This window comes from Streptomyces sp. NPDC002004 (assembly GCF_053593975.1).
On sequence record NZ_JBSFDP010000006.1, the window covers coordinates 57,445 to 172,787 of the forward strand.

At 71.1% G+C, this 115,343-nt stretch carries 97 protein-coding genes (2 of these 97 only partly in view); 41 read left to right on the forward strand and 56 right to left on the reverse strand.

The window, feature by feature from the left end; all coding sequences use genetic code 11:
• From ACWCP6_RS12395 to ACWCP6_RS12405, 3 genes are all read left to right on the forward strand, one after another.
• Positions 1-1,074, forward strand: partial view of an ABC transporter ATP-binding protein gene (locus ACWCP6_RS12395; RefSeq protein WP_450932346.1) — the 3' portion only. 780 nt of this gene lie to the left of the window's left edge; only the last 1,074 of its 1,854 coding nucleotides appear in the window; the start codon falls outside the window, past its left edge; its stop codon occupies positions 1,072-1,074.
• A gap of 634 nt (positions 1,075-1,708) precedes the next feature.
• Complete coding sequence (locus tag ACWCP6_RS12400) at positions 1,709-3,769, forward strand: M4 family metallopeptidase (RefSeq protein ID WP_450932347.1); 2,061 nt, start codon at positions 1,709-1,711, stop codon at positions 3,767-3,769.
• Between the two features lie 267 nt (positions 3,770-4,036).
• Positions 4,037-5,629, forward strand: a complete 1,593-nt coding sequence (locus tag ACWCP6_RS12405; RefSeq protein ID WP_450932348.1) for a M4 family metallopeptidase — start codon at positions 4,037-4,039, stop codon at positions 5,627-5,629.
• Between the two features lie 93 nt (positions 5,630-5,722).
• On the opposite strand, the gene glgP is transcribed toward ACWCP6_RS12405, so the two are convergent.
• Positions 5,723-8,341, reverse strand: coding sequence for an alpha-glucan family phosphorylase (gene glgP / locus ACWCP6_RS12410; protein WP_450932349.1), 2,619 nt, complete (start codon positions 8,339-8,341; stop codon positions 5,723-5,725).
• Positions 8,342-8,634: 293 nt separating this feature from the next.
• On the opposite strand from glgP, the gene ACWCP6_RS12415 reads away from it, so the two are divergent.
• The 5 genes from ACWCP6_RS12415 to glgB all read left to right on the forward strand — a co-directional run bounded on the left by ACWCP6_RS12415 (position 8,635) and on the right by glgB (position 18,458).
• Entirely contained in the window at positions 8,635-9,840 is a 1,206-nt protein-coding gene (locus ACWCP6_RS12415) for a S8 family peptidase (protein ID WP_450932350.1), read from the forward strand.
• A gap of 382 nt (positions 9,841-10,222) precedes the next feature.
• A complete protein-coding gene (locus ACWCP6_RS12420; RefSeq protein ID WP_450932351.1) occupies positions 10,223-12,217 on the forward strand; it encodes an alpha-1,4-glucan--maltose-1-phosphate maltosyltransferase in 1,995 nt (664 codons plus the stop codon).
• Positions 12,214-13,950, forward strand: coding sequence for a maltose alpha-D-glucosyltransferase (gene treS, locus ACWCP6_RS12425; RefSeq protein WP_450932352.1), 1,737 nt, complete (start codon positions 12,214-12,216; stop codon positions 13,948-13,950). The genes ACWCP6_RS12420 and treS overlap by 4 nt, the downstream gene beginning before the upstream one ends.
• A 328-nt stretch (positions 13,951-14,278) precedes the next feature.
• Positions 14,279-15,775, forward strand: coding sequence for a maltokinase N-terminal cap-like domain-containing protein (locus ACWCP6_RS12430; RefSeq protein ID WP_450932353.1), 1,497 nt, complete (start codon positions 14,279-14,281; stop codon positions 15,773-15,775).
• Positions 15,776-15,854: 79 nt separating this feature from the next.
• Positions 15,855-18,458 (forward strand): 1,4-alpha-glucan branching enzyme, encoded by a 2,604-nt coding sequence (gene glgB / locus ACWCP6_RS12435; protein WP_450932354.1) that lies wholly within the window; start codon positions 15,855-15,857, stop codon positions 18,456-18,458.
• A gap of 112 nt (positions 18,459-18,570) precedes the next feature.
• Here the strand turns inward: glgB and ACWCP6_RS12440 are convergent, their stop codons facing one another.
• The 5 genes from ACWCP6_RS12440 to ACWCP6_RS12460 all read right to left on the reverse strand — a co-directional run bounded on the left by ACWCP6_RS12440 (position 18,571) and on the right by ACWCP6_RS12460 (position 24,585).
• The gene (locus tag ACWCP6_RS12440) at positions 18,571-19,488 is read right to left on the reverse strand and encodes an MBL fold metallo-hydrolase (RefSeq protein ID WP_450932355.1); all 918 of its coding nucleotides are present in this window, start codon (positions 19,486-19,488) and stop codon (positions 18,571-18,573) included.
• Between the two features lie 210 nt (positions 19,489-19,698).
• Complete coding sequence (locus ACWCP6_RS12445; RefSeq protein ID WP_450932356.1) at positions 19,699-21,924, reverse strand: HelD family protein; 2,226 nt, start codon at positions 21,922-21,924, stop codon at positions 19,699-19,701.
• Between the two features lie 206 nt (positions 21,925-22,130).
• The gene (locus ACWCP6_RS12450) at positions 22,131-22,916 is read right to left on the reverse strand and encodes a VOC family protein (protein WP_450932357.1); all 786 of its coding nucleotides are present in this window, start codon (positions 22,914-22,916) and stop codon (positions 22,131-22,133) included.
• Positions 22,917-23,263: 347 nt separating this feature from the next.
• Positions 23,264-23,785: a CAP domain-containing protein gene (locus ACWCP6_RS12455; RefSeq protein ID WP_450932358.1), complete on the reverse strand. Its 522-nt coding sequence runs from the start codon at positions 23,783-23,785 to the stop codon at positions 23,264-23,266.
• Positions 23,786-24,129: 344 nt separating this feature from the next.
• A complete protein-coding gene (locus ACWCP6_RS12460) occupies positions 24,130-24,585 on the reverse strand; it encodes an Lrp/AsnC family transcriptional regulator (RefSeq protein ID WP_450932359.1) in 456 nt (151 codons plus the stop codon).
• Positions 24,586-24,767: 182 nt separating this feature from the next.
• Between ACWCP6_RS12460 and ACWCP6_RS12465 the strand changes: the two genes are divergently transcribed.
• The 3 genes from ACWCP6_RS12465 (at position 24,768) to ACWCP6_RS12475 (ending at position 27,502) form a co-directional block, all read left to right on the forward strand.
• The gene (locus ACWCP6_RS12465) at positions 24,768-25,745 is read left to right on the forward strand and encodes an NAD-dependent epimerase/dehydratase family protein (RefSeq protein WP_450932360.1); all 978 of its coding nucleotides are present in this window, start codon (positions 24,768-24,770) and stop codon (positions 25,743-25,745) included.
• Positions 25,746-25,747: 2 nt separating this feature from the next.
• Positions 25,748-26,674, forward strand: coding sequence for an aldo/keto reductase (locus ACWCP6_RS12470; protein WP_450932361.1), 927 nt, complete (start codon positions 25,748-25,750; stop codon positions 26,672-26,674).
• A gap of 129 nt (positions 26,675-26,803) precedes the next feature.
• Positions 26,804-27,502 (forward strand): alpha/beta fold hydrolase, encoded by a 699-nt coding sequence (locus ACWCP6_RS12475; protein ID WP_450932362.1) that lies wholly within the window; start codon positions 26,804-26,806, stop codon positions 27,500-27,502.
• A 601-nt stretch (positions 27,503-28,103) separates the two neighbouring features.
• Here the strand turns inward: ACWCP6_RS12475 and ACWCP6_RS12480 are convergent.
• On the reverse strand, positions 28,104-28,874 hold the full coding sequence (locus ACWCP6_RS12480) for a DUF2127 domain-containing protein (protein WP_450932363.1): 771 nt from the start codon (positions 28,872-28,874) through the stop codon (positions 28,104-28,106).
• A 132-nt stretch (positions 28,875-29,006) separates the two neighbouring features.
• Positions 29,007-30,725 carry an MFS transporter gene (locus ACWCP6_RS12485; protein ID WP_450932364.1) on the reverse strand — a complete coding sequence of 573 codons (1,719 nt, stop codon included), beginning with the start codon at positions 30,723-30,725 and terminating at the stop codon, positions 29,007-29,009.
• A 136-nt stretch (positions 30,726-30,861) separates the two neighbouring features.
• On the opposite strand from ACWCP6_RS12485, the gene ACWCP6_RS12490 reads away from it, so the two are divergent.
• A complete protein-coding gene (locus ACWCP6_RS12490; RefSeq protein WP_450932365.1) occupies positions 30,862-31,470 on the forward strand; it encodes a TetR/AcrR family transcriptional regulator in 609 nt (202 codons plus the stop codon).
• Between the two features lie 85 nt (positions 31,471-31,555).
• Here the strand turns inward: ACWCP6_RS12490 and ACWCP6_RS12495 are convergent, their stop codons facing one another.
• Positions 31,556-32,956, reverse strand: coding sequence for a cation:dicarboxylate symporter family transporter (locus ACWCP6_RS12495; protein ID WP_450932366.1), 1,401 nt, complete (start codon positions 32,954-32,956; stop codon positions 31,556-31,558).
• Positions 32,957-33,270: 314 nt separating this feature from the next.
• Between ACWCP6_RS12495 and ACWCP6_RS12500 the strand changes: the two genes are divergently transcribed.
• From ACWCP6_RS12500 to ACWCP6_RS12525, 6 genes are all read left to right on the forward strand, one after another.
• Positions 33,271-35,034, forward strand: coding sequence for a sensor histidine kinase (locus ACWCP6_RS12500; protein ID WP_450932367.1), 1,764 nt, complete (start codon positions 33,271-33,273; stop codon positions 35,032-35,034).
• Complete coding sequence (locus tag ACWCP6_RS12505) at positions 35,031-35,717, forward strand: response regulator (RefSeq protein WP_450932368.1); 687 nt, start codon at positions 35,031-35,033, stop codon at positions 35,715-35,717. The genes ACWCP6_RS12500 and ACWCP6_RS12505 overlap by 4 nt, the downstream gene beginning before the upstream one ends.
• A gap of 143 nt (positions 35,718-35,860) precedes the next feature.
• A complete protein-coding gene (locus tag ACWCP6_RS12510) occupies positions 35,861-37,216 on the forward strand; it encodes an extracellular solute-binding protein (protein ID WP_450932369.1) in 1,356 nt (451 codons plus the stop codon).
• A 14-nt stretch (positions 37,217-37,230) separates the two neighbouring features.
• The gene (locus tag ACWCP6_RS12515; protein ID WP_450932571.1) at positions 37,231-38,124 is read left to right on the forward strand and encodes a carbohydrate ABC transporter permease; all 894 of its coding nucleotides are present in this window, start codon (positions 37,231-37,233) and stop codon (positions 38,122-38,124) included.
• A gap of 6 nt (positions 38,125-38,130) precedes the next feature.
• Positions 38,131-38,973 carry a carbohydrate ABC transporter permease gene (locus ACWCP6_RS12520; RefSeq protein ID WP_450932370.1) on the forward strand — a complete coding sequence of 281 codons (843 nt, stop codon included), beginning with the start codon at positions 38,131-38,133 and terminating at the stop codon, positions 38,971-38,973.
• 115 nt (positions 38,974-39,088) lie between these two features.
• A complete protein-coding gene (locus ACWCP6_RS12525) occupies positions 39,089-39,796 on the forward strand; it encodes a helix-turn-helix domain-containing protein (RefSeq protein ID WP_450932371.1) in 708 nt (235 codons plus the stop codon).
• Between the two features lie 110 nt (positions 39,797-39,906).
• Here the strand turns inward: ACWCP6_RS12525 and ACWCP6_RS12530 are convergent, their stop codons facing one another.
• Positions 39,907-40,932 (reverse strand): ATP-dependent 6-phosphofructokinase, encoded by a 1,026-nt coding sequence (locus ACWCP6_RS12530; protein ID WP_450932372.1) that lies wholly within the window; start codon positions 40,930-40,932, stop codon positions 39,907-39,909.
• A 226-nt stretch (positions 40,933-41,158) separates the two neighbouring features.
• On the opposite strand from ACWCP6_RS12530, the gene pta reads away from it, so the two are divergent.
• The 3 genes from pta (at position 41,159) to pyk (ending at position 46,024) form a co-directional block, all read left to right on the forward strand.
• Positions 41,159-43,237 (forward strand): phosphate acetyltransferase, encoded by a 2,079-nt coding sequence (pta, locus tag ACWCP6_RS12535; RefSeq protein ID WP_450932373.1) that lies wholly within the window; start codon positions 41,159-41,161, stop codon positions 43,235-43,237.
• A 29-nt stretch (positions 43,238-43,266) separates the two neighbouring features.
• The gene (locus ACWCP6_RS12540; RefSeq protein ID WP_450932374.1) at positions 43,267-44,472 is read left to right on the forward strand and encodes an acetate kinase; all 1,206 of its coding nucleotides are present in this window, start codon (positions 43,267-43,269) and stop codon (positions 44,470-44,472) included.
• Positions 44,473-44,593: 121 nt separating this feature from the next.
• The gene (gene pyk / locus ACWCP6_RS12545; RefSeq protein WP_450932375.1) at positions 44,594-46,024 is read left to right on the forward strand and encodes a pyruvate kinase; all 1,431 of its coding nucleotides are present in this window, start codon (positions 44,594-44,596) and stop codon (positions 46,022-46,024) included.
• Positions 46,025-46,116: 92 nt separating this feature from the next.
• Here pyk and ACWCP6_RS12550 read toward each other — a convergent pair whose 3' ends face one another.
• From ACWCP6_RS12550 to ACWCP6_RS12565, 4 genes are all read right to left on the reverse strand, one after another.
• Positions 46,117-47,400, reverse strand: a complete 1,284-nt coding sequence (locus tag ACWCP6_RS12550; RefSeq protein WP_450932376.1) for a hypothetical protein — start codon at positions 47,398-47,400, stop codon at positions 46,117-46,119.
• Entirely contained in the window at positions 47,390-47,947 is a 558-nt protein-coding gene (locus ACWCP6_RS12555) for a DUF6114 domain-containing protein (RefSeq protein ID WP_450932377.1), read from the reverse strand. The genes ACWCP6_RS12550 and ACWCP6_RS12555 overlap by 11 nt, the downstream gene beginning before the upstream one ends.
• 118 nt (positions 47,948-48,065) lie before the next feature.
• On the reverse strand, positions 48,066-48,683 hold the full coding sequence (locus ACWCP6_RS12560; protein WP_450932378.1) for a DUF6230 family protein: 618 nt from the start codon (positions 48,681-48,683) through the stop codon (positions 48,066-48,068).
• Positions 48,684-49,291: 608 nt separating this feature from the next.
• Positions 49,292-50,260: a tetratricopeptide repeat protein gene (locus ACWCP6_RS12565; protein WP_450932379.1), complete on the reverse strand. Its 969-nt coding sequence runs from the start codon at positions 50,258-50,260 to the stop codon at positions 49,292-49,294.
• Positions 50,261-50,601: 341 nt separating this feature from the next.
• Here ACWCP6_RS12565 and ACWCP6_RS12570 point away from each other — a divergent pair, with 341 nt between their 5' ends.
• The gene (locus ACWCP6_RS12570) at positions 50,602-51,231 is read left to right on the forward strand and encodes a TetR/AcrR family transcriptional regulator (RefSeq protein WP_450932380.1); all 630 of its coding nucleotides are present in this window, start codon (positions 50,602-50,604) and stop codon (positions 51,229-51,231) included.
• Between the two features lie 179 nt (positions 51,232-51,410).
• Here the strand turns inward: ACWCP6_RS12570 and ACWCP6_RS12575 are convergent, their stop codons facing one another.
• The 5 genes from ACWCP6_RS12575 to ACWCP6_RS12595 form a co-directional block, all read right to left on the reverse strand.
• Positions 51,411-53,111, reverse strand: coding sequence for an acyl-CoA mutase large subunit family protein (locus ACWCP6_RS12575; RefSeq protein WP_450932572.1), 1,701 nt, complete (start codon positions 53,109-53,111; stop codon positions 51,411-51,413).
• Positions 53,112-53,204: 93 nt separating this feature from the next.
• On the reverse strand, positions 53,205-53,543 hold the full coding sequence (locus ACWCP6_RS12580; protein ID WP_450932381.1) for a DUF3817 domain-containing protein: 339 nt from the start codon (positions 53,541-53,543) through the stop codon (positions 53,205-53,207).
• Between the two features lie 132 nt (positions 53,544-53,675).
• Positions 53,676-54,185: a MarR family winged helix-turn-helix transcriptional regulator gene (locus ACWCP6_RS12585; RefSeq protein ID WP_450932382.1), complete on the reverse strand. Its 510-nt coding sequence runs from the start codon at positions 54,183-54,185 to the stop codon at positions 53,676-53,678.
• A 120-nt stretch (positions 54,186-54,305) separates the two neighbouring features.
• Positions 54,306-54,599, reverse strand: a complete 294-nt coding sequence (locus ACWCP6_RS12590; protein WP_450932383.1) for an MTH1187 family thiamine-binding protein — start codon at positions 54,597-54,599, stop codon at positions 54,306-54,308.
• Positions 54,596-54,940, reverse strand: coding sequence for a DUF3817 domain-containing protein (locus ACWCP6_RS12595; protein WP_450932384.1), 345 nt, complete (start codon positions 54,938-54,940; stop codon positions 54,596-54,598). Before ACWCP6_RS12595 ends, ACWCP6_RS12590 begins: the two co-directional genes overlap by 4 nt.
• A gap of 112 nt (positions 54,941-55,052) precedes the next feature.
• Between ACWCP6_RS12595 and ACWCP6_RS12600 the strand changes: the two genes are divergently transcribed.
• The 4 genes from ACWCP6_RS12600 to ACWCP6_RS12615 all read left to right on the forward strand — a co-directional run bounded on the left by ACWCP6_RS12600 (position 55,053) and on the right by ACWCP6_RS12615 (position 57,699).
• Complete coding sequence (locus tag ACWCP6_RS12600; RefSeq protein ID WP_450932385.1) at positions 55,053-55,691, forward strand: AIM24 family protein; 639 nt, start codon at positions 55,053-55,055, stop codon at positions 55,689-55,691.
• A gap of 1 nt (position 55,692) precedes the next feature.
• Positions 55,693-56,343, forward strand: coding sequence for an AIM24 family protein (locus tag ACWCP6_RS12605; protein WP_450932386.1), 651 nt, complete (start codon positions 55,693-55,695; stop codon positions 56,341-56,343).
• Positions 56,340-57,128: an AIM24 family protein gene (locus ACWCP6_RS12610; RefSeq protein ID WP_450932387.1), complete on the forward strand. Its 789-nt coding sequence runs from the start codon at positions 56,340-56,342 to the stop codon at positions 57,126-57,128. The genes ACWCP6_RS12605 and ACWCP6_RS12610 overlap by 4 nt, the downstream gene beginning before the upstream one ends.
• A 94-nt stretch (positions 57,129-57,222) precedes the next feature.
• Complete coding sequence (locus ACWCP6_RS12615) at positions 57,223-57,699, forward strand: MarR family winged helix-turn-helix transcriptional regulator (protein WP_450932388.1); 477 nt, start codon at positions 57,223-57,225, stop codon at positions 57,697-57,699.
• Between the two features lie 813 nt (positions 57,700-58,512).
• Here the strand turns inward: ACWCP6_RS12615 and meaB are convergent.
• Positions 58,513-59,469 (reverse strand): methylmalonyl Co-A mutase-associated GTPase MeaB, encoded by a 957-nt coding sequence (gene meaB, locus ACWCP6_RS12620; protein ID WP_450932389.1) that lies wholly within the window; start codon positions 59,467-59,469, stop codon positions 58,513-58,515.
• Positions 59,470-59,563: 94 nt separating this feature from the next.
• Positions 59,564-60,766, reverse strand: a complete 1,203-nt coding sequence (locus ACWCP6_RS12625) for an acetyl-CoA C-acetyltransferase (RefSeq protein WP_450932390.1) — start codon at positions 60,764-60,766, stop codon at positions 59,564-59,566.
• A gap of 136 nt (positions 60,767-60,902) precedes the next feature.
• Here ACWCP6_RS12625 and mce point away from each other — a divergent pair, with 136 nt between their 5' ends.
• From mce to ACWCP6_RS12660, 7 genes are all read left to right on the forward strand, one after another.
• Positions 60,903-61,343, forward strand: a complete 441-nt coding sequence (gene mce / locus ACWCP6_RS12630) for a methylmalonyl-CoA epimerase (RefSeq protein WP_450932391.1) — start codon at positions 60,903-60,905, stop codon at positions 61,341-61,343.
• Between the two features lie 602 nt (positions 61,344-61,945).
• Positions 61,946-65,821: a polarized growth protein Scy gene (scy, locus tag ACWCP6_RS12635; RefSeq protein ID WP_450932392.1), complete on the forward strand. Its 3,876-nt coding sequence runs from the start codon at positions 61,946-61,948 to the stop codon at positions 65,819-65,821.
• Positions 65,822-66,014: 193 nt separating this feature from the next.
• Positions 66,015-66,950: a cellulose-binding protein gene (locus tag ACWCP6_RS12640; protein ID WP_450932393.1), complete on the forward strand. Its 936-nt coding sequence runs from the start codon at positions 66,015-66,017 to the stop codon at positions 66,948-66,950.
• A 209-nt stretch (positions 66,951-67,159) separates the two neighbouring features.
• Positions 67,160-68,110, forward strand: a complete 951-nt coding sequence (locus ACWCP6_RS12645) for an ABC transporter ATP-binding protein (protein ID WP_450932394.1) — start codon at positions 67,160-67,162, stop codon at positions 68,108-68,110.
• Positions 68,111-68,112: 2 nt separating this feature from the next.
• The gene (locus tag ACWCP6_RS12650) at positions 68,113-68,883 is read left to right on the forward strand and encodes an ABC transporter permease (protein WP_450932395.1); all 771 of its coding nucleotides are present in this window, start codon (positions 68,113-68,115) and stop codon (positions 68,881-68,883) included.
• A 126-nt stretch (positions 68,884-69,009) separates the two neighbouring features.
• Positions 69,010-70,221: an ATP-binding cassette domain-containing protein gene (locus ACWCP6_RS12655; protein ID WP_450932396.1), complete on the forward strand. Its 1,212-nt coding sequence runs from the start codon at positions 69,010-69,012 to the stop codon at positions 70,219-70,221.
• Positions 70,218-71,084, forward strand: coding sequence for an ABC transporter permease (locus tag ACWCP6_RS12660; protein WP_450932397.1), 867 nt, complete (start codon positions 70,218-70,220; stop codon positions 71,082-71,084). Before ACWCP6_RS12655 ends, ACWCP6_RS12660 begins: the two co-directional genes overlap by 4 nt.
• A 45-nt stretch (positions 71,085-71,129) precedes the next feature.
• Here ACWCP6_RS12660 and ACWCP6_RS12665 read toward each other — a convergent pair whose 3' ends face one another.
• Positions 71,130-71,459, reverse strand: coding sequence for an ATP/GTP-binding protein (locus ACWCP6_RS12665; RefSeq protein WP_450932398.1), 330 nt, complete (start codon positions 71,457-71,459; stop codon positions 71,130-71,132).
• A 212-nt stretch (positions 71,460-71,671) separates the two neighbouring features.
• On the opposite strand from ACWCP6_RS12665, the gene ACWCP6_RS12670 reads away from it, so the two are divergent.
• Positions 71,672-72,700 carry an LLM class flavin-dependent oxidoreductase gene (locus ACWCP6_RS12670; protein WP_450932399.1) on the forward strand — a complete coding sequence of 343 codons (1,029 nt, stop codon included), beginning with the start codon at positions 71,672-71,674 and terminating at the stop codon, positions 72,698-72,700.
• Positions 72,701-72,782: 82 nt separating this feature from the next.
• On the opposite strand, the gene ACWCP6_RS12675 is transcribed toward ACWCP6_RS12670, so the two are convergent.
• Complete coding sequence (locus tag ACWCP6_RS12675; RefSeq protein WP_450932400.1) at positions 72,783-73,175, reverse strand: SCO5389 family protein; 393 nt, start codon at positions 73,173-73,175, stop codon at positions 72,783-72,785.
• A gap of 292 nt (positions 73,176-73,467) precedes the next feature.
• Between ACWCP6_RS12675 and nucS the strand changes: the two genes are divergently transcribed.
• Positions 73,468-74,139 carry an endonuclease NucS gene (gene nucS / locus ACWCP6_RS12680; protein WP_450932401.1) on the forward strand — a complete coding sequence of 224 codons (672 nt, stop codon included), beginning with the start codon at positions 73,468-73,470 and terminating at the stop codon, positions 74,137-74,139.
• A 67-nt stretch (positions 74,140-74,206) separates the two neighbouring features.
• Here nucS and ACWCP6_RS12685 read toward each other — a convergent pair whose 3' ends face one another.
• The 4 genes from ACWCP6_RS12685 to ACWCP6_RS12700 all read right to left on the reverse strand — a co-directional run bounded on the left by ACWCP6_RS12685 (position 74,207) and on the right by ACWCP6_RS12700 (position 79,204).
• Positions 74,207-76,777: an ATP-binding protein gene (locus ACWCP6_RS12685; RefSeq protein WP_450932402.1), complete on the reverse strand. Its 2,571-nt coding sequence runs from the start codon at positions 76,775-76,777 to the stop codon at positions 74,207-74,209.
• A 275-nt stretch (positions 76,778-77,052) separates the two neighbouring features.
• Complete coding sequence (locus ACWCP6_RS12690) at positions 77,053-77,376, reverse strand: STAS domain-containing protein (RefSeq protein WP_450932403.1); 324 nt, start codon at positions 77,374-77,376, stop codon at positions 77,053-77,055.
• A gap of 153 nt (positions 77,377-77,529) precedes the next feature.
• Entirely contained in the window at positions 77,530-78,381 is an 852-nt protein-coding gene (locus tag ACWCP6_RS12695; protein WP_450932404.1) for a 3-hydroxyacyl-CoA dehydrogenase family protein, read from the reverse strand.
• 181 nt (positions 78,382-78,562) lie between these two features.
• Positions 78,563-79,204, reverse strand: coding sequence for a TetR/AcrR family transcriptional regulator (locus tag ACWCP6_RS12700; RefSeq protein WP_450932405.1), 642 nt, complete (start codon positions 79,202-79,204; stop codon positions 78,563-78,565).
• An 82-nt stretch (positions 79,205-79,286) separates the two neighbouring features.
• On the opposite strand from ACWCP6_RS12700, the gene ACWCP6_RS12705 reads away from it, so the two are divergent.
• The 3 genes from ACWCP6_RS12705 (at position 79,287) to ACWCP6_RS12715 (ending at position 81,471) form a co-directional block, all read left to right on the forward strand.
• Positions 79,287-80,069, forward strand: coding sequence for an ABC transporter ATP-binding protein (locus ACWCP6_RS12705; protein WP_450932406.1), 783 nt, complete (start codon positions 79,287-79,289; stop codon positions 80,067-80,069).
• 66 nt (positions 80,070-80,135) lie between these two features.
• Positions 80,136-80,885, forward strand: a complete 750-nt coding sequence (locus ACWCP6_RS12710) for an ABC transporter permease (protein ID WP_450932407.1) — start codon at positions 80,136-80,138, stop codon at positions 80,883-80,885.
• A gap of 13 nt (positions 80,886-80,898) precedes the next feature.
• Positions 80,899-81,471 carry a cob(I)yrinic acid a,c-diamide adenosyltransferase gene (locus ACWCP6_RS12715; RefSeq protein ID WP_450932408.1) on the forward strand — a complete coding sequence of 191 codons (573 nt, stop codon included), beginning with the start codon at positions 80,899-80,901 and terminating at the stop codon, positions 81,469-81,471.
• Positions 81,472-81,569: 98 nt separating this feature from the next.
• Here the strand turns inward: ACWCP6_RS12715 and ACWCP6_RS12720 are convergent, their stop codons facing one another.
• Positions 81,570-82,148: a hypothetical protein gene (locus ACWCP6_RS12720; RefSeq protein WP_450932409.1), complete on the reverse strand. Its 579-nt coding sequence runs from the start codon at positions 82,146-82,148 to the stop codon at positions 81,570-81,572.
• A gap of 164 nt (positions 82,149-82,312) precedes the next feature.
• On the opposite strand from ACWCP6_RS12720, the gene ACWCP6_RS12725 reads away from it, so the two are divergent.
• The 3 genes from ACWCP6_RS12725 (at position 82,313) to ACWCP6_RS12735 (ending at position 86,060) form a co-directional block, all read left to right on the forward strand.
• Positions 82,313-83,488 carry a sensor histidine kinase gene (locus tag ACWCP6_RS12725; protein ID WP_450932410.1) on the forward strand — a complete coding sequence of 392 codons (1,176 nt, stop codon included), beginning with the start codon at positions 82,313-82,315 and terminating at the stop codon, positions 83,486-83,488.
• Positions 83,489-83,495: 7 nt separating this feature from the next.
• Positions 83,496-84,140: a response regulator gene (locus ACWCP6_RS12730; RefSeq protein ID WP_450932411.1), complete on the forward strand. Its 645-nt coding sequence runs from the start codon at positions 83,496-83,498 to the stop codon at positions 84,138-84,140.
• A gap of 87 nt (positions 84,141-84,227) precedes the next feature.
• Positions 84,228-86,060: a glycosyl hydrolase family 18 protein gene (locus ACWCP6_RS12735; RefSeq protein WP_450932412.1), complete on the forward strand. Its 1,833-nt coding sequence runs from the start codon at positions 84,228-84,230 to the stop codon at positions 86,058-86,060.
• Between the two features lie 75 nt (positions 86,061-86,135).
• On the opposite strand, the gene ACWCP6_RS12740 is transcribed toward ACWCP6_RS12735, so the two are convergent.
• The 28 genes from ACWCP6_RS12740 to ACWCP6_RS12875 all read right to left on the reverse strand — a co-directional run.
• Entirely contained in the window at positions 86,136-86,588 is a 453-nt protein-coding gene (locus tag ACWCP6_RS12740; RefSeq protein WP_450932413.1) for a DUF2550 domain-containing protein, read from the reverse strand.
• A 127-nt stretch (positions 86,589-86,715) separates the two neighbouring features.
• Positions 86,716-87,090 (reverse strand): F0F1 ATP synthase subunit epsilon, encoded by a 375-nt coding sequence (locus ACWCP6_RS12745; protein WP_450932414.1) that lies wholly within the window; start codon positions 87,088-87,090, stop codon positions 86,716-86,718.
• 234 nt (positions 87,091-87,324) lie between these two features.
• The gene (gene atpD / locus ACWCP6_RS12750) at positions 87,325-88,761 is read right to left on the reverse strand and encodes a F0F1 ATP synthase subunit beta (protein ID WP_450932415.1); all 1,437 of its coding nucleotides are present in this window, start codon (positions 88,759-88,761) and stop codon (positions 87,325-87,327) included.
• Positions 88,761-89,681 (reverse strand): F0F1 ATP synthase subunit gamma, encoded by a 921-nt coding sequence (locus ACWCP6_RS12755; protein WP_450932416.1) that lies wholly within the window; start codon positions 89,679-89,681, stop codon positions 88,761-88,763. Before ACWCP6_RS12755 ends, atpD begins: the two co-directional genes overlap by 1 nt.
• Positions 89,682-89,701: 20 nt before the next feature.
• Positions 89,702-91,285 (reverse strand): F0F1 ATP synthase subunit alpha, encoded by a 1,584-nt coding sequence (gene atpA / locus ACWCP6_RS12760; protein ID WP_450932417.1) that lies wholly within the window; start codon positions 91,283-91,285, stop codon positions 89,702-89,704.
• Positions 91,286-91,401: 116 nt separating this feature from the next.
• Positions 91,402-92,217 (reverse strand): F0F1 ATP synthase subunit delta, encoded by an 816-nt coding sequence (locus ACWCP6_RS12765; RefSeq protein WP_450932418.1) that lies wholly within the window; start codon positions 92,215-92,217, stop codon positions 91,402-91,404.
• Positions 92,214-92,762, reverse strand: a complete 549-nt coding sequence (locus ACWCP6_RS12770; RefSeq protein WP_450932573.1) for a F0F1 ATP synthase subunit B — start codon at positions 92,760-92,762, stop codon at positions 92,214-92,216. The genes ACWCP6_RS12765 and ACWCP6_RS12770 overlap by 4 nt, the downstream gene beginning before the upstream one ends.
• 48 nt (positions 92,763-92,810) lie before the next feature.
• Positions 92,811-93,050: an ATP synthase F0 subunit C gene (gene atpE / locus ACWCP6_RS12775; RefSeq protein WP_450932419.1), complete on the reverse strand. Its 240-nt coding sequence runs from the start codon at positions 93,048-93,050 to the stop codon at positions 92,811-92,813.
• A gap of 79 nt (positions 93,051-93,129) precedes the next feature.
• A complete protein-coding gene (gene atpB / locus ACWCP6_RS12780; protein WP_450932574.1) occupies positions 93,130-93,900 on the reverse strand; it encodes a F0F1 ATP synthase subunit A in 771 nt (256 codons plus the stop codon).
• Positions 93,901-94,173: 273 nt separating this feature from the next.
• Complete coding sequence (locus ACWCP6_RS12785) at positions 94,174-94,611, reverse strand: hypothetical protein (RefSeq protein ID WP_450932420.1); 438 nt, start codon at positions 94,609-94,611, stop codon at positions 94,174-94,176.
• Between the two features lie 263 nt (positions 94,612-94,874).
• Positions 94,875-96,182 carry an MraY family glycosyltransferase gene (locus ACWCP6_RS12790; RefSeq protein ID WP_450932421.1) on the reverse strand — a complete coding sequence of 436 codons (1,308 nt, stop codon included), beginning with the start codon at positions 96,180-96,182 and terminating at the stop codon, positions 94,875-94,877.
• A 128-nt stretch (positions 96,183-96,310) separates the two neighbouring features.
• On the reverse strand, positions 96,311-97,558 hold the full coding sequence (locus ACWCP6_RS12795) for a serine hydroxymethyltransferase (RefSeq protein ID WP_450932422.1): 1,248 nt from the start codon (positions 97,556-97,558) through the stop codon (positions 96,311-96,313).
• 340 nt (positions 97,559-97,898) lie between these two features.
• Entirely contained in the window at positions 97,899-98,540 is a 642-nt protein-coding gene (locus ACWCP6_RS12800) for an arsenate reductase/protein-tyrosine-phosphatase family protein (RefSeq protein WP_450932423.1), read from the reverse strand.
• A complete protein-coding gene (locus ACWCP6_RS12805) occupies positions 98,537-99,184 on the reverse strand; it encodes an L-threonylcarbamoyladenylate synthase (protein ID WP_450932424.1) in 648 nt (215 codons plus the stop codon). Before ACWCP6_RS12805 ends, ACWCP6_RS12800 begins: the two co-directional genes overlap by 4 nt.
• Positions 99,184-99,315 (reverse strand): hypothetical protein, encoded by a 132-nt coding sequence (locus ACWCP6_RS12810; protein ID WP_450932425.1) that lies wholly within the window; start codon positions 99,313-99,315, stop codon positions 99,184-99,186. The genes ACWCP6_RS12805 and ACWCP6_RS12810 overlap by 1 nt, the downstream gene beginning before the upstream one ends.
• Entirely contained in the window at positions 99,312-100,157 is an 846-nt protein-coding gene (gene prmC, locus ACWCP6_RS12815; protein ID WP_450932426.1) for a peptide chain release factor N(5)-glutamine methyltransferase, read from the reverse strand. Before prmC ends, ACWCP6_RS12810 begins: the two co-directional genes overlap by 4 nt.
• Positions 100,158-100,210: 53 nt before the next feature.
• The gene (gene prfA, locus ACWCP6_RS12820; protein ID WP_450932427.1) at positions 100,211-101,284 is read right to left on the reverse strand and encodes a peptide chain release factor 1; all 1,074 of its coding nucleotides are present in this window, start codon (positions 101,282-101,284) and stop codon (positions 100,211-100,213) included.
• Between the two features lie 100 nt (positions 101,285-101,384).
• A complete protein-coding gene (gene rpmE, locus ACWCP6_RS12825; RefSeq protein WP_019326867.1) occupies positions 101,385-101,609 on the reverse strand; it encodes a 50S ribosomal protein L31 in 225 nt (74 codons plus the stop codon).
• 239 nt (positions 101,610-101,848) lie between these two features.
• Complete coding sequence (locus tag ACWCP6_RS12830) at positions 101,849-102,970, reverse strand: LCP family protein (protein WP_450932428.1); 1,122 nt, start codon at positions 102,968-102,970, stop codon at positions 101,849-101,851.
• A gap of 181 nt (positions 102,971-103,151) precedes the next feature.
• Positions 103,152-104,882 carry a trypsin-like serine protease gene (locus tag ACWCP6_RS12835; RefSeq protein ID WP_450932429.1) on the reverse strand — a complete coding sequence of 577 codons (1,731 nt, stop codon included), beginning with the start codon at positions 104,880-104,882 and terminating at the stop codon, positions 103,152-103,154.
• Between the two features lie 399 nt (positions 104,883-105,281).
• Positions 105,282-107,282: a transcription termination factor Rho gene (gene rho / locus ACWCP6_RS12840; RefSeq protein WP_450932430.1), complete on the reverse strand. Its 2,001-nt coding sequence runs from the start codon at positions 107,280-107,282 to the stop codon at positions 105,282-105,284.
• Between the two features lie 378 nt (positions 107,283-107,660).
• The gene (gene thrB, locus ACWCP6_RS12845; RefSeq protein WP_450932431.1) at positions 107,661-108,578 is read right to left on the reverse strand and encodes a homoserine kinase; all 918 of its coding nucleotides are present in this window, start codon (positions 108,576-108,578) and stop codon (positions 107,661-107,663) included.
• Positions 108,579-108,823: 245 nt separating this feature from the next.
• Entirely contained in the window at positions 108,824-109,882 is a 1,059-nt protein-coding gene (gene thrC, locus ACWCP6_RS12850; RefSeq protein ID WP_450932432.1) for a threonine synthase, read from the reverse strand.
• 6 nt (positions 109,883-109,888) lie between these two features.
• On the reverse strand, positions 109,889-111,178 hold the full coding sequence (locus ACWCP6_RS12855; protein ID WP_450932575.1) for a homoserine dehydrogenase: 1,290 nt from the start codon (positions 111,176-111,178) through the stop codon (positions 109,889-109,891).
• Positions 111,179-111,277: 99 nt separating this feature from the next.
• On the reverse strand, positions 111,278-112,669 hold the full coding sequence (gene lysA / locus ACWCP6_RS12860) for a diaminopimelate decarboxylase (protein WP_450932433.1): 1,392 nt from the start codon (positions 112,667-112,669) through the stop codon (positions 111,278-111,280).
• A 16-nt stretch (positions 112,670-112,685) separates the two neighbouring features.
• On the reverse strand, positions 112,686-113,756 hold the full coding sequence (gene nrtL, locus ACWCP6_RS12865) for an ArgS-related anticodon-binding protein NrtL (protein WP_450932434.1): 1,071 nt from the start codon (positions 113,754-113,756) through the stop codon (positions 112,686-112,688).
• Positions 113,757-113,887: 131 nt separating this feature from the next.
• The gene (locus tag ACWCP6_RS12870) at positions 113,888-114,979 is read right to left on the reverse strand and encodes an NADH:flavin oxidoreductase (protein WP_450932435.1); all 1,092 of its coding nucleotides are present in this window, start codon (positions 114,977-114,979) and stop codon (positions 113,888-113,890) included.
• A gap of 55 nt (positions 114,980-115,034) precedes the next feature.
• Positions 115,035-115,343 carry the 3' portion of an MFS transporter gene (locus tag ACWCP6_RS12875; protein WP_450932436.1) on the reverse strand. 1,311 nt of this gene lie beyond the right edge of the window, so 309 of the gene's 1,620 nt are visible here — the last part of the coding sequence; the start codon falls outside the window, past its right edge — the gene reads right to left on this strand; the stop codon is at positions 115,035-115,037.

Genomic DNA, 115,343 nt, shown 5'->3' on the forward strand with positions numbered 1-115,343 from the left:
CACCGGCACGCACGCACCAACGGGGATGCGCTGCTGGAGATGGCCCGCTACGTGGTGGGTTCGCGGCTGGTGGCGAACACCGCGGTGGCGGGGATCGTCCTGTGGAGCGCCTACCGGGTCGCGGAGGGTTCGCTGGCGCTGGGTGTGCTGGCGGCGGCGGTGCTGTACCTGCGCCGTCTGTACGACCCGATCGACCGTCTGAGCATGTTCCTCAACTCCTACCAGTCGGCGGCGGCGTCCCTGGAGAAGATCGCCGGGCTTCTGGCGCAGACCCCGTCGGTCCCGGAGCCGGCGGAGCCGAAGCGCCTGCCCGCGCCGCAGGGGTCGGGGCCGGGCCGCGATGTCGTGTTCGACGGGGTGGCCTTCGCGTACCGCACGGGCGGCGAGGTGCTGCCGTGCTTCGACCTGCGGATCCCGGCCGGGCAGACCGTGGCGGTGGTGGGGTCGACCGGGGCCGGGAAGTCGACCCTGGCCAAGCTCCTGGCCCGGTTCTACGACCCGACGCTGGGCCGGGTCCTGCTCGACGGCGTCGATCTGCGCGAGCTGCCGGTGTCCGAACTGCGGCGCGGGGTCGTGATGGTGACCCAGGAGGCGTTCCTGTTCTCCGGGACGGTCGCCGAGAACATCGCCATCGGCCGGCCGGACGCCACACGTGAGGACATCGAGCGGGCCGCGAAGGCGATCGGGGCGCACGACTTCATCGCGTCGCTGCCCGACGGCTACGACACGGACGTACGCAAGCGGGGTGGCCGTATCTCCGCGGGGCAGCGTCAGTTGGTCGCCTTCGCCCGGGCCCTGCTCGCGGACCCGGCCGTCCTCATCCTCGACGAGGCCACCAGCTCCCTGGACATCCCCGGTGAGCGCGCCGTCCAGCGCGCCATGGACACCGTGCTGCGCGGCCGCACCGCCGTGGTCATCGCGCATCGGCTCTCCACGGTCGAGATCGCCGACCGCGTCCTGGTCATGGAGCACGGCCGCATCGTCGAGGACGGGTCGCCGGCGGAACTCGTACGTGCCACGGGCCCGTTCGCCGAGCTGTACCGGGCGTGGCAGGACAGCGTGGTGGCGGACTGACCCGGCCGTCCCGGGGGCGGCCGCGGGGCCGGACAGGGCAGCGGACGCCGTCGCGGCGGGCAACGCACGTCCGTGGGCCGCACGACCGGCCGGGGCGGCGCACGCCTGCGCGGCGAGCGACGTACGCCTGCGGGCCGGACGGGGTGACGGACGACTGCGCGGCGAGCGACGCACGTCTGCGCGCCGCACGATCCGCGGGCGCGCCGGGGGCCGAGGCGTCGGCACCGTCACGGCCACAACCACTGCCATGGCCGAGGAACTCCGGCCGTCCCGCGGGGCGATTGCGCACAGGAGTGAGCAACCAAGACGAATCAGCCGTCGATTTTCGGCCACCGCACGCACGGTAAGCTACTGGCCGGTTTTCAACTCCCGGGCGAAGACTCCGTATACCGAACAAGTCCCCCCGGCCAACGGACGATTTCTGGCCAACCTGTTGATGCGATCCTGACAAGCAGTGGGATGGCCTGTCACTCTTCCCTCGGCCCGGTATGAAGCCGCCCATTGCCCAAGTGGCCGGCTGTGCCGAGTCGTCTCATCCGCACCCGCACGTGCTCTGCCTTGTTCTGCCCGGACGGCAACCCACCGTTCGTTCAACTCCAGGTCGCGAAGACCCGCGGCCACGCAGAAGGAGTCAGTGTTGAGAAGCCTCTCCCACAGACGCACCTCCCACACCAAGCGCACCACCACGCGTGCCGCAGCCGGCGGCGCGCTCGTCGCAGTCGCCGCGCTGCTCGCGGTCGCCGTACAGACCGGCGCCGCCACCGCCGAGACCCCGGCCGCCAAGGCGCCGGCCCTCGGCAAGATAGACAAGGGCGCCCTGCCCGCCAAGCTCACCGCCTCCCAGCGCGCCGAGCTGATCCGCCAGGCCAACAGCGGCAAGGCGGACACCGCCAGGACGCTCGGCCTCGGCGCCAAGGAGAAGCTGGTCGTCCGTGACGTCCTCCAGGACCGTGACGGCACCACGCACACCCGCTACGAGCGCACCTACGACGGCATGCCCGTCCTCGGCGGCGACCTCGTGGTCGACACCACCAAGGCCGGCAAGGCCGAAGGCGTCGTGAAGGCCTCCAAGGCCAAGCTCGCCGGGTTCTCCACCAACGCCTCCGTGAAGGCCGCCACCGCCGAGAAGCAGGCCCTGAGCGCCGCGAAGGCCGCCGGCTCGAAGAAGAGCGACGCCGAGCGCGCCCCGCGCAAGGTCGTGTGGGTCGCGCAGGGCAAGCCGGTCCTCGCCTTCGAGACCGTCGTCGGCGGCCTCCAGGACGACGGCACGCCCAACGCGCTGCACGTCATCACCGACGCCACCACCGGCAAGAAGCTGTACAGCTGGCAGGCCATCGAGACCGGCGTGGGCAACACCCAGTACAGCGGCACGGTGAACATGACCACGACGCAGTCGGGGTCGTCCTACACGCTGACCGACGGCACGCGCGGCGGCCACAAGACGTACAACCTGAACCACGGGACGTCCGGCACCGGCACGCTGTTCTCGCAGACCAACGACACCTGGGGCAACGGCACCACGTCGAACGCCGCGACCGCCGGCGCCGACGCGCACTACGGCGCCCAGGAGACGTGGGACTTCTACAAGAACACCTTCGGCCGCAGCGGCATCCGCAACGACGGCCAGGCCGCCTACTCGCGCGTCCACTACGGCAACTCGTACGTGAACGCGTTCTGGGACGACGGCTGCTTCTGCATGACCTACGGTGACGGGTCCGGCAACTCCGACCCGCTGACGTCGCTCGACGTGGCCGGCCACGAGATGTCGCACGGTGTCACCTCGGCGACCGCGGGCCTCAACTACAGCGGCGAGTCCGGCGGCCTGAACGAGGCGACCTCGGACATCTTCGGCACGGGCGTCGAGTTCTACGCCGCGAACTCCGCCGACCAGGGCGACTACCTCATCGGCGAGAAGATCGACATCAACGGCGACGGCACCCCGCTGCGCTACATGGACAAGCCGAGCAAGGACGGCGGCTCCGCCGACTCCTGGTACTCGGGCGTCGGCAACCTCGACGTGCACTACTCGTCCGGTGTCGCCAACCACTTCTTCTACCTGCTCTCCGAGGGCAGCGGCGCCAAGGTCATCAACGGGGTCAGCTACAACTCGCCGACCTCCGACGGCCTTCCGGTCACCGGCATCGGCCGCGACAAGGCGCTGCAGATCTGGTACCGGGCGCTGACCACCAAGTTCACCTCGACCACCAACTACGCGGCTGCCCGTACCGGCACGCTCGCGGCGGCGGGTGAGCTGTACGGCACCACCAGCACTGAGTACAAGGCGGTCCAGGACGCGTGGGCGGGCGTCAACGTCGGCTCGCGCTCGGGCGGCGGCGGTGGCGGCGGCACGTCGTTCGAGAACACGACGCCCGTGTCCATCCCGGACAACGGCCCCGCCGTGACCTCGTCGATCAACGTCACCGGCCGCACCGGCAACGCGCCGAGCAACCTCCAGGTGAGCGTCGACATCACCCACACCTGGCGCGGTGACCTGGTCATCGACCTGGTCGCGCCCGACGGTTCGACCTACCGCCTGAAGAACTCCAGCGGCTCGGACTCCGCCGACGACGTCAAGGCGACCTACACGGTCAACGCGTCGTCCGAGGTGGCCAACGGCACCTGGAAGCTCAAGGTCCAGGACGTCGCGGCGCAGGACGTCGGCAAGATCAACAGCTGGAAGATCACCTTCCCGTAAGCCGGCGAACGTGCTGTGAGGTTCTTCTGAACCTGCTGTGAACCGCCCGGAGGGTGAAAACCTCCGGGCGGTTCCTTCGTGTCCGCAATACGCACCTGAGACATCGTTCACAGGACGTCTTCCGGCCAAACCGGTCCTGGACACATGACATGTACGCGTTTCAACTGGCAATCTTCCCGGCACGGACACCCGCACCACAGTTCGAGGAACCCCGGCGACCTGACGTGTCGTCCGGGGGCAAGCCCCCCATGACCAAGGGAGCCCCGCGTGACCGCCCGCATATCCCGCAGAGGAACCAAGCTCACCATCGCCACCGCCGTGGTGGCCGGAGCACTCGCCACCGCCGGACTCGCCACCGGCGCCTCTGCACAGCCCGTCCAGCACTCCGCGGCATCGAGCCAGGAGGCCTCGCCGCTGGCCCTGTCCGCCGGTGAGCGCGCCGGCCTCATCATGGCCGCCGACGCCAAGGCGGGCGCCACCGCCGAGCACCTGGGCCTGGGTGCCAAGGAGAAGCTCGTCGTCCGTGACGTCGTCAAGGACGCCGACGGCACCACCCACACCCGCTACGAGCGCACCTACGACGGCATGCCCGTCCTCGGTGGCGACCTCGTGGTGCACACCGCCAAGGACGGCTCGACGCAGGGCGTCGACAAGGCCACGTCCAAGTCGGTCGCCGTCGCCACCGGCTCGGGCTCGCTCGCCGCTGAGGCCGCGCCGAAGGGCGCCCGCAAGGTGGTCTGGGCGGCCTCCGGCACGCCGAAGCTCGCCTACGAGAAGGTCGTCCAGGGCACCGAGGACGACGGCACTCCCCAGAAGCTGCACATCATCACGGACGCCAAGACCGGCAAGAAGCTGTACCAGTACAACGCCATCGAGACCGGCGTGGGCAAGAGCCAGTACAGCGGCAGCGTCACCATCGGCACCAAGAAGTCCGGCTCGTCGTACAGCATGACCGACGACACGCGCGGCGGCCACAAGACGTACAACCTGAAGAACGGTGAGTCCGGCCGGGGCACCCTCTTCAAGGACGCCGACGACAAGTGGGGCAACGGCACCACGTCGAACGCCGCCACCGCCGGTGTCGACGCCGCCTACGGCGCCCAGGCCACCTGGGACTTCTACAAGAACACCTTCGGCCGCAAGGGCATCCGCAACGACGGCAAGGCCGCGTACTCGCGCGTCCACTACGGCAGCTCCTACATCAACGCCTTCTGGGACGACAGCTGCTTCTGCATGACCTACGGCGACGGTGAGGGCGACAAGAAGCCGCTCACCTCCCTGGACGTGGCCGGCCACGAGATGACCCACGGCGTCACCTCGGCCACCGCCGGCCTCGAGTACAGCGACGAGTCCGGCGGCCTGAACGAGGCCACGTCCGACATCATGGGCACGGCCGTCGAGTTCAGCGCCAAGAACGCCAAGGACGTCGGCGACTACCTCATCGGCGAGAAGATCGACATCAACGGCGACGGCTCCCCGCTGCGCTACATGGACAAGCCCAGCAAGGACGGCGGCTCCGCCGACTACTGGTACTCCGGCGTCGGCGACCTCGACGTGCACAACTCGTCCGGTGTCGCCAACCACTTCTTCTACCTGCTCTCCGAGGGCAGCGGGAAGAAGATCATCAACGGCGTCACGTACAACTCGCCCACCAAGGACGGCCGTTCGGTCACCGGCATCGGCCGGAGCAAGGCGGTCAAGATCTGGTACAAGGCGCTGACCTCGTACATGACCTCGACCACGGACTACCACAAGGCCCGTACGGCGACGCTGAAGGCGGCGTCCGCCCTCTACGGCGGCACCGGTTCGACCGAGTACAAGGCGGTCAACCGCGCCTGGGCCGCGGTCAACGTGAAGTAACCGCGTCTCCCCCATGACAGGGCGGCACCCGGGATTCCCTCGACGGACCCGGGTGCCGCCCGCACCATGTGGGGGGCAGCTGCGCACCGCAGCTCAGCGCAGCAGCACGCCCGCGTTCCTCCCGGTCGCTTCCGACGGCGCCGTCACCAGGCCCAGTTCGGCCCCGGACACCAGCAGCGGATGCGACGGCAGAATGCGCACCGTGTAGCCGAAGGGCCCGGTCCGGTCGAGGGACAACGGCCCCTCGTACACCCACCGGCCCTCCAGATCGGGACCGGTCGCGGGCTTGAGCGGGAAGCCCTCCGCGTCGGCGATCCGGTCCTCCGCGTCGACCCGGCCCGCCACGGCCTGCACCTCGACGTCCTCCGGCGCCAGCTCACCGAGCCGCACCCGTACGCGCAGCGACAGTGTCGCCCCCAGCTCCGCGGTCGCGGAGGCGGCCGACGCCTCGACGTGGTCGACGACCACCCGCGGCCAGCCCGCCCGTACCTTCGCCTTCCAGGCCGCCAGGTCCCGGGCGGCACCGGGACCGAGCTCCCGCTGGGCGCGCGCCGCGGGCGCGTACAGCCGCTCCACGTACTCCCGCACCATGCGCCCGGCCAGCACCTTCGGACCGAGCAGGGTCAGGGTGCGGCGGACCATCGTGATCCAGCGGTCGGGCAGACCGTCCGGGCCCCGCTCGTAGAAGCGGGGCGCGATCCGCTGCTCCAGCAGGTCGTAGAGCGCCTGCGCCTCCAGGTCGTCACGGCGGTCCGGGTCCGTCGCCGTGCCGTCGGCCGTCGGGATCGCCCAGCCGAAGTCGGGCGAGAACCACTCGTCCCACCAGCCGTCCAGGACCGAAAGGTTGAGGCAGCCGTTCAGCGCGGCCTTCATACCGGAGGTGCCGCAGGCCTCCAGCGGCCGCAGCGGGTTGTTCAGCCAGATGTCGCAGCCCGGGTAGAGCTTCTGCGCCATCGCCATGCCGTAGTCCGGCAGGAAGACGATCCGGTGGCGCACCCGCGGGTCGTCGGTGAAACGGACCAGCTCCTGGACGAGGCGCTTGCCGCCGTCGTCCGCCGGGTGCGCCTTGCCCGCCACGACGATCTGCACCGGCCGCTCCTCGTGCAGGAGCAGGTCCATCAGCCGGTCGCGGTCGCGCAGCATCAGTGTGAGCCGCTTGTACGACGGGACACGGCGGGCGAAGCCGATGGTGAGGACCTCCGGGTCCAGCACGTCGTCGATCCAGCCGAGTTCGGCCGTGCCCGCACCGCGCTGCCGCCAGGACGCGTACAGCCGTCTGCGCACCTCGTCGACCAGCTGTCCGCGCAGGGAACGGCGCAGCTCGAAGATGTCCCGGTCGGGGATCTCGGCGACGGCGTCCCAGCGGTCGGAGCCGCCCTCGGTGAGTGCGTCCCGGGTGCGCTCGACGCCGATCTCGCGGGATCCGAGACGGAACACCTCGGGGGCGACCCAGGTGGGCGCGTGCACCCCGTTGGTGACGGAGGTGATGGGCACCTCGTCCGGGTCGAAGCCCGGCCAGAGCCCCTGGAACATCTCCCGGCTGACGCGGCCGTGCAGCAGCGACACACCGTTGGCGCGCTGGCCGAGCCGCAGCCCCATCACGGCCATGTTGAACAGGTTCGGCTCGCCGCCCGGGTAGGTCTCCATGCCCAGGCCGAGGATGCGTTCGACGTCGAGTCCGGACAGCTCGGCGTCCGGTCCGAAGTGGCGGGCGACCAGTTCGCGGTCGAAACGGTCGATGCCGGCCGGCACGGGAGTGTGGGTGGTGAAGACGGTGCCGGCCCGCACCGCCTCCAGCGCCGCGTCGAAGTCGAGTCCCTGCGCGGCGAGTTCGTGGATGCGCTCGACGCCGAGGAAGCCCGCGTGGCCCTCGTTGGTGTGGAAGACCTCGGGCCGGGGGTGTCCGGTGAGCCGGCAGTAGGTGCGCACGGCGCGGACGCCGCCGATGCCGAGCAGCATCTCCTGGAGGAGCCGGTGTTCACTGCCGCCGCCGTAGAGGCGGTCGGTGACGTCGCGCTCGCCCAGGCCGTTCTCCTCTATGTCCGAGTCGAGCAGCAGCAGCGGTACGCGGCCGACCTGGGCCTGCCAGATGCGGGCGCGCAGGAACCGCCCGGCGGGCAGGGCGAGGGCGACCTGGCTGGGTGTGCCGTCCTCCTCGCGGAGCAGGGTGAGCGGCAGCTCGTTGGGGTCGAGCACCGGATAGTGCTCCTGCTGCCAGCCGTCGCGCGACAGGGTCTGGCGGAAGTAGCCGTGCCGGTACAGCAGACCCACCCCGATCAGGGGCACGCCGAGGTCGCTGGCCGCCTTGAGGTGGTCGCCGGCGAGGATGCCGAGGCCGCCGGAGTACTGGGGCAGCGCGGCGGTGATGCCGAACTCGGGCGAGAAGTAGGCGACGGCGGCCGGGAGATCGCCGGAGCCGCGCTGGTACCACCGGTCGCCGGTGACGTACTGGGCCAGATCGTCGGCGGCGGTGGTCAGACGGCGCAGGAAGCCGGCGTCCTCGGCCAGCTCCGCCAGCCGCTCCGGCGCCACATGGCCGAGCAGCCGCACCGGGTCGCCCTCGGACGCGGCCCAGCGCTCGGGGTCCACGGACTGGAAGAGTTCACGGGTCTCGGCGTGCCAGGACCAACGCAGGTTGCGGGCGAGGTCGCTGAGCGGCCGGAGGGGCTCGGGGAGCACGGGACGGACGGTGAATCGGCGGATTGCCTTCAACGTTTCCACCTTCGCGGGGATGCGCAGGAGGGGACGCACGTCCGTGCGCGCCCCTTCGTCACGTCCGACGGTAGCGGCGCGAGGCGCGCGACGACCACGGCGCACAAGGGGGCGGGCGGGAGATCACGCGTTCGCCGCCCCGGGCCTGCCGCCGACGCGGTGCGCGAGGTGCGCAGCGGCATGTCCGGTGCGGCCGATGCGGTATGGCCGATTCCGCCCCTGCAGGCGGTCTTGTTGGCCCCGGCACGTCACGAGAGGCTGCCCACGTCGAGTCGACGAGGGGAACTCACGTCATGCCACGCATGCGGAAGAAACGCCTCCAGTGGGCGGGAATCCTCACGGCCGCCGTGACGACCGCCGCCCTGACGGCCGTCACGCCCCCCGCGCACGCGACACCCGCCGGGGGTCCCGTCCTCGGCGCCGGTGCGCCCGGCGCGGTGCACGGCAGTTACATCGTGACGCTCAAGGGGAGCACGAAGGCCGCGTCGGCGGCGGGCAGGGGCCTGGCCGGGAGGTACGGGGCCTCCATACGCCGTACGTACGGCAGCGCACTCAACGGGTACGCGGTGACGGCCGGCGCGGAGCAGGCCCGGCGGCTGGCCTCCGATCCGGGCGTGGCCTCGGTGGTCCAGGACACGGCGGTGTCCCTGGAGCGCACCTGGAAGAACCCGCCGTCCTGGGGCCTGGACCGGATCGACCAGCGGAACCTGCCGCTCGACGGGTCCTGCACCTGGCCGGAGTCGGCGGGCCGGGGCGTGACCGCGTACGTCATCGACACCGGTGTCCGCATCACGCACAGGGACTTCGGCGGCCGGGCGAGCTACGGCTGGGACTTCGTCGACAACGACGCCGTCGCCCGCGACGGCAACGGCCACGGCACCCATGTCGCGGGCACCGTCGCGGGCGCGTCCTACGGCGTCGCCAAGAAGGCGCGGGTCGTCGCGGTCCGGGTGCTCGACGACGCCGGGGCGGGCACCACGGCCCAGGTGATCGCGGGCATCGACTGGGTCACCCGGCACGCCCGCAAGCCCGCCGTCGCCAATCTCAGCCTGGGCACCACCGCAAACGCCCAGCTGGACGCGGCGGTCCGGGCCTCCGTCGCCTCCGGCGTGACGTACACGGTCGCCGCCGGGAACAACGGCCTTCCGGCGGGCCTGTACTCGCCCGCCCGGGTCCCGCAGGCCATCACGGTCGGCGCGACGGACAGGACGGACGCCCGCGCGAGGTTCTCCAACTGGGGCGCGCGCGTGGACCTGTTCGCGCCGGGCGTGGACATCACCTCCGCCTCGTACGCGAGCGACGGCGGGCGGGCGACCTACTCGGGCACGTCGATGGCGGCGCCGCTCGCGGCGGGCGCGGCGGCCGTCTATCTCGCCGGCCACCGCCGGGCCACCCCTGCCGAGGTGAGCAGGGCGCTGATCGCGCGGGCCGCGCCGGGCAGGGTCACCGGCCCGGGTCCCGGCTCGCCGGACAGGCTGTTGCAGATTCCCACCCCGTAGGCCCGGCTCCGGGCCCAACCCCGAGGAGAACAGTGCCTCTTCGCGCCGGCCTCGTCGTACCCGACGGGGCCGGTCTTGTATGTCGACATACGCGCGAGTAGTTAACAAAGCGCCGGATTGCCCACCCGAGCGGGGTGGGAAGGCTCCACCCCGTACACCTTCGTGGGAGGCAGCAACCCCCCACTCCCCGGAGCCTGCCTCCCGCCGCCCGACCACCACCCCTGATGGAGCGCTGCGCGCGCCCCCATATGAGTGAACGCGGACAGGAGCGGTCATGCCCGCAACCCGCCAGTCGTCAACACCGATACAAAGGGCGCAGGTCGAATCCCCCCATATCGACACACCCCGAGCCGCCCGCCCCGCACAGCCCCCAGGTGATCCCATGATCGGCCGCATCCCCGTCCTGGACGTCCGCCCGCTCGTCGACTGCGGTCGGCGCCCCGCCAAAGCGGTCGTGGACGAGTCCTTCCAGATCACCGCGACCGTGTTCCGAGAAGGCCATGACGCGGTCGCCGCCAATGTCGTGCTCCGCGATCCGGAGGGCCGCAGCGGCCCCTGGACCCCGATGCGTGAACTCGCCGAGGGCACCGACCGCTGGGGCGCGACGGTCAGCGCGCCGAGCGAGGGGCGCTGGACGTACGCGGTCGAGGCCTGGTCCGACCCGGTCGCCACCTGGCGCCGGCACGCGAAGATCAAGATCCCCGCCGGCCAGGACACCGAACTGGTCCTGGAGGAGGGCGCCCTGCTGCACGAACGCGCCGCCGCCGGGGTCCCCAAGGCGAAGGGCCGCCGTGAGCGGGTGCTCGCCGCCGCCGACACACTGCGCGACACGGACCTGCCGGCGGCGGACCGGCTGGACGCCGCCCTCGCGCCCGGCCTCGCCGAGATCCTGAGCCGGTATCCGCTGCGCGAGCTGGTCACCTCCTCGGCTCCGCTGCCCCTGCTCGTCGAGCGCAGGCGGGCCCTGTTCGGCTCCTGGTACGAGTTCTTCCCGCGCTCGGAGGGGGCCGTGCTGCGCAAGGGCAGGCCGCCGGTCGGCGGGACGTTCCGCACGGCCGCCGAAAGGCTGCCCGCCATCGCGGCGATGGGCTTCGACGTGGTGTACCTGCCGCCCGTCCACCCCATCGGCACCACGTTCCGCAAGGGTCCCAACAACACGCTGCACGCGGGCCGGTACGACGTGGGCGTGCCCTGGGCGATCGGCTCCCCCGAGGGCGGGCACGACAGCGTCCACCCCGACCTGGGGACCATCGAGGACTTCGACGCCTTCGTGCAGCGCGCCGCGGATCTGCGCCTGGAGATCGCGCTCGACTTCGCGCTCCAGTGCTCGCCCGACCACCCGTGGGTGGAGAAGCATCCGGAGTGGTTCCACCATCGCCCCGACGGCACGGTCGCGTACGCCGAGAACCCGCCGAAGAAGTACCAGGACATCTATCCGATCGCCTTCGACCGGGACATGCCGGGGCTGGTCCGGGAGACCCTGCGGATCCTCCGGTTCTGGATGGACCACGGCGTGCGCATCTTCCGTGTCGACAATCCGCACACCAAGCCGGTGGTGTTCTGGGAGCAGGTGATCGCGGACATCAATCGCACCGACCCGGACGTCGTGTTCCTGGCGGAGGCGTTCACCCGGCCCGCGATGATGCACACGCTGGCGGCGATCGGCTTCCAGCAGTCGTACACCTACTTCACCTGGCGTACCACCAAGCGCGAGCTGACGGAGTACCTGACCGAGCTCAGCGGCGAGGCGGCCTCGTACATGCGGCCGAACTTCTTCGTGAACACCCCGGACATCCTGCACGCCTACCTCCAGAAGGGCGGGCGGCCCGGGTTCGAGGCGCGGGCGGTGCTCGCGGCGACGCTCTCCCCGACCTGGGGCATCTACAGCGGATTCGAACTGTGCGAGAACGTTCCTGCGCGCAGCGGCAGCGAGGAATACCTGGACTCCGAGAAGTATCAGCTGCGTCCCCGGGACTGGGCGGCGGCCGAGCGCGAGGGACGTACGATCGCACCACTCGTCACCACGCTGAACCGGATCAGGCGCCGCAGTCCGGCGCTCCAGCAACTGCGCGACCTGCACTTCCACCACGCCGACAAGGACGCGGTGATCGCGTACTCCAAACACAGCGGTTCGAACACGGTTCTGACGGTCGTCAACCTCGACCCGCACCACACCCAGGAGGCGACGGTCTCGTTGGACATGCCGCAACTCGGACTCGAATGGAATGAGTCCGTACCGGTGCGCGACGAGCTCACCGGCGAGACCTACCACTGGGGCAGGGCCAACTATGTGCGCCTCGAGCCGGGCCGTGCGCCCGCGCACATCCTGACCGTCCTGCGACCGTCCTCACCGATCGGAGGGTCACCCACAAAATGATCGTCAACGAACCCGTCCCGGACACCTTCGAGGACACCCCGGCACAGGACCGGGACCCGGAGTGGTTCAAACGCGCGGTCTTCTACGAAGTGCTGGTCCGTTCCTTCCAGGACAGCAACGGCGACGGCATTGGCGACCTCAAGGGCCTCACCGCCAAGCTCGACTATCTCCAGTGGCTGGGCGTCGACTGCCTCTGGCTTCCGCCGTTCTTCAAGTCGCCGCTGCGGGACGGCGGTTACGACGTGTCGGACTACACGGCCGTGCTGCCCGAGTTCGGCGACCTCGCCGACTTCGTGGAGTTCGTGGACGCCGCGCACCAGCGCGGCATGCGGGTGATCATCGACTTCGTCATGAACCACACCAGCGACCAGCACCCGTGGTTCCAGGAGTCCAGAAAGGATCCGGACGGCCCGTACGGCGACTACTACATGTGGGCCGACGACGACAAGCAGTACCAGGACGCCCGCATCATCTTCGTCGACACCGAGGCGTCCAACTGGACGTACGACCCGGTGCGCAAGCAGTACTACTGGCACCGCTTCTTCTCGCACCAGCCGGACCTGAACTTCGAGAACCCGGCCGTCCAGGAGGAGATCATCTCCGCGCTGCGGTTCTGGCTGGACCTCGGCATCGACGGCTTCCGGCTGGACGCCGTGCCCTATCTCTACGCGGAGGAGGGCACCAACTGCGAGAACCTGCCGAGGACGCACGCACTGCTGAAACGTGTACGTGCCGAGATCGACGCGCACTACCCGGACACGGTGCTGCTCGCCGAGGCCAACCAGTGGCCCGAGGACGTCGTCGACTACTTCGGCGACTTCCCGTCCGGCGGCGACGAGTGCCACATGGCCTTCCACTTCCCGGTGATGCCGCGCATCTTCATGGCGGTGCGGCGGGAGTCCCGGTACCCCGTGTCGGAAATCCTGGCCAAGACCCCGGAGATCCCGTCCAACTGCCAGTGGGGCATCTTCCTGCGCAACCACGACGAGCTGACGCTCGAAATGGTGACGGACGAAGAACGCGACTACATGTACGCGGAGTACGCGAAGGACCCGCGGATGCGCGCCAACATCGGCATCCGCAGGCGTCTCGCGCCCCTGCTCGACAACGACCGCAACCAGATCGAGCTCTTCACGGCCCTGCTGCTGTCGCTGCCCGGCTCGCCGATCCTGTACTACGGCGACGAGATCGGCATGGGCGACAACATCTGGCTCGGCGACCGGGACGCGGTGCGCACCCCGATGCAGTGGACGCCGGACCGCAACGCGGGCTTCTCGTCCTGCGATCCGGGGCGGCTGTACCTGCCCACCATCATGGACCCGGTCTACGGCTACCAGGTCGCCAACGTCGAGGCGTCGATGTCGTCGCCCTCGTCGCTGCTGCACTGGACCCGCCGGATGATCGAGATCCGCAAGCAGAACCCGGCCTTCGGGCTCGGTTCGTACACCGAGCTCCAGTCCAGCAATCCGGCGGTCCTGGCCTTCCTGCGCGAGTACAAGGACGACCTGGTCCTGTGCGTGCACAATTTCTCCCGCTTCGCGCAGCCGACGGAGCTGGACCTGCGGGCGTTCAACGGCCGCCATCCGGTGGAGCTGATCGGCGGTGTCCGCTTCCCGGCGATCGGCGAGTGGCCCTATCTGCTCACGCTCGCGGGGCACGGCTTCTACTGGTTCCGGCTCCGCAAGGACGCGGGCAGCACTGTTCCGGGCCCCGCCGTGGACGTCGTTCCGTAGACCACCGCGCAAGGCCCGTGGAACAGCAGCACACATGGGCCGGTGGAGCACCGCACAAGACCCTGGAAGGTCCGCAGAAAGGCCCGTGAAAAACCGTGGGAGGCCCGTAGGAGATCCGGAAGGAGATCCCGGAGGAGAGGCGCCCCCTTCTGCCGCGGGGCGGTTTCCGCCGCCCCGCCCGGGGCACGCTCACCTTCAGGCCCCGCTCTGGGTCCGTACGGACCATCCTCACCCGACACGTCCCGCACAGCCGCACAGTCTTTGCCGCATTCCGGGACACTGACGCGCACATTCCAGCAGGTGTGCCCGGGGAAAGGACGCGACGCCCATGTCGGAAGCTGTCACCCGTGCAGGCCGTGGGGGTCCCCCCTGCTCCGGCGAAGCCGGGAGCGTGGGGGAGGCACCCGCCACACAGTCGGGGCTGCTCGCGTCCCTCGATCCGCTGCTGCGTGCCTGGCTGCCCCGGCAACGCTGGTTCGCCGGCAAGGGCCGGCCCATCGCCGGCTTCTCGCTCGTCTCCGCGACGGACCTGCTGCCGCCCGGATCCTCGCCACGCCTGCTGCACCTCCTCGTGCGGACCGAGCAGCCCCCGGTCCCCGGACAGGGTTCGGCGGCGCACTCCGCCGACTGCTACCAACTCCTGATCGGCGTGCGCGAGACCCTGCCGCCGAGGCTGGCGCCCGCCCTGATCGGCCATGTGACCCACGGTCCGCTCGACGGCCGGTCGGTGTACGAGGCCCTGCACGACCCGCGGTTGGCGGAGGTGCTGCTGGAGGCGCTGCGGGTGCGCGCCCGCATCGGGGAGCTGCGCTTCGAACACGACGCGCGCGCCCCCATCGGATCCGGCCTGGTGCCCCGCATGCTGGGCGCCGAGCAGTCCAACTCCTCCCTGGTGTACGGCGATACGTTCATTCTCAAGCTCTTCCGCAGAATCGTCCCGGGAGTCAACCCGGACCTGGAGCTCCCCCTGATACTGGCCCGCGAAGGCTGCCCCAGGGTCCCGGCGCCCACGGCGTGGTTCCTCGCCGACGTTCCCGAGGCTCACCCGGTGGACGGGGCGGAGCCCGACGGCGGCCCCGGAGCGGGCCCGGCGGACGACACCTTCGTGCTCGGGGTCCTGCAGCCCTTCCTCAAAGGCGCCACGGACGGCTGGGAACTGGCGCTGCGGGCCCTGGCGAAGGGCGAGGACTTCCTCGCCGAGGCACGGGCGCTGGGCCGCGCCACGGCCGAGGTGCACACCGCACTGGCGCGGGGCCTGCCCGCCGTCACCCTCGGCCGCGCCCATGTGGCGCAGCTCGCCGATGACATGGCCGGGCGTCTCGACGAGGCCGCCCACGCGGTGCCCGCGCTGCGGCCGTACGTGCCCGGGCTGCGCTCGGCGTTCGAGGCGCTGGGCGCGCTGGGTGCCGAGGGCCGCACCTGGGCGGTGCAGCGCGTCCACGGCGATCTGCATCTCGGGCAGTGCCTGCGCGCCCCGTCGGGCGCCTGGTCGCTGATCGACTTCGAGGGCGAGCCGGCGCGTCCGCTGGCGGAGCGCCGGCTGCCGCAGCCACCGGTCCGGGACATCGCCGGGATGCTCCGCTCCTTCGACTACGCGGCGCGCTCGCACCGGCCGTGGGCACCCGACTGGGCGGCGGACTGCCGGGCCGCGTACTGCGCCGGGTACGCGGAGGTCTCCGGCCGCGATCCACGCTCCGAGCCGGTGCTGCTGCGCGCGTACGAGACGGACAAGGCCGTCTACGAAGTGCTCTACGAGGCCCGGCACCGCCCCGACTGGCTGCCGGTGCCCCTGGCCGCGGTGCGCCGGCTCGCCGACGCACCGTGAACGGCGCCCCCCGCGCCCCCGAACCTGCCTCTGTCCCCCACTCCCCCGCCGAAGCCCCACCTCCAAGGAGGCCACCTCCGTGACCCCTCGCCCACACTCGCGCAAGCCGTCCGACGAGGCGGACGCCCGGGTCGAGCCGCAGCCCCCGACGTCCGCACCGACCGCACCCCGTCCGGAGCGTGCCGCCGAGCGACCCGCCGGCGCCAAGGCCCCGGCGTCCAAGGCGGCGAAGAAGACGTCCGCGGCGAAGCCGGCCGCCAAGAAGGCCGCGCCGAAGAAGCCACGGGCGAAAGCTGCCGAGGCCACGGCGGCCGAGGCGAACGCGGCACCCGGGACCGACGGCGCCGAGGCGGTCCCCGGGGCGGCCGGCGCCCCGGCCGACGGGGCCGGGCCCGAGGCGGCCCGGGGCAGGGGCAGGCCGACGAGCGGCGACCGGTCCGCACCGGAGGTGCTCCCCCGGACCGGCCCCGCGGACCGGCCCGCCGGGTACGAGCCCGAGCCGGCCGACGTGCTGTCCGTCGCCTGGGTGACCGGTGACGACCGCGGGCGGCTCCTCGACGGCACGCATCACGACCCGCACTCCGTGCTGGGCGCGCACCGGATCCAGGGCGGCGTCGCCTTCCGGGTGCTGCGGCCGTACGCCAAGTCGGTCGCGGTGCTCGCCGGCGGGGTGCGGACCGCGCTGCACGAGGACGGCGACGGCTTCTTCTTCGGCGTCCTGCCGGCCGACGAGGTGCCCGACTACCGGCTCCTCGTGACCTACGACGGCCTGGAGCTGGAGACCCACGACCCGTACCGCTTCCCGCCCTCCATCGGCGAGTTCGACCTGCACCTGATCGGCGAGGGCCGCCACGAACAGCTGTGGCAGGCGCTCGGCGCCCGGCCCATGGTGCACGAGGGCGTGACCGGCACCCGCTTCACGGTGTGGGCACCGAACGCGCGCGGGGTGCGGGTGGTCGGCAACTTCAACCGCTGGTGCGACACCGGCTTCCCGATGCGGACGATGGGGTCGTCCGGTGTGTGGGAGCTGTTCCTGCCCGGGATCGGCGAGGGCGAGCTCTACAAGTTCGAGATCACCCGCCCGGACGGTTCACGGACGCTGCGCATCGACCCGCTGGCGCGCCGCACGGAAGCCCCGCCCGCGACCGCGTCGGTCGTGCACGAGTCGCACCACGTGTGGCGGGACGACAAGTGGATGGCGCACCGCGGCGACCGTCCGGTGCACCAGGCGCCGTTCTCGGTGTACGAGGTGCACCTGCCGTCCTGGCGCCCCGGGCTGACCTACCGCGAACTGGCGGACCAGCTGCCCGCGTACGTCAAGGACCTCGGCTTCACGCATGTCGAGCTGATGCCGGTCGCCGAGCACCCCTTCGGGGGTTCCTGGGGCTACCAGGTCACCGGCTTCTACGCGCCGACGGCCCGGCTCGGCACCCCCGACGACTTCAAGTACCTGGTCGACGCGCTGCACCGGGCGAGCATCGGCGTCCTGATGGACTGGGTGCCGGCGCACTTCCCGCGGGACGACTGGGCGCTGGCCGAGTTCGACGGGCGTCCGCTGTACGAGCACCAGGACCCGGTGCGGGCCGCGCACCCGGACTGGGGCACGCTCGAGTTCGACTACGGTCGCAGGGAGGTGCGCAACTTCCTGGTCGCCAACGCCGTGTACTGGTGCGAGGAGTTCCACATCGACGGTCTGCGCGTCGACGCGGTCGCCTCCATGCTGTACCTGGACTACTCGCGCGAGGACGGGCAGTGGAGCCCGAACGAGTTCGGGGGCCGGGAGAACCTCGACGCGGTGTCGTTCCTCCAGGAGATGAACGCGACGCTGTACCGCAGGGTCCCCGGCGTCGTGACGATCGCGGAGGAGTCCACGGCGTGGAGCGGGGTCACCCGCCCCACGCACCACGACGGGCTCGGCTTCGGCCTGAAGTGGAACATGGGCTGGATGCACGACTCCCTGGTCTACATGTCCAAGGAGCCGGTGCACCGCAAGTACCACCACAACGACATGACGTTCTCGATGGTGTACGCCTACAGCGAGAACTACGTCCTGCCGATCTCGCACGACGAGGTCGTGCACGGCAAGCAGTCGCTGGTGACGAAGATGCCGGGCGACTGGTGGCAGCGTCGCGCCAACCACCGCGCCTACCTCGGCTTCATGTGGGCCCACCCCGGCAAGCAACTGCTCTTCATGGGACAGGAGTTCGCCCAGGGCGCCGAATGGTCCGAGGAGCACGGCCCGGAGTGGTGGCTGATGGACGACGCGTACCACTCCGCCGGTGACCACCGCGGAATGCGTGATCTGGTGCGCGACCTCAACCACGTGTACGGCGACACACCGGCGCTGTGGCAGCGGGACACCGACCCGGAGGGCTTCTCCTGGGTCGTCGGCGACGCCGCGGAGGACAACGTCTTCGCGTTCCTCCGCCATGACGCGCACGGGACGCCGCTGCTGTCCGTCTCCAACTTCTCGCCGGTGGTCCGGCACGAGTACCGGCTGGGCGTCCCCGCGGACGTCCCGGTCTGGCGGGAGGCCGTGAACACGGACAGCGTCCGCTACGGAGGCAGCGACGTCGTGCACCCCGATCCCCTGAAGCCGGACCTGGAGCCGGCCCACGGCCACGGGGCGAGCCTGCGGCTCACACTGCCCCCGCTCGCCACGGTGTGGCTGCGCCCGGCCTAGCCAGGGTGCCCCCGGTGCGGGTCGCCCTTCCTGGCGGCCGGCACCGGGCTCACCGGACGTCCGCCTTCCGGCGCCCGGTACCGGGGCCCGTCCCGTCCGTCGGCCGCGGTCGTCACCAGCGCACCGCGGTGAAGTCGACGGGGCGGGGCCTGAGTTCCCCGGTACGCGCCGTGAGCCGCCGGAGCCGCCGGGTCATGTCCTCGGCGGAGAGGCGCCGGCGGTCACCGTGCCCCGGCAGCAGCCACTCGAAGCGCAGCCGGTCGGCGGTCCGGGCCAGGGAGGCGGCCAGCTCCTCGATGGAGTACCAGGTGACGCTGTCGACCACCTCGATGTCCGCTGTCGTGCGCGACCAGTAGAAACTGTCGCCGCTGAAGCAGTACCGCTCGTCGGCCAGGTAGAGCACGCTGCCTCGCGTGTGCCCGGGCAGCGGGAAGGCGATCACTCCTTCGGCGATCTCCGCCGGGTCGGTGCCGCGGAGCACACGGTCGGCGTCCGGGGCGGCGTCGAGGTCACCCTCGTGGATCCACAGCCGGGCGCCGAAGCGGTCGGCGTAACGGCGGCCGTGGGCGGCGTGGTCACGGTGGGTGAGCAGGACGTCGGTGACGGGGCCCAACGCTTCGTAGCGCGCGGCCAGGGAAGTGCTCCAGCGCGGTGTGTCCACCATCATCGTGGTGCCGTCGGGGCGTTGCAGCAGGTAGGAGTTGGCCCCCGCGGTCTGCGGGGAGTTGTGCCCGCACAGGTGCACTGTGTCGTCCAGGGCCATCGGGAAGGGGTCCAGTGCCGCGTCCAGCCGCCCGGCCGGCGGACGGATCGACCGGGTGGGGCAGGCATGGGCGGCTGCATGGAGCTGCCGGATCTCGCCGGTGTCGCGCGGCCGGCGCAGTATGACCGAGCGGCCGCCGGCCTCACCGATCAGACCGGGGGCAAGCTGCCGGGCGACGTCGCAGTTCGTGCAGCGCTCGTCGACGTACCAGTCCCCCTCCGGCCGCTCGTCCGCCTGCCGGCCGCCCTCTAACCGTTCGTCACCCATGGCTTCGCTTCTCCTTCCGCAGTGCGCCCGCCGACCGGGCGCTCACCTCAGGGGTATCCCGGGCCGTGCGGATTAAGGAAGGGGGTCCGGATCTTGTACTTGCGGCACCCTGCTGCTCTGCCGACCCGGACGCGGACGCCCGGGTCGGCAGGTTCGGGCGCCGGAGCCGGCGATCGGCACCCGGAACGCCCTGCGGTCACGGCGGTTCGGCTACAGCGCGAGCGCCTCCGGCAGGTCACCGGTGTGGAGGACGACCAGAGCCTGCGTGGCCCGCGTCAGGGCGACGTACAGGTCACTGGTCGGATACCGCCCCGGCTCGACGACGAGCACCGTGTCGAACTCCAGCCCCTTGGCCGCCCGCGGCTCCAGCAGCACGACCGGCTGCGTCAGATCCGGCTCGGCTCCCGCCACGATCCCGTCGAGCCCCGCGGCCAGCTCCTGGTGCAGCTCGCGCGGTGCGATCACGGCGAGGCGCCCCTCCGCGGGCCTCGTGTCGGCTACGGTCCCGGCCACCACACGGCCGAGCTCCGCCGTACCGGCGGCGACCACCCGCGGCCCGGCCCCGGTCGACCGCACCGAACGCGGCGGCTCGAATCCCGGGTGCTCCGCCCGCAGCACGCGCGCCGCGACATCCATGATCTCGGATGGCGTCCGGTAGTTGACGCCGAGCCGGGTGTGCTCGAAGCGGTCGTCGACGTACGGGGCAAGGATGTCCGCCCAGGAGCCGACCCCCGCCTCCTCGGCCGTCTGCGCCGGGTCGCCGACCAGCGTCATCGACCGCGTCGGGCAGCGTCGCATGAGCAGCCGCCACGCCATCGGGGACAGCTCCTGCGCCTCGTCGACGATGATGTGCCCGAACGCCCAGGTCCGGTCGGCGGCGGCCCGCTCGGCGGCGCTGCGGTGGTCCGCCTCCTCGTGCCGCTCGGCCATCCGCTCGGCGTCGATGATGTCGTGTGCGGACAGGACCTCCGACGCGTCGGGGTCGCCGTCCTCCTTGTCCTCGAACTCGTACGTGCGGGACGCGAACGACACGTCGAGGACGCCCTGCGCGTACGCGATCTCGGCGCGCCGCTCCCGCTCGGCGGCGGCGCGGGCGGCCCGGTCGTCCTCGCCGAGCAGCTCGGCGGCCTCGTCGAGGAGGGGCACGTCGGCCGGCGTCCATGCGCTCCCGCGGGGACGCCGGATCGCGGCGGCGTCCTCGTCACCGATGTGCGTGGGGTCCGCGAGGTAGTCGGCGACCAGTTGCCGGGGGGTGAGCCGCGGCCAGAGCTGTTCGACGGCGGCGTGCACCTCGGGGTTGGCGTCCAGCTCGTCGCGGATCTGCGTGACGTCGCTCGCGTCGAGCAGATTGGTCCCGTCGTACGGGTCGGTGCCGATGCGTTCGACGAGCATGTCGGTGAGCGCGTTGAGGATGTGGCCCTCGAAGTACTCGCGGGCGACGTTGTGCGGCAGCTTGGTCTCGCGTGTGCGGTCGCGGGCGACGCGCACCAGTCCCTCGTCGAGCATCAGGATCTCGCGGTCGTGCTCGATCGCGACGACCGGCTCGGGCAGCGCCTGCCGGTCGCGTACGACGGCGGCCAGGACGTCGGCCATGGCGGCACGCCCCTTCACGGCCGCCGCGTGCTGGGTGTCCGTCCCGGTCGCGTGCACCCCCGGGTACAGCTCGCCCATGGTCGCGAGCAGCACGCCGGTCTCACCGAGGGCGGGCAGCACCTCGCCGATGTAGCCGAGGAAGGCCGGGTTCGGTCCGACGATGAGCACGGCCCGCTTGGCCAACAGCTCCCGGTGCTCGTACAGCAGATACGCGGCACGGTGCAGCGCCACCGCCGTCTTGCCGGTGCCGGGGCCGCCCTCGACGACGAGCACACCGCGGTGCGGGGCGCGGATGATGCGGTCCTGCTCGGCCTGGATGGTCTGCACGATGTCGGTCATGCGGCCGGTGCGCGCCGCGTTCAGCGCGGCGAGCAGCACCGCGTCGCCCGTCGGGTCCTCGTGGCCGGTGCGTTCGCGGTCGTCGAGGTCCAGGATCTCGTCGTGCAGCGCGGTGACGGTGCGCCCGTCGGTGCTGATGTGGCGGCGCCGGCGCAGCCCCATCGGCGTGTGGCCGGTGGCGAGGTAGAAGGGGCGGGCGACGGGGGCGCGCCAGTCGATGAGCACCGGGGTGTGCTCGGTGTCGTCCGCGCGGATGCCGATGCGGCCGATGTGGTGGGCGGTGCCCGAGGTGAGGTCGATACGGCCGAAGCAGAGGGAACCGTCCACCGCGTTGAGCGCGGCCAGCAGCCCCGACCGCTCGGCGACCAGGATGTCCCGCTCCAGCCTGGCCTGCATGGGCGTGCTGCCCTGGGCCAGCGCATGGGACACGGAGGTCTCGGCGTCGCCGCGCAGGGCGTCGACGCGGTCGTACAGCCGGTCGATGAATTCCTGCTCACGGAGCATTTCCTGATCCGTGAATTCCGTGTTTGACAATTCCGCTCCCGCCCGGATATACTGTGCTCAGTGAGCTTCTTTGTGGCGTGAATCCATACAAAGCCACGAAGGATTTAATATACGCGGGAAATTCCCCCGGCTGTCAATCGGCCGGGGGATTTCTTTGTTCGGGCGGCGGGTCCGGACGGTGCACCCATGGCGGGCCGCCGGGCGGGTCAGCCCTCCGCGAGCTCCATCACCGAGAACACCGCGCCCCACGGATCCCGCAGCACCGCGAGCCGCCCGTAGGGGCTCTCCATCGGCGGGACGGTGATCTCGCCGCCCCCCGCGCCGTGCCGGGTCAGCGTGCCGTCGAGGCCGGTCACCGCGAAGCAGGTGAGCCAGTGCGCCGGCACGTCGGACGGGAAGTCGCCGCCCATCTCGCGCAATCCCGCGACCGGATGGTCACCGCCCTTGGGAATCAGCCCGTGACCGTCGATTTCCGGCATGTGCCGGGCCTCCAGATCGAATGCCGACCGGTAGAAGGCGGCCGCCAGCGGGACATCGCGGGTCTGGCAGTCGTTCCAGATCAGCGCGCCCGGCTCGTTCACCAGCCGCGCCCCGAAGAACTCCTTGTGCCCCCACACACCGAACACGGCGCCGCCCGGGTCGGCGGCCACCGCCATCCGGCCGAGGGTTCCGACGTCCATCGGCGGGAAGAGGATCGTGCCGCCTGCGGCCTTGATCCGCTCGGCCGAGGCGTCGGCGTCGTCGCTCGACAGATAGGTGGTCCACAGGTGCGGAGGCTCCGGCTGGCCCTCGGGGGCCATCGCCGGGCCGATGCCGCACACCGGCTTGCCGTACTTCTCGACGATCGCGTAGCCGCCGAACTCCGCGGGCCCCGGCTCGCCGCGCCAGCCGAACAGGTCGCCGTAGAAGTCGAGCGCCGCACGCTGGTCCTGCGCCATCAGGTCCACCCAGCACGGGGTGCCCGGCGCGTACGGAGCGGTTACCTCGGGCATGTCGGCCCTCCAGACCCGGCCAGATCCGGCCTCAGCGAATCCCGTCCACCGAATCCCCCCGACTCACTCTGGCACGGCCCGGAGGCCGCAGCACGTCGGCCGGACCGCGGGCGGCCCCACCCGGGCCGGGAACCGCGGACCACGGGCCGTACGGTTCCGACGGGCCGGATCACCGTACGCGAACCCCGCCTCACGGACTGTCGCCCGAAGCTCTGAGGAAACCTCACCTCAAGGAGCGGTCGCCACGGCTGATCGGCCGTCATCTGCGCCCCGAAGGCGCGTCACCGGAGTGCGCCGCCTGCCCGACGGCGCACTCCGGACGCATGGTGCGAGCGTGGCCCCGGCGGTCAGGAGGGCTTCGCGAACACCTGGACCGCGCGGTCGCCGGAGACCGCGACTCCGGTCTCGGTGAACTCGCAGCTCTGGATCGTCCTGCGGTGGGGGTCGCTGTTCATCCAGCCCCTGACGTGGTCAGCCGCCGTGTCGTAGCCGGGCCCGGAGACGTTCTCGCCCCACGCGCTGTAGCTGTAGCCGACCCGCTGCAGCCGGTCCGGCACATCGGAACCGTCGGACCCGTCGTGACTCGTGAGGTTGTTCTTCGACATGTCCTCGGCGTGGATCTTGGCGGCCTCGGTGAGCTTCGCGTTCTCCTTCAGGGCGGGGCACCCGGCCTTCTCGTGTTCCTCGTTGACGAGGGCGAAGATGTCGTTCGCGGATGCCTGCTGCACCGCGCTGCGGACGCTGGACTGCGTGCCGACGGGTGCCGCGACGGCGGCCGCGGTCGCGGCGGTCGCGCCGGTGTACACCAGCAGGGGCGCAGCGCACGTGGCGACACAGAGACGACGTATCCGGTGGGACTTGATCCGCATGGCATTCCCTTCTTCGTCCAGCGGAATCGGACCGCTTCGACGCCGGGGCGATGCAGCGGTCCGCGCGTTCCGGCACTCGGCGCCTCGGCGTCCGACGCACTGTGCGGGTCACGCCCGGTCGGGGCGGGACGGCAGTGTCCGGTGGCTGGGCGGACCGCCCAGCGGTCTCCGCTGTCGGTTCTCCGCGCCGGGGGGCGTCTGTCGCCCGGTCCGGCCGTGGGCAGGACGCACGGTCCTGCGAGACGCACGGTCCTGCGACGGGCCGCGGACCGTCCGGCGGTCTCCGCGTTCGATTCTGCGCGCCCGGGGGTGATCGCGCATCGCGGGGACCCGGACGCCTGGCCTCAGGGTGTGGGCGGCAGCAGCGGCTTCCGCGCGACGGGGGACGACAGGACGATCGACGTCGTCGTACGGCCGAGGGCCGAGGTCTGCTCGAGGACGTCCTCGAGGTGGATGGTGTCGGTGACCGCGACCTTGAGGATCCAGCAGTCCTCGCCGACCACATGGTGCACTTCGACGACCTCGGGCCGGTCGATGAGTTCACGGGTCCGGGGATGGGTGAGGGTGTAGCCGCCGTGCGGACTGACCCGGATGAACGCCTGGATGCCGTAGCCGATCCGGGCCGGGGCGACGTGCGCGCCGTAGCCCGTGATGGCACCGCTCTGTTCGAGGCGCCGGACGCGTTCGGCGACGGCGGCGGGGCTCAGCCGCACCCGGCGGCCGAGCTCACTCAGCCTGATCCGGCCGTCGAGCTGCACCAGTTCGAGGATCTGCCGGTCCAGCGCGTCGAACGACGCCACCGTTTCACCGGCGGCGGGACGCGGATACCGAGGTTCTTTCGGCGCAGCGGTCCGATCTCCCACGACTCCCCCTTCAGCGCCGCGTCGTGCGGCGGAAGAATTATGACCGCAAGGCCACGACACGAGGGACACGAGGGAAATCCGGTGCAGGGCGCCGGTCCTGAGGAGAGACGGGGGGCGCGGTGCGCGAGATATGTGTCATCGGGGGAAACCGGTATTTCGGGAAGCGGCTGATCGCCGGGCTGCTGGCGGCGGGTGACCGGGTGACCGTCGTCAACCGCGGTTCGACCGCGCCGCCGCCCGGCGTCGACCACCTCGTGGCGGACCGGGACGACGAGAAGTCCCTGCTGCGGGCCCTCGGTTCACGCACCTTCGACGTGGTCGTCGACCAGGTGCTCTACACCCCGCGCCAGGCGGAGGTGGCCCGCCGCGTCTTCGCGGGCCGCACCCCCCGGTATGTGATGACCTCGACGGTCGAGGTGTACGAGTACGAGGACTCCGCCGGCCTGGTGCCGGAGGGCGCCGTGGATCCGCTCACGGTCGGGGTGGACCTCGAACTGCCGTGGGACGACGCGGCGTTCCTCGACGCGCACTACGGCGAGGGCAAGCGTCAGGCCGAGGCGGTCCTCGCGGCGGACCCGGAGTTCCCCGGTGTCTTCGTGCGGGTCGCCCATGTGCTCGGCGGGGACGACGACTTCACGGGCCGGCTCCAGCACTACGCCGACCGCATCCGCATCGGCGAGCCCGTCGAGGTCCCCGTGCACAACCGTCCGGCGACCTACATCCACGTCGACGAGATCGCCGAGTTCCTGGTGTGGGTGACGGGTCAGGAGTTCACCGGCGCCGTGAACGCAGCGTCCCGCGGGACGCTGCGCACCGAGGACCTGTGCGCGGCCGTCGCTGCGCGGCTGCCCGGCGGGAGGACGGTGTTCCACGAGGTGGAGGTGGGCGAGACGTCCCCGTTCTCTTTCGCCCGGGCGTATCCGATGGACACCGCACGCGCCGAACGGCTCGGCTTCTCCTTCGGGACGAGTGCCGAGTGGCTGCCGCGGGCGGTGGCGGAGACGCTCGGTGCCTCCGCCGACGTCCCCGCACCCGGCGCAGGCGCCGCGGACATCGCCACGGCGGACGCCGCCCCGGCCGGCGGAAAGGACGCATGACGATGCGGTACCGCTCTCTCGGCACCCTGCGGGTCGGCGCGGTCGGGTTCGGCGCGATGCCGCTGTCCATCGAGGGCCGCCCCGACGAGGCGCGGGCCGTCGCGACGGTGCACGCCGCACTGGACGCGGGCGTGACCCTCCTCGACACCGCGGACTCCTACCACCTTCCGGGCGACCGGCCCGGCCACAACGAGGAGTTGCTGGCGCGCGCCCTCGCCGCCTACGGCGGCCGGACCGACGACGTGCTCGTCGCGACCAAGGGCGGCCGGGGCCGCCCCGCCGACGGCAGCTGGACCGTGAACGGCCGGCCGCACCATCTGCGCGCCGCCGCCGAGGCGTCGCTGCGGCGGCTCGGCGTGGAGGCGATCGGCCTGTACCAGCTGCACAAGCCGGACCCCTCCGTGCCGTTCGAGGAGTCCGTCGGGGTGCTGGGCGAACTGCTCGACGAGGGCAAGATCCGGCTGGCCGGGATCTCCAACACCGACACGACACAGATCCGCCAGGCCCACCGGATGCTGGGCGACCGCCTGGTCTCGGTGCAGAACCAGTACTCGCCCGCCGTACGGGACAGCGAGGCGGAGCTGCGGCTCTGCGCCGAGCTGGGTCTCGCCTTCCTGCCGTGGAGCCCGCTGGGCGGCATCTCGCGCAGCTCTCTGGAGGGGCCCGCGGGCCCCTCGGGCGCCGGGGGAGGTCCGTCGGCTCCCGGCGACGCGGACGGTGGCCGCTACGCGGCCTTCCACCGGGTGGCCCGGGAGCGCGGTGTGAGCCCCCAGCAGGTCTGCCTGGCCTGGATGCTGGCCTCGTCGCCGCACCTCGTCCCCATCCCCGGGGCGAGCCGTCCCGCGACGATCCGCGACTCGGCGGCCGCGGCCGATCTCGCCCTGGAGGCGGACGAACTGGCGGCTCTGGACGCGGCGGTGACCGGGTAGCGGACCGCGCGGGCGGGCGGCCGGCCGCGGCGGTGTCCGCCCGGGCCGCGCCTGCCCCGGTCCGCAGGGCGCGGATTCGGTCCGTCGGCACGGTCGTGCGCTGTCGGACCCCCGCGCTACGTTGCCCCCATGACGGAATACGTACTCGTGGCAGGGGCGTGGCTCGGTGCGTGGGCGTGGGACGACGTGGTGCCCGAGCTGCGCGCGGCCGGGCACGGCGTTCACCCGGTGACGCTGTCCGGCCTCGCCGAGAAACAGGGCGTGCCCGCGGGACAGCAGACCCATGTGCAGGACATCGTCGACGAGGTCGAGCGCCTCGGTCCGTGCGACGTCGTGCTGGTCGGGCACAGCTACTCGGGCATCCCGGTCGGACAGGCGGCCGCACGGGTCGCCGACCGGCTGGCCCGCGTGGTGTTCGTCGACTCCAATGTTCCGGCCGACGGCGTGTCGTTCGTCCGGAGCTGGCCGGGCGGGCGGGAGGTGGGCGCGGCGATCGTCGAGGACGGCGGCTTCTGGATGCCACCGCCGGCGGCCGAGTTCGACGGCCAGGGTCTCGACGCCGGGACGGTCGCACGGATCGTCGACCGGGCGACTCCGCAGCCGGGTGCCACGCTGACCGAGCCGGCCGTTCTGCCGCGCCCGCTCGCGGAGCTCCCGGCGACGTACGTCAAGTGCCTCCTCGACGGCCCGGAGCCCGGCGACGACGTCGCCGGGCTCCTCAAGAGCGAGCGCTGGGAACTTGTCGAGATGGACACCGGCCACTGGCCGATGTTCTCCCGGCCGCGGGAGCTGGCGCGGATCCTGCTCCGGGCGGGCGCCGGAACCTGATCGCCGCCGGGGGTGTCCTGCGGATCACGCCCGGTCCGCCGGACAACCCGATCCGTGGGACACACCCTGGTGCGGCGCCATCCGCACGGCCGCGACAGGCGGCGGCGACGAGCAGGGCGGCGGCCGTGGCGTACGCGTACCGCGCCCCGGCGTCGTGCGGCCCGCACGGAGGAGGACGAGCGGCGCCGCCGCGACGGGCCGGTAACCGGCGGCGGCCGCGCGCCGTCCGGCCGAACTGCAGGCCCGCGGGGCGCTCTTCTTCGACGTCGACATGGACGACCGGCCGCTCGGCGCGTCCGCCCGGGCCATGCTGTGGATGTCGGTGGCGCCCGCCCGCCCGGACGGGGTGGCCACCACGCTCGCCGGCCACGACGAGCCGGCCTTCGTCGCGGCGACGACCGGACCTTCGAACCCGGTGGGCGCAGGCCCCGGGCCCGGATCCGGGCTCCCTGCACGCGTATCCGACCGGCCGCCTCGGCGCGTTCGAGGCGATCCGGGATCGGGAGACGGCTCCCGTGCTGCGTACGGTGAAGGCGGCGGGCCCGGCCGTGCCCGCCGCCCCGTGGCACCGGCTCCGGGGCCGGTGCCACGAACGCCTGAATCAGGCCTTGTGGGGCACCCCCGCGGTCTCCTCCACCTCCATCAGGGAGGCGCTGTGCCGCTCCTCCTCGAAGGCGGCGCGGCCGCCGCGCAGACCGAACAGGCGCTTGGCGAGCGCGATGTAGAGGACGGCGAGGATGTTGAGGATCAGCGTGGCGATCTTCAACCAGCTGACCTTCTCGGTGAGTTCGTAGATCTCCAGCGGCAGGAACGCCGCGGTCGCGACCACCGTCAGGTACTCCGCCCAGCGCTTGGCGTACCACAGGCCCACGGCCTCGACGAGTTCGATCAGGGCGTACGCCAGCAGCGCCACGGCGACCAGCAGCAGCGTGGAGTGCCGGTAGCCGAAGACCTTCTGGATGCTGCCGACGACGGGCGAGTGGTCGAGGTCGTAGTGGAAGTGCCTGAAGACCGGCCGCAGGACGTTCAGATACTCGTCGAAGAGCCGGCGCACCGCGTCCTGGCTGTTGCTGAACTTCCACACCGCGGCGGCGACCAGCACGATGAACACGCCGCGCACCGCCCGCTCCACGGCCAGGAAGCGCAGGATGAACAGGTCGCGCAGCACCTTGCCGCGGGGCACCAGCGGCGCCTCGTCGGCCGGTCCCGAGCCGTGGGGCTCGCCCAGCGCGAAGTCCCCGCAGCGCAGACAGCGCCAGGCCTCGCCCAGGCTCGTCTCGGCGCGCAACCGGCCGCGCAGGCCCGACTCGTCGGGTGCGTACGTCACATGACCGCGCCGCGCACACGTCCGCCGGTCCCAGTCGATCTTCATGGTTCCTCTCCCGCGCCCTGTACGGAACGTGCCGTGCCGGTGGTCCGGCACGGCACGGTAGTGCATGTCATCCAGGACGCGGGGCCGGGGGGCGGGGTTCCGGCGGCGCGGGACGGTTCTGCGGCCGGGGCCTCACTCGGCGCGGGCGGCCACGGGGTCGTCCGCCCCTTCCTCGGGGCTCCCTTCGGCTCCGGTGCCGGCCGCCGGGGCCGGGGACTCCCCGTCGGCCGCTCCGGGTCCCCGCCGGGGCAGCAGCACGGCGACGAGGAGCGTGCCCACGCCGAGGATCACCGCGCCGACCAGGCTCGTGTGGGCGACCGCGTCGGAGAAGGCGGAGCCGACGGCGTCGGCCATGTCCCGGGCGCCGTGGGCGAGTCCGTCGGCCTGCGCCTTGAGCCGGGCGGCCTGCTGGGGCGTGTCGGCGTGGGCCGCCTGCGCACCGAGCCTGCGGGCCTGGTCGCCGATGTGCCGGGCGACCGCGTAGCCGGCGCCGACGGAGTCCTGGGCGGTGCTCAGCGCGTCGGCGGGCAGCTTGCTGCCGGCGGCGGCGTCCGCCAGGTGCGAGGAGTACGACTTCGCGAGCACGGAGCCGAGCAGTGCGATGCCGAGCGAGCCGCCGAGTTCCAGCGAGGTGTCGTTGACGGCACCGCCGACGCCGAGTTCCGCGTCGGGGAAGGCGCCCATGATCGCGTCGGTGCAGGGCGACAGGGCGAGTCCGATGGCGAGTCCGAGGACGACGAGCGGCAGCACGAGGTCGCCGTAGGCCGATCCCGCGTCGACGCGGATGAGGAGCGCGAGCGCCGCAGTCCCGCCGGCCATGCCCGCGGTCACCGTGATCTTCATGCCGATGCGCGGCGTGAGGTAGCCGGTGAGTGCGGAGCCCACGAAGACGGCCCCGGCGAGCGGCAGCATGCGCACACCGGTCTGGAGCGGGTCGTAGCCGAGCACGAACTGGAGGTGCTGGGTCAGGTAGTAGAAGGCGCCGAAGACCGCGAGGAAGAACAGCGCGACCGCCAGGTTCGAGCCGGCGAAGCGGCGGTGCGCGAAGCGGCGTACGTCGAGGACGGGGCGGGGGTGGCGCAGCTCCCACAGGACGAAGAGGACGAGCCCGGCGCCGGCGACGACCGCGGCGGTGACGGCCTTGGTCCCCCAGCCGAAGTGCGGCCCCTCGATGATCATGTAGACGAGGGAGCCGACCCAGACGACGGAGAGCAGTCCGCCGACGTAGTCGATGCGGTCGTGGTGTGCGGCGCGGGACGGCGGTACGAGCACCAGGGCGGCCACCGCGGCGACGGCGGCGACCGGGACGTTGATCAGGAACGTCGAGGACCAGCCGTGGTGCGCGAGGAGCGCGCCGGCGACCAGCGGGCCGGCGGCGATGGCGATCCCGGCGGTCGCCGTCCACAGCGTGATGGCCTTCGCCCGCTCGCGGCGCGGGAACGTCGCGGCGAGCAGCGACAGCGTGGCCGGCATGATCAGCGCGGCGCCGACGCCCATCACCGCACGGGCCGCGATGACCCCGGCCGCGCTGTCCACCAGCGAGCCCGCCACCGCCCCGCCGCCGAAGACCAGCAGACCGAGCAGGAGCGCACCACGGCGGCTGTACTTGTCCCCGATGGCGCCGAGCAGCAGCATCAGGGCGGCGTACGGGACGGTGTAGCCGTCGATGACCCACTGGAGGTCGGCGCTGCTCAGGCCGAGGTCACGGGTCATGTCCGGGGCGGCGACGGTCAGCGCCGTGTTCGCCATCACGATGATCAGCAGGCTCAGACAGAGCACCAGCAGGGCCCACCAGCGGCGGGCGTAGGGCCGGTCGTCCGCGTGGACCGGTTCGTTCACGACGAGGCGCATGACGGGTGCCCCTTCCCTTCCCATTGCGTCGCCGCGGCTGCGGGCCCGTGGGGCGCCGCGCGCACGGCAGAGTTGCACAGCACTGTGCAATTACACACCGCTGTGCAATTTACGCCGATGCACAGCCATGTGCAAAATGGGCGGTGTGAGTTCCGGAAGAGCCGATGCCAACCGCCGCCGCATCCTCGACGTGGCCCTCGCCGAGCTGCTGCGGGACCCGGACGCGTCCATGGACCAGATCGCACGCGCCGCGGGGGTCGTCCGCCGCACGGTCTACGGGCACTTCCCCAGCCGTGAGGCGCTGGTCGCCGCACTGGTCGACGAGGCGGTCGAGACCGTCGCGATCGCGCACGCCGGGGCGCACACCGGCGTCGACGATCCACCGGAGGCGGTGGCGCGCTCGGTCCTCGCGGTGTGGGAGATCGCCGACCGCTACCGGCTGCTGGTCTCACTGGCGCAGCGCAGCGTCACCGTGGAGGGCATCCGCGCCCGGCTGGCACCGGTGCGCGAGGCCTGCGCCGACGTCCTGCGCCGCGGCCTCGAGTGCGGCGACTTCGCCTCGCCGCTCCCGCCGGTCGCCCTGGCGTACGCCCATGAACAGATCCTCTTCGGACTGATGGAGGCGGTGAACGACGGCCTGCTGGACCCGCGTGCCGCGGGCGCCCAGGCGGCGGTCACCGTGCTCACCTCGGCGGGCGTGCCCGCCCCGCGCGCCGCCGAGCTGGTGGCACGGCTGGACGGATAGGGGCGCGGGCGGCCGCGGCATGCGTCGGCCCGTCCTGCCGGGGGGTGCAGGACGGGCCGAGCGGATACCGGGGCTCCGGGGGGCGTCAGGCCGTGGCGGCCGGCTCCTTCGTGTCGCCGCGCGGGGCAGGGCTCTCGTCGGGCGACGCCGGACGGGCGTCGTCGACGAGGGTCGTCTCGTCGAAGGGCAGGTCGCCGGCCAGGACGCGCGTGACGCGGTCGCGGTCGACCTCCTTGGTCCAGGTGCCGATGAGGAGCGTGGCGACGGCGTTGCCCGCGAAGTTCGTCAGGGCGCGGGCCTCGCTCATGAAGCGGTCGATGCCGATGATCAGGCCGACACCGTCGACGAGGGCGGGCTTGTGCGACTGAAGGCCGCTGGCCAGGACGGCGACGCCGGAGCCGGAGACGCCGGCCGCGCCCTTGGACGCGATCATCATGAAGAGCAGCAGCCCGATCTGCTGGCCGATGCCCATCGGCTGGTCGAGCGCGTCCGCGATGAACAGCGACGCCATGGTCAGGTAGATCATCGTGCCGTCGAGGTTGAAGGAGTAGCCCGTCGGCACGGTGATGCCGACGACCGGACGGCTGACGCCCAGGTGCTCCATCTTCGCGATCAGACGCGGCAGCGCCGACTCGGAGGACGAGGTGGAGAGGATCAGCAGGAACTCCCGGCCCAGGTACTTCAGGAGCTGGAAAATGTTCACCCCGGCGGCGAGGCGCAGCAGCGCGCCGAGGACGATCACGACGAACAGGAAGCACGTCACGTAGAAGCCGAACATGATCGTCGCGAGGGCCTTGAGCGCGTCCACGCCCGTCTCGCCGACCACCGCGGCCATCGCGCCGAAGGCGCCCACCGGGGCCGCCCACATGATCATGGACAGGATGCGGAACACCAGCTTCTGGATGTGCCCGATCCCGCGCAGCACCGGCTCGCCGGCCGAGCCCATCGCCTGGAGTGCGAAGCCGACGAGCAGGGCCACCAGCAGGGTCTGGAGCACCTGCTCCTGGGTGAAGGCCGAGACCAGAGTGGTCGGGATGACGCCCAGCGCGAAGTCGACCGGCCCCTCCGCGGCCGTCTTCGCCTGGGCGTGGCCGACCGCCTTGACCGTCTGCGTGAGGTGCATGCCGTCGCCCGGGTGCAGCACATTGCCGACGACGAGGCCGATCGCGAGGGCCACCACCGACATCACCAGGAAGTAGCCGAGCGCGAGACCGCCGACCTTTCCGATGCTCGCGGCCTTGCGGACCGAGCCGACGCCCAGCACGATCGTGCAGAAGATGATGGGCGAGATCATCATCTTGATCAGGTTCACGAAGCCGGTGCCGAGCGGCTTCAGCTCCTTGGCGAAGTCGGGCGCCGCGAAGCCGACGACGATGCCGAGCAGCACGGCACCGATGACCGCGAGATAGAGGTAGTGGGTTCTGTCCCGCTTGGCGGGGGACGCCACCTGTGTTCCGGCCACGGGGTGCCTCCTTGACGACGACATCGGCGCTCTTCGGTTACGCGCAGTGCGTGCGGCTCACGTCCTGGGCGGATGCGGTGACTATCTCCCAGGCTGTGAGGGCGGTCACCCTTCCGTTCATTGAGTTCGCGCCATGCACACGACGGCTTCGCGCCACGCGCCGTCCCACCCGCGCCCCACGCCGTGGAGCCCCGTCCAGCCCCGCACCCTCGCGCCCGCGCCCGGCGCCGATCGCCTCCGCCGTGCACCCGGGACCACCGCCTCCCCGCCGCACCGCGCCGCATCCGGACGGTCAGGCTCATTTACACCGCCCGTGGACGGCGAGGCAGACTGACTCCATGCGTCTCCCCCGCGTACCCCGTCCCCGCAGCCTCGCCGGGCAGCTCTTCGCCATGCAGGCGGTGCTGGTCGCGCTGGTGGTCGCCGGGTGTGCGCTGTTCACGTACATCAGTGACGGGAACCAGGCGGAGCAGGCGGCGCAGCGGCAGGCGGAGGCCGCGGCGCGCGCGGTCGCGGACGCGCCGTCGGTGGTCGCCGCCATCCACGGCCCGGACCCCTCGGCGAAGCTCCAGCCGTACGCGACGCAGGTGCAGCGGGGTACCGGCGTCGACTTCGTCACGATCATGGACACCCACGGGATCCGCTGGACCCACCCCGATCCGGGGCGCATCGGCGAGCGCTTCCTCGGCCACATCGGCCCGGCCCTGCACGGGCGCACCTTCTTCGAGACGTACACCGGGACGCTCGGCCCCTCGGTCCGCGTGGTCACCCCGGTTCTCGACCACGGCAGGGTCATCGGGCTGGTCAGCGCGGGCATCACGGTCGAGGAGATCAGCGCGCAGGCGCGCGGCCAGCTCGTCCTGCTCTCCGGGGTCGCGGCCGGCGCGCTCGTCCTCGGCGGCATCGGCACCTATGTCGTCAACGCCCGGCTGCGCCGCCACACCCACGGCATGAACGCGGCCGAGCTCAGCCATATGTTCGACTATCACCAGGCCGCGCTGCACGGGGTGCGCGAGGGGCTGCTGATGCTGGACGGGCAGCGGCGCATCGCACTGATCAACGACGGCGGACGGGAACTGCTCGGTGTCGGGCCCGACTCGGTCGGCCGGTCCGTCGCCGAACTCGGTCTGCCCGCACCGCTGACCGGAGCACTGCTCGCGGACGAGCCACGGGTCGACGAGGTGCACCTCACCCCGGCCCGGGTGCTGGTCGTCAACACCGCGCCGGTGTCCAGCGGTCGGCAGCGCGGCACCGTCGTGACCCTGCGCGACCACACCGAACTCCAGTCCCTGATGGGCGAGCTCGACTCGGAGCGCGGTTTCACCCAGGCCCTGCGTTCGCAGGCGCACGAGGCGGCGAACCGGCTGCACACCGTGGTCTCCCTGATCGAACTCGGCCGCGCCGAGGAGGCGGTCGACTTCGCGACCGCCGAACTGGAGCTGGCCCAGGCCCTCACCGACCAGGTGGTCGCGGCGGTACGCGAACCGGTGCTCGCCGCGCTCCTGCTCGGCAAGGCCGCCCAGGCGAACGAACGCGGCGTGGAGCTCGTGGTCTCCCCCGACAGCCGCCTCGACGACGGCTTCCTGCCCTCGTCCCTCCCGCCCCGCGACCTGGTCACGGTCCTCGGCAACCTCATCGACAACGCGATGGACGCCGCCCAGGGCACCCCGCGCGCCCGCGTCACGGTCACGGCCCGCGCCGACGACCACGGCCTGCTGCTCCGCGTCGCCGACACCGGAGCGGGCGTGGATCCGGCCCACCGGGAGGCGATGTTCCGGCGCGGCTGGTCCACCAAGCCGTCGGGCCCGCGCGGCCGCGGTCTGGGCCTGGCCCTCGCCCACCAGGCGGTGACCCGCAACGGCGGGACGCTCACGGTGGCCGAGGCGGAGGGCGGCGGCGCCGAGTTCACGGCGCAGCTCCCGCTCACCGGCCCGGGCGGCGGCGCGGACGACGCCACCGCCGGCGGCCGCGCCGCGGGGCCGCGGGAATCCGGTGGCCCGGACGGTGCCGCGAGCAGGGCGGGGCGGGCACGGCCCACGGTGCCGGGCCCCGCGACCGGGGCGTCCACCCGTCCGAACCCAGCCGCAGGGGGCACCCCGTGACCGAGGACATCCGGGTTCTCATCGTCGAGGACGACCCCGTCGCGGCCGACGCCCACCGGCTCTACGTCTCCAGGGTCCCCGGGTTCACCCCGGTCGGCATCGCCCGCTCGGGGACCGAGGCGCGCCGCGCACTGGACCGCACCCCCGTCGACCTGCTGCTCCTCGACCTGCATCTGCCCGACGTCCACGGGCTCCAACTGGCCCGTACCCTGCGCGCCGCAGGGCACCACGCGGACGTGATAGCCGTGACCTCGGCCCGCGACCTGGCGGTGGTCCGCGAGGGCGTCTCGCTGGGCGTGGTCCAGTACGTGCTGAAGCCGTTCACCTTCGCCACCCTGCGCGACCGCCTCGTTCGCTATGCGGAGTTCCGCACCACCGCAGGCGAGGCCAGTGGCCAGGACGAGGTGGACCGGGCGCTGGCGACCCTGCGCGCCCCCGGCCCGGCCGCCCTCCCGAAGGGCCTGAGCGCCCCCACGCTGGACCGGGTGACCCGTGCCCTGCGCGGCGCGTCCACGGAGGGGATCACTGCCACGGTCACCGCCGAGTCCGTCGGCATCTCCCGCATCACGGCCCGCCGCTACCTGGAGCACCTGGTGGACACGGGCCGGGCGGCGCGCAGCCCGCACTACGGCCAGGTGGGCCGCCCGGAGCTGCACTACCGGTGGCTGTCGGGAACCGGCTGAGGACCTCCCGGCCGTACCGGAGAACACCCCGCGGGGCAGCCGACGCCCCGTCAATCCTTTGTCTTGACAAGGACATTGACCTTGTCCGGGGGCGCCCTTACGTTCAACGACGCAGCTCCGTCGGCCAGTAGGAGGTCGTGCCCGTGCGCCCCACCGCCCCACTGCTCCTCGCCGCACTGCTCGCCGCAGCCACCCTCACGGCCTGCGGCGGGAGTTCCGGAAGCGATTCCGACACCGTGAAGATCGCCTACAACCGCAGCACCGACAACAAGATCCGCTTCAAGGACGGCTATCTGCAGGCGATGAAGAAGGAGTTCGAGAAGGCCCACCCCGGCAAGAAGGTGGAGCTCCTTCCGATCCAGGCTCCCGACAACGACTACGCCACCAAGGTGCAGCAGATGATGCGGTCCCCGAGGACCGCACCCGACCTCGTCTACGAGGACACCTTCCGCATCAACTCGGACATCAAGGCGGGCTATCTGCGTCCGCTCGACGACTATCTCGCGGGCTGGAAGGACTGGAGCCGGTTCGTCCCGACCGCGAAGGAGGCGGCGAAGGCGGAGGACGGGAAGACCTACGGGGTTCCGGACGGCACGGACACCCGCGGACTGTGGTTCAACAAGAAGATCTTCCGCAAGGCCGGGCTTCCGCAGGACTGGCGGCCGAAGAACTGGGACGAGATCCTCGACGCCGCCCGCACGGTCGGGAAGAAGGTGCCGGGCGTCGTCCCGCTCAACGTCTACACGGGCAAGGGCCCGGGCGAGGCCGCGGTGATGCAGGGCTTCGAGATGCTGGTCTACGGCACGGGCGACGATCCGCTGTACGACCCGGCGGCGAAGAAGTGGGTGACCGGCAGCCGCGGCTTCCGCGACGCCCTGGCGTTCGTGGGGACGGTCTACCGGGAGAAGCTCGGGCCCGACGTCTCCGACGCGCTCGACCCGAACGTCGGCACGTCCGTGGCGACCGACTGGCTCCCGAACGGGAAGCTCGCGATCTCGCTGGACGGCTCGTGGATGGGGCAGAACTGGATCAACAAGGGTCCGCGTGCGTGGCCCGCCTGGAGGACGGACCTCGGACAGGCCCCGATGCCGACGCAGTCCGGGCAGGCGCCCGGCAGGGTCTCCATGTCCGGCGGATGGACGTGGGCGATCCCGCAGAAGGCCGGGAACCCCGCTCTCGCCTTCGACTTCGTCCGGACGATGCAGACGAAGGACAACGCTGTCAGATGGGATGTCGTCGACGCACAGATCGCGGTGCGGGGGGACGTCGCGGCCGATCCCCGGTATCGGCACTCCATGCCCGGCATCGAGTTCTTCACCGGGCTGGTGAAGTACACCCACTACCGCCCGGCGCTGCCCGTCTATCCGCAGGTGTCGACGGCGATCGGTGAGGCGATGGAGTCCGTGACGACGGGCGACGCGAGCGCGAAGGCGGCGGCGGCGACGTACGACGCGGCGCTGAAGGACATCGCCGAGGGCGCGGTGGTGACCAAGCCGTGAGCGTGGCCGTCGGAGTGCGGCGCCGCGACGCGGCCGCCCGCGCGGGGCGGCGCCGCGGCCGCCCCCTGCGCTGGCTGCCGCTGGCCCCCGCCACGGTCGTGCTGGTCCTGTTCCTGGCCGGCCCCATCGCGTACTGCGTGTACATCGCGTTCACCGACGCCCGGCTGACCGGCGCCTCGCACACGGACTTCGTGGGCCTCGCCAACTTCCGCAGGGCCTTCGGCGACCCGCAGTTCCGCAACGCGGTGTGGCTGACCCTCGTGTTCACGGTGTTCTCCGCGGTGCTCGGCCAGAACACCCTGGGCCTGGCCCTCGCGGCACTGATGCGCCGCGCGACGAAGCCCGTCCGCACACTGACCGGTGCGCTCGTGATCACGGCGTGGGTGCTGCCGGAGATCGTGGCTGCGTTCCTGCTGTATGCGTTCCTCCGCCGCGAGGGGACCCTGAACTCCCTCCTGGAGACGCTTCATCTGCCCACGCAGAACTGGCTTTTCACCCTGCCGATCGTGGCCGTGTCGTTCGCGAACGTATGGCGTGGCACCGCCTTCTCGATGCTGATCTATTCGGCGGCGCTCGCCGAGATCCCGAAGGAGATCACGGAGGCGGCCGAGGTGGACGGGGCGAGCGGCTGGCGGCGGGTGCGGCATGTGACGCTGCCGATGATCAGCCGTTCGATCGGCACCAATCTGATGCTGAACACCCTCTCCACGCTGTCCGTCTTCGGGCTGATCTGGGCGATGACGCGGGGCGGGCCCGGCTCGCGCTCCACGACCCTGCCGGTCTTCATGTACGACCAGGCGTTCAACAAGAGCCTGATCGGCTACGGCACGGCGGTGGCGCTGCTGCTCCTGCTGGTGGGAGCACTGTTCTCGGCGGTGTATCTGCGGCTCGTACGGGCGGAGGTGTGACGAGCGGTGCTCTCCCTGCTCCCGTCGCGGAGGCGCGCCCGGCAGCGGCTCGCCGCGGACGCCGCGCTGCTGGTCGCCGCCGCGGCGTTCGCGCTGCCGCTGCTCTGGCTCGTCCTGGCGTCGCTCGACCCGCAGGCGAACCTCCGGGTGCGGCTGCCGGACTCGGTCACGGCGGACAACTTCTCGGCGGTGCTCACGGACGAGATCACGTTCACGCCGATGCTGAACAGCGTGGTCCTGTGCGGCGGCGCGACGCTGGTCACGGTGGTGTGCGCCGCTCTCGCCGCGTACCCGCTGTCCCGCCACCGTTCGCGTTTCAACCGCCCGTTCCTGCTCACGATCCTGTTCTCGACCTGCCTGCCGATCACGGCGGTGATGGTCCCGGTCTACGGGCTCTTCGTGCAGGTGAACCTGATCGACACCGTGTACGGGACCGCACTGTTCCTCGCCGCCTCCCAGCTCCCCTTCGCCATCTGGCTGATGAAGAACTTCATGGACGGGGTGCCGACGGTCCTGGAGGAGGCCGCGTGGACCGACGGCGCGTCGATGCTCCAGACGCTGGTCCAGGTGGTGCTGCCGCTGATGGGTCCTGGTGTGACCGTCGTGACGATCTACTGCTTCATCATGATGTGGGGCAACTTCTTCGTCCCCTTCATGCTGCTGCTCACGCCCGACCGGCTGCCGGCCTCGGTGTCGATCTTCACGCTCTTCGGGAACTACGGCGCGGTGATCTACGGTCAGCTCGCGGCCTTCTCGATCCTCTACTCGACCCCGGTGATCCTGCTGTACGTGGTCATCGCACGCCGCCTGGGCGGAGGTTTCGCACTGGGCGGTGCGGTGAAGGGATGAGACCCAGTGGCCGCTACAGCTGGTTACCGATCGGTAGCTGTACGTTCCTACGACGTTGTGATCCTGGGTAAACGCACCGTAGTCAACCGCCCGCTTCACCCGTACCTTATGGCGCGTGCACCAGCCCTCCGCTCAGCCCACGCCCCCCTTCAACGCGCTCGCCGCGCGCCGGTTCCGCGAGTCGCTCGGCATGGCCCCCGGCCATGTCGCCTACGGCATGCGCGCCTCGTACGGCATGACGCACATCTCGACCGAGACGATCATCGCGTGGGAGCGGGGGCACGCCTCACCCACGTCGGCCGAACTGACCGCGCTCGCCGGTTCCCTGTGGTGTGCGCCCGGTGAACTCATCCGGGTGGCGAGGACCCTGCGCGAGCACCGCATGGCACGGGGCATCGCCCCGGAGGACGTGGCCCACGCGATCGGCGTGGACCTCGCGACGTATCTGACGATGGAGGACTCGGGGAAGTGGCGCGGCAACGAACGCCAGTCCGCCGCGCTCGCCGGGGTGCTCGGCCTGTCCCTGCCCGACTTCGCGCATGTGACCGGCCGCGACGGCCAGCTGGCGGAGCTGCTGCGCAGTGCGGTCACCGTCCGCTGGCAGGGATACGTACGCCCGATAGCGAAGCTGCTGCCCATGGAGAAGCGGAAGATCCAGAACGTGCTGGAGCGGCTGCACGCCGACTATCAGTCAGGGATGGTCGCCACCCTCGCCTGGACCAGCACCCAGTCGAGCGCCAATGAGTCGAGCGACGCCGGCAGGGACTTCCTGGACCGGATCGTGGACCACTTCTGGGCAACGGCCGGGGAGAGGGGCGCCTAGGCCGTGCCCGCGCGACGTGCCGGACCCCCGGGGTCCGCACGCCCCGGGGTGCCGAGGAAGCCGACGCCGCGGAGAGCCCTCCCGGGGGACGACCGCGGGGCGGCGGGCTCCTAGAAGACCGACTCCGCCTCGTCCATACGGTCCTTCGGGACCGTCTTGAGCTCGGTGATCGCCTCGGCCAGCGGGACCATGACGACGTCGGTGCCGCGCAGGGCGGTCATCCGGCCGTAGTCACCGCGGTGCGCGGCCTCGACCGCGTGCCAGCCGAAGCGGGTGGCGAGCACCCTGTCGTAGGCGGTGGGGGTGCCTCCGCGCTGGATGTGGCCGAGGATGACCGGCTTGGCCTCCTTGCCGAGGCGCTCGGCGAGCTCGTACGCGAGGGCGGTGCCGATGCCCTGGAAGCGCTCGTGGCCGAACTGGTCGATCTCGCCCTTCTTGTAGTCCATCGTGCCGTCCACGGGGTGGGCGCCCTCGGCGACGCAGACCACGGCGAACTTCTTGCCGCGCTCGAACCGCTCCTGGATCATCCTGATCACGTCGGCGGGGTCGAAGGGCCGCTCGGGCAGGCAGATGCCGTGCGCACCGGCCGCCATGCCGGACTCCAGGGCGATCCACCCCGCGTGCCGGCCCATCACCTCGACGACCATGACGCGCTGGTGCGACTCGGCGGTGGTCTTCAGCCGGTCCATCGCCTCCGTGGCGACGCCCACGGCGGTGTCGAAGCCGAAGGTGCGGTCCGTGGAGGAGATGTCGTTGTCGATGGTCTTCGGGACGCCGACGACGGGCACACCGGCGTCCGCCAGCATCCGCGCGGCGGTCAGGGTGCCCTCGCCGCCGATCGGTATGAGCACGTCGAAGCCGTTGGCCTCGACCAGCTGGCGCGCGTCCTCGCAGGCCGCACGGAAGCGCGCGCGCTCCAGCCGCGAGGAGCCGAGCACGGTCCCGCCGAGGGAGAGGATGCCGCTGACCGCGTCCAGGTCGAGGGTCCGGTAGCGGCCTTCCAGCAGGCCCGCGTAACCGTCCTCGAAGCCGATCACCTCGTCGCCGTAGTGCGTGACGGCGCGGTGCACGACCGACCGGATCACTGCGTTCAGGCCCGGGCAGTCGCCGCCTGCGGTGAGAACTCCGATACGCATCGTGCTGTGTCTCCTGCTCGCGATTGGTACGTGTGAGCCGGAACGATTGTTTCACGACGGGAAGGCCTCCGCAGGCCCCTCGCCCGGCGGGCGTCGTATATACGCGCGGGGGTATTGTCAAGAGGCACGGCCGACTCCGGCAGGGGATTTTTTCACCGGAACGGCGTAGCCGGGGACGACGGCACCCACGCAACGACGACGAACCGACGACGAACGGAGAGCACGCGTGACGCGCAGCGTGTACGTGACCGGAATCGACCGGGGCGACGGCCGCCAGGTCGCCGAGCTGGGAGTCATGGAGCTCCTGACCCGGCAGGTCGACCGGGTCGGGGTCTTCCGGCCACTCGTCCACGACGGGCCCGACCGGCTCTTCGATCTGCTCCGCGCCCGCTACCGGCTCTCCCAGGACCCGGCGACCGCGTTCGGCATGGACTACCACGACGCGTCCGCGCTCCAGGCCGAGCGGGGCACCGACGAGCTGGTCTCACAGCTCGTCGACCGCTTCCAGAAGGTGGCCCGCGACTACGAGGTCGTCCTCGTCCTCGGCACCGACTTCGCCGCCACGCAGCTGCCCGACGAGCTGGCCCTCAACGCCCGCCTCGCCAACGAGTTCGGCGCCTCGGTCATCCCCGTCGTGGGCGGCCGCAAGCAGACCGCCGAGTCGGTGCGCGCGGAGGCCCGTAACGCCTACCGCGCCTACGCGAGTCTGGGCTGCGACGTGCTCGCGCTGGTCGTCAACCGGGTCGCCCGCGACGACCGGGACGTCATAGACGAGCGGCTGGCGGCGCATCTGCCGGTGCCCAGCTACGTCCTACCGGACGAGCCCGCGCTGTCCGCGCCCACGGTCGCCCAGATCACCCAGCACCTCGGCGGCGAGATCCTGCTCGGCGACGACTCGGGACTCGCCCGCGACGCCCTCAGCTTCGTCTTCGGCGGCGCCATGCTGCCCAACTTCCTCGGCGCCCTGACCCCGGGCTGCCTGGTCGTCACGCCCGGCGACCGTGCCGACCTGGTCGTGGGCTCGCTGGCCGCGCACAGCGCCGGCACCCCGCCCATCGCGGGCGTGGTGCTCACGCTCGACGAGCGGCCCGGCGAAAGGATCCTGAAGCTCGCCGACCGGCTGGCGCCCGGCACCCCGGTCATCGCCGTGAGCGGCGGCTCCTTCCCCACCGCGGGCGAACTCTTCGCTCTGGAGGGCAAGTTGAGTGCCGCGACGCCCCGCAAGGCGGAGACGGCACTCGGCCTGTTCGAGCGATATGTCGACACGGCCGCGCTGACGGCCCGGATCGAGGCACCCGCGAGCGAGCGCGTCACCCCGATGATGTTCGAGCACAAGCTGCTGGAGCGGGCCCGCACCGACAAGCGGCGCGTCGTGCTGCCCGAGGGCACCGAGGAGCGCGTGCTGCGCGCGGCCGACGTCCTGTTGCGGCGCGGCGTGTGCGACCTGACGCTGCTCGGCGACGTCGAGCAGATCCGCAAGAAGGCGGCCGACCTCGGCGTCGACCTCGGCGGCGCCCAGCTCGTCGACCCGCAGACCTCCGAGCTGCGGGATCGTTTCGCCGGGGAGTACGCGCGACTGCGGGCCCACAAGGGCGTGACCGTGGAGCTGGCGTACGACGTGGTCGCCGACGTGAACTACTTCGGCACCCTGATGGTCCAGGACGGCCTGGCCGACGGCATGGTCTCCGGCTCGGTGCACTCCACGGCGGCCACCATCCGCCCGGCCTTCGAGATCATCAAGACAAAGCCGGACGCGTCGATCGTGTCGTCCGTGTTCTTCATGTGCCTCGCCGACAAGGTGCTGGTCTACGGCGACTGTGCGGTCAACCCCGACCCGGACACGGAGCAACTCGCCGACATCGCCGTCCAGTCGGCGGCCACCGCGGCGCAGTTCGGCGTGGAGCCGCGGATCGCGATGCTCTCGTACTCGACCGGCACCTCCGGTTCCGGCGCGGACGTCGACAAGGTGCGCGAGGCCACCGAGCTGGTGCGCAGCCGCCGCGACGACCTGAAGATCGAGGGTCCCATCCAGTACGACGCCGCGGTCGAGCCCTCGGTCGCGGCCACCAAGCTGCCGGGCTCGGCGGTCGCCGGCCAGGCGAGCGTGCTGATCTTCCCGGACCTGAACACGGGCAACAACACCTACAAGGCCGTGCAGCGCTCGGCCGGCGCGATCGCCGTCGGCCCGGTCCTCCAGGGCCTGCGCAAGCCGGTGAACGACCTGTCCCGGGGCGCGCTCGTCCAGGACATCGTCAACACCGTCGCCATCACGGCGATCCAGGCCCAGACCCCCGCCCCGGCATGACCGTCCCCGCAGCAGAAGGCAGCCTCTCCGTGACCGCGACCCGCGTCCTCGTCCTCAACTCCGGCTCCTCGTCGGTGAAGTACCAGCTGCTCGACATGCGCGACGGCTCGCGGCTGGCCGTCGGGCTCGTCGAGCGCATCGGCGAGGAGACGTCCCGCCTGGTGCACACCCCGCTCGTGGGCGGCGCGGGCAAGCGGGAGCACACCGGCCCGATCGCCGACCACGACGCGGCGCTGAAGGCGGTCGCGACGGAGCTGGCGGCCGACGGGCTGGGCCTGGAGTCGCCCGAACTGGCCGCGATCGGCCACCGCGTGGTGCACGGCGGCAAGTCCTTCACCGAGCCGACGGTCGTCGACGACGCCGTGCTCGCCGAGATCGAGCGGCTCATCCCGGTGGCGCCGCTGCACAACCCGGCGAACCTCACCGGAATCCGCACGGCGCGGGCCCTGCGGCCCGACCTGCCGCAGGTGGCCGTCTTCGACACGGCCTTCCACACGACGATGCCGGAGTCGGCGGCGCGCTACGCGATCGACGTGAGGACCGCGGACGAGCACCGCATCCGCCGCTACGGCTTCCACGGCACATCGCACGCGTACGTCTCGCGCAGGACCGCGCAGCTGCTGGGCAAGAACCCGTCCGAGGTCAATGTGATCGTGCTGCACCTGGGCAACGGCGCCTCCGCGTCGGCGGTGCGCGGCGGGAAGTGCGTGGACACCTCGATGGGCCTCACGCCGCTGGAGGGCCTGGTGATGGGGACACGCTCGGGGGACATCGACGCCGCCGTCGTCTTCCACCTCACGCGGGTCGCCGGGATGTCGGAGGACGACGTCGACGAGCTGCTGAACAAGAGGAGCGGCCTGCTCGGGCTGTGCGGCGACAATGACATGAGGGAGATACGCCGCCGTATCGACGAGGGCGACGAGCAGGCGCGGCTCGCCTTCGACATCTACATCCACCGGCTGAAGAAATACATCGGCGCCTACTACGCGGTACTCGGCCGGGTCGACGCGATCGCGTTCACGGCGGGTGTCGGCGAGAACGCGGCGCCGGTCCGGGAAGCCGCCGTCGCGGGCCTGGAGGAGCTGGGCATCGCGGTCGACGGCGCCCTGAACGCCGTACGCGCGGACGAGCCGCGGCTGATCTCGCCCGGGGGCGCCCGGGTCGCCGTGGCGGTCGTGCCCACCGACGAGGAACTGGAGATCGCCAACCAGACGTATGCCTTGGTGAGGGGCTGAGAAGTCCGGGAATGCGCACCTGGCAGCCCGAAATGGCCGTCACCTGAGCAGCGGCCCGCCCATTTGTACATTCCGCCAGACGGAATATTCCGCGGCGAAACAAAACGATAGGATCCGTCTTATGCGCCGTTCCAAAATCGTCTGCACACTGGGCCCCGCCGTCGACTCGTACGAGATGCTCAAAGCGCTCATCGAGGCCGGGATGAATGTGGCCCGTTTCAACATGAGCCACGGGACCCAGGCAGAGCACCAGGAGCGGTACGACCGGCTCCGCGAGGCGTGCCGGGACACCGGGCGCTCCGTCGGCGTGCTGGCCGACCTCCAGGGCCCGAAGATCCGACTGGAGACCTTCGCCGAGGGCCCCGTCGAGCTGGTGCGCGGTGACGAGTTCACCATCACCACCGACGACGTCCCGGGCGACAAGTCGATCTGCGGCACCACCTACAAGGGCCTGCCGGGAGACGTGTCCGAGGGCGACATGGTCCTGATCAACGACGGCAACGTCGAGCTCAAGGTGACCGCCGTCGACGGCTCCCGGGTGAGGACGACCGTCATCGAGGGCGGTGTCATCTCCGACCACAAGGGCATCAACCTGCCCGGCGCGGCCGTGAACGTCCCGGCGCTGTCCGAGAAGGACATCGAGGACCTGAAGTTCGCGCTCCGCATGGGCTGCGACATGGTCGCCCTGTCCTTCGTCCGGGACGCCAACGACGTCAAGGACGTGCACAACGTCATGGACGAGGTCGGCCACCGCGTCCCGGTCATCGCCAAGGTGGAGAAGCCGCAGGCGGTGGCGAACATGCAGGACGTGGTCATGGCGTTCGACGGCGTCATGGTCGCCCGCGGCGACCTCGCGGTCGAGTACCCGCTGGAGAAGGTCCCGATGGTGCAGAAGCGCCTGGTGGAGCTGTGCCGGCGCAACGCCAAGCCGGTGATCGTGGCGACCCAGATGATGGAGTCGATGATCACCAACTCCCGTCCGACCCGCGCCGAGGCGTCGGACGTCGCCAACGCGATCCTGGACGGGGCCGACGCGGTCATGCTGTCCGCCGAGTCGAGCGTGGGCGCGTACCCGATCGAGACGGTCCGGACCATGTCGAAGATCGTCTGCGCGGCCGAGGAGGAGCTGCTCTCCAAGGGGCTTCAGCCGCTGGTGCCGGGCAAGAAGCCGCGGACGCAGGGCGGTTCGGTGGCCCGTGCCGCGTGCGAGATCGCGGATTTCCTCGGCGGCAGGGCGCTCATCGCCTTCACCCAGTCCGGCGACACCGCCCGGCGGCTGTCGCGCTACCGCGCGTCCCAGCCGATCCTCGCCTTCACCACGGACGAGTCCACCCGCAACCAGCTGACGCTGAGCTGGGGCGTGGAGCCGCACCTGGTGCCGTTCGCCGACTCCACCGACGGCATGGTCGACCTGGTGGACGCCGAGCTGGTCAAGCTCCAGCGCTTCAACGACGGTGACACCGTCGTCATCACCGCCGGTTCGCCCCCGGGCGTCCCCGGCACCACCAACATGGTCCGGGTGCACCACCTGGGCGGCGGCGCGCGGGACTGATCCCGCGGGATCCCGCACACGCACGGAGGGCGCCCCCTGTGACAGGGGGCGCCCTCCGTGTGTTGCGGCTCCCGGACGGGTCTGAGGAAGCGTCAGTCGGTGATCGACTGGTGCAGGCCCGGAACGGTCAGGTCACCGCCGAACTGACCGGCCTGCGTGACCTTCACCTTGGTGAAGTACGCGATGGGCACGTTCAGCGGCGGCGGGTGCTCGGGGTCGAACACGATCGGAATCAGCCCGAACAGGTTGCCCTGGAGCCGCTCCGTGTACATCGTGGTCCGGCCGTTGCGGATCGTGGACGTGGAGCCCGGGGCCGCCTGGACGTGGTACTTCTTGCCGCCCGGGCCGTCCACGATCTGGTGCAGGTCGCCGATGTCCGTGCCGTTGTCCACGGTGAACTTCAGCACCTGCTTGGTCTGGCCGTTGGGCATCGTCAGGTTCACGACGCCCTTGTAGTCGAGGCCCTTGAGCAGCAGCGAGCTGGCCTCCAGGTACCACGGCTGGTTGGGGATCTGGACCGGCGCGGTCTCGTCCTTGCCGGCGACCTTCTTCTCGACAACGCACGGGAACGGCTTCTTGCCGTCCGCGTCCGGCGCTGCCGAGTCGGAGGCCGACGGGGACGGGGTGGCCGCGTCCTCCGCCTTCTTCACCGTGTCCTTGACCGTGTCCCCGGTCTTGTCCGCGGTGTCCTTGGCCGTGCCGGCCGCCTTGTCCACGGTGTCCGTGACGGGCTTGGTGACCTTGTCGACCACCGAGCCCGAATCCTTGGAGCCGGAGCCGGAGCCGTCGGACGTCGCCGACGGGCTCGGAGTCGGGCTCGCCGAATCCTTGCTGCCGCCGCCGAGGAGGTTGCCGAGTGCGTCTCCGACACCCAGCGGGTCCAGCGGGTTGCTCTCCTTCGACGCCGTGGGCGTGGGCTCCGGCGTCTTGGTTTCGTCACCCGTCGGCTGGGCCGAGGAGGACGGTGTGGGGGTGGGTTCGGTCTTGTCGCCCGAGCCCGAGCCGGAACCGGAGTCCGATCCGGAGCCCGTCCTGTCGCCCGACGGCGACGGGGACGCGCTCGGCTCCTTGGTGGAGTCCTTGCTGCCCTGCTGGTCCTTCTGGTCGGCCTGGGTGTCCTTGCCCGCCTCGTCGTTGGCGGTGACACAGGGACCGTCCTGGAAGGGGTTCTTCGGAAGCGGCTTGGCCTGCGCAAGAGTGGGGGTGAGGCCCATGCCCATCAGCACCGCGGTCGGCATCGCCGCGATGGCTATGGCCTTGCCCGCGGGGACGTGCAACCTGGTGAGAAGCGGCTTCCTGGGTGCGGCATGCCGCGGCCCGGATCTCGCACGAGGATCCCCCAAGGAGTCCTCGTGGTGCACCTCGTCAGCCGGCACGGTGCCTCCCGTTCGTCCCGTTCGTCGGGCTCGTTCCTGACAGATCGTTCGGCTGGCTCGGCTCGTTCACCTGGTACGTGGCTCCCGCCACGGCCGGCGCGGGTCCCGTTCCGTCCTCGGCGGCCTCCGGCCCGGCCGGCTGTTCCACGGGCTTGCCCGGCGCCCAGGCGACGCCCAGGGCACCGCCGATGAGGGAGAGCAGGTAGCCGATGACCAGGCCGCCGAAGTTGGAGACGACGATGGAGACGAGGGCGAGCAGAATCGCCGCAACACCCGCGAAGACGCGGGCGTGCTGCTGAAACCACATGGTCAGGCCGAGCACGACCAGCAGCACGCCGATGATCAGGGATCCGGCGCCGGCGGTGGTCGCCATCCGGATCGTCATCGTGCCGAGCGTGAGGTTCGCGTACGGGAGGTACATGATCGGGACGCCGCCCAGCAGCGTCAGCAGACCACCCCAGAATGGGCGCTGACCGCGCCACCCTCGGAACGATCGGCGCACATGGACGAGCCAGCGGTCGTCCTTTGCCTGCGCTTCGGCGCTCATGTCGTACAGCTCCTCGGGAATGGCGTTTGGTTCTGTGATGGTGCGAGCGCCGCGATACGGGCACGGGGGCGGCCCGAAGAATTGCCCCCGCGCCCGACCGTTCAACGCCCTGAGTGCTCTAGTAGCACTCGTGCTTGCCCTTCTCGACCTTCATACCGAGGCCGGAGAGCTTGAAGGTGCCGGCGGTGGTCGCCCACGCGCGCTGCTTGACGTCCGTGAACGTCACCGACTCGGCCTGCTGGGCGAAGGAGTCGGGGGCGTACTTGTCGCCCTTCGACGGACCCGGGCCCTTGGTGGTGCTGTCGACCGAGACGCCGATGTCGACCTTGTTGAAGGTCGCGTCGGCGGACAGGTCGTCGGCGTCGATGTAGAGCTGCTTCGCCTCGACCTTCGGACCGCCGGGCGCACCGGCGGTCAGCTTCATCGAGACATCGCCGAACACCGGGACCGGAACGACCACGGACTGGCACAGATTGGTGATCTCTGCGTCGTTGAGGCCGACAACGGCAACCGGGTGTGCACCCGACTTGCCGGTGTCCAACGCGCCGTACTGAACGAACCCGGTGCCGTCAAGACGGTCGGCAGTCACCTTGAACTGCTGACCGGACACACTGAACGATGCCGCAAGCGCACCCTGGGACAGGGCGACACCTATCGCGGCAGTCGCCGCGACGCTCGGCACCATGACCACGGCGAACCGCTTCCATCTGGTACCGCCACGAGCCACGGACTCCATCACTTTCCTCCTTCTCGGACGTACATCTCCGGCCCTGACTGCTCCCTTGGGCGGCTCAGCCGGGCAGGGATGGGAGAAGTGCTACGTCCTCGGGAAGGAGAGCGCCCGCATCGGAGGCGCAAACGCGCCCGAATCACCGGCGATCACCCCCGAGCGACAACCACTGGCCACGCCTTCGCGCAACCTCTCTGGACAGGCCCTGCCGGGACGGCAGAGACCCCCCTGCCCAAGGCCGGCGCCACTGCCGCCGACCTGCTCGGTGGGGACCCAGGAACCCCGGGACCCGATCTGGCTGTCGGGCTACGGGAATGGACCGAGCGTCGCCGATCGTGGTGCATTCTGGCCGCCCGCACAAGGGGCTTCGTTACCCACTAGTAACGGCCGCATAACCGATCCACGACCGGTCGGTATCGGACGGCAACAGACCGTGGCTCTTACGGCGTTGACACACCGGGAGATGATGGGGCGTATTCGGACAGAATCCGGGCCCTGGCTTACTCCAAGTAACAGCGGCCGCGTTTACCAAGATTTGGTAAAGCGCGGCCGCTTTGCGCCAGGCCCGGCAAATTTTCACCGGTGCAACACAAGCCCCGGAGTTTAGGAACTGGTCAGAACAGGGCCCGGGCCAGAGCCTTCCGGGCGGTGGCGACGCGCGGATCCTCGGCCCCGACCACCTCGAAGAGTTCGAGCAGGCGAACACGTGCGGTGTCCCGGTCCTCACCCGCGGTACGCCGCACGGTGTCGACCAGACGCCCGAAGGCGTCCTCCACATGACCGCCCACGAGATCCAGGTCGGCCGCCGCAATCTGCGCCTGCACATCGCCGGGCCTGTCCGCGGCGTCCTTGCGGATCTGCTGCGGGTCCGCGCCCTGGACGCGCTGGAGCAGTTCGGCCTGCGCGAGGCCGAGCTTGGCCTCGGTGTTGCCGGGGTCGTCGGCGAGCACGTTCCGGTACGCCTGCACGGCGCCGCCCAGGTCTCCGGCGTCCAGGGCCTGGACCGCGGCCTCCAGCAGCGCGTCGTACGGGCCGGCCGGCACGGCGGCCTCGGCGGGCGCGTCCTGCGCGTCCTGGTCGACGGTCAGGCCGGTCAGGCCGAAGCGCTGCTCGGCGACCTGGATCAGCTGGTCGAGGGTGCCCCGGATCTGCGCCTCGGGCGCCGCACCCTGGAAGAGCGGCAGGGCCTGTCCGGCCACCACCGCGAAGACGGCCGGGATCCCCTGGATCCCGAACTGCTGCATGAGCATCTGGTTGGCGTCGACGTCGACCTTCGCCAGGACGAAGCGACCGTTGTACTCCTGGGCGAGCCGCTCGAGGAGGGGGCTCAGCTGCTTGCAGGGCTCGCACCACTCGGCCCAGAAGTCGAGGACGACCGCGACCTCGGCCGAGCGCTGGAGGACATCGCGCTCGAAGCCCGCCTCGTCGACATCGATGACGAGACTCGCGGGGGTGACGGCTCCGCCGCCGCCCTGCCTGGCCGATTCGGCGCGCGTCTGCTCCGCCTTCGCCTTGGCCTCCTGGGCCGCCTTCACCGCGGCGAGGTCGACGACTCCGCTCATGGACATGTTCCGTGGCTGCATGAGTACATCCTCCCCCTTCCGCGAGTACTTGTGGACCGGGACCGCCCGTGGGCCCCCGCCGGCGCGCGGGGCTTTCGGAGGTCTCCGGCCGATGGTGGTCACCGGGTCCCCACCCGGTGTCGTGCGGCTGCCGCTCTGTGGTCTCGCCGTGGGCCTGCGGTCTGCGGCCAGTGGTTGCGCTGTGGTTGTCGCTCCACGCGCACGAGAACCATGCGTACGCGCTTTCGCTACGGGTCGTAGCGTAACTGTCCCGCGCGGCGCATGGGGCCGTACTCCGGTCCGTCGCACAGTGATCTGGCTCACGCGAGGCGGTTCGAGTACCCGCCGGTATGGTCGATTTCATGCAGAGCCGCACCTCCCCGCCGCCCCGTACCGGCCGTCCGCGCAGCGCCGCGGCGGACGCCGCGATCCTGGAGGCGACGCGCGCCGCACTGGTGGACCTGGGCTGGTCCAAGCTGACGATGGGGGACGTGGCCACACGCGCGGGGGTCGCCAAGACGACGCTGTACCGGCGGTGGGCGGGCAAGAACGAACTCGTGGTGGACGCGGTCGCGGTGCTCTTCGACGAGCTGGAGCTGCCCGACCGGGGCAGCCTGGCGGCGGACATCGAGGGCGTGGTGCTGCAGTTCGCCACCCTGCTGGAGCGGCCGGAGACCAAGACGGCACTGATGGCGGTGGTGGCCGAGTCGACACGGGACGCCCCGCTGCGGGAGCGGATCCGCACATCCATCGTGGACCGCCAGAAGCGCCTGGTCCTCCAGGGCCGGACGCGTGCGCAGACCCGCGGCGAGCTGCCGGTCGAGGAGGACTCCGGTGCGGCCGCCAGGACCGCCGATCTCATCTTCGACGTCGTGGCGGGGGCGGTCGTGCACCGCTCCCTGGTGAGCGCGGAGCCGGTGGACGAGGAGTGGGCACGCCGCTTCACGGCCGTGCTGCTGGGCGGCCTCGGGGCGGTCGCCCAGCAGATCTAGGATCTGCCGTTTCCGGTGCGCACAGGACAGCGTCGGCCGGGGTGCGAGCCGCCCGTCCGCCGGGGCGTACCCGGCATCCCGGTCCGGTGCCCCGGCGGGTCACGGTGGACCGGGATGCCCATGGTCTCCCGGGGACGGCGTGGGGGCCGGCCCCGGGAAGAATCGAACCGCTGGACGCCCTAGAAGCCCGCAGGCTCCGTGTAGACGCCCCACTCGTCCCTGAGGACGTTGCAGATCTCTCCGAGCGTGGCCTCCGCGCGGACCGCGTTCAGCATCGGCTCGATCATGTTGGAGCCGTCCCGCGCGGCGGCGAGCATGGCGTCCAGGGACGCACGGACCGCGGCATCGTCGCGGTGCGCCTTGCGGTCGCCGAGGACGCGCACCTGCTCCCACTCCACCTCGTGACTGACGCGGAGGATCTCGAGGTCGCCGGTGACCGAGCCGTGGTGCACGTTGACGCCGACGACCCGCTTGTCACCCTTCTCCAGGGACTGCTGGTAGCGGAAGGCCGACTCGGCGATCTCGCCGGTGAACCAGCCGTCCTCGATGCCGCGCAGGATGCCGGAGGTGATCGGGCCGATGGGGTGCTTGCCGTCGGGGTGGGCGCGCAGACCGCGTTCCCTGATCTGCTCGAAGATCTTCTCGGCGTCGGCCTCGATCCGGTCCGTGAGCTGCTCGACGTACCACGAACCGCCCAGCGGGTCGGCGACGTTGGCAACGCCGGTCTCCTCCATGAGGACCTGCTGGGTGCGCAGGGCGATCTCGGCGGCCTGCTCGGAGGGCAGGGCCAGGGTCTCGTCCAGGGCGTTGGTGTGCAGGGAGTTGGTGCCGCCGAGGACGGCGGCCAGAGCCTCCACCGCGGTGCGCACGACGTTGTTGTACGGCTGCTGGGCCGTGAGCGAGACGCCCGCCGTCTGCGTGTGGAACCGCAGCCACTGCGCCTTGTCCGTCTGCGCGCCGTACACGTCGCGCATCCAGCGGGCCCAGATGCGGCGCGCGGCACGGAACTTGGCGATCTCCTCGAAGAAGTCGACGTGCGCGTCGAAGAAGAAGGAGAGGCCCGGGGCGAACACGTCGACGTCGAGGCCGCGGCTCAGGCCGAGTTCCACGTACCCGAAGCCGTCGGCCAGCGTGTACGCCAGCTCCTGCGCGGCCGTCGCACCGGCCTCGCGGATGTGGTAGCCGGAGACGGACAGCGGCTTGTACGCGGGGATGCCGGCGGCGCAGTGCTCCATCAGGTCGCCGATGAGGCGCAGGTGCGGCTCGGGCTGGAAGAGCCACTCCTTCTGCGCGATGTACTCCTTGAAGATGTCCGTCTGGAGCGTGCCGTTCAGGACGGACGGGTCCACGCCCTGGCGCTCCGCCGCGACGAGGTACATGCAGAAGACCGGGACGGCCGGTCCGCTGATCGTCATCGACGTGGTGACGTCGCCCAGCGGGATGTCCTTGAACAGGACCTCCATGTCGGCGGCCGAGTCGATCGCGACGCCGCAGTGCCCGACCTCGCCGAGCGAGCGAGGGTCGTCCGAGTCGCGGCCCATCAGGGTCGGCATGTCGAAGGCGACGCTCAGCCCGCCGCCGCCGGCGGCCAGGATCATCTTGTAGCGCTGGTTCGTCTGCTCGGCGTTGCCGAACCCGGCGAACTGGCGGATGGTCCAGGTGCGGCCGCGGTAGCCCGTCGGGTACAGCCCGCGGGTGAAGGGGTACTCACCCGGCCAGCCGATCCGCTCGAAGCCCTCGTAGGTGTCCCCGGAGCGCGGCCCGTACACCGGCTCCACGGCATCCCCGGAGAGCGTGGTGAAGTCTGCGTCGCGCTTGCGCGCGGCGTCGTACCGGGCCTGCCAGCGTCGGCGGCCCTCCTCGATGGCATCAGCGTCCATGCGTCCCATGCCTTCGAATTTACTAGGACGTCCTAGTAAATGTCGATGGGAGACCGCCGCGGGCGTGCCGGGAGGCACGTGCGGCGGTACCGGTTACGCCTTGACGGGTGCCGCGGCGGCGTCCGCGACCTGCGTCTCCAGCTCCCGGGAGACCTTCCGCTCGACGAAGAAAGCCGCGGTCGGGATGGTGCCCGCGATCAGCACCCACAGCTGCTTGCCGACCGGCCACTTCGCCTTGGAGCCCAGGTCGAAGGCGAAGACGAGGTAGATCACGTACAGCCAGCCGTGCGCGATGCCGACGACGCGGACGAAGTCCGCCGCGCCGTTCATGTCCAGCACGTACTTGGCGATGCAGCCGAGGGTCAGCAGGACCAGCAGGACACCGGTGACGTAGGCCATGGCGCGGTAGCGGGTCAGCACGCTCTTTTTCATGGGACGAGCGTAACGGCCGGATTTGCGCGATCTTCGCGCACCCCTGGCGCTCCTGCGACGGCCCCCTCGCGCCCGGTGGGTGTCCTGCGGATCACGCCGGGCCGCGGGGCACGGTGTTGCGCGGGGCGCCGCCTACTGATCGTCGAAGTCGTTCGCGGCGATCCGCAGCGGCCGCAGCATGGCGAAGATCTCCCCGCACTCCTCGGCGTCGTACACACCGAGCCCGAAGTCCATCCCCATCAGGTCGCGGGTCGCCGCGTCGACGACCTCGCGGCCCTTGTCGGTGATGGAGGCCAGCGTGCCGCGCCCGTCGTTCGGGTTGGGGCGCTTGGCCACGAGCCCCGACCTGACCAGACGGTCCACCGTGTTCGTCACGGACGTCGGGTGGACCATCAGCCGCTCCCCGATCTTCGACATCGGCAGCTCGCCCTTCTGCGAGAAGGTGAGCAGCACGAGTGCCTCGTAGCGCGCGAAGGTCAGCCCGTACGGCTTGACGACCGCGTCGACCTCCGCGAGCAGGATCTGGTGTGCCCGCATGATCGACGTGATGGCGGCCATGGACGGCACGGAACCCCAGCGCTGCTTCCAGAGTTCGTCGGCGCGGGCGATGGGGTCGAAGGCAAGGCTGAGCGGCTTGGGCACCCTTCGACCTTACCGGCCGGTCATATGCTGGTCAGCCCTGTCTCGCCCTTCGGTCCGGGCACCGGGCCCGAGCCGTGCACGGCCGCCGCTCACCACTCGCTACTCGCTACTCGCTACTCGCTACTCGCCCAGGAAGCGCTCGACCGTCTCCACCTTGGAGGTGAGGCCGTCCGTCACGCCGGGGCGGATGTCCGCCTTCAGTACGACGGAGACGCGCGGGGCGCGCCGCTCGACGGCTGCGACGGCTCGCTTCACGACGTCCATCACCTCGTCCCACTCGCCCTCGATCGAGGTGAACATGGCGTCGGTGCGGTTCGGGAGCCCGGACTCACGCACGATCCGCACGGCGTCGGCGACGTACTCCCCCACGTCCTCGCCGACCCCCAGCGGCGTCACGGAGAACGCGACGATCATACGTTCACGACTCCCTCGCGGCGGGCCCGCGAGGCGATGACGGCGTCCTCGGCGGCGCGCTTCAGCTTGCGCTCCGCGAAGAAGCCGCCGGTGGGCAGGACCGAGAGGACGAAGTAGAGGACGCCGGTCCTGGCGTCCCACTTGGTGCGGTTCCAGGCGTCCAGCCAGAAGAGCACGTAGAGGATGAAGAGGATGCCGTGGATCGCACCCATCACCGGAACCGCGTTGAAGTCGGTGGTCCGCTTGAGGACCGAGCAGACGAGCAGCAGCAGGAACGAGACTGCCTCGGGTGCCGACACCAGGCGGAGCCGACGGAGTGCGGATGCGGTCTTGATGTCCACGGAGCACCTTCGCTGGAGAAGAAACGGCCCTTTCGGACCTAGGGGTCACTTCAGGGTACGGATCGTTCCACGGTCCCTGTCGGGGGGCCTCGCCCACCGCTACCTTCGGCGCGTGGCTACGTTCCGGCTCCAGGGCAGCAGAGTGCTCGCCGTCGACATGACGGGCGACGCGGTGAAGGCGAAGAACGGCTCAATGGTCGCGTACGACGGCGAGATGACGTTCAAGAGACTCACCGGCGGCGGGGACGGTCTGCGCGGCATGGTGACGCGCCGGCTGACCGGTGAGCAGATGACGGTCATGGAGGTGAAGGGGCAGGGCACTTGCTGGTTCGCCGACCGGGCCAGCGAGATCAACCTGGTCGCGCTGCAGGGGGACACGCTGTACGTCGAGTCGAGCAATCTGCTCGCCACCGAGGCCGGGCTGCGCACCGGGACCACCTTCACGGGGCTGCGGGGCGCCTCGCAGGGCAACGGACTGTTCACGACGACCGTCGAGGGCCACGGGCAGGCGGCGCTGATGTCCGACGGCCCCGCGGTGGTGCTGCGGGTGAGCCCGCAGTTCCCGCTGACGGTGGACCCCGGAGCGTACGTCGCCCACCAGGGGAAGCTGCGGCAGTCCTTCCAGTCCGGCGTGACGTTCCGCACATTCTTCGGCGAGGGCGGCGGCGAGGCCTTCCAGATCCGCTTCGAGGGCGACGGACTGGTCTATGTGCAGCCGAGCGAGCGCAACACGATCGGAGGGGATCTCTGAGATGCCCTTCCGTGAGATCAACTCGAAGATGGTCGAGGCGACGGTGGTGCCCGGCCGGCGGATGTTCTCCCAGCGCGGGGCGATGCTCGCGTACCGGGGGGAGGTCTCCTTCACGCCCAGCATCCAGGGCGGCCAGGGAGGTGTGATGTCGATGATCGGCCGCCGGGTCGCCGGCGAGGCCACCCCGCTGATGACCGTGGAGGGAAGCGGCACGGTGCTGTTCGGGCACGGCGGCCACCACATCCATCTGATCGAGCTGACCGGCGACACGCTCCATGTGGAGGCGGACCGCCTCCTCGCCTTCGACGGCAGCCTCCACCAGGGAACCGTGTTCCTGGGTGCGCAGGGCGGGGTGATGGGCATGGTGCGCGGCCAGGTGACGGGGCAGGGCCTGTTCACCACGACGCTCCAGGGGCACGGCGGGGTCGCCGTGATGGCACACGGGGGCGTGTTCGAGCTGCCGGTCTCCCCGGGCCGGGCCGTCCATGTGGACCCGCAGGCGTACGTCGCCCACCGCGGTGACCTGCGCAACAAGCTGTCGACGGCGCTCGGTTGGCGCGAGCTGGTGGGCCGGGGCTCGGGCGAGGGCTTCCAGCTGGAACTCAGCGGCAGCGGCACGGTGTACGTCCAGGCCTCGGAGGAGAAGCTGTGAGCGGCCCGGTGGTCTTCGACCCGACGACGCTGCCGTCCGACGACAATGTGAACCCCTACACCTTCTGTGTCGATCTGGGGGCGGGCGGCGGGCGCTGGTTCCTCCAGAAGGGCAAGATGATCGCCTTCTACGGCGAGATGGCCTTCAACGGCATCGGCCACGGCCCGCTGCAGTCCCTGGTGCGCTCCTCATTCCATTCGCCGTTGCACGCGAGCGACTGGGTCGTCGCCGAGGGCCGGGGCAAGATGCTGCTGGCCGACCGGGCTTTCGATGTCAATTCCTATGACCTCGATGACGGCAACCTGACCATTCGCTCGGGCAACCTGCTCGCTTTTCAGCCAACTCTCGCCCTGAAGCAGTCGATCGTTCCCGGGTTTCTGACGCTGATCGGCACGGGAAAGTTCGTCGCCGCATCCAACGGTCCCGTCGTGTTCATGGAGCCGCCGATCCGGGTGGATCCGCAGGCGCTCGTCGGCTGGGCCGACTGTCCGTCGCCGTGCCACCACTACGACCACGGCTATCTCACGGGCGTTCTGGGCGGTCTACGTGCGATGACGGGCCTCGGCGGGGCCTCCGGGGAGGAGCACCAGTTCGAGTTCGTGGGGGCGGGTACGGTGCTCCTCCAGTCCACCGAAGACCTGCTGCCGAACCAGGCAACCGGAGCGGTTCCCGACCAACCCGGCGTACCGGGCGGGACCGGAGGAACCGGTCAGCACGGACAACAGCCAGGGGCACCGCGCCTTCCCGGACAGCTCGGGGACCTCCAGCGTCGCTTCGGCCTGTGAGCGGTAGTCTGCGGAGTGTGACGGTCGAACGCGTGCGCACCGCCACACCCTCACCGCTCGTTCACCTTTCAACTTCTTAGGTAGAATCGATTACATGGAGACCGAGACGGCCACGCGCTGGCTGACCGATGCGGAGCAGTGCGCCTGGCGCACCCACCTGGAGGTCAACAGGCTGTTGACGTACCAGCTGGAGAAGGACCTCCAGCCGTTCGGCCTGACCATCAACGACTACGAGATCCTCGTCAATCTCTCCGAGTCCGCCGACCACCGGATGCGCATGAGCGATCTGGCGTCCGCGACCCTGCAGTCCAAGAGCCGGCTCTCGCACCAGATCACCCGTATGGAGAACGCGGGGCTGGTACGGCGTGAGAACTGCGAGTCGGACCGAAGAGGGCTGTTCGCCGTGCTGACGGACGACGGGATGGAGACCATGCGGAAGGTGGCGCCGCACCACGTGGCGTCCGTCCGTCGGCACTTCATCGATCTGCTGTCGCCCGATGCGCTGGAGGAGCTGCACAAGGCGTTGACGCCTATTGCTGAGCATCTGCGCGGGATGCGGGGCAAGCCCTGACCCAGGACGGGTGACCCGGGCGCCCATCGGGCCCCGGTGCCCGTCCCCCGGGCGCGCGCCCGGACCCGCCGGCCTCCCGGGACATCCGTCACCGGCCCAGGGCCGCCCTTGCCCTCTTCCGGCACGCCCGGCACCCGGGGCGGATCGCATGCCGCCTTCCGGCGGCCACCGCGCTGCCTCCGGCGGCGCCACCTCACGCCCGCGCGCCGGCTCGCCCGGCATCCGGGCGGTGCCCCCGGCGGGCGCGGACCCGCACCACGGCGCGTACCCCCAGGACGGTTGCGACGACTGCGGGAAGCGGGGCGGCAGACGGAAGCGGGAGACGCTTTGCGGCGGCTGCCGACCGACCATGCTTGGGCCGACCGGGAAGAGTCGGAGAGTCGCCCGACCGGGCTAAGGGGACGTGGGGGATGTCCGCCCGCAGCGTCCGGCGCGAGTGCCGGCCGCACCGACGCTCGACGGTCAGGCGCCGGACCGAGGACGGACATCCCCCGCGGCCCCGACCCACGACGAACGCAGCCGCGCCCCCGCACGGACCAGCAGCCGGACGCGGCCCCGGCCCACCACGAATGCAGCCGCGCCCCGCGCAGCCCCGCAGGCGGCCCCGGTCCTGATCCACGACACACGACCGGACCCGACCACCCGGCCCAGGGCGCACAAAAGGCCGGGCCTGGGCCCGGTGCACGCAAAAGGCTGCTCCCGGCCCAGGGCGCGCCAAAAGCCGGCCCCGGCCCGGTGCACGCAAAAGGCCGGTCCCGGCCCAGGCGCGAACGAGTTCGGCCCCGGGCGGGACCGGGAACGCGGCGGTGCGGGTCAGGTGGTGGTGAGGCCCGCCACCAGTTCGTCCGCGGCGCGGTAGGGGTCCAGCTCGCCGGAGACCACGCGTTCCGCGAGGGTGCCGAGGTGGCTGTCCCCGTGGAGGTCCCCGATCCGCTCGCGCAGCGTGGTCACCGCGATCGTCTCGACCTCCCGGGACGCCCGGGCCAGCCGCCGCTCGGCCAGCACCCCGCGCTCCTCCATCCACGCGCGGTGCTTCTCCAGGGCCTCGACGACCTCGTCGACCCCTTCGCTCCGCGCGGCGACCGTCTTCACGATCGGCGGACGCCAGTCCCCGGGCCCCCGGGCCTCCCCGAGCCCGAGCATGTGGTTCAGCTCGCGCGCAGTCGCATCCGCGCCGTCCCGGTCCGCCTTGTTCACGACGTACACGTCGCCGATCTCCAGGATGCCCGCCTTGGCCGCCTGGATCCCGTCGCCCATGCCCGGAGCCAGCAGCACGACCGAGGTGTCCGCCTGGGACGCGATCTCGACCTCGGACTGGCCGACGCCCACGGTCTCCACCAGGACCACGTCGCACCCGGCGGCGTCCAGCACCCGGATGGCCTGCGGAGCGGCCCAGGCGAGCCCGCCCAGATGCCCGCGGGTCGCCATCGAGCGGATGTAGACCCCGGGGTCCGACGCATGGTCGGACATCCGGACGCGGTCACCGAGCAGGGCGCCGCCCGAGAACGGCGACGAGGGGTCGACGGCCAGTACCCCGACCCGCTTGCCCTGCTTGCGGTAGGCGGTCACCAGCGCCGAGGTGGACGTGGACTTCCCGACGCCGGGTGACCCCGTCAGGCCGACCACGTACGCGTTCCCGGTCAGCGGGGCCAGCGCCGCCATGACCTCGCGCAGCTGCGGGGACGCCCCCTCCACCAGGGAGATCAACCGGGCCACGGCCCGCGGCCGGCCTTCCCTGGCCTGGGCGACCAGCGAGGAGACGTCCTGCATCACAGCTCCGTTCCGAGGTTCCGGGACGTACGGCCGCCCGTACGTCCCCTTCGTACAAGGGCGAGCGCGCCGTCGTACAGGGGCGAGCGCGCCGTCAGGCCTTCGGCACCCGCACGATCAGCGCATCGCCCTGGCCGCCGCCGCCGCACAGTGCGGCCGCGCCGACACCGCCGCCGCGCCGCTTCAGCTCCAGCGCCAGGTGGAGCACGACCCGCGCGCCGGACATCCCGATCGGGTGACCCAGGGCGATGGCGCCGCCGTTGACGTTCACCTTTTCCGTGGAAACCCCGAGGTCCTTCATGGACTGCACGGCGACCGCGGCGAAAGCCTCGTTGATCTCGATCAGATCGAGGTCCTCGACCGCGAGCCCCTCCTTCTTCAGGGCGTGCAGGATCGCGTTCGAGGGCTGCGACTGGAGGGAGTTGTCCGGGCCTGCGACGTTCCCGTGGGCGCCGATCTCGGCGATCCAGTCCAGGCCCAGCTCCTCGGCCTTGGCCTTGCTCATCACGACGACCGCGGCGGCGCCGTCGGAGATCTGCGAGGACGAGCCGGCGGTGATCGTGCCGTCCTTGGCGAACGCGGGCCGCAGCTTGCCCAGCGACTCCACGGTGGTCTCACCGCGGATGCCCTCGTCCTTGCTGAAGACGACCGGCTCGCCCTTGCGCTGCGGGATCTCCACCGGGGTGATCTCGGCCTCGAAGAGGCCGTTCTTCTGCGCGGCGGCTGCGCGCTGGTGGGACAGCGCGGCGATCTCGTCCTGCTCGGGGCGCTTGATGCCGAGACGGGTGTTGTGCTTCTCGGTGGACTCGCCCATGGCGATGTTCTCGAAGGCGTCGGTGAGGCCGTCGTACGCCATGGCGTCGAGCATCTCGACGGCGCCGTACTTGAAGCCGTCACGGGACTTCGGCAGCAGGTGAGGCGCGTTGGTCATGGACTCCTGACCGCCGGCGACGACGACGTCGAATTCACCCGCCCGGATCAGCTGGTCTGCCAGGGCGATCGCGTCGAGGCCGGAGAGGCACACCTTGTTGATGGTGAGGGCCGGGACACCCATCGGGATGCCCGCCTTGACCGCGGCCTGGCGCGCCGGGATCTGCCCTGCCCCGGCCTGGAGCACCTGGCCCATGATCACGTACTGCACCTGGTCGCCGCCGATCCCGGCCCGGTCGAGCGCGGCCTTGATGGCGAATCCGCCGAGTTCGGCGCCGGAGAAGGACTTCAGCGAGCCCAGCAGCCGCCCCATGGGCGTGCGCGCGCCCGCGACGATCACTGACGTGGTACCGGTCGTTCCAGACATGCGGCACAGCCCCTTGGGATGAGGAGTGAACGAGGGTTTACTCGAATGTACTGAGCGGTACCCGGGTCGTCACCCGGCAGATGGTGTGATCGCGCGCACGTTGCGTAACCACCCTGTCGAGCGCTCCACTACCACCATGCTGACGCGAATCGACCACATCGGGATCGCCTGCTTCGACCTCGACAAGACCGTCGAGTTCTACCGTGCCACGTACGGCTTCGAGGTGTTCCACAGCGAAGTCAACGAGGAGCAGGGCGTGCGCGAGGCCATGCTCAAGATCAACAATACCGACGACGGAGGCGCCTCCTACCTCCAGCTCCTGGAGCCCACCCGCGACGACTCCACGGTCGCGAAGTGGCTCGCCAAGAACGGCGAGGGCGTACACCACATCGCCTTCGGCACCGCGGACGTGGACACGGACGCGGCCGACATCCGGTCCAAGGGCGTTCGCGTCCTCTACGACGAGCCCCGGCGCGGCTCCATGGGCTCCCGGATCACCTTCCTGCACCCCAAGGACTGCCACGGCGTCCTGACGGAGCTGGTCACCTCGGCTCCCGCGGAGGACACGGAGCACTGATCCCCGGTTCCCGCGGCGCACGGGCCCGTGTCCGCGGGATGCCGGAGCACCGGTCGCACCGGTCGCACCGGTCCCGCCGGTCGCACCGGTCCGGGTACCCGCGGCACACCACGCCGGTGTCCGCGGGATGCCGGAGCGCCCGTACGCACTCCACTCGATCTCGTCCCGTGTGCGCCCCCTTGCACCCGGAACCCCCGTCTCCGGGGGCCGTCGGCCCTCCGCCGCTCCCGTCCGCGGGCCGCGTCTCCCGGAATTTCCCCGATTTCCCGGGCTTCCCCCCGGTCCCCCGCCCGGTGGGCGGACCGGAGTGGCGGGGCGCATTCGCCCGCCTCGCACGCGCCCTCTCCTGCCGGAACTCGTCAGCTCGACGCCCGTTGAGTCGCCGGAGCACTGACCTCCGTATATCTGGGCCGGTAGGGTTGGGGGCGGTCGTCCTCCGTGGAGGGCGGCCGAGGCCGGGGTCCGGGTTTCGGGGGGCGAGCGTCGGGGCAGCAGCCCATGCTCCGCCGTTGATCTGACACCATTCCCCGGGGGCCCCGTTCGGCGGATGGACAGGGCTCGTTTGGAGAGACTTGCGACCAGGGGACGGATGGGACCGCGCAGTGCGGGGCTACGAGAGCCAGGAGCGAGAGCCGGCGGCTGACGTCGACCACCTCTCTCGGTTCGAGGCCGAGATGAAGCGGCTGAAGACCGAGCGGGAAAAGGCGATCCAGCACGCCGAGGACCTCGGCTACCAGGTCGAGGTGTTGCGCGCCAAGCTGCACGAGGCGCGCCGGTCGCTCGCGACCCGTCCCGCCTACGACGGCGCCGACATCGGCTATCAGGCCGAACAGCTCCTGCGGAATGCCCAGATCCAGGCCGACCAGCTGCGCGCCGATGCCGAGCGCGAGCTGCGCGAGGCCCGTGCGCAGACCCAGCGCATCCTCCAGGAGCACGCCGAGCAACAGGCCCGCCTCCAGGCCGAGCTGCACACCGAGGCGGTCAACCGGCGCCAGCAGCTGGACCAGGAGCTGGCCGAGCGCCGCGCCACGGTCGAGGCGCACGTCAACGAGAACGTGGCGTGGGCGGAGCAGCTGCGCGCCCGTACCGAGCAACAGGCCCGACGGCTGCTGGACGAGTCCCGCGGCGAGAGCGACCAGGCGCTCGCCGCGGCCCGTGCGGAGGCGGAGCGGCTCGTCGCCCAGGCCCGGCAGCGGCTCACCGACGACGCCGAGGCGGCCCGCGCCGAAGCGGAAGCGATCCTGCGACGCGCCCGTACGGACGCCGAGCGGCTGCTGAACGCGGCGTCGACGCAGGCGCAGGAGGCCACCGACCACGCCGAGCAGCTGCGCAGCTCCACGGCCTCCGAGTCGGAGACGGCGCGCCGGGCGGCCACCGAGCTGAGCCGGGCCGCCGAGGAGCGCATGACGCAGGCCGAGGCGTCGCTGCGCGAGGCGCGCAGCGAGGCCGAGAAGCTCGTGGCGGAGGCCAAGGAGGCGGCGTCCAAGCAGCTGGCGAGCGCCGAGTCGACGAACGAGCAGCGCACCCGTACCGCGAAGGAGCAGGTCGCACGGCTGGTCGCGGAGGCCACCAAGGAGGCCGAGACCGTCAAGTCGGAGGCCGAGCAGGTCGTGGCCGACGCCAAGGCGGAGGCGGAGAAGTTGATCGCCGAGGCCGCCGAGAAGGCGCGCTCGGTCACCGCCGAGGAGACGGCGTCCCAGCTGTCCAAGGCGGCGCGCACCGCCGAGGAGGTCCTGAGCAAGGCGTCCGAGGACGCGCAGGCGACCACCAGGGCCGCGTCCGAGGAGGCCGAGCGCATCCGCGGCGAGGCGGAGGCCGAGGCGGACCGGCTGCGCGGCGAGGCGCACGACATCGCCGAGCAGTTGAAGGGCGCGGCGAAGGACGACACCAAGGAGTACCGCGCCAAGACGGTCGAGCTCCAGGAGGAGGCTCGCCGGCTGCGCGGCGAGGCCGAGCAGCTGCGCGCCGAGGCGGTCGCCGAGGGCGAGCGGATCCGGGGCGAGGCGCGGCGCGAGGCCGTGGAGAAGATCGAGGAGGCGGCGAAGACCGCCGAGGAGCTCCTCTCCAAGGCGAAGGCGGACGCCGACGACCTGCGCGGCAGCGCCACGGCGGAGAGCGAGCGCGTCCGCACCGAGGCCATCGAGCGCGCGACGACGCTGCGCCGGCAGGCCGAGGAGACGCTGGAGCGCACCCGTGCCGAGGCGGAGCGGCAGCGGACGGAGGCCGAGGAACAGGCCGAGGCCGTCCGGGCGGAGGCCGAGCGGGCCGCGCAGGAGCTGCGCGACGACACCGAGCGGGCGATCGAGGCCCGGCGGGAGGACGCCGCCGAGGAGCTGACGCGCCAGCGCACGGAGGCCGAGGAGCGGCTGACCGCCGCCGAGCAGGCGCTCAACGATGCGCGGGCGGACGCCGAGCGGATGCGCCGCGAGGCCGCCGAGGAGACGGAGCGGCTGCGCACCGAGGCGGCCGAGCGGATCCGTACGCTCCAGGCGCAGGCGGAGACGGAGGCGGAGCGGCTGCGCACCGAGGCCGCGTCGGACTCCGCGCAGACCCGCGCCGAGGCGGAGAACTCCGCGGTGCGCCTGCGCTCCGAGGCCGCGGCCGAGGCCGAGCGGCTGAAGTCGGAGGCCCAGGACTCCGCGGACCGGATGCGCGCGGAGGCCGCAGCGGCCGCCGAGCGGGTCGGCACCGAGGCCGCCGAGGCACTGGCGGCCGCGCAGGAGGAGGCGTCCCGGCGCCGCCGCGAGGCCGAGGAACTGCTCGGCTCGGCGCGGGCGGAGGCCGACCAGGAGCGGGAGCGGGCCCGCGAGCAGAGCGAGGACCTGCTGGCGTCGGCGCGCAAGCGCGTGGAGGAGGCGCAGGCCGAGGCGGTTCGCCTGGTCGAGGAGGCCGACACGCGCGCGACCGAGCTGGTCGCGAACGCCGAGCAGACCGCGCAGCAGGTGCGCGACTCGGTGAACGGTCTGCACGAGCAGGCGGCCGACGAGATCGCGGGCCTGCGCAGCGCCGCCGAGCACGCGGCGGAGCGCACACGCACCGAGGCGCAGGAGGAGGCGGACCGGGTCCGCGCCGACGCGTACGCGGAGCGGGAGCGGGCCTCCGAGGACGCGGCGCGGCTCCGGCGCGAGGCGCAGGACGAGACGGAAGCCGCGAAGTCGCTCGCCGAGCGCACGGTTTCCGAGGCGATCACCGAGGCCGAGCGGCTGCGGTCGGAGGCGTCGGAGCACGCCCAGCGGGTCCGTACGGAGGCGTCGGACACCATCGCGAACGCCGAACAGGACGCGTCGCGCACCCGGGCCGACGCCCGCGAGGACGCCAACCGCATCCGGTCGGACGCGGCGACGCAGGCCGACACCCTGATCGGCGAGGCGACGTCCGAGGCCGAGCGGCTGACTAACGAGACCAACGCGGAGGCGGAGCGGGTCCGCGCCGAGGCGACCGCCAAGGCGGAGAAGCTGCTCGCGGACGCGGCGGACGAGGCGGAGCGGCTGCGCGCCGAGGCCGCAGAGACGGTCGGGGCCGCGCAGCAGCACGCCGAGCGGGTCCGCCAAGAGTCCGAGCGGGTCGCGACGGAGGCGGCCGCGGAGGCCGAGCGGCTGCGCACCGAGGCGCGCGAGGAGGCCGAGCGCACGCTGGACGAGACGCGCAAGGACGCCAACAAGCGGCGTTCGGAGGCCGCCGAACAGGTCGACACGCTCATCACGAAGGCGACGGCCGAGGCGGAGAAGCTGACGCGCGAGGCCCGGGCGGCGGCCACCAAGAAGACGGCCGAGGCCGAGTCGCAGGCCGACACGATGGTCGGCGCGGCTCGCAAGGAGGCCGAGCGGCTGGTCGCCGATTCGACGGTGCGCGGCAACACGCTGGTGGAGAAGGCCCGTGCGGACGCCGACGAGCTGCTGGTCGGCGCGCGCCGGGACGCGACCGCGATCAGGGAGCGCGCGGAGGAGCTGCGCGACCGCATCACCTCCGAGATCGAGGAGCTGCACGAGCGTGCCCGCCGGGAGTCGGCCGAGGCCATGAAGTCGGCGGGCGAGCGGTGCGACGCGCTGGTGAAGGCCGCCGAGGAACAGCTGGCGGAGGCGCAGGCGAAGGCCAAGGAGCTGCTGTCGGACGCGAATTCCGAGGCCGGCAAGGTCCGGATCGCGGCCGTCAAGAAGGCCGAGGGGCTGCTCAAGGAGGCCGAGCAGAAGAAGGCCGGGCTCAGCCGCGAGGCCGAGAAGATCAAGGCGGACGCGGAGCGCGAGGCCGCGAAGATGGTCGGCGAGGGCAAGCGCGAGCTGGAGGTGCTGGTGCGGCGCCGCGAGGACATCAACGCGGAGATCTCCCGGGTGCAGGACGTGCTGGAGGCGCTGGAGTCCTTCGAGACGCCCTCGGGCGGCGGCAAGTCCGGTGCGAACGGCGGCGCGGGCGGGGGCGGCGTCAAGGCGGGGGCCGCGGCGGGGGCGACCCGTTCGGGTGGCAAGTCGTCGGACGGGTAGCGGAATCGGCCGATTGTGTACTCGGAGAGGCTCGGAGAGGACCTTCACCGTTGTTCCTGGCAAGCACTCCGGCCGTTAGCCACCCAAAAGGGGTGTCATTCTCCAGATCAAACCTGCATCCACTCGATGACACGCCGCTTAGGCCCCTAGGATTCCCCCTATCACCTCACCGGTCTCATTCGACAGGAACCCCATGAGCGACACTTCCCCCTACGGCTTCGAGCTTGTGCGGCGTGGGTACGACCGCGCTCAGGTGGACGAACGCATTTCCAAGCTCGTCTCCGACCGTGACAGCGCCCTGTCCCGCATCACCGCTCTGGAAAAGCGCATCGAGGAACTGCATCTCGAGACGCAGAACGCCCAGGCCCAGGTGACCGACGCGGAGCCGTCGTACGCCGGTCTCGGAGCGCGCGTCGAGAAGATCCTCCGCCTCGCCGAGGAGGAGGCGAAGGACCTGCGCGAGGAGGCCCGGCGCGCGGCGGAGCAGCACCGCGAGCTCGCCGAGTCCGCGGCCCAGCAGGTGCGCAACGACGCAGAATCGTTCGCTGCCGAGCGCAAGACGAAGGCCGAGGACGAGGGCGTCCGGATCGTCGAGAAGGCGAAGGGCGAGGCGAGCCAGCTGCGCGCCGATGCGCAGAAGGACGCCCAGTCGAAGCGCGAGGAGGCGGACGCCCTCTTCGAGGAGACCCGCGCCAAGGCCGCGCAGGCGGCAGCGGACTTCGAGACCAATCTCGCCAAGCGCCGCGAGCAGTCGGAGCGGGACCTGGCCTCGCGTCAGGCCAAGGCCGAGAAGCGGCTCGCCGAGATCGAGCACCGCGCCGAGCAGCTGCGTCTGGAGGCGGAGAAGCTGCGCACCGACGCCGAGCGCCGGGCCCGCCAGACCGTCGAGACCGCCCAGCGCCAGGCCGAGGACATCGTCGCGGACGCCAACGCCAAGGCCGACCGTATCCGCAGCGAATCCGAGCGTGAGCTCGCGGCCCTGACGAACCGCCGCGACTCCATCAACGCCCAGCTGACCAACGTCCGCGAGATGCTCGCGACGCTGACCGGCGCGGCGGTGGCGGCCGCCGGCACGCCTGCCGAGGACGAGCCGGTCAGCCGGGGGGTCCCGGCCCAGCAGTCCCGCTGACGCACGGCTTCGCAGGCCCGCGGTCGCGCTGACGCGCAGGTTCGCGGACGCGACGTCCCAGTGCCCCGTACCGGGTGTCCGGTGCGGGGCACTGCCGTGTCCCGGGCCGGACTCCCCCTTGGGTGTCCGGCCGGACCGTCAGGTATCGAAGGAGGGACATGGCGCCCATAGCGGTCGCGACCCTCCGGCACTCGTCTTAGCGTGAGTGCGTGATCCAGCTAGAGGGGCTGACCAAGCGGTACGGGGACACGGTGGCTGTCGACCATCTCACGTTCTCCGTGCGACCCGGCATCGTCACGGGGTTCCTCGGCCCGAACGGCGCCGGGAAGTCCACCACGATGCGGATGATCCTGGGCCTCGATCACCCCACGTCCGGCGACGTCCGGATCGACGGCCGGCACTACGACGAACTCAAGGACCCGCTGACGTACGTGGGCGCGCTGCTGGAGGCGAAAGGGGTGCACGGCGGCCGCAGCGCCTTCAACCATCTGCTCTGTCTCGCCCAGAGCAACGGCATCCCCCGCACCCGCGTCGACGAGGTCCTCGACACAGTCGGACTGTCCTCGGTCGCCCGCAGGAAGGCGAAGGGGTTCTCGCTCGGCATGGGCCAGCGCCTCGGCATCGCGGCCGCGCTCCTCGGCGACCCGCGCATCCTGATGTTCGACGAGCCGGTCAACGGCCTCGACCCGGAGGGCATCCACTGGATCCGTACGCTGATGAAGTCGCTCGCGGCCCAGGGGCGTACCGTCTTCGTCTCCTCGCACCTGATGAGCGAGATGGCCCTGACCGCCGACCACCTGGTCGTCATCGGACAGGGGCGGCTGCTCGCGGACACCTCCGTTGCGGACTTCATCGCGCGGAACGCCCGCTCGTACGTACGGCTGCGTTCCCCGCAGCGGGAGCGGCTGCTCGACGTGCTGCACGAGGCGGGGATCACCGCCGTGGAGTCGGGCAGCGCGCTGGAGGTCGACGGGGGCAAACCGGAGCAGATCGGTGAGCTCGTGGCACAGCACCGTCTCGTCCTGCACGAGCTGAGTCTCCAGCAGCCGTCGCTGGAGGAGGCGTTCATGCGGCTCACCGCCGCGTCCGTCGAGTACCACGCGCACGCCGACCCGTCCGCCGGCGGCTGGCAGTCGCGTCAGTCGTGGAAAGGGGCCTGACCATGGTGCCGGCACAGGTCGTCAGGTCGGAGTGGACCAAGATCCGGTCGGTGGCGTCGACCGTGTGGACGCTGAGCGTGGCCGCTGTCGTGACGATCGCACTGGGAATGCTGATCAGCTTCCTGTCCCGGCGCGAGTTCGACGGCATGAACGCCGGGGAAAGCGTCACTTTCGATCCGACGTACATCAGTTTCACGGGGATGAGCCTCGGGCAGCTCGCGATGATCGTATTCGGCGTGCTGGTGGTCTCCAACGAATACAGCACGGGAATGATCAGAACCTCGCTGGCGGCGGTTCCGCAGCGCGGCACCTTTCTGTTCTCCAAGATCGCCGTGGCCACCCTGCTCGCCTTCGCCGTCGGCCTGGTGACCAGCTTCGCCGCCTTCTTCCTCGGCCAGGCGATGCTCGGCGACCACAAGGCGTGGATCGGTGATCCGGGAGTGCTGCGCGCGGTGATCGGCGGCGGCCTCTACATGGCCCTCATCGCGATGTTCTCCATGGGCGTCGCCACCATGCTGCGCAGCCCGCTGCTGTCGCTCGGCATCCTGATGCCGTTCTTCTTCCTGATCTCCAGCATCCTCGGGAACGTGTCGGCCACGAAGAAGATCGGCCGTTATCTGCCCGACCAGGCGGGCAGCAAGATCCTCCAGGTGGTCACGCCGCCGGGCGACGACACCCCCTACGGGCCATGGGGTGGACTCGGAATCATGGTGCTGTGGGTGATCGCGGCGCTGATCGGCGGATACGTCCTGCTCCGGCGCAGAGACGCCTGACGTGCACTGACACACGCCGTCAGGTTTTACTTCCTCTTGGCCGGAACCGTCAGCGCCCGGATATCCTCCTAACCCTTACGGGGGGCGTGGGCCCCGACGTCCTGAACCTTTCGATGGGTGCGGAGCATGATCGAGGCAGTCGGCCTGACGAAGCGCTACGGCGCCAAGACAGCCGTGTACAACCTTTCCTTCCAGGTGCGGCCGGGCGCCGTCACCGGCTTTCTCGGGCCCAACGGTTCGGGCAAGTCGACGACGATGAGGATGATCCTCGGCCTGGACCAGCCCACCTCGGGGCAGGTGACGATCGGCGGCCACCCCTACCGCAAGCTGCCCAACGCCCCCCGCCAGGTGGGAGCGCTGCTCGACGCCAAGGCCGTGCACGGCGGCAGGCACGCCCGCAACCATCTGCTCTGTCTCGCCCAGCTGTCCGGTATCCCGGAGCGCCGTGTCGACGAGGTACTGGGCGTGGTGGGTCTCCAGGACGTGGCGAAGAAGCGCTCCAAGGGATTCTCGCTCGGCATGGGCCAGCGGCTCGGCATCGCGGCCGCGCTGCTCGGCGACCCGCAGGTGCTGCTCTTCGACGAGCCGGTCAACGGCCTCGACCCGGAGGGCATCCTCTGGGTGCGCAACCTGATGAAGGCGCTCGCGGCCGAGGGCCGCACCGTCTTCGTCTCCTCGCACCTGATGAGCGAGATGGCCCTGACCGCCGACCACCTGATCGTGATCGGCCGCGGCCAGCTGCTCGCCGACATGAACATCAAGGACTTCATCTCCGCGAACTCCGCCGACTTCGCGCGGGTGCGCACCCCGGCCACCGAGCCGCAGCAGCGTGAGAAGCTGTCGGCCGCGCTCACCGAGGCGGGCGGCCAGGTGCTGCCCGAGACGGACGGCGCACTGCGGGTGACCGGCCTGCCGCTGCCGCGCATCAGCGACCTGGCTCATGACGCCGGCGTACGGCTGTGGGAGCTGTCCCCGCATCAGGCCTCGCTGGAGGAGGCGTACATGCGGATGACGCAGGGCGCCGTCGACTACCGCTCGACGATCGACCAGAAGGAGGGGCTCATGCAGCCCCTCCCGCCGGGGATGCAGCCGCCGGTGCAGATGCCGGTGCCCGGGCAGGGCCAGCCGGGCTGGTACGCCCCGCCGCCGCCCCAGCAGGGCGGTCAGCCGTTCGCGATGCCGCAAGGGCCGGGATACGCGGCCCCGGGTGCTGCAGGGCCCGTGCCGAACCCCTACGCGGCGCCGCAGCAGCCGCCGGCGCCCGCGCAGGCCCAGCCGCCCGCCGCCGCCCCCGCATCCCCCGACCTGACCAAGCCGCACAGCGAGGACGCCCGATGAGTACGCCGCCGATGCCGACGACGCCGCAGCCGCAGCAGCCTCCGGCCGCGTCGCCCGCCCCTCAGTGGCAGGCGACGCCCGGCGCCTCGTACACCTCGCCGATCCCGGTCAGACGCACCCACCTCGGCAACGCCCTCGCGTCGGAGTGGACGAAGATCAGGTCCGTGCGTTCCACGATGTGGACGCTGGGGATCTTCCTGGCGCTGGTCGTCGGCCTCGGCCTGCTCATCGCCGCCGAGACCACGGACACGGACTACACCACCTCGCCGTACACCATCCCCGCCTTCTTCGGACTGATCCTGGGCCAGATCTGCCTGATCACGCTGGGCGTGCTGGTGATCACGTCGGAGTACGGGACCGGGATGATCCGCACGACGTTCACCGCGTCGCCGCAGCGGCACCGGGTGCTCGCCGCGAAGTTCCTGATCTTCTTCGCCGTCGCGTTCGTGGTGTCCGTCGTCGCCATCGCGCTGGTCGGTCTGATGGCCTCCGGCATGCACAGCGGGGCGTCGGACAAGCCGTGGGCCGGCACGGTCTTCAAGGCCGCGCTGTACGTGTCGCTGCTGGGCGTCCTGTCGCTCGCCGTCGGGGCGATGCTGCGGCACTCCGCCGGTGCGATCACCGCGATGCTGGGCCTGGTCCTCGTCCCGGCCATCCTGCCCGCGTTCCTGATGATGTCGCAGAGCACCCAGAAGCTCGGCGAGAAGATGCTCGAGTACAACGCGCCGAACTCGCTCGCGAAGATCTTCCAGATCGGGGCGGAGGGCGGCAGCGGCGGCAGCTCCCAGCTCTGGCTCCTGGTCGGCCTGACCGCCGCCGCCGTCGTCGGCGCCTTCGTCCTCCTCGACCGCCGGGACGTCTAGGCACCCGTCGCCGGGCCCCGCGCAGGGCCCCGCCGCCGCGGCCCGTCAGTACCGCGGCCCGTTCCTGGACCGCTGCACCCTCGTGGTGCGGCGGTCCTTCGCGTTCCAGCAGGCCTTGTGCCAGTGGCGCCGCTCGTCGACGCCCCCGTACTGGGGCCACGCCACGACATGAGGGACCCCGGAGGGGATCATCTGGTCGCAGCCCGGGCACCGGTACGTCTTGCCGGTCGCGCTCGCGCCCGCGACATGGCGCACATTCCACTCCTCGCCCTGCCAGTCCTCGGTGCGCTCGAACCCGCCGTACCGGCCGCCCGGCTCCTCGTCGCCCGGACCGGGGCCCCTACGGGCTGACGGACGGTTTCGGCGCGGGGACACGGGCACACCTCACGGGCTATACAGGAATGTCGGGCCGTCTCCAGCCTACGCGTCGACGACCTGGGTAGGCGAAGGGAACCAACCGCCTTAAATCCCCCGCCCTTTCCGCAGACAATCCGCCAATCTCTTCGCGAGACCGTGCCCTTGGCACGTGTCGGGCGTTGTTGCCGGTAGGGGGGAGCGCCGCGTCGGCGCCAAGGAAGGCAGGAGCGATGCGCGTAGGAAGTTTTGTACTGGCCGCCCAGTTCCCGGGCCAGGGCCAGGGGGAGGCACTGCACCGTGCGGTACGGACCGCCGAGGCGGCCGAGGAGTCGGGTCTCGACGCGGTCTGGCTCGCCGAGCACCATTTCGTGCCGTACGGCACCTGTCCCTCCGCGGTCACCCTGGCCGCGCTGCTGCTCGGCCGCACCCGTCGCATCCGCGTCGGCACGGCCGTGAGCGTGCTGCCGACCGCGCACCCGGTGGCGCTCGGCGAGCAGGCGGCCCTGCTGCACGTGACCTCGGGCGGCCGGTTCTCGCTGGGCGTGGGCCGCGGCGGGCCCTGGGTGGACCTGGAAGTGTTCGGCACGGGTGTCGAGGCGTACGAGAAGGGGTTCCCGGAGTCGCTGGACCTGTTGCTGCGCTGGCTGGGCGAGAGCCGGGTCGGGGCCGACGGCGAGCGGTTCCGATTCCGCGAGGTCCCCGTCGTGCCGCGGCCGACGGAGGCGCTGAGCGGCGCCACCGGGCCCGAGGTGGTCGTGGCATGCACCTCCCCGTCGAGCGTGACGCTGGCGGCACGGCGCGGTCTGCCGATGCTGCTCGGCATGCACATCGGTGACGAGGAAAAGGCGGAGATGGTCGCCTCCTGGCGGGCACAGGCGCGCGCCGCGGGCCGCAGTCCCGAGGAGATCGCCGATGCCGGCCATGTTTCGGCCGGAGTCGTCCAGATTGCCGATCGCCGCGTGGAGGCCGCCGAGACCCTGCTGAAGGCGATGCCCGGCTGGCTGAAGCACGGGCTCGACGCGCATACGACGGTCGACGGCCGTGCCCGCGCGATGCGGGACCCGGTCGCGTACACCGAACTCCTCTGCAGGCTGCACCCCGTGGGCAGCCCGCAGCTGTGCACCGACCGGCTCCAGGCGACCTCGGAGCGCACCGGGATCACCCGCTTCGCCCTCCTCGTCGAGGGTTCCGGCGACCTCGCCGCGACGGAGGAGAACGTACGACGACTGGGCGCCGATGTGCTGTCACAGCTGAAGTGACGGCCGACGCCCCCGGGAGCTTGCCGCTCCGTCCCGGTGCCACCTCCCCCGACGGAACGGCAAGCAGGCGGTCACAGCCGTGTCAGCAGTCCCGCAGCTCGGGCGATTGGTTCAGCAACTGGCCCCGTACGGAGGTGAAACGCGCGAGCCTCTCATCCACGGACGGATCCATCGGGAACACGGCCACACGGTGGCAGTTCTGGAATGCGAGCCGCACTCCGAAGTGCCGCTGGAGCGCGCCGCGTATCGCGTCACTCGCAAGCGCACGCAGCAGCTGACCACGTGCCTGCTCGTCCGGCGGAGGCGTCTGGTTGTCGGCGAAGTCACCGCCATCCACCTTCAGCTGGGCCACCAGGGAGCTGATCATCTCCCATGCGAAGGGCAGGGAGGTCCGGACGCAGTCGACGAATTCCGCTTCGTCGACCTCGCCTCGCTCGGCCTGTTCGAGTAGGGCCGGTGAGACGTCGAGCGACATGGGTTCTCCTCTCACACCCCCGCGAGCGGGGGCTGACGGACAGGGAAGGAGTTCGCATACGCTGCGTGCACGGATCGCGACCTCCTGCGTCCACGGTAAGCAGTACACCCTGCTCGCACCAGGAGAATGCGCGCACAACCGGCCACGCACGAAGGGGTCGTATACAGGAAGAAACGGATGCGCGGCAGATGGACGCGTGGGACATGGCGACGACGGTCCGCCGTGGGCCGCTCCCTGCCGGGTCGCCGGGCGAATCGCGTCCACCGCCGTCCGTCGAGTAGCGTTGCCGACCATGCGTCTCGTCATTGCCCGCTGCTCCGTTGACTACGCGGGCCGGCTCACCGCCCATCTCCCGTCGGCGCCTCGCCTCATCCTGGTGAAGGCGGACGGCAGTGTTTCGATCCACGCGGACGACCGGGCCTACAAACCCCTCAACTGGATGTCACCGCCCTGCACCCTCAAGGAGGGCAGCGGTGACGAGAGCGGCGTGTGGACCGTCGTGAACAAGGCGGGCGAGAAGCTCATCATCACGATGGAGGAGGTACTGCACGACTCCTCGCACGAGCTCGGGGTCGACCCCGGTCTGATCAAGGACGGCGTGGAAGCGCACCTCCAGGAGCTGCTCGCCGACCGGATCGAGACGCTCGGCGAGGGCTACTCCCTCATCCGCCGCGAGTACCCGACGGCCATCGGCCCGGTGGACATCCTGTGCCGGGACGCCGACGGCGGCACCGTCGCCGTGGAGATCAAGCGGCGCGGCGAGATCGACGGTGTGGAGCAACTCACCCGCTATCTGGAGCTGTTGAACCGCGATCCGCATCTCGCGCCGGTGCGGGGTGTCTTCGCCGCCCAGGAGATCAAGCCCCAGGCCCGGGTCCTCGCCACCGACCGCGGGATCTCCTGCACGGTCCTCGACTACGACGCCCTGCGCGGCATCGAGGACGACAAGCTGCGTCTGTTCTGACCCTGCGCTCGTACGTACGAGGGGCCGCCCCGGCATCCGGGGCGGCCCCTCGTCGCCGTCCGCGCGGTCAGATCACAGGCGCCGGCCCCGATGTGCCCGGAGTGCCTGTGGACGGGCTGCCGGCCGCGCTGCTGCCCGCCGGGCTCGACGGGGTGGAACCACTCGCCGATGTGGACGTGCTGGGCGACGAGCTGCCGGTCGGCGTGGGGGTCGGTGTCGGGGACGGCGACTTCGTCGGGCTGGGCGACGACGACTTCGTCGGCGTCGGCTTCGACGTCGGGGGCTTCGACGTCGTCGGCCTGTCCGACGGCCTGCCGGTCGGCTTCTTCGTCGGCCTGCTCGTGACCGAACCGCTGTCCGACGGGGTCGGCGTGCCCGGGCGGGCCGGCGTCGGATCGTCCGATGTGCCGATGAGGCCGTCCTTGCCCGGGTCGGTGCGACGGGGCTTGGCGGCGTCGCCCGAGCCGTCGCCCGCCTTGTCGGCGCCGAGGCCGTCGTCGCCGGTGTCCTGGCTGGCGGCGGGGTGCACTCCGACCTTGTCGGACGGCGTGTCGTGCTGGTCGGAGGTGGCGCCGAGGGTGACCACGGTGCCGAGCACCGCGGCGAGCAGGGCGCCCGCACCCGCCGCGACCACATTGCGGCGGGCACCGGTGAGCCTGGCCCACGGGCCGCTCGCGGACTTGGCCGCGGGGACCGGGGAGCGGCCGTCGCGCGGCGTGAGCAGCGTCTCCGCCTCGCCGTCCGTGCCGGGCAGCGCGAACGCGGCCGGGACACCTCCGGGCGGTGACGCGGACTCCTCGTACCGGGCTGCCGGCACCTCCTCGCCCGCCGGGGTGCGCCCTCCGGGGACGGCGCCGCCCGAGCGGTCCGCGACCAGCGCGAGGGCGCGGCGGCCCGCGACGGTGCCGCGCTTGTCGGCGAGGGCGCCGCGCAGCGCGATGGACGCCTCCAGTTCGGCGCGGGCCCGGTCGAGCTGTCCGCCGCAGAGCGCGAGCACGCCCAGTTCGTGGTGGAAGTAGGCGGCGTCGCCGACCTCGCCGGAGAGCCGGGCGGCTTCCTGCCCCGAGCGCAGCGTGCGCTCCCAGGCGCCCCAGTCGAGTCCGGCGGCGAAGGCGGGCGCGGCGGCGCGGGCCAGCTTCACGGCGGTGCTCTGCTCGCCGCTGTCCGGGGTGACGGTGGTCGTGGCGGGCACGAGCGTCGAGAGCGCGGCGAGAACCGCGTCCGCCTCGGCGCAGACCCGCTGCGGGGTCACCGACGGGTGGCCGGCCCACCAGGCGTAGTGCTGTGCTGCGGTTTCGACGCGGTCGGCGGACTCGGCGTCGAAGCCCGCGGCCTCCAGCTGGGTGCGGACGCCGGAGGCGAGCCGGTAGCGCGGTCCGACGGGTGTGACCAGGGCGGCGCCCACCAGTTCGGCGAGCGCGGCGTCCGCGTGGGTGTCGCCGACGAGGGCGGGCAGATGGGCCTGGTGCGGCACCTCGCCGCCGAGCGCCACGGCGAACCGCAGGGTGGCACGGGCGGAGGAGCTGAGCCGGGAGGCGAGCAGCGCGGCCGGGGCTGCCCCGTCGGCGACCGAGGGCAGCGGCACCACGTGGTCGTCCTCGGTGAAGGGGGCACCTCCCTCCTCGAGCGGAGTCGAGAGCTCGGCGGCAGGGGTGCCGCCGAAGTAGCCGTACTCGTCGAAGGCCTCCGGGTCGGTGCGCAGCCGGTCGCGCTGGCGCAGCAGGGCACCGGCCTGGACGAAGCGCAGCGGCAGGCCCTCGGATTCGAACCACAGGTCGCCCGCCCAGTTCTCCTCCTCCTCGGTGAGGGCGCGGCCCACGGCGCGTTCGAGCAGGTCGACGCCGCTGCTGCGGCCGAGTCCGCCGAGGACGACCTCCTCGACGGACTCGTCGTCGGACGGCCCGGGCACGTCGGGCGTGGTGGCGACGACGAAGGCGCACTCGGGGGTGGCTTCGAGGAGTTCGCCGAGCGCGGCGCCGCCGAACTCCAGGTCGTCGAGGACGACGACGGCGCCGATGCCGCGGACGAGTTCCAGGAGCAGAGGGCGGTCGGGCCGGTGCTTGTCGACGTCGTACACGGCAGCGGCCAGGTCGCGCAGCAGTTCGCCGACGGTGCGGCGGTGGCCGGACAGGCGGATGACACCGTCGGGGGCGAGGTCGGCGCAGTCCTCGGCGACGACGTCGAGCAGCGCGGTGCGGCCGGAGCCGGAGGGGCCGGTCAGGCGGACGGAGCGGCCGCGGGCGAGGAGTCCGACGAGGCGTTCGCGCTCCTCCTGGCGCTCCAGCAGCGGCAGCCGGGGCAGTGCGGGACCGGGCGGGACGGGCGGCTGGGCGGCACGACGGAGTTCGGTGCGCTCCGCCTCGCCGTGCTTGGCCGGGGCGGCGGGCTGCTCACCCGGCGGGCAGAGCTCGATCTCGCTGCCGTCGACGGGGTTGACGGTCAGCAGGAAGTCGCCGGCGACGAGCCGGACGGTGCGTGCGTACGCCGCTCCCGAGCGGTCGCCGCCCTGTCCGAGCGGGGGTGTGAGTGCATCGCGCGGAGGGCGCTGCGGGGTCGCCGCCGGGCCTTCCTCGCGGTGGGTTTCGTCGCCGTTCGCGTCCTCGTCGAACTCGTCGGCGCCGCGGTTCATCGGGTCCATGGTCAGCCCCCCAAAAGCGTCGTGTGCCGAGCCCCTCCCGGCCTTGTGCACACCGCGCTGTCGCTTCTGGTCCGGTGCCCGCCGTCAAGGGTTTTCATCATGGGCGGGCGACCGCACCCTAGACCTTCGCCCAGTATCCCGAAACCAGCGGGGTGCCGCGTGGTCCGAGACATCACAGTCTCGTGAGGATTGCGCCCGAGGGGCGCTTCGTACCCCTCGCACGCGTACGACCGGATCGCACGCGCCTCGGTCCGGCACTCGGGTGCGCTGCCGCCTCAGACGCGGGGCAGCGACTCCAGACCGATGCCGCCCTCGATGGCGAGGATCCGGTGCAGCCGGGTCGCCACGAGCAGCCGCTGCATCTGGGGTGGTACGCCGCGCAGTACGAGTCGGCGTCCGCAGCGCCCGGCCCGCCGGTGCGCGCCCATGATGACGCCGAGGCCGGTGGCGTCCCAGGAGTCCAGTTCTGACAGGTCGAGCACCAGGTCACCGGCTCCGTCGTCCACGGCCGAGTGCAGGACCGTTCGGGCGTCCGCCGCGCTGCGGACGTCGAGGCGGCCCCCGACGACCAGCTCGGCGTGGTCGCCCCTGATGTGCATATGCGCTCCCCGGGAGTGTGTGTACATCACTGCAACTGACTGACTGTCCGTTAGGCGGAACCGTTGCGCCCTGTAAGCGAACCGATACCAAACTCCCCCCGAAAGGGTGACCGGCGGGACGGCTCCCCGCCGGTCCGACGCATCAGCGCTCGATCATCCGTGCTTGTAGAAGCCCTGCCCGCTCTTGCGGCCGATGTCACCGGCGTCAACCATCCGGCGCATCAGCTCCGGCGGAGCGAACTTCTCGTCCTGCGACTCGGTGTAGATGTTGCTGGTGGCGTGCAGCAGGATGTCGACGCCCGTGAGGTCCGCGGTGGCCAGCGGCCCCATGGCGTGGCCGAAGCCCAGCTTGCAGGCGATGTCGATGTCCTCGGCGGAGGCCACACCCGACTCGTACAGCTTGGCGGCCTCGACGACGAGCGCCGAGATCAGGCGCGTGGTGACGAACCCCGCCACGTCGCGGTTGACGACGATGCAGGTCTTGCCGACCGACTCGGCGAACTCCCGTGCGGTGGCCAGGGTTTCGTCGCTGGTCTTGTAGCCGCGGACGAGCTCGCACAGCTGCATCATCGGGACGGGCGAGAAGAAGTGCGTGCCGACGACCCGCTCCGGCCGCTCGGTGACCGCCGCGATCTTGGTGATCGGGATGGCGGAGGTGTTGGAGGCGAGCACGGCGTCGTCACGCACGAGCTTGTCGAGCGTACGGAAGATCTCGTGCTTGACCTCGAGCTTCTCGAAGACCGCCTCGACCACGATGTCGGCGTCGGCCGCGGCGTCCAGGTCGGTCGTCGTGGTGATGCGCGCGAACGCCGCCTCGGCGTCGGCCGCGTCGAGCTTGCCCTTGCTCACGAACTTGTCGTACGAGGCCTTGATGCCGTCGGTGCCCCGGGTCAGCGCCTCGTCCGTGACGTCCCGCAGGACGACGTCCCAGCCGGCCTGTGCGGAGACCTGAGCAATACCGGAACCCATGAGTCCGGCGCCGATGACGGCGAGCTTGCGTGCCACTGTCCGACTCCCCTTACACGCTGTTTACGTTCGGTTCTCCGGCGGACATTAGCGCTCGTGAGGGGCCGTGGGGCGGGGAAGAGATGCGCGTCACGTCTCGAATGACGGACATCACACCGGAGCGACCGGTTCTGACGGCTCGTCCGGCGCACGCGCGCGCACGAACCACCGCAGACTCCCCTCATCCCTCGTGGCGAATTGCGTAGTTGAGAACCTTTTCACCGAGCAGGGCCTCCATCTCGTCGAGCAGCCCCAGCACCTCGCGCGAGACCTCGTCGGGGCTCCGCCCGGCCATCATCTCGCGGCCGATCACCGCCATGACGGTCTGGTGAACCCAGTTGATCTGCCCGGCGACCAGGGTCGGCAGCCGGTCCCCCGGATCCGCGCCGGTCTCCTCGCGCAGCGCCCGCTCCAGGTTCTCCAGCACCTCCTGAGCGATGCTCCACAGACGGGAACGGAGGGCGGGTGCGCCGTCGATGACCCGCATGAATCCGGCATAACCGTTGAACAGGCCCATGCGCGGCGAAACCGCCTCCACCTCCTCGCGGATCTCGCGCAGCACGGCGTCGGCCGCCGACTCGCCGGCGCGGCGTCCCCGCACCCAGCGCGAGAGCCGGTCGACGATGCCCTGGCTCCGGTCGAGGAAGAGGTCCTCCTTGGCCGGGAAGTAGTTGTAGACGGTGTTCACCGAGACATCCGCGGCCTGGGCGATCTCCGCGATGGTCACCGCGTCGAAGCCGCGCTCCAGGAACAGGCCGGTGGCCATGTCCGAGATGTACTGCCTCGTCTGCCGCTTCTTCCGCTCCCTGAGCCCCTCTGCCATGCCGCCCATCGTAGCCGTTCATTGGACTCCCTGAAATTTTGGTGTCGTTGCAAAATTTCAGTGACTCTGTTTTTCTGTGGGCATGCCAGTCATCACGGCGTCCGGCCTCGCCCGGACCTTCACCACCCAGCGCGGCCGTGTCGAAGCGGTCCGCGGTATCGACCTCTCCGTGCAGCGGGGCGAGATCCTCGGCTTCCTCGGCCCGAACGGCGCGGGCAAGACGACGACCCTGCGCATGCTCACCACGCTGCTCGCACCCACCGGCGGCCGCGCCACCGTCGCGGGCCACGACCTGGCGCAGGACCCGGTCGGAGTGCGGCGCAGCACCGGCTACGTCGCCCAGTCCGGCGGCGTCGACCCGACCGTGACGGTCGGGGAGGAGCTGGTGACCCAGGGGCGGCTCTATCGCATGAACAGGGATCAGGCCGCTTCCCGAACCGAGGAGTTGGCCCGGGACCTCGGGCTGACGGACCTTCTGGACCGCAGGACGGCCGCGCTCTCCGGGGGCCAGCGGCGCCGCCTGGACATCGCGATGGGCCTCATGCACCGCCCCGAGGTGCTGTTCCTGGACGAGCCGACCACCGGGCTCGACCCGGGCAGCCGCGCCGACCTGTGGGATCTGGTGCGCCGGCTGCGCGACGAGCACGGCACCACGGTCTTCCTGACCACGCACTACCTCGACGAGGCGGACGCGCTCGCCGACCGGATCGTGGTCGTGGACCAGGGCGTGGTCGCCGCGGAGGGCACGCCGAGCGCACTGAAGCTGCAGTACGGCGGCTCGATCGACGCCTCGCTCCAGGACACGTTCCTCGCCATCACGGGACGCGGCCCGGCCGCCGACCCGGCCGCCCCGGTCGCCGTGTGACCTGCGCCTACGCCGCCTCCCGCGGCGTACCGGACCCACCCCGCAGAACTCAGTAGAGGACTCCAGATGCTCCTGCACGACACCGCGCTGATCTTCGGCCGCTACGCACGGCAGACGCTGCGCTCCCGCTTCCAGATCCTCTTCGGCGTCCTGATGCCGATGCTCTACCTGTTCTTCTTCGGACCGCTGCTGACCGGTCTGCCGCTCGCCTCGCACGGCAGCTCCTGGCAGGTGCTCGTGCCCGGGCTGCTGCTCCAACTGGGCCTGTTCGGCGCCGCGTTCTCCGGGTTCGCGGTCATCATCGAGAACAACCACGGCATCGTGGAGCGCATGCGCGTGACACCGGTGAGCCGGCTCGCGCTGCTGCTCGGCCGGGTGCTGCGCGACGCCGCGCTCTTCGTCTTCCAGGCGGTGCTGGTGGTCCTGGCCGCCCTCGCCATGGGCCTGCGCGCGCCGCTCGCCGGGGTGCTGATCAGCTTCGGCTTCGTCGCCCTGCTGACGACGGCCCTCGCCTCGCTCTCCTACGCGCTGGCGATGAAGGTCCGCACCCCGCAGGAGTTCGGCCCGGCGATCAACTCCGTCGCCATGCCGACGATGCTGCTCTCGGGCCTGATGCTGCCGATGACGCTGGCCCCCGGCTGGCTCGACGTGGTGTCCCACTTCATGCCCGTGCGCTATCTGGTGGACGCGATGCGCGACGCGTACGTCGGGCGGTACGCCACCGACCACATGCTGTACGGCGTGCTGGTCGCCCTCGGTTTCACGGGACTCGCCGTGACGGTCGGCACACGGGTCTTCCGGACGGCCGGCGCCTAACTACGCTGACCTCATGGTCAACCTGACGCGCATCTACACACGGACCGGCGACCAGGGCACGACGGCCCTCGGGGACATGAGCCGCACCGCCAAGACGGACCTGCGGATCTCGGCGTACGCCGACGCCAACGAGGCGAACGCGGTGATCGGCACCGCGATCGCCCTGGGCGGCCTCGACGAGGAGGTCGTGCAGGTGCTCACCCGCGTCCAGAACGACCTGTTCGACGTGGGTGCGGACCTGTCCACGCCGGTGGTCGAGGACCCGAAGTTCCCGCCGCTGCGGGTCGAGCAGTTCTACGTCGACCGGCTGGAGGCGGACTGCGACCGCTTCAACGAGCGCCTGGAGAAGCTGCGCAGCTTCATCCTGCCGGGTGGTACGCCGGGCGCGGCGCTGCTGCACCAGGCCTGCACCGTCGTCCGCCGTGCCGAGCGCTCCACCTGGGCCGCCCTGGAGGTCCACGGCGAGACGATGAACCCGCTGACGGCGACGTATCTGAACCGTCTGTCCGACCTGCTGTTCATCCTGGCGCGGACCGCGAACAAGGAGACGGGCGACGTCCTCTGGGTCCCGGGGGGCGAGCGCTAGCGAGCCGGGCCCGGCGGACGAGCGGTCGGCGACGGCAGGCGGCAGGCGGCAGGCGGCAGGCGGCAGGCGGCAGGCGGCAGGCGGCAGGCGGCAGGCGGCTAGAGCCTGCTGTGCGGGCGGCTGTGCTCCTCCTGCGGTGCGCCCGCCGGGGCCTTCTTCGGCCAGATGAGATAGGTCAGGGCGATCACTCCGTGGATCCCGGCGGCCCGCAGCGCGACCGCCTGCCAGGAACGCAGGGGTCCGACGGCTCCCGGGTCGCCGACGTACCGGACGGCGATCTCCAGCAGCGCGCACGCCACGGCCGCCGCGAGGACGGTACGCAGCCAGAGCCTGCCCTCGTGGCGGGCGCGGGCGATGCCGTAGCGCGGCGGCCCGGGCGGACGCGGGCCGCCGCCGAGCCGGTGGGCGGCGTGCGCGTCGAGCCAGGCGATGGTGGAGTGACCGAAGCCGACGGTGAAGCCGATGTAGACGGCGGCCAGGCCGTGTTCCCAGTCCGGCTCGGCACCGTTCTTCAGATCGATCGCGGTGACGGCGAGCAGCACCACCTCCAGCAGCGGCTCGCACAGCAGCAGCGCGACGCTCGTGCGGCGCAGCTTCAGCAGATAGCGCACGGCCAGCCCCGCCGCCAGCAGCACCCAGAACCCGACTTCGCAGGCGACGATCAGCGTCACGACCACGGCTCGCTCCTCTCGTTCACCCTCCCAGGCTCCCGTGCGGCCGGGCGCGGATCGTCGTCGTCGGTGACGAAGTGCGACTGCATCCTTCGATGTACCGACGCGTCCCGCACGGCTCCTCCTCGAGCAGCACGCGGTGGCCCGTGGCCGCCGTGTTGGATGGGGGCATGTCCGTGCCGCTCCCCCGCCCCCATCGCGGGGACGTCCTCATCGCCCTCGCCGGTGTGCTCGGCGGCCTGCTGCTCTGGACGCTCGGGCTGCACTCGCAGGGCGGCCGCCCGCTGGGCGGGGCCTGGGTGCTGGCCCCGCTCGCGGTGACGGCGGCACTGGAGCTGGTACGCCGCTCCCACCCGCAGTTCGCCCTGCTCGTGGGCACCATCGCCGTCATCGCGGACCAGTTCACGGTGGGCAGTCTGGCCACGGTCGTGATGTTCACCGACCTGGTGTACGCGGCCGTGCTGTACGGCACTCCCGCCGCGGCCCGCCGGATCCCGGTGACCACGGGCCTGATCACGGTGGCCGTCACGATCGGCTTCCTGAGCTGGTGGCACAAACCCGAGGCGCTGCAGCTCGGCGCCGTCACGGCGATCGTCTGCTTCGCCCCGGCCGCCACCGGCGCCCTCGTCCGCAATCACCGCGAGGTCGCCGAGACGGCCCGGCTGCGCGCCGAGCAGACGGCGCTGCTGGCCGAGATGGACCGGACGCAGGCGGTCACCTCCGAACGGGCCCGGATGGCCCGGGAGCTCCACGACATGGTGGCGAACCACCTGTCGGCGATCGCGATCCACGCCACCGCCGCGCTGTCGCTCGACGATCCGCGCACCACGCACGGTGCGCTCACGGTCATCCGCGAGAACAGCGTCGAGGGGCTGGCGGAGATGCGGCGCCTCATCGGCATCCTGCGCGATTCGAGCGGTGACCGTGAGCCGGCGGCGGCCCCCACCCTGGACGGTCTGGGCACCCTGGTGGACGGCGCACGCGGCAACGGTCTGGACGTCGCCCTGGACGACGCCCGGCGCGCCGACGAGAGCCTTCCGGCGCCGATCGGTCTCGCGGCGTACCGCATCGTGCAGGAGTCCCTGACGAACGCGCTGAAGCACGCCGCGCCGGGCCCGGTCACGGTGGCGCTGGCCCGCCACGACGCCGGGCTCACGGTCACCGTGCGCAGCCCCCTGGGCGAGCGGCAGGGACCGGGGGCCCCCGGCTCCGGCCACGGACTCGTCGGCATGCGGGAGCGCACCGCACTGCTCGGCGGCACCTTCGGGGCGGGGCCCGAGGACCAAACCTGGTGTGTCCGGGCCGACCTGCCCGTCGATCCGACCGACTCTCCCGTGAAGGAGTGACCGAGACATGATCCGCGTACTCGTCGCGGAGGACCAGAGCGCCGTGCGGGCGGGACTCGTCCTCATTCTGCGCAGCGCCCCGGACATCGAGGTCGTCGGCGAGGCCGCCGACGGCGAACGGGCGGTCGCGCTCGCCCGGGAACTCCGCCCCGATCTGGTGCTGATGGATGTGCAGATGCCGCGAGTGGACGGGGTGACGGCCACCCGGCAGATCGTCGCGGAAGGGTTCGCGGATGTGCTCGTCCTGACCACCTTCGACCTCGACGAGTACGTCTTCGGGTCGCTGCGCGCGGGTGCGGCCGGCTTTCTGCTGAAGAACACGGAGGCGAAGGACCTGCTGGAGGCGGTCCGTGCGGTCGGCCGCGGCGAGGGTCTGATCGCGCCCGCGGTGACCCGCCGGCTGATCGCGGAGTTCGCTGCGCAGCCGGTACGCGGTGCGGTCGGGGCCGATCCGTCGGTGCTGGACGCGCTGACGCGGCGTGAGCGCGAGGTGCTCGGATGCCTGGGCGAAGGGCTGTCGAACGCGGAGATCGCGGATCGTCTCGGCATGGCCGAGACGACGGTCAAGACGCATGTGAGCCGGTTGCTGGGCAAGCTGGAGCTGCGCAGCAGGGCCCAAGCGGCGGTGCTGGCACGGGAGTTGACTCTGTAGCAGCTTTGGTCCAGACCTCTTGACCGTTGGTCCAGACCTTTCTATTCTCCTCCGCACCTCAACCAACTCCCCACGAGGAGGCGCGGAATGCGCTTCGGACGCATCAGACGGAGAGCCGTGGTGGGCGTGACCACCCTGCTGCTCCCCTTCGCCGCCCTGGTCGGCCTGGCAAGCCCCGCCGCTGCCGCGGCCGACGCCACCGCGACCTACGTCAAGACCCAGGACTGGGGCACCGGCTTCGAAGGCAAGTGGACCGTCAAGAACACCGGCACCACGACGCTCAGCTCCTGGACCGTCGAGTGGGACTTCCCCTCCGGCACCTCCGTGACCTCCGCATGGGACGCCGACGTCACCAGCTCAGGCACCCACTGGACCGCCAAGAACAAGTCCTACAACGGCACGCTCGCCCCGGGCGCCTCCGTCTCCTTCGGCTTCAACGGCTCCGGTCCCGGCGCCCCGTCCAACTGCAAGCTCAACGGCGGCTCCTGCGACGGCGGCGGCACCGTCCCCGGCGACAACCCGCCCTCCGCGCCGGGCACCCCCACCGCCTCCGGCGTCACCGACACCTCGGCGAAGCTCTCCTGGACGGCGGCCACCGACGACAAGGGCGTCAAGAACTACGACGTGCTGCGCGACGGCACCAAGGTGGCCACCGTCACCACCACCTCGTACACGGACAGCGGGCTGAGCGCCGGCACCGACTACTCGTACACCGTGCAGGCCCGTGACACCGCCGACCAGACCGGGCCGGTCAGCGGCTCCGTGAAGGTGCACACCACCGGCGGCGGCACCACCCCGCCACCCGGCAACACGGTCAAGCTGGGGTACTTCACGGACTGGGGCGTCTACGGCCGCCAGTACTACCCGAAGAACCTCGAGACCTCGGGCTCCGCCGCGAAGATCACCCACATCAACTACGCCTTCGGCAACGTCCAGGGCGGCAAGTGCACCATGGGCGACTCCTACGCGGACACCGACATGGCGTACACGGCGGCCAACTCGGTCTCCGGCCAGGCCGACACCTGGGACCAGCCGCTGCGCGGCGCCTTCAACCAGCTGCGCCAGCTCAAGGCCAAGCACCCGAACCTGAAGGTGCTCTGGTCGTTCGGCGGCTGGACCTGGTCCGGCGGCTTCACGGAGGCCGCGAAGAACCCGGCCGCGTTCGCCGACTCCTGCTACCAGCTCGTCGAGGACCCGCGCTGGGCGGACGTCTTCGACGGCATCGACATCGACTGGGAGTACCCGAACGCCTGCGGTCTGAGCTGTGACAGCAGCGGGGCCGCGGCCTTCAAGAACGTCATGGCCGCGCTGCGCGCGAAGTTCGGCTCGTCGAAGCTGGTCACGGCGGCCGTCACCGCCGACGGGTCGTCCGGCGGCAAGATCGACGCCGCCGACTACGCCGGGGCCGCCCAGTACGTCGACTGGTACAACGTCATGACGTACGACTTCTTCGGCGCCTGGGACGCACAGGGCCCCACCGCCCCGCACTCCCCGCTCACCTCCTACAGCGGCATTCCGCACCAGGGCTTCACCACCGCCGACGCCATCGCCAAGTACCGGGCCAAGGGCGTGCCCGCGAGCAAGCTGCTCGTCGGCATCGGCTTCTACGGCCGCGGCTGGACCGGAGTCACCCAGGACGCCCCGGGCGGCACCGCGACGGGCCCGGCGGCGGGCACGTACGAGCAGGGCATCGAGGACTACAAGGTCCTCAAGAGCAGCTGCCCGGTCACCGGCACGGTCGCCGGTACGGCGTACGCGCACTGCGGCAGCAACTGGTGGTCGTACGACACACCGTCGACGATCGCCGGGAAAATGAGCTGGGCGAAGGGCCAGGGACTGCGTGGTGCCTTCTTCTGGGAGTTCAGCGGCGACACCGCGGGCGGTGAGCTGGTGAGCGCCATCAGCAGCGGACTGCAGTAACCCCTGCGCGCCGTACGACGACAACGCTCCCCCGGGCATCGTCCGGGGGAGCGTTCATGTCCGTATGAGCAGGGCCTACGCCACATTCACCCGTTGTCCGGGCGGGGCCGCCTCCAGCCAGGCGAGGAAACCGGTCAGCGCGTCCTCGCTCATCGCCAGTTCCAGCCGGGTGCCGCGGTGCAGACACGCGAGCACGACCGCGTCGGAGAGCAGCGCCAGCTCCTCCTCGCCCGCGGGGGCACGCCGCCCGACCACCTCGATCTGCGAGCGCTCCAGCACCCGGCGCGGACGCGGTGCGTAGGAGAAGACGCGGAACCATTCGATGCGGTCGCCGTTGTAGCGGGCGATGCCGTAGCCCCATCCCTTGCCGCCGGGGTCGGCACCTTCCTCCGGGGCGTTCCAGCGCAGAGAGCAGTCGAAGGTGCCACCCGAACGCTGGATCAGCCGGCGGCGCAGCCCGAAGGCGAAGAGCCCCAGCACGACCAGCGCGATCACCGCGATTCCGCACACGAGCAAGGCGAGGATCATCGGTTCCGACCTCCTCGCCTCATCTGTAACGGAACAGCAAAATTGATCCCGCATTGCCTCAGCCGCGGCCCGGTCTGGAGGTCTCCAGTCCCGGCCGCGGCTGAGTCACGTCATGCGATACGCAGGGTCAGCGCACCGCCACCGCACGCAGTCGGACATCGGCGCGCCGCTCGGCTGCGGCGTCCGCATCCGACTTGGCGCGGTCGAGTGCCCGCTCAGCGCGCTGGACATCGATCTCGTCCGACAGCTCGGCGATCTCGGCCAGCAGCGACAGCTTGTTGTCGGCGAACGAGACGAAACCGCCGTGCACCGCGGCGACGACCGTCCCGCCCTCGCTCGTACGAATGGTCACCGGGCCCGACTCCAGCACACCGAGCAGCGGCTGGTGACCGGGCATGACGCCGATGTCGCCGGACGTGGTGCGCGCGACGACCAGGGTGGCCTCACCGGACCAGACCTGGCGGTCGGCAGCGACCAGCTCGACGTGCAGCTCAGCAGCCAAGGGTGGCTCCTCGGGTCACCACCCGGCGGATGCCGGGTGTTGGGTCATAAGTCTAGTAGGGCCTGTGGCACCGGAAGTGCCCGGCCCCGTCCCGGCTGTAGAGCCGGGCTCCGGGGACCGCGCGGCGCGAGCCGCACATGGGTGCGATCCCCGGGGAAAGCCAGCAGGTGGCGTGGTGAGGGGGCGGGAGCGACCCCGCGGGGTCGTGCCCCGCCCCCTCGATGAGCACAGGGCTCAGGAAACGCCGAGTTCCTTCGCGTTCTTCTTGAGGTCCTCAAGACCACCGCACATGAAGAACGCCTGCTCCGGGAAGTGGTCGAACTCGCCGTCGCAGATCGCGTTGAACGCCGCGATCGACTCGTCGAGGGGCACGTCCGAACCGTCCACGCCGGTGAACTGCTTGGCGACGTGGGTGTTCTGGGACAGGAAGCGCTCCACGCGACGGGCGCGGTAGACGACGAGCTTGTCCTCCTCGGAGAGCTCGTCGATACCGAGGATCGCGATGATGTCCTGGAGGTCCTTGTACTTCTGCAGGATGTTCTTGACGCGCATGGCGCAGTCGTAGTGGTCCTGCGCGATGTACCGCGGGTCCAGGATGCGGGACGTGGAGTCCAGCGGGTCCACGGCCGGGTAGATGCCCTTCTCGGAGATCGGACGGGACAGAACCGTCGTCGCGTCGAGGTGGGCGAAGGTGGTGGCCGGCGCCGGGTCGGTCAGGTCGTCCGCGGGGACGTAGATCGCCTGCATCGAGGTGATCGAGTGACCACGGGTCGAGGTGATGCGCTCCTGGAGGAGACCCATCTCGTCGGCCAGGTTCGGCTGGTAGCCCACCGCGGAGGGCATACGGCCGAGCAGGGTCGACACCTCGGAACCGGCCTGCGTGAAGCGGAAGATGTTGTCGATGAAGAACAGCACGTCCTGCTTCTGGACGTCACGGAAGTACTCGGCCATGGTCAGGCCGGCCAGCGCGACGCGCAGACGGGTGCCCGGGGGCTCGTCCATCTGGCCGAAGACCAGGGCGGTCTTGTCGATGACGCCCGAGTCGGTCATTTCCTCGATGAGGTCGTTGCCCTCACGGGTGCGCTCACCGACGCCCGCGAACACCGACACACCGTCGTGGTTGTTGGCGACGCGGTAGATCATCTCCTGGATCAGCACGGTCTTGCCGACACCGGCACCACCGAACAGACCGATCTTTCCACCCTTGACGTACGGGGTGAGCAGGTCGATGACCTTGACGCCGGTCTCGAACATCTCGGTCTTGGACTCGAGCTGGTCGAAGCGGGGCGCCTTGCGGTGGATGGACCAGCGCTCGCCCTCGTAGGCCTCGTCGACGTTCAGCACCTCACCGATGGTGTTGAACACCTTGCCCTTGGTGAAGTCGCCGACCGGGACGGTGATGCCGGTCCCGGTGTCGGTGACCGCGGCCTGGCGGACCAGACCGTCGGTGGGCTGCATCGAGATGGTGCGGACCAGGCCGTCACCCAGGTGCTGGGCGACCTCCAGGGTCAGCGTCTTCTTCTCGCCCTCGTTCGCCGGGTCGGCGACCTCGACGTGAAGGGCGTTGTAGATCTCCGGCATCGCGTCGACGGGGAACTCCACGTCGACGACCGGGCCGATGACCCGCGCGACGCGGCCCGTCGCCGTGGCCGTCTCAACAGTGGTGGTCATTACTTGTCACTCCCCGCGGTCGCGTCGGCCAGGGCTGCGGAGCCTCCGACGATCTCGCTGATTTCCTGGGTGATTTCGGCCTGGCGGGCCGCGTTGGCAAGCCGGGAAAGCGTGTTGATCAGCTCTCCGGCGTTGTCGGTGGCCGACTTCATCGCGCGGCGCGTGGCGGCGTGCTTGGAGGCAGCCGACTGGAGCAGCGCGTTGTAGATCCGGCTCTCGACGTAGCGCGGCAGAAGGGCGTCCAGGACGTCCTCCGCCGACGGCTCGAAGTCGTACAGCGGGAGGATCTCGCCCTTGGCGGGCGCGGACTCCTCGGCCACCTTCTCGAGGCTGAGCGGCAGCAGACGGTCGTCGACCGGCGACTGCGTCAGCATCGAGACGAACTCGGTGAAGACGATGTGCAGCTCGTCGACGCCACCCTCGGCCGTCTCCCGCTGGATCGCCTCGATCAGCGGGGCCGCGATCTTCTTGGCGTCCGCGTAGCTGGGCTCGTCGGTGAAGCCGGTCCAGGACTCCGTGACCTTGCGCTCACGGAACTGGTAGTAGGCCACACCCTTGCGGCCGACGATGTACGCGTCGACCTCCTTGCCCTCGCCGCGGAGCCGCTCGGTGAGCTGGTCCGCCGCCTTGATGGCGCTGGAGTTGTAGCCACCGGCCAGACCACGGTCGCTCGTGAGGAGCAGAACCGCGGCACGGGTCGGCGTCTCGGTCTCCGTGGTCAGCGGATGCTTCGTGTTCGAACCGGTCCCGACCGCCGTGACCGCGCGGGTGAGCTCGGTCGCGTACGGCGTGGAGGCCGCCACCTTGCGCTGCGCCTTGACGACGCGCGAGGCGGCGATCATCTCCATCGCCCGAGTGATCTTCTTGGTCGCGGTGACGGACCGGATGCGACGCTTGTAGACCCGGAGCTGCGCTCCCATGAGTCAGGTCCCTTCCGTCGTCACTTAGCGGCGGCGTCTTCGCCGAGCAGCTTGCCGTCCGAGGTCTCGAACTGCTTCTTGAACTCCGCGACCGCGTCCGCGATGGCCTGGATGGTGTCGTCCGACATCTTGGCGCCCTCCTTGATGGAGGTCATCAGACCCTGCTCCTTGCGGTGCAGGTGGTCCAGGAGCTCACGCTCGAAGCGGCGGATGTCCTCGACCGGGACGTCGTCCATCTTGCCGTTGGTGCCGGCCCAGATGGAGACGACCTGGTCCTCGGTCGCCATCGGCTGGTACTGGTCCTGCTTCAGCAGCTCGACCATGCGCTGACCACGGCCCAGCTGGGCCTTGGACGCGGCGTCCAGGTCGGAACCGAAGGCGGCGAACGCCTCGAGCTCACGGAACTGGGCGAGGTCCACGCGCAGACGGCCGGAGACCTGGCGCATCGCCTTGTGCTGGGCGGAGCCACCGACTCGGGAGACCGAGATACCGACGTTCAGGGCCGGGCGCTGACCGGCGTTGAACAGGTCGGACTCCAGGAAGCACTGGCCGTCGGTGATGGAGATGACGTTGGTCGGGATGAACGCCGACACGTCGTTCGCCTTGGTCTCGACGATCGGCAGACCCGTCATCGAACCGGCGCCCATGTCGTCGGAGAGCTTGGCGCAGCGCTCCAGCAGACGCGAGTGCAGGTAGAAGACGTCACCCGGGTAGGCCTCACGGCCCGGCGGACGGCGCAGCAGCAGCGACACGGCGCGGTAGGCGTCGGCCTGCTTCGACAGGTCGTCGAAGATGATGAGGACGTGCTTGCCCTCGTACATCCACTGCTGACCGATGGCCGAACCGGTGTACGGCGCCAGGTACTTGAAGCCGGCCGGGTCGGACGCCGGGGCGGCGACGATGGTCGTGTACTCGAGGGCACCGGCCTCCTCCAGCGCGCCGCGCACGGACGCGATGGTGGAGCCCTTCTGGCCGATGGCGACGTAGACGCAGCGGACCTGCTTCTTCGGGTCGCCCGAGCGCCAGTTGTCGCGCTGGTTGATGATCGTGTCGACGGCCAGGGCGGTCTTGCCGGTCTGACGGTCACCGATGATCAGCTGACGCTGGCCACGGCCGATCGGGGTCATCGCGTCGACGGCCTTGTAGCCCGTCTCCATCGGCTCGTGCACCGACTTGCGCTGCATGACCGTGGGGGCCTGCAGCTCGAGGGCGCGGCGGCCGGACGTCTCGATCTCGCCGAGGCCGTCGATCGGGTTGCCGAGCGGGTCGACGACGCGACCCAGGTAGCCCTCACCGACGGCGACGGAGAGCACCTCACCGGTGCGGCGCACCGGCTGGCCCTCCTCGATGCCGCTGAACTCACCGAGGACGATGGCACCGATCTCGCGCTCCTCGAGGTTGAGGGCGAGGCCGAGGGTGCCGTCCTCGAACTTCAGCAGTTCGTTGGCCATGGCCGAGGGCAGGCCCTCGACCTTCGCGATGCCGTCGCCGGCAAGGGTGACCGTACCGACCTCCTCGCGCGAGGCCGCGTCCGGCTTGTACGCCTGGACAAAGTTCTCCAGCGCGTCCCGGATCTCCTCCGGCCGGATCGTGAGCTCCGCCATCTGGGTTCCCTGCTCTCCTTGTTGGGCCCGAAGTCTTTGGGGTCTGGGGGCGACCCCCAGGATTCTTCTGCACGGCCCAACGTGGGCCGTAGGTACTTCTTCTTGAGTTGGTGGCCTCAGCCGGCCAGCCGGCGCTTCGCGTCCTCGAGACGGTCCGCGATGCTGCCGTTGATGATCTCGTCGCCGACCTGCACCTGGATCCCGCCGACGACCGCGGGGTCGATGTCGAGGTTGAGGTGCATCTGACGGCCGTAGAGGCGCGCGAGGGCGTCGCCCAGGCGCCGCTTCTGCTGATCACTCAGCGGAACGGCCGAGGTGACGACGGCGACCATGCGGTCCCGTCGCTCCGCCGCGAGCTTGGACAGGGACTCCAGTCCCGCTTCCAGGCTACGTCCACGGGGCGCGGCCACAAGGCGCTCGACCAGACGCTCGGTCGTGGCCTTGGCACGGCCGCCCAGCAGGCTGCGCACCAGATCGGCCTTGACCGCGGCGGGCGCACGGCGATCGGTCAGCGCGGCCCGCAGCTCGGTGTTCGAGGCGACGATCCGGCCGAAGCGGAACAGCTCGTCCTCGACGTCGTCGAGGGTGTTCGCCCGCTCCGCCGCGGTGAGGTCCGCGGTGCTGGCCAGCTCCTCCAGCGAGTCCACCAGGTCGCGGGACTGCGACCAGCGGGAACGCGCCATTCCGGACACCAGGTCCACGGCCTCGCCGCCGACCTGGCTGCCCAGCAGGCGCTGGACCAGCTCGGCCTTGGCGTCGGCGGCCTGCGCCGGGTCGGTGAGGACCCGACGCAGCGACACCTCGCGGTCGAGCAGCGCGGTGACGGCGGCCAGCTCGTCGGCGAGCCGCGTCGCGTCGACGGACGTGCTGTCCGTCAGCGCGTCGAGACGCTCGCGTGCGGCAGCCAGGGCCTCGCGGCTCGCTCCGTTCATCGCGCGGCCTCGGCCTTCTCCTCGAGCTCTTCGAGGAAGCGGTCGATCACGCGGCTCTGCCGGGCGTGGTCCTCGAGGGACTCACCGACGACCTTGCCCGCCAGCTCGGTGGCCAGCGTGCCGACGTCCCGGCGCAGCGACTGCGCGGCGGCCTTGCGGTCGGCCTCGATCTGGGAGTGACCGGCGGCGATGATCTCCTCACGCTGCCGCTGCCCCTCCGCACGCATCTCGGTGATGAGCGCGGCGCCCTGCTCCTGCGCCTCCTGGCGCAGCCGCGCGGCCTCGTGCCGGGCCTCGGCGAGCTGGGCCTTGTACTGCTCCAGCACGCTCTGGGCCTCGATCTGGGCGGCCTCCGCCTTCTCGATACCGCCTTCGATGGCCTCGCGGCGCTCTTCCAGGACCGTGTTGATACGCGGAAGAAGCTTCTTGGCGAAGACGAAGAAGACGATGGCGAAGGCGATGAGGCCGATGACCAGCTCGGGGGCCGCCGGAAGGAGCGGATTCTGCTCCGTCTCCGCGGCCGCCTGCACCAGCTGTTGTGTCAGCTGCATGTCATCAGTGCCTTTCCCTGATAAGGAGTCGTCGGCCGCGGTTTACTTGTAGCCGAAGACGAACGGCATGACGATGCCGATGAGGGCGAGGGCCTCACAGAAGGCGAAGCCCAGGATCTGGTTGGCACGGATCAGACCGGCGGCCTCGGGCTGACGCGCCAGGGCCTCGGTGCCCTTACCGAAGACGATGCCGACGCCGATGCCGGGGCCGATCGCGGCGAGGCCATAGCCGACGGAGGCGATGGAGCCGGTGACAGCGGCAAGGGTCTCAGTGGCAGCCATGCTGATTCTTCCTTCTCTTTCAAGGACCGGTGGGGGTTGGCCACCGGACGTCTGGTGACGGGGCGGTTCGGACGAGGGCTCAGTGGTGCTCGGCGAGAGCGCCCTGAATGTAGGAGCAGGCCAGGAGGACGAAGACGTACGCCTGGACGGCCTGCACGAAGAGCTCGAAGAGGACCATGCCGATGGTCATCACGAACGACACGCCTGCGGCCGGGATCATGTAGCTGTTCAGCAGGTACCAGGAGGCGACCGTGAACATGACCAGCATCAGGTGGCCGGCGAACATGTTGGCGAAGAGTCGCACCGCGTGCGTGAACGGCCGCACGAGCAGGTTCGAGAAGAACTCGATGAACGACACGAGCCACTTGATCGGGCCGAGCGAGGGGTCGTAGCCGGTGATGTTCTTCCAACCGCCCACGAAACCATGGCGCTTGAACGTGAGGCTGACCCAGAGGACCCACACGAGCAGGGCGAGGATGGCGGGGTAGGCGATGACCGAGCCGACCGGGAACTGGGCCAGCGGGATCACGGACCAGATGTTCATGATCCAGACGAAGAAGAAGATCGACACCATGAGCGGGACGTACTTCTCGCCCTCGCGCTTGCCGATCGTCTCGTACACGATGCCCCGGCGCACGAAGTCGTAGCCCGCCTCGAGCGTCATCTGGAGCTTGCCGGGAACCAGCTTGGCGTTGGCGAAACCGGCCCAGAAGACGGACACGACGACCATCGTGGTGAGCAGCGCGAGCAGCATCACCTTGTTGAACTCGAAGCCGCCGACGGTGAAGAGCGGCTTGAAGAGGAAGGAGTGCAGGCCCGGCGCCGGGAAGCCACATCCGTTGTCGGACAGGATGCGGCAGCTCCAGTCGAAGGCGAGCTGGGTCTGGTCAGCACTCACCGCGGGCTCCTTCGGCGTGACGCATAGGTACGGCAACCTCGTTGTGTCGGCGCGGCGCGCAGCCGCGGGTCGGCACCGGACTGGTGTTTCGGAAAGTGGGGCGGCGGTCGGGCATCGAGCCTCGCGATCGAGCAGGCGTCAGCTCAGATGCCCGCGCCGGCAGTGCCGCAGTTGGCACCGGACGATAGCAGGAACTCGAACGGGCATTTATCCCGGCCCTACCCGTCACGACTTCGACCCTGACTTCTCGGGCTTGTCACCCTTCTCCCCGTCGGGTTCGACGTAGAGAATCTTCGCCTTCATGTGCGCACGCAACTGAGCGGCCATCCACACGACGGTGGCCACGACAAGTCCGATCGCGAACGTCCTGGGGTTGAAGAGGGTGGTGCTCTTGAAGAGGGCCACGAAGATCAGAAGCAGCAGGAGCTGGGCGACGTAGAGCATCATCCCCATCGCCTGGAACAGCTGCGGAAGCGATTTGGCAACGCGCTGCAGGACGAACAGGCCGATCCCCATGAAGGCGATCGCGATCAGCGTGCCGACGACCGCCCCGAGCGCCCCCTTGCCCCCGGCGACCACACCGCAGACGACGGCGGTGATCGCACCGGCGGCGGCTGTGGGAACGGCGCACTGGAGCAGGTTCCGGGCGTCATTGGACGGCATGGCGGCAACTCCGCTTTTCGGGGTGGGGGCAGGGTGTCGTCATGGACGAGCGTAGTCCGGGCCGAGAGGCACACCTCACACCAAGGAACCGTCGCACTACGGCCCTTCGGCTCTATCCCGGGGTTCTCGTGAACGGTATCACAAACTATTTGATGAGGTCTTTACCCGTGGGGTGTGCCGACTGTCACACATGAGAGTGAGTCCGCGCGTCTGTGCACGACAGCGGGCAACTTGTCCGGTAATGGGCAGGTTCGCTCGTCGCGTCAGCGTGACGTTCCGACATTGCGCCCTTCCATTACGTCAGCACGGGAGCCGATCGCGGTCGCTCCGTTGACACCCGCGGCCACCGGTTCGCGCGACTCATCCGTCACCTCGGCCTCACTGGTCACCACAGCACCGGCAGGCCGGCGCCGGTAGCGGGGCGGCACGAAGCGCTCGGCCCAGCGCGGGGCACGCGGCGTGAAGCGCGGCAGCAGCAGGAGCACGAGTCCGACGGCGCTCAGCGCCACGATCGCGAGGACGATCCACAGGGACGCCGAGTTCACCGAGTAGGCCAGGGCGCCGAAGGCGATGAGCGCCGACCAGAAGTACATGATCAGGACGGCCCGGCTGTGCGAGTGCCCGATCTCCAGCAGCCGGTGGTGCAGGTGTCCGCGGTCGGCGGCGAACGGCGACTGGCCGCGCCAGGTGCGGCGGACGATGGCGAGCACCAGGTCGGCGGCCGGGATCGCGATGATCGTGAGCGGCAGCAGCAGCGGGATGTAGACGGGCACCGTCTGGTGCACGGTCGCCCGCTCCGACCCGGAGAACAGGTTCATCGCGTCCGGGTCGATCTGCCCGGTGATGGAGATGGCACCGGCGGCCAGCACCAGCCCGATGAGCATCGAGCCGGAGTCGCCCATGAAGATCCGCGCGGGATGCATGTTGTGCGGCAGGAAGCCGAGACACATGCCGATGAGGATCGCCGAGAAGAGGGTCGCGGGGGCGGCGGCCTCCAGGCCGTAGCCGTACCAGATGCGGTACGCGTACATGAAGAACGCGGTGGAGGCGATGCACACCATGCCCGCCGCCAGGCCGTCGAGCCCGTCCACGAAGTTCACGGCGTTGATGGTGATCACGACCAACGCGACCGTGAGCAGGGTGCCCTGCCACTGGGTCAGCGCCACCAGACCGACGCCGGGCAACGGCAGCCACAGGATGGTCAGGCCCTGCATCACCATCACACCCGCGGCGATCATCTGCCCGCCGAGCTTGATCAGGGCGTCGATCTCGAACTTGTCGTCGAGCACACCGATGATCCAGATCAGCGCGGCACCCGACAGCAGCGCCCGGGGTTCGTTGGAGCTCTCGAAGACCGCGTTGAGGTTCTGCAGGTGGTCGGCGACCAGCAGCCCGGCGCACAGACCGAAGAACATGGCGATACCGCCGAGCCGGGGCGTGGGCTCCCGGTGCACGTCACGGGCACGGATCTCCGGCACCGCACCGGCCACGATCGCGAACTTCCGCACCGGGCCGGTCAGCAGATAGGTCACCGCGGCCGTGATGCAGAGCGTCAGCAGGTATTCACGCACGGGCTTCCCCACAGGTATCGCTGGCCATCTCAGCCCCACAGACTAGCTGCGCGCCCATGCCGTTGAAGACTTCCGGTGGGCACGGACGGTTCCACGGCCGCCGACGCACCCGGGCGCGCCCGTCCCGTCTACCCCGGATACGGCGGGAACCTCCCCACCAGAGCGCGCACCTCCTCGCGGGCCTCCGCGGCGCCGGTCTCCTCCCTCAGGACGCCCGCGAACAGGGCCGCGAGCCGGCCCATCTCCTCCTCCCCCATGCCCTGGGTGGTGACGGCCGCGGTGCCCAGACGCAGGCCGCGGGCGTCCGCGTGGGGAAGCGCACAGGTGTCGAGGACCACGCCGGCCGCGGCTAGGCGGCCCCGGGCGGTGCGGCCGTCGACGCCGAGCGGAGCGGGATCGGCGGTGAGCAGATGGGTGTCCGTCCCGCCGGTCGTGATCGCCAGCCCCTCCGTGTCCAGTGCCGCGGCGAGCGCCCGGGCGTTCGCGACGACCTGGTGGGCGTACGCGGTGAAGGCCGGCGTCGCCGCCTCGCCGAAGGCGACCGCCTTCGCGGCGATGGTGTGCATCTGGGCGCCGCCCTGGGTGAACGGGAACACCGCCCGGTCGATGCGGTCCGCGAGCTCCGCCCCGCAGAGCACCATCCCGCCGCGGGGGCCGCGCAGCACCTTGTGGGTGGTGGCGCACACCACGTCGGCGTACGGCACCGGGTTGGGCGCCGCTCCCCCGGCGACGAGCCCCATGGGGTGCGCCGCGTCGGCGATCAGATAGGCACCGACCTCGTCCGCGATCTCGCGGAACTGCGCGTAGTCGATGTGCCGCGGGTAGGAGATCGACCCGCACACGATCGCCTTGGGCCTGCGGGTACGCGCCAGTGTGCGCACCTGGTCGTAGTCGATGAGGCCGGACTCCGCGTCGCAGCCGTAGCCGACGAAGTCGAACCAGCGGCCGGAGAAGTTGGCGGGAGACCCGTGCGTCAGATGGCCCCCGAAGGGGAGGCCCATGGCGAGCACGGTGTCCCCGGGGCGCAGCAGGGCGGCGTATGCGGCGAGGACCGCGCTCGACCCGGAGTGCGGCTGCACATTGGCGTGCTCGGCGCCGAAGAGGCCCTTCGCGCGGTCGACGGCGATGCGTTCCGCCACGTCGACGATCTCGCATCCGCCGTGGTGGCGGGCGCCCGGGTAGCCCTCGGCGTACTTGTTCGCCAGGTGCGACCCGAGTGCCGCCAGCACCGCCGGCGACGTGAAGTTCTCGGCGGCGATCAGCTGGAGCGTCGTCGACTGACGGTCGAGCTCGCCGGCCAGGATCTCGGCCATCTCGGGGTCCTGGTGGCGCAGTGCCTCGACGGCGTCGGCGGCGGTGGCATGGGTGACCGACATGATGGGCTCCGGGCCTGGAGGGGCGCTTTGACCCAGCGTAGGACCGGGGCGCGGTCCGTGCGCTGCGAACGTGGGCGTTCCGGGCGGCGGCGCGCGGCCCGTGACCCCGGAAGGCTCCGGGAAGGCGTCCGGGCGGCTCGGGGCCTGCGGCACGTCCCTCCCGCGCCCGGGGTGGCCCCGCTCACGTGCGCCGCTGCCGCCGACGGCCGTGGGCGGGCGTTCGGCAGGGCGATGGCCCACGGAGCCGGGCAGGCGGTGCCAAGGCGCGCCGGGGCACGGTGGCGTGTGCGGCCCGGGAGGGGCCCGGACGGCGTCCGGGGGCGCCGGCGGGCCTACGGTGCTACATGCGGGCCGGGACGCCCGTCAGGGCCGTCACCACGGGGTCCAGTGCCTCGTGGATCTCGTCGCCTATGGAGCGGAAGAAGGTCAGCGGTGCCCCGTACGGGTCGTTGACCTCGTCGGCCTCGGCGCTCGGGGCGAGAAGCCACCCGCGTAGAGCGGCCGCGGCACGCACCAGCGCTCGGGCGCGCTCGACCACGCCGTCGTCCACGGGGTCCGGGAGCGTCGCCGGGTCGATGGCCCTGACGAGCCGTGTGAACTCCTTCAGAGTGAAGGTCCGCAGCCCCGCCGAGTGCCCCATGGAGATGACCTGCGCACGGTGGTCGCGGGTCGCGGTCAGCACCAGGTCGGCACGGATGACGTGGTCGTCGAGCAGCTCGCGCCCGACGAACCCGCCGGCGTCGGCACCGAAGTCGGCGAGCACGGTCTCCGCGTTCTCCTCCATGCGCGCCCCCTCGTGCCCCCATGTGCCGGCGCTCTCCACGATGAGACCGCCCCCCAGGGGGTCCCCGAGCCGGTGCGTCAGGGCATGACGGGTCAGCCGCTCGGTGATCGGCGAGCGGCACACGTTCCCGGTGCTGACGTGGAGGATGCGGAAGGTGCCGGAAAGGCCCGCTATGCCACGCCCCTCAGGGGCCGTCAATTGGCCACCTCGAGGTCGGGTACGACCTTGCGCAGTTCGTCCGCGGACAGGGCACCGGCGCGCAGCAGGACCGGCACCTTGCCGGTGACGTCGACGATGGACGACGGAACGTTGCCGGGGGTCGGACCCCCGTCCAGGTAGACGGAGATGGAGTCGCCGAGCATGCGCTGGGCGGCGTCACAGTCCTCCGGTGCGGGGTGTCCGGTGAGGTTGGCGGACGAGACGGCCATGGGGCCGACCTCGGTCAGCAGCTCGATGGCGACGGGGTGCAGCGGCATGCGGACGGCGACGGTGCCCCGGGTGTCGCCCAGGTCCCACTGGAGCGACGGCTGGTGCCTGGCGACGAGCGTGAGGGCCCCCGGCCAGAAGGCGTCGACGAGTTCCCAGGCCATCTCGGAGAAGTCCGTGACGAGGCCGTGGAGGGTGTTCGGGGAGCCGATGAGGACGGGAGTGGGCATGTTGCGGCCACGCCCCTTGGCGTCCAGCAGATCGGCGACGGCCTCCGCGCTGAAGGCGTCCGCACCGATGCCGTACACGGTGTCGGTGGGCAGCACGACCAGCTCGCCACGGCGGACGGCGGACGCGGCCTCACGCAGACCGGTGATGCGGTCGGTCGCGTCGTTGGTGTCGTATCGCCGTGCCATCAGCGGGCCTCCTCGTACACGTCGTACAGGTCAGAAGCGACGCGGGACGCCGCGTCGGGGATGACGCGGGGCGCCGCGTCGAAGGTGACGCGGGGCGCCACGCAAGCGTTCGGATGGGTCACGGCGGTCACGGCCTCGCCTTGCGGGCGGTGGCGAACCGCGGACGCTTGTTGAGGTCGGGGTGGTCGGCGGCGTCGGCCCACCCGGCCTCCTCGCTGAAGATCCACGGGACCTGGCCGCCCTGTGTGTCGGCGTGCTCCACGACGACGACGCCGCCGGGCCGCAGCAACCGGTGCGCGGTGCGCTCCAGGCCCCGGATCAGATCGAGTCCGTCCTCGCCGGAGAACAGGGCGAGCTCGGGATCGTGGTCCCGGGCCTCGGGAGCGACGTACTCCCACTCGGTGAGCGGAATGTACGGCGGGTTGGAGATCACGAGGTCGACCTGGCCGTCGAGGTCGCGGAAGGCGTCCAGGGCGTCGCCCTGGCGCAGGTCGACCCTGGACCCCTCGACGTTCTTACGGGTCCATCGGAGGGCTTCCTCGGACAGCTCGACGGCGTGCACGCGCGAGCGCGGCACCTCCTGGGCCATGGCGAGGGCGATGGCCCCGGACCCCGTGCAGAGGTCCACGATGAGCGGTTCGACGACGTCCATGGCCCGCACCGCGTCTATCGCCCAGCCCACGACGGACTCGGTCTCCGGGCGCGGCACGAACACACCGGGCCCGACCTGGAGTTCCAGGTAGCGGAAGTAGGCGCGCCCGGTGATGTGCTGGAGCGGTTCGCGGGCCTCACGGCGCGCGATGGCCTCCCAGTACCGCGCGTCGAAGTCCGCGTCCTTGACGGTGTGCAGCTCGCCCCGCTTGACGCCGTGCACGAACGCGGCGAGCTCCTCCGCGTCGTTGCGCGGCGAGGGCACGCCGGCGTCGGCCAGCCGCTGGGTGGCCTGGGCCACCTCCGCGAGCAGCAGGTTCACGGGTCCTCCGGGGCTGAGCTGGTCTCTGGTACGAGGCTTGCGCGACTGCGGGCTCAGGCTGCGGCGAGCTTCGCGGCCGAGTCCGCGTCGACGCAGGCCTGGATGACCGCGTCGAGTTCACCGTCGAGCACCTGGTCCAAGTTGTACGCCTTGAACCCGACCCGGTGGTCGGAGATGCGGTTCTCCGGGAAGTTGTACGTACGGATCTTCTCGGAGCGGTCGACGGTGCGGACCTGGCTGCGGCGGGCGTCCGCGGCCTCCCTCTCCGCTTCCTCCTGGGCCGCCGCGAGGAGCCTGGAGCGCAGGATACGCATGGCCTGCTCCTTGTTCTGCAGCTGGCTCTTCTCGTTCTGGCAGGAGGCGACGACACCGGTCGGCAGGTGCGTGATGCGCACCGCCGAGTCGGTGGTGTTGACCGACTGGCCGCCGGGTCCGGACGAGCGGTACACGTCGATCCGCAGGTCGTTCGGGTTGATCTCGACGTCGATCTCCTCGGCCTCCGGGGTCACCAGGACACCGGCGGCGGAGGTGTGGATGCGCCCCTGGGACTCGGTCGCGGGCACGCGCTGCACACGGTGCACCCCGCCCTCGTACTTCAGGCGCGCCCAGACGCCCTGGCCGGGCTCCGCGGACTGGCCGCCCTTGGTCTTCACGGCGACCTGGACGTCCTTGTACCCGCCGAGCTCGGACTCGGTGGCGTCGATGATCTCGGTCTTCCAGCCGACACGCTCGGCGTACCGCAGATACATGCGCAGCAGATCGCCGGCGAAGAGGGCCGACTCGTCGCCGCCCGCACCCGCCTTGATCTCCAGGATGACGTCCTTGTCGTCGCTGGGGTCGCGCGGGACCAGCAGGAGGCGCAGCTTGTCGGTGAGCACCTCGCGCTGCTGCTCCAGCTCCTTGACCTCGGCGGCGAAGTCGGGGTCGTCGGCGGCCAGCTCGCGGGCCGTCCCGATGTCGTCACCCGTCTGCTTCCAGGAGCGGTACGTCGAGATGATCGGGGTCAGCTCGGCGTAGCGCTTGTTCAGCTTGCGCGCGTTGGCCTGGTCCGCGTGCACCCCGGGATCGGCGAGCTGCTTCTCCAGGTCGGCGTGCTCGCCCACGAGTTCCTCGACGGCCTCGAACATCTCCGGCTCCTGATCTGCGTAATTCGTACGATGAACGACCAAAAACGCCGGTCCCGGCGCACCCTGGAGGGCGCGGCCGTGGACCGGCGCAGGTGGCTCGCTACTTCTTGGAGCCGGCAGCAGCCTTGCCGAAGCGGGCCTCGAAGCGGGCCACACGGCCACCGGTGTCGAGGATCTTCTGCTTGCCCGTGTAGAACGGGTGGCACTCGGAGCAGACCTCGGCACGGATGGTGCCGCTCTCGATCGTGCTACGGGTGGTGAACGACGCGCCACAGGTGCAGCTGACCTGGGTCTCGACGTACTCGGGGTGGATGTCGCGCTTCAAGGTGTCTCCTAGGTTCTCGGAGGGCGCCGGGTCGCAGCCGCGGGATGCGGAGGCGTGAACCGGAGCCGACGTACCAGTCTGCCAGGACTGGCGCCATCCCCCAAAACCGGGGTGGGGGCTGTTCTATTCCCGGGCCCGGGTCGGGGTCCCGGGCGCCCCGGAGACATCGGCCCGGCCTGCGGCTCCCTGCCGTGCCCCGGCCGTGACCGGGGCGGGCGCCGGTCCGGCGCCCGCCCGGGTCAGTGGCTGGTGACGACCTTGCCCGCCGAGCCCTTGTCGCCCGCGGAGCCCTTGACGGCGGAGGCCGGGATGGGCCGGTCGGCCCGGAGGGCGGCCCAGACCTTGCGGCCCTGCGCCTCGAGCGGGAGCACGCGGTTGGGGTCGTTGGGGTCGTACTGGACGGGCAGCGTCACCATCTTCATGTCCTCGGAGCCGATGCCCTTGAGGCCGTTCGCGAAGCCGGAGAGCTTCTTGACCGAGTCGAGGTCGGAGTCGGTGGTGACGGCACTGGTGGCGGCGTCGGCGAGGTCGTACAGCTTCGTGGGGTCGCCGAAGAGGTCGACGTTCTTGATCTGGTTCAGCAGGGCCTTGATGAAGGCCTGCTGGAGCTGTATTCGGCCCAGGTCGCTGCCGTCGCCGACGCCGTGCCGGGTGCGCACCAGGCCGAGGGCCTGCTCGCCGTTCAGCTTGTGGGTGCCCGGCTTCAGGTGCAGATGGCTCTTGTCGTCCTCGATCGCCTTGCGGGTGGTGACGTCGACGCCGCCGAGGGTGTTGATGAGCTTCTTGAAGCCGGTGAAGTCGACCTCGAGATAGTGGTCCATGCGGATGCCGGACATCTTCTCGACGGTCTTCACCGCGCAGGAGGGGCCGCCGACCTCGTAGGCGGTGTTGAACATCTGCAGGTGCGCGCCGGGGACGGTCCTGCCGCCCTTGGTGGTGCAGTCGGGGCGGGTGATGAGGGTGTCGCGCGGCAGGGAGACCACGCTGGCCTTCTGGTGGCCCTTGTAGACGTGCACGACCATCGCCGTGTCGGAGCGCGCGCCGCCTCCGTCCGCGCCGTACTTGGCGTTCGCGCCGGCACGGGAGTCGGAGCCCAGGACGAGGATGTTCATCGAGCCGTTGTCGACCTTCTGCGGCCGGTCGGCGCCGAGCTGGGCGTTGATGTCGACGCCCTTGATGTTGCCGTTGAGCTTGAAGTAGACGTACCCGAGGCCGGTGCCGCCGAGGACGACGATGCCCGCCGCGGTCCAGGCCGTGATGGTGAGGGCCTTGCTCCGCGCACCACGCGGCTTGCGACGGCGGCCCTTGCCACCGGGCCGCGGGGCTGTTGCGCCGGGCGCGGGCATGGTCTCGTCGGACATGGCTCCTCAGTCCTCGTCGGGTCTGGCTGTCCCTGCTCTCAGGGTCCTACCTGGCGGTTTCCTCGTCCTTCTGGACGAGCCGGGCCCGAGAAGGGTTGCACAACGCCGTGTGCCCACCGCGTGGCGCGATGGGCACAGTGCGTTGCCGGGTCGAACCGGAGCCCGGCTCTCACCTGCGATTTCAGCTGAACATGTTGTACTGCGTGTAGCCGGTTCCGATCTTGACGCGTGTGGCAAAGATCTCGCTGGAGGCCTTGCCGGTGCCCGGGTACAGATAGAGCGTGCCGCCGGGGGTGCGGGCGACGTAGTCGGGCTTGCCGTCACCGGTGACGTCGCCTGGGGCCGCGAACGCGTCGTAGCCGTCCCAGGTCCGCACCTGGACGCCCGCCTCGAAGGGCGTGGACGCCTTGCCGGTGCCCTTGAGCAGATAGAGCTCGCCGCCGCTGCCGCGGGCGATCAGGTCGGTCCTGCCGTCACCGGTGAAGTCCCCGTGTCCGCGCAGTGAGTTGAAGCCCTGGTAGCCGCTTCCGGCGGTGATCCGGTTGCCGTAGGTGCCGTCGCCGTTGCCCGGGTAGACGTACAGGGTGCCGCCGGAGGTGACCGAGAGCAGGTCGGGGAAGCGGTCACCGGTCACGTCGCCCGGCGCGACGACGAACTTCCGCGTCGCCCAGTCGCTCGCGATCCTCGTGTCGGTGTACGTCGAGCCGGTGGTGCTCCGGTGCCGCCAGTAGACCGCCCCGTCGGAGCGCCGGCGCAGGACGAAGTCCTGCCGGCCGTCGCGGTTCATGTCCGTCTGGAGGGCGATGTTGTACGCGCTCCAGGAGCCCGGCAGCGCCGTGCGGGCGGCGAACCCGGTCCCGGTGGACTTCTTCGTGTACGCCGTGGAGCCGGACGGGGGCCGCACGAAGAGGTCGGCCTTGCCGTCGCCGCTGATGTCGGTGTCGTCGATGCGCGGACGGACCCAGGGCTGGTACGTGGCGACCTTGGTGTACGCCTCGTAGGTGCCGGAGACGTTGCACACCTGCTTGCCCTGGCTGATGCCCCAGGAGACGATGCCGACGACCTTGTTGCCCGCGATGAGGGGGCCGCCGGAGTCACCGGGGCAGGTCGTCCTGCCGGTGCTGTCGTCGCCGGTGCCGAGTTGGCCGGCGCACAGCATCTTCCCGCCCACGAAGTACGGGTCGAGGTTGGCGGTGCAGTCCTGGTCCGAGTTGAGCGGGATCGACACCTTCTGCAGCTGCGCGGCGATCGTCGAGGTGTCCTCGTCCGAGCCGGTCAGTCCCCAGCCGTAGACGGTGGCCTCGGTGCCGGGCGTGTAGAGCGCGCTGTCGCCGGCTCCGGCGAGCTCCATGGTGGTCTGGGCGACGGGCTGGGCGAGCGTGAGGACGGCCACGTCGTTGACGAAGGTGTCGGGGTCGTAGCCGTCGCGCACCCAGCTGCGGGTGACGTCGACGTACCGGGCGCCGTTGTCCGGGGCGGTGACGGACTTGCTGGTGCCCACGGCGACCTCGCCGTGGCGGCCCCAGTCCTGCCGGTTGCCGTTCTCGTCGTGCAGGCAGTGCGCGGCGGTCAGCACCTTGGTCGGTGCGACGAGGGTGCCGCCGCACACGAAGTAGGAATCGCCGGACTCGGGGTCGTTGTAGACCAGCTGCACCATCCAGGAGGCGGTGCTGTCGGTGCCGCCGATGATGCGGGGCGCCGCGGTGGCGGGCGCGGAGGACGAGGTGTCCTCGACGGTGGTGCCCGGCGGGGGCTTCACGACGGTGCCGGCTTCGGAGCCGGTGCCGGTCTCCCCCGCGTACGACGTGACGGCGAAGGCGCCGCCGCCGAGCAGGGCGAGGACGGCCGCGGCGGCCGGGACGATCCGGTTCAGTCTGCGTCTGTGACGCCCGCCGGACGTGGATATGGGCACGCAAGTCCCCCCTGGACAGGAAGCGTTCGAGGTGGGCGCGATGGTATCCGGCACGGGCCCCTGCTGGTGAACCGGCCCTTCCGTTTCCTCGGCCTCCCGCCGCTCCGCGGTGGCACCGGCCGCTGCGCGGCCCTTCCCCCTCCGGCCCGCGGCCCGTACCGCCGGCCTTCCACCGCTGCACGGCAGCACCACCGGCCGCTGCGCGGACCGCTCTCCGCCGCCGAGGCGTCCGCCCGCCCTCCCCTGCCACACACCCCTTCCACGGGCCTGCCCGTGGAACCCGCCGCTCCGTGGCGGCCCGGCAGCCCCCGTGGCCCCGACCCGCCCCACGCAAAGGGCCGCCCCGTCACCTCTCGGGTGACGGGGCGGCCCTTGTCCGCCGAAGGCGTCCGCGTCGGATCAGTCGCCGTTGCCCGGCGTCGGCGTCGTCTTCTGGATCTGCATCAGGAACTCGATGTTCGACTTCGTCTGCTTCATCTTGTCGAGGAGCAGCTCGATCGCCTGCTGCTGGTCGAGGGCGTGCAGCACCCGGCGCAGCTTCCAGACGACGCCGAGCTCCTCGGCACCGAGGAGGATCTCCTCCTTGCGCGTACCGGACGCGTCGACGTCGACGGCCGGGAAGATGCGCTTGTCGGCGAGCTTCCGGTCGAGCTTGAGCTCCATGTTGCCGGTGCCCTTGAACTCCTCGAAGATCACCTCGTCCATGCGCGAGCCGGTGTCGACCAGCGCGGTGGCCAGGATGGTCAGCGAGCCGCCGTCCTCGATGTTGCGCGCGGCACCGAAGAAGCGCTTCGGCGGGTACAGCGCGGTCGAGTCGACACCACCGGACAGGATGCGGCCGGAGGCGGGCGCCGCGAGGTTGTACGCGCGGCCCAGACGGGTGATGGAGTCCAGCAGGACGACCACGTCGTGGCCCAGCTCGACGAGGCGCTTGGCGCGCTCGATGGCCAGTTCGGCGACGGTGGTGTGGTCCTCGGCGGGGCGGTCGAAGGTCGAGGAGATGACCTCGCCCTTGACCGACCGCTGCATGTCGGTGACCTCTTCCGGACGCTCGTCGACGAGGACGACCATCAGGTGGCACTCGGGGTTGTTGTGCGTGATCGCGTTGGCAATCGCCTGCATGATCATGGTCTTGCCGGTCTTCGGCGGGGCCACGATCAGACCACGCTGGCCCTTGCCGATGGGCGACACCAGGTCGATGATGCGCGTCGTCAGCACGCCCGGGTCGGTCTCCAGACGGAGCCGGTCCTGCGGGTACAGCGGGGTGAGCTTGTTGAACTCCGGGCGGCCGCGGCCGAGTTCGGGCGCCATGCCGTTGACGGAGTCGAGGCGGACCAGCGCGTTGAACTTCTCGCGGCGCTCGCCGTCCTTCGGCTGGCGCACGGCACCGGTGATGTGGTCGCCCTTGCGCAGGCCGCTCTTGCGGACCTGGGCGAGGGAGACGTACACGTCGTTCGGGCCGGGCAGGTAGCCGGAGGTCCGGATGAACGCGTAGTTGTCGAGGATGTCGAGGATGCCCGCGACGGGGATCAGGACGTCGTCCTCGGCGATCTGCGGCTCACCGATCTCGTCGCGGCCACGGCGCCCACGGCGGTCGCGGTAGCGGCCGCGACGGCCACGGCGGCCGCCCTCGAAGTCGTCGTCGTCCTGCTGCTGTCGGTCCTGCCGGTCCTGTCGGCCGCCGCCCTGCTGGCGCTGCTGGCCGCCCTGGCCCTGCTGCTCGTCGCCGCCCTTGCCGCGACGGTCGCGGTCGCGGTCCCGGCCGCGCTCACGGCGGTCGCGGCGGTCCCGGCGGCCGTCGCCACCCTCGCCGCCGTCACCACGGGCCTCGCCCTGGCCCTCGCCCTTGGCGGCGGGAGCGGCCTCGGTCTTCGTGTCCGCCTTGGCCTCGGCGCCGACCGTCTCGGGGCTGCCCGCGTCGGCGGTCGCACGGCGACGGCGGCGCTCCCCGGCGGGGGCGTCGTCGCTGGCCGGCTGGCCGGGAATCTCGATCTGCTGCTGGGCCACGGCCTTCTTGGCGGACTTGTCCGCCTCGGCACCCGCCTTGTCCGCCTTGCCGGCGGCGGCGTCCTCACCGGTGCGGGCCTTGGAGGTGGCCCGTCGCTTCGGCTTGGTCTCGGTGTCCCCGGAGGCCGCGGCGGCCTTCGCGGGGGCACCGCCACCGGCCTGTGCCTCCTTGATGACCTCGATCAGCTGGCTCTTGCGCATCCGCGCGGTGCCCCTGATGCCGAGGCCCGATGCGACCTGCTGCAGCTCGGCCAGCACCATGCCTTCGAGGCCGGTGCCACGGCGCCGCCTGGAACCGGAGGCAGGCGCGGCAGAGGCATCCGTGGCGGGCGCGGCAGCGGTCTCGACCGTGCTGTCGGCAGTCACGCCCATCAGATCGGTGGTGTCGCTCACGAAGGGTCCTTCCCTGGAGCGGACGTCGGCCTGTCTGGCTCGGCGACCGGTTGTGCTGTCCGGCAGTGGTCCTTGCTGTGTGGACCGTGCCGGGGCGGTGGTCCGCCCAATCGGCGGAAGAGATATCTGGTGATGGCGAGTCCCGAAGCCGTGGCACGGTGGGTCTGTGTCATACGGCTCGGTCACGCCGATTCCGGAGCGTGCTCGGCATACCGCTCAGTGCGACAACACACAGGGCGGTGTGGGAGGCTCCCGGAAGATTGGTGGTCCCGGACGGGGACACGAAGCACCTCGCCATGGTGGGGTCGGGTGCAGACTTGAGATTAACACTACCGGACCCAACAAACATTCCCCCTCTCCAAATCCGGCAACCGGGTGTCAGGCGCCCAGCGGCAGCACACTCGCTCCCGCCGCGTCGAGGGGCAGCCGGTTGGCCGCCCACCCTTCACCCGCCAGCCGGGCGACCTTGTCGGCCGTGGCGTGCTGGGCCAGCGCGAGGACGGTGGGACCCGCGCCGGAGATCACCGCGGGGACGCCGTCCGCGCGCAGCCGCTCCACCAGGGCGGCGCTCTCCGGCATGGCGGGGGCGCGGTAGTCCTGGTGCAGTCGGTCCTCGGTTGCGGGCAGCAGCAGCTCGGGGCGCCTGGTGAGGGCCTCGACGAGCAGTGCGGCCCGGCCCGCGTTGGCCGCGGCGTCCACGTGCGGGACGGTGCGCGGCAGGAGACCGCGGGCGGTCTCGGTCAGTACCGGCTTTCCCGGTACGAAAACCACCGGAACGATGGAATCGGAGGGGTCCATCCTGATGGCCCGTGCGGCGCCGCCCTCCATCCAGGAGAGCGTGAAGCCGCCGAGCAGGCACGCCGCGACGTTGTCGGGATGGCCCTCGATCTCGGTGGCGAGTTCGAGCAGCGCGCTGTCGTCGAGCCGGGTTTCGCCGCCTATGGTCACGGCGCGCGCGGCGACGACGGCGGCGCAGATGGCCGCCGAGGACGAGCCGAGGCCGCGGCCGTGCGGGATGCGGTTGGCGCAGACGACCTCGAGGCCGCGCGGCTGCCCGCCGAGCAGGTCGAAGGCGGTGCGCAGGGAGCGTACGAGGAGATGACTCTCGTCGCGCGGGAGCGTGTCGCTGCCCTCACCTGCGATGTCGATGTTCAGGCCGGAATCGGCCACCCGGACGACGACGTCGTCGTAGAGCCCCAGCGACAGGCCGAGGGCGTCGAAGCCCGGGCCGAGGTTGGCGCTGGTGGCGGGGACGCGCACCCGGACGGCGGCGGCACGGAACGCGGGACCGGCCATCGCTCGATGACTCTCCTTGAGCTGCGTGATTGTCAGGGGTTGCACCACGTACGGAAGACCCGGAGGCCGCAACGTCGGCGGCACCGCGGCAGATGATGCGGCGGGTGGGTTCTCCACAGCCTATCCAAGGACGGTTCCGTGGCGACATAGGGCGCACGGGAGGCGCACGATGCGTGTCGTGAGCCCCCCGTGCACCCACGGGCGGGGAGGGCCGGGCGGGACCCGGGGAGGGACCCGCCGTGGCGTTATGCCAGGCCCAGGCGTTCGGCGGCCGCGGAGGCGTCCACCGGGACGGTGATCGGCTGCGGGGCACCCGCGACGGCCCAGTCGGGGTCCTTCAGGCCATTGCCGGTGACGGTGCAGACGATGGTCTGCCCGGGGTCGACCGCGCCCTGCTCGGCGGCCTTCAGCAGACCGGCGACGGACGCGGCGGACGCCGGCTCCACGAAGACACCCTCCTGTGCGGCCAACAGCCGGTAGGCGCGCAGGATCTCACGGTCCGTCACCTCGTCGATGAGGCCGCCGGACTCCTCCTTCGCGGCGAGCGCGTACTGCCAGGAGGCGGGGTTGCCGATGCGAATGGCGGTGGCGATGGTCGAGGGGTCCTTCACGACCTCTCCGCGCACGATCGGGGCGGAGCCGGAGGCTTGGAAGCCCCACATGCGGGGGGTGTGCGAGGCCGGACCGTCCGCCGCGTACTCGCGGTAGCCCCTCCAGTAGGCCGTGATGTTGCCGGCGTTGCCGACGGGAAGGACGTGGATGTCGGGCGCATCGCCGAGCGCGTCGACGATTTCGAAGGCGGCGGTCTTCTGGCCCTCGATGCGCACCGGATTGACCGAATTGACCAACGCCACCGGGTAGTTCTCGGACAGCGAACGCGCCAGCGTCAGGCAGTCGTCGAAGTTGCCGTCGACCTGGAGGATCTTCGCGCCGTGGACGAGGGCCTGGCCCATCTTGCCGAGGGCGATCTTGCCCCGGGGCACGAGGACGGCACTGACCATGCCCGCGCGGACGGCGTAGGCGGCGGCCGACGCGGAGGTGTTGCCGGTGGACGCGCAGATGACGGCCTGCGCACCCTCCTCCTTGGCCTTGCTGATGGCCATGGTCATACCGCGGTCCTTGAAGGAGCCGGTGGGGTTGGCGCCCTCCACCTTGAGGTGGACCTCGCACCCCGTGCGCTCGGAGAGCACCTGCGCGGGCACGAGCGGCGTACCGCCCTCGCGGAGCGTCACGACCGGTGTGGTGTCGGTGACCGGCAGCCGGTCCCGGTACTCCTCGATGATTCCGCGCCACTGGTGGGTCATTGCTGGTTACTCTCCTTCAACCCGCATGATGCTGGCGACACCCCGCACGGTGTCGAGGCTGCGCAGCGCGTCGACGGTGCCGCTGAGTGCGGCGTCGGGCGCTCGGTGCGTGACGACGACGAGCGAGGCGTCGCCGTCCTTGACGTGCTGGCGCACGGTGTCGATGGATACGCCGTGCTCCGCGAAGACGGTGGCGACCTGGGCGAGCACACCCGGTTTGTCGGCCACGTCCAGGCTGATGTGGTACCGCGTGACGACCTCGCCCATGGGCGAGACGGGCAGCCGGGTGTACGCGGACTCGCCGGGCCCGGTCGCCTCGCTGAGTTTGTTGCGGCAGACCGCGACGAGGTCGCCGAGTACCGCGGACGCGGTCGGGGCGCCGCCCGCTCCGGGGCCGTAGAACATCAGCCGGCCCGCGGCGTCGGACTCCACGAAGACGGCGTTGTACGCCTCGCGCACGGAGGCCAGCGGGTGGCTGAGCGGAATCATCGCGGGGTGGACGCGCGCGGTGACCGAACCGCCGTCGGCGGCCCGCTCGCAGATGGCGAGCAGCTTGATGGTGCAGCCCATCGCCTTCGCCGATGCGAAGTCCGCGGCGGTCACCTCGGTCATGCCCTCGCGGTACACGTCGTCGAGACGCACCCGGGTGTGGAAGGAGATACCGGCGAGGATCGCGGCCTTGGCGGCGGCGTCGAACCCCTCGACGTCGGCGGTCGGGTCGGCCTCGGCGTACCCGAGCGCGGTGGCCTCGTCCAGGGCCTCCTGGTAGCCCGCCCCCGTCGAGTCCATCTTGTCGAGGATGAAGTTCGTCGTGCCGTTGACGATGCCCATCACGCGGTTGATCTTGTCGCCGGCGAGCGACTCGCGCAGCGGCCGGATGAGCGGGATGGCGCCCGCGACGGCGGCCTCGTAGTACAGGTCGCGGCCGTGTTCCTCGGCCGCGGCGTGCAGGGCGGCACCGTCCTGGGCCAGCAGCGCCTTGTTGGCCGAGACGACGGACGCGCCGTGCTCGAACGCGGTGGTGATGAGGGTGCGCGCGGGCTCGATGCCGCCGATGACCTCGACGACGACGTCGAGGTCGCCGCGTTTGACCAGGGCGGTCGCGTCGGTGGTGACGAGGGCCGGGTCGATGCCCTCGCGCACCTTGGAGGGCCGGCGGACGGCTACGCCGGCCAGCTCGACCGGGGCCCCGATACGGGCCGCGAGGTCGTCGGCGTGCGTCGTCATGATGCGCGCCACCTCTGAGCCGACAACCCCACAGCCCAGCAGCGCCACCTTCAGCGGACGCGTACGCATCATCCGACCTCGTTTCTCACACTTCTAAGGGTGGGTCCAGTCTCACTCACCGGACGGGAGTTTCAGCCCGCCGTCCGGATCCTGAGACGTCGATTTCAATTATCCGACGTCCAGACGCAGGAGATCTTCCTCCGTCTCCCGTCGTACGATCACCCGCGCCTCGCCGTCCCGCACGGCGACGACGGGCGGGCGGAGCGCGTGGTTGTAGTTGCTGGCCATGGAGCGGCAGTACGCCCCCGTGGCGGGGACCGCGATCAGGTCGCCGGGCGCCAGGTCGGAGGGCAGGAAGGCGTCGCGCACGACGATGTCACCGCTCTCGCAGTGCTTGCCGACGACGCGTACGAGCATCGGCTCGGCGTCGGAGGTCCGGGAGACCAGGGCGACGCTGTACTCCGCGTCGTACAGCGCGGTGCGGATGTTGTCCGACATCCCGCCGTCCACGGAGACGTAGGTGCGCAGCCCTTCCAGCGGCTTGATGGTGCCCACCTCGTACAGCGTGAAGGTGGTGGGTCCGACGACGGCGCGCCCGGGCTCCACGGAGATGCGCGGAGTGCGCAGCCCGGCCGCCTCGCACTCCCGGCCGACGATCTCGCCCAGCGACTTGGCGATCTCGTGCGGCTCGCGCGGGTCGTCGTCGGAGGTGTAGGCGATGCCGAGGCCGCCGCCGAGGTCGATCTCGGGCAGTTCGACCCCGTGCTCGTCGCGGACCTCGGCGAGCAGCTTCACCACGCGGCGGGCGGCCACCTCGAAGCCCGCGGTGTCGAAGATCTGCGAGCCGATGTGCGAGTGGATGCCGACGAGCTCGAGCCCGTCGAGCCGGAGTGCCCTGCGCACCGCCTCCGCGGCCTGGCCGTCGGCGAGCGCGATGCCGAACTTCTGGTCCTCGTGCGCGGTGGCGATGAACTCGTGGGTGTGCGCCTCGACGCCGACGGTCACGCGGATCTGTACGCGCTGGCGCACGCCGAGCCGCTCGGCGACGTGGGCGACCCGCACGATCTCCTGGAAGGAGTCGACCACGATGCGGCCGACACCCGCGGCGACGGCCGTCTCGATCTCCTGCTCGGTCTTGTTGTTGCCGTGCAGGGCGATCCGCTCGGGGGGCATGCCTGCGGACAGGGCGGTGGCGAGCTCGCCGGCGGAGCAGACGTCGAGGTTCAGCCCCTCCTCGTGCAGCCAGCGGACGACGGCCCGGGACAGGAAGGCCTTGCCCGCGTAGAAGACGTCGGCACCGGGGCCGAAGGCGGAACGCCAGTCGTCGGCGCGGGAGCGGAAGTCGGCCTCGTCGAGGAAGTAGGCCGGGGTGCCGAACTCCTCGGCGAGCCTGGTGACTTCGACGCCGCCGACGGTGACGACACCGTCCTCGTTGCGGCGGACCGTGCGGGACCAGACCTTGGGGTCGAGTTCATTGAGGTCGGTCGGCGGGGCGTGGTAGTGCCCTTCGGGCAGGACGTCGGCGTGGCGGGGCCCGGCGGGGTGGGCGGAACGGCTCATGTCTGGGTGCGCTCTCTCAGAGATGGTCGGGTGCGTCGATGCCGAGCAGGGACAGGCCGCCGGCCAGCACCGTCCCGGCGGCTTCGGCGAGGGCGAGCCGGGCACGATGGGCGGCCGTGGGTTTCTCGTCGCCGACCGGGAGGACGCGGGTCGCGTCGTGGAACCGGAAGAACGCGTCCGCGAGGACGACGAGGTGCCGCGCGACCCGGTCGGGGGCGCGGTGCCGGGCGGCGGCGGCCAGGACGACGGGGTGGTCGGACAGGGCGGCGAGCAGCTCGGCGACAACGTCCTGGGGCACACCGCCGTGGGCCCCCGTCCCCGTCGGCACACCGGGGGCACCCGGCCGTACCTCGCCGGATTCCGTCCGTGCGTCGCCGGGTTCCGCCTGTACGTCGCCGGGTTCCGCCACGAAGCCGAGGTCGGCCGCGTTCCGTACGAGGGCACGGGTGCGGGCGTGGGCGTAGCGGACGCGGAAGAGGGGGTTGGTCTCGCGCTGGACGAGGTGGTCCTCGGTGATCCGGGGGTGGTCGTGCGCGGCGGGGTGCAGCAGCGCCCAGCGGGCGGCGTCGGGGCCGAGCGGGGCGGGGTCGCCGGGGGCCGGCACGGGCCGCAGGTTCACGGGCTCGGCGTGCGAGACCTCGGCGTGCCCGCCCTGTGAGGCGACGATGCGTACGACGGCGTCGGCGACGGCCTCGGCGCGGACCTCGTGCGGCACGCGCAGCTCGACCAGCTGTCCGGCGAGGGTGTCCCCGTGCCCGTAGCCGGGCCCCTGCCGGAGGATGTCGCGGACGAGGGCCGCCGCTCCCCCGTCGAGGGTGATGTTGAGGAACCCGGGCCCGGTGATCTCGACCCCGGCAACACCGGGGGTGCCCGTGAGCCGGTGCCGCACGATCTCGGCGATCTGGCGCGGCGGGCGTCCTGCGGTGCGGGCGAGCTGGAGGGCGATGTTCGTCGCGTAGTCGCCCCGGCCTCCGGGGCGAGGCCGCTCGACCACGGCCCGTGCGGGCACGGTCACGCTCAGCTCACCATCGTCCACAGCTCGGCGCACCGCGTGCAGCAGGGTGCGGGAGAGCTCGACGGGGGTCACGGGACCAGCGTAGGGGAGGAGGGGGGTGGGTACGCGAACCGGTTTCGGGGGGCGAGACGGAAACCCGGGAGGGCCCGCACGGCAAGGTGGCCCGGGGCCTCCTGCGCCCCGGGCCACCCCGTCCGTACTGCTCAGACCAGCGACGCCAGCAGCGACTTGTCGAACGGACGCGCCTCGTCGAGACGGCCGCGCAGGGCCTTGGCGGCCCAGTCGGGGTCGGCGATGAGGGCGCGGCCGACGGCCACGAGGTCGAACTCGTCGCGCTCCAGCCGCTCCAGGAGCAGCTCGATACCGGTGACGCCGGAGGTGCCGGCCCAGCCCTGCGGGCCGACGAACTCCTGGTCGAGGCCGACGGATCCCACGGTGATGACGGGCTTGCCGGTGACCTTCTTCACCCAGCCGGCGAGGTTGAGGTCGCTGTCGTCGAACTCGGGCAGCCAGTACCGGCGCGTCGAGGCGTGCAGCACGTCCACACCGGCGGTCACCAGCGGGGCGAGCACGCGCTCCAGCTCCTCGGGCGAGTCGGCGAGCCGGGCGTCGTAGGCACCCGACTTCCACTGCGAGAGCCGGAAGATCACCGGGAAGTCGGGCGACACGGCGGCACGCACCGCCGCGACGATCTCCGCGGCGAAGCGCGAACGGGCCTCGATGCTGCCGCCGTAGCCGTCCGCGCGCCGGTTGGTGCGCTCCCACAGGAACTGGTCGATGAGATAGCCGTGGGCACCGTGCAGCTCGACTCCGTCGAACCCGATGCGCTCGGCCGCGGCCGCCGCGTCGGCGAACGCCTCGACCACGGCGTCGAGTTCGGCGGCCGTCAGGGCACTGCCCTTGGGCTGTCCGTCGAGCCCGAGCCCCGAGGGGCCGGCCGGCGGCGCGGAGGGCACCGGTCCGGCACCGGGCTTACGGGTGGCGCCCACGTGCCACAGCTGCGGAACGATCTTCCCGCCCGCCTCGTGGACCGCCGAGACGACCCGGTCCCAGCCCTCCAGCGCGTCCGTCCCGTAGAACCGCGGCACCCGGTCGCTCGTCCCGGCGGAGTCATGGCCGACGTACGTCCCCTCGGTCACGATCAGGCCGACGCCGGAGGCGGCGCGGCGGGCGTAGTACTGCGCCACGTCCTCTCCGGGGACTCCGCCCGGCGAGAACTCGCGGGTCATGGGGGCCATGACGATCCGGTTGGGCACGGTGAGGCTTCCGACGCTGAACGGCCGGTCGAGGGACATGCGGGGCTCCTGAGGTATGTGAACGATCAATGGAACAAGTCGGCAGTCGCGCGGTTTATGCCCGCGCGCCGGCACCCTGGGGGGTGTCCGCGGTCACGGGGTCCGCGGCGTCGGCATCGGCGCCCTCCGGGTCCGTGACGGCGACGGCGCCGTCCGCACCCGTGGCGCCCGCGGTGGTGCCCGCGTCCGGACCCTCGTCCGTGTCCGCGTCGGACGCGACGATGGTGGCCACGGCCTCCGTACGGCGCGGCGTGAGCCCGAGCAGGGCGACCACCGCCACGAGGGCGAACGCTCCTCCGGCGAGCGCGAAGCTCAGCGTGAACTGGCTCTCCTCCGGAAGCGGCGGCACCCCGGCCGGCAGGTG

Coding starts and splice junctions, on each gene's coding strand:
- ACWCP6_RS12415 (WP_450932350.1), top strand. CDS start 8,635: ATGCCACGCATGCGGAAGAAACGCCTCCAGTGGGCGGGAATCCTCACG.
- ACWCP6_RS12420 (WP_450932351.1), top strand. CDS start 10,223: ATGATCGGCCGCATCCCCGTCCTGGACGTCCGCCCGCTCGTCGACTGC.
- treS (WP_450932352.1), top strand. CDS start 12,214: ATGATCGTCAACGAACCCGTCCCGGACACCTTCGAGGACACCCCGGCA.
- ACWCP6_RS12430 (WP_450932353.1), top strand. CDS start 14,279: ATGTCGGAAGCTGTCACCCGTGCAGGCCGTGGGGGTCCCCCCTGCTCC.
- ACWCP6_RS12440 (WP_450932355.1), bottom strand. CDS start 19,488: ATGGGTGACGAACGGTTAGAGGGCGGCCGGCAGGCGGACGAGCGGCCG.
- ACWCP6_RS12445 (WP_450932356.1), bottom strand. CDS start 21,924: ATGCTCCGTGAGCAGGAATTCATCGACCGGCTGTACGACCGCGTCGAC.
- ACWCP6_RS12450 (WP_450932357.1), bottom strand. CDS start 22,916: ATGCCCGAGGTAACCGCTCCGTACGCGCCGGGCACCCCGTGCTGGGTG.
- ACWCP6_RS12455 (WP_450932358.1), bottom strand. CDS start 23,785: ATGCGGATCAAGTCCCACCGGATACGTCGTCTCTGTGTCGCCACGTGC.
- ACWCP6_RS12470 (WP_450932361.1), top strand. CDS start 25,748: ATGCGGTACCGCTCTCTCGGCACCCTGCGGGTCGGCGCGGTCGGGTTC.
- ACWCP6_RS12475 (WP_450932362.1), top strand. CDS start 26,804: ATGACGGAATACGTACTCGTGGCAGGGGCGTGGCTCGGTGCGTGGGCG.
- ACWCP6_RS12480 (WP_450932363.1), bottom strand. CDS start 28,874: ATGAAGATCGACTGGGACCGGCGGACGTGTGCGCGGCGCGGTCATGTG.
- ACWCP6_RS12485 (WP_450932364.1), bottom strand. CDS start 30,725: ATGCGCCTCGTCGTGAACGAACCGGTCCACGCGGACGACCGGCCCTAC.
- ACWCP6_RS12490 (WP_450932365.1), top strand. CDS start 30,862: ATGGGCGGTGTGAGTTCCGGAAGAGCCGATGCCAACCGCCGCCGCATC.
- ACWCP6_RS12495 (WP_450932366.1), bottom strand. CDS start 32,956: ATGTCGTCGTCAAGGAGGCACCCCGTGGCCGGAACACAGGTGGCGTCC.
- ACWCP6_RS12500 (WP_450932367.1), top strand. CDS start 33,271: ATGCGTCTCCCCCGCGTACCCCGTCCCCGCAGCCTCGCCGGGCAGCTC.
- ACWCP6_RS12530 (WP_450932372.1), bottom strand. CDS start 40,932: ATGCGTATCGGAGTTCTCACCGCAGGCGGCGACTGCCCGGGCCTGAAC.
- pyk (WP_450932375.1), top strand. CDS start 44,594: ATGCGCCGTTCCAAAATCGTCTGCACACTGGGCCCCGCCGTCGACTCG.
- ACWCP6_RS12555 (WP_450932377.1), bottom strand. CDS start 47,947: ATGAGCGCCGAAGCGCAGGCAAAGGACGACCGCTGGCTCGTCCATGTG.
- ACWCP6_RS12560 (WP_450932378.1), bottom strand. CDS start 48,683: ATGGAGTCCGTGGCTCGTGGCGGTACCAGATGGAAGCGGTTCGCCGTG.
- ACWCP6_RS12565 (WP_450932379.1), bottom strand. CDS start 50,260: ATGCAGCCACGGAACATGTCCATGAGCGGAGTCGTCGACCTCGCCGCG.
- ACWCP6_RS12570 (WP_450932380.1), top strand. CDS start 50,602: ATGCAGAGCCGCACCTCCCCGCCGCCCCGTACCGGCCGTCCGCGCAGC.
- ACWCP6_RS12575 (WP_450932572.1), bottom strand. CDS start 53,111: ATGGACGCTGATGCCATCGAGGAGGGCCGCCGACGCTGGCAGGCCCGG.
- ACWCP6_RS12580 (WP_450932381.1), bottom strand. CDS start 53,543: ATGAAAAAGAGCGTGCTGACCCGCTACCGCGCCATGGCCTACGTCACC.
- ACWCP6_RS12590 (WP_450932383.1), bottom strand. CDS start 54,599: ATGATCGTCGCGTTCTCCGTGACGCCGCTGGGGGTCGGCGAGGACGTG.
- ACWCP6_RS12605 (WP_450932386.1), top strand. CDS start 55,693: ATGCCCTTCCGTGAGATCAACTCGAAGATGGTCGAGGCGACGGTGGTG.
- ACWCP6_RS12615 (WP_450932388.1), top strand. CDS start 57,223: ATGGAGACCGAGACGGCCACGCGCTGGCTGACCGATGCGGAGCAGTGC.
- meaB (WP_450932389.1), bottom strand. CDS start 59,469: ATGCAGGACGTCTCCTCGCTGGTCGCCCAGGCCAGGGAAGGCCGGCCG.
- ACWCP6_RS12625 (WP_450932390.1), bottom strand. CDS start 60,766: ATGTCTGGAACGACCGGTACCACGTCAGTGATCGTCGCGGGCGCGCGC.
- mce (WP_450932391.1), top strand. CDS start 60,903: ATGCTGACGCGAATCGACCACATCGGGATCGCCTGCTTCGACCTCGAC.
- ACWCP6_RS12640 (WP_450932393.1), top strand. CDS start 66,015: ATGAGCGACACTTCCCCCTACGGCTTCGAGCTTGTGCGGCGTGGGTAC.
- ACWCP6_RS12650 (WP_450932395.1), top strand. CDS start 68,113: ATGGTGCCGGCACAGGTCGTCAGGTCGGAGTGGACCAAGATCCGGTCG.
- ACWCP6_RS12655 (WP_450932396.1), top strand. CDS start 69,010: ATGATCGAGGCAGTCGGCCTGACGAAGCGCTACGGCGCCAAGACAGCC.
- ACWCP6_RS12660 (WP_450932397.1), top strand. CDS start 70,218: ATGAGTACGCCGCCGATGCCGACGACGCCGCAGCCGCAGCAGCCTCCG.
- ACWCP6_RS12670 (WP_450932399.1), top strand. CDS start 71,672: ATGCGCGTAGGAAGTTTTGTACTGGCCGCCCAGTTCCCGGGCCAGGGC.
- ACWCP6_RS12675 (WP_450932400.1), bottom strand. CDS start 73,175: ATGTCGCTCGACGTCTCACCGGCCCTACTCGAACAGGCCGAGCGAGGC.
- nucS (WP_450932401.1), top strand. CDS start 73,468: ATGCGTCTCGTCATTGCCCGCTGCTCCGTTGACTACGCGGGCCGGCTC.
- ACWCP6_RS12685 (WP_450932402.1), bottom strand. CDS start 76,777: ATGGACCCGATGAACCGCGGCGCCGACGAGTTCGACGAGGACGCGAAC.
- ACWCP6_RS12690 (WP_450932403.1), bottom strand. CDS start 77,376: ATGCACATCAGGGGCGACCACGCCGAGCTGGTCGTCGGGGGCCGCCTC.
- ACWCP6_RS12700 (WP_450932405.1), bottom strand. CDS start 79,204: ATGGCAGAGGGGCTCAGGGAGCGGAAGAAGCGGCAGACGAGGCAGTAC.
- ACWCP6_RS12705 (WP_450932406.1), top strand. CDS start 79,287: ATGCCAGTCATCACGGCGTCCGGCCTCGCCCGGACCTTCACCACCCAG.
- ACWCP6_RS12710 (WP_450932407.1), top strand. CDS start 80,136: ATGCTCCTGCACGACACCGCGCTGATCTTCGGCCGCTACGCACGGCAG.
- ACWCP6_RS12715 (WP_450932408.1), top strand. CDS start 80,899: ATGGTCAACCTGACGCGCATCTACACACGGACCGGCGACCAGGGCACG.
- ACWCP6_RS12725 (WP_450932410.1), top strand. CDS start 82,313: ATGTCCGTGCCGCTCCCCCGCCCCCATCGCGGGGACGTCCTCATCGCC.
- ACWCP6_RS12730 (WP_450932411.1), top strand. CDS start 83,496: ATGATCCGCGTACTCGTCGCGGAGGACCAGAGCGCCGTGCGGGCGGGA.
- ACWCP6_RS12735 (WP_450932412.1), top strand. CDS start 84,228: ATGCGCTTCGGACGCATCAGACGGAGAGCCGTGGTGGGCGTGACCACC.
- ACWCP6_RS12740 (WP_450932413.1), bottom strand. CDS start 86,588: ATGATCCTCGCCTTGCTCGTGTGCGGAATCGCGGTGATCGCGCTGGTC.
- atpD (WP_450932415.1), bottom strand. CDS start 88,761: ATGACCACCACTGTTGAGACGGCCACGGCGACGGGCCGCGTCGCGCGG.
- ACWCP6_RS12755 (WP_450932416.1), bottom strand. CDS start 89,681: ATGGGAGCGCAGCTCCGGGTCTACAAGCGTCGCATCCGGTCCGTCACC.
- atpA (WP_450932417.1), bottom strand. CDS start 91,285: ATGGCGGAGCTCACGATCCGGCCGGAGGAGATCCGGGACGCGCTGGAG.
- ACWCP6_RS12765 (WP_450932418.1), bottom strand. CDS start 92,217: ATGAACGGAGCGAGCCGCGAGGCCCTGGCTGCCGCACGCGAGCGTCTC.
- atpE (WP_450932419.1), bottom strand. CDS start 93,050: ATGGCTGCCACTGAGACCCTTGCCGCTGTCACCGGCTCCATCGCCTCC.
- ACWCP6_RS12785 (WP_450932420.1), bottom strand. CDS start 94,611: ATGCCGTCCAATGACGCCCGGAACCTGCTCCAGTGCGCCGTTCCCACA.
- ACWCP6_RS12795 (WP_450932422.1), bottom strand. CDS start 97,558: ATGTCGGTCACCCATGCCACCGCCGCCGACGCCGTCGAGGCACTGCGC.
- ACWCP6_RS12805 (WP_450932424.1), bottom strand. CDS start 99,184: ATGGCACGGCGATACGACACCAACGACGCGACCGACCGCATCACCGGT.
- prfA (WP_450932427.1), bottom strand. CDS start 101,284: ATGTTCGAGGCCGTCGAGGAACTCGTGGGCGAGCACGCCGACCTGGAG.
- ACWCP6_RS12830 (WP_450932428.1), bottom strand. CDS start 102,970: ATGTCCGACGAGACCATGCCCGCGCCCGGCGCAACAGCCCCGCGGCCC.
- thrB (WP_450932431.1), bottom strand. CDS start 108,578: ATGGCCGGTCCCGCGTTCCGTGCCGCCGCCGTCCGGGTGCGCGTCCCC.
- thrC (WP_450932432.1), bottom strand. CDS start 109,882: ATGACCCACCAGTGGCGCGGAATCATCGAGGAGTACCGGGACCGGCTG.
- ACWCP6_RS12855 (WP_450932575.1), bottom strand. CDS start 111,178: ATGCGTACGCGTCCGCTGAAGGTGGCGCTGCTGGGCTGTGGGGTTGTC.
- lysA (WP_450932433.1), bottom strand. CDS start 112,669: ATGAGCCGTTCCGCCCACCCCGCCGGGCCCCGCCACGCCGACGTCCTG.
- ACWCP6_RS12870 (WP_450932435.1), bottom strand. CDS start 114,979: ATGTCCCTCGACCGGCCGTTCAGCGTCGGAAGCCTCACCGTGCCCAAC.